The 112871-nt window shown below is 66.7% G+C and carries 114 protein-coding genes and 3 pseudogenes (2 of these 117 cut by a window edge); 69 read left to right on the top strand and 48 right to left on the bottom strand.

The annotated features are described in order from the left end of the window. Positions 1 to 79: the start of a precorrin-8X methylmutase gene (locus SLQ33_RS02165; RefSeq protein ID WP_319452127.1), read on the bottom strand. Its footprint begins 548 nt before the window's first position; the window shows 79 of its 627 coding nt (coding positions 1–79); the start codon lies at positions 77 to 79; its stop codon lies beyond the left edge, outside the window. Positions 80 to 88: 9 nt separating this feature from the next. After that, the gene (gene cobG, locus SLQ33_RS02170) at positions 89 to 1201 is read right to left on the bottom strand and encodes a precorrin-3B synthase (RefSeq protein ID WP_319452128.1); all 1113 of its coding nucleotides are present in this window, start codon (positions 1199 to 1201) and stop codon (positions 89 to 91) included. A 136-nt stretch (positions 1202 to 1337) separates the two neighbouring features. On the opposite strand from cobG, the gene SLQ33_RS02175 reads away from it, so the two are divergent. Then, on the top strand, positions 1338 to 1550 hold the full coding sequence (locus SLQ33_RS02175) for a hypothetical protein (RefSeq protein ID WP_319452129.1): 213 nt from the start codon (positions 1338 to 1340) through the stop codon (positions 1548 to 1550). Between the two features lie 8 nt (positions 1551 to 1558). On the opposite strand, the gene SLQ33_RS02180 is transcribed toward SLQ33_RS02175, so the two are convergent. Beyond that, complete coding sequence (locus tag SLQ33_RS02180) at positions 1559 to 2491, bottom strand: TauD/TfdA family dioxygenase (RefSeq protein ID WP_319452130.1); 933 nt, start codon at positions 2489 to 2491, stop codon at positions 1559 to 1561. A gap of 387 nt (positions 2492 to 2878) precedes the next feature. Here SLQ33_RS02180 and cobN point away from each other — a divergent pair, with 387 nt between their 5' ends. From cobN to SLQ33_RS02215, 7 genes are all read left to right on the top strand, one after another. Further along, a complete protein-coding gene (gene cobN, locus SLQ33_RS02185; protein WP_319452541.1) occupies positions 2879 to 6493 on the top strand; it encodes a cobaltochelatase subunit CobN in 3615 nt (1204 codons plus the stop codon). A gap of 77 nt (positions 6494 to 6570) precedes the next feature. Continuing rightward, complete coding sequence (locus tag SLQ33_RS02190) at positions 6571 to 6951, top strand: PPOX class F420-dependent oxidoreductase (protein ID WP_319452131.1); 381 nt, start codon at positions 6571 to 6573, stop codon at positions 6949 to 6951. 3 nt (positions 6952 to 6954) lie between these two features. Then, a complete protein-coding gene (locus SLQ33_RS02195) occupies positions 6955 to 7335 on the top strand; it encodes a PPOX class F420-dependent oxidoreductase (RefSeq protein ID WP_319452132.1) in 381 nt (126 codons plus the stop codon). A 33-nt stretch (positions 7336 to 7368) separates the two neighbouring features. Further along, positions 7369 to 7866 (top strand): FxsA family protein, encoded by a 498-nt coding sequence (locus SLQ33_RS02200; RefSeq protein WP_319452133.1) that lies wholly within the window; start codon positions 7369 to 7371, stop codon positions 7864 to 7866. A gap of 3 nt (positions 7867 to 7869) precedes the next feature. After that, a complete protein-coding gene (locus tag SLQ33_RS02205) occupies positions 7870 to 9483 on the top strand; it encodes an amidohydrolase (protein WP_319452134.1) in 1614 nt (537 codons plus the stop codon). Continuing rightward, complete coding sequence (lnt, locus tag SLQ33_RS02210; protein ID WP_319452135.1) at positions 9476 to 11155, top strand: apolipoprotein N-acyltransferase; 1680 nt, start codon at positions 9476 to 9478, stop codon at positions 11153 to 11155. Before SLQ33_RS02205 ends, lnt begins: the two co-directional genes overlap by 8 nt. Beyond that, positions 11152 to 11940, top strand: a complete 789-nt coding sequence (locus tag SLQ33_RS02215; protein ID WP_413467555.1) for a polyprenol monophosphomannose synthase — start codon at positions 11152 to 11154, stop codon at positions 11938 to 11940. The genes lnt and SLQ33_RS02215 overlap by 4 nt, the downstream gene beginning before the upstream one ends. A gap of 2 nt (positions 11941 to 11942) precedes the next feature. On the opposite strand, the gene SLQ33_RS02220 is transcribed toward SLQ33_RS02215, so the two are convergent. Next, positions 11943 to 12287, bottom strand: coding sequence for an RNA polymerase-binding protein RbpA (locus tag SLQ33_RS02220; RefSeq protein ID WP_319452136.1), 345 nt, complete (start codon positions 12285 to 12287; stop codon positions 11943 to 11945). Positions 12288 to 12409: 122 nt separating this feature from the next. Between SLQ33_RS02220 and SLQ33_RS02225 the strand changes: the two genes are divergently transcribed. From SLQ33_RS02225 to SLQ33_RS02270, 10 genes are all read left to right on the top strand, one after another. Next, positions 12410 to 12763, top strand: coding sequence for a hypothetical protein (locus SLQ33_RS02225; RefSeq protein WP_413467556.1), 354 nt, complete (start codon positions 12410 to 12412; stop codon positions 12761 to 12763). 66 nt (positions 12764 to 12829) lie between these two features. Next, positions 12830 to 14068, top strand: a complete 1239-nt coding sequence (locus tag SLQ33_RS02230; RefSeq protein ID WP_413467569.1) for an alpha/beta fold hydrolase — start codon at positions 12830 to 12832, stop codon at positions 14066 to 14068. Positions 14069 to 14157: 89 nt separating this feature from the next. Continuing rightward, the gene (locus SLQ33_RS02235; RefSeq protein ID WP_319452138.1) at positions 14158 to 14868 is read left to right on the top strand and encodes a hypothetical protein; all 711 of its coding nucleotides are present in this window, start codon (positions 14158 to 14160) and stop codon (positions 14866 to 14868) included. A 128-nt stretch (positions 14869 to 14996) separates the two neighbouring features. Then, the gene (locus tag SLQ33_RS02240) at positions 14997 to 15815 is read left to right on the top strand and encodes an ABC transporter permease (RefSeq protein ID WP_413467570.1); all 819 of its coding nucleotides are present in this window, start codon (positions 14997 to 14999) and stop codon (positions 15813 to 15815) included. Then, on the top strand, positions 15812 to 16549 hold the full coding sequence (locus SLQ33_RS02245; RefSeq protein ID WP_319452139.1) for an ABC transporter ATP-binding protein: 738 nt from the start codon (positions 15812 to 15814) through the stop codon (positions 16547 to 16549). The genes SLQ33_RS02240 and SLQ33_RS02245 overlap by 4 nt, the downstream gene beginning before the upstream one ends. A 35-nt stretch (positions 16550 to 16584) precedes the next feature. Beyond that, positions 16585 to 17619 (top strand): ABC transporter substrate-binding protein, encoded by a 1035-nt coding sequence (locus tag SLQ33_RS02250; RefSeq protein ID WP_319452140.1) that lies wholly within the window; start codon positions 16585 to 16587, stop codon positions 17617 to 17619. A gap of 7 nt (positions 17620 to 17626) precedes the next feature. After that, complete coding sequence (locus SLQ33_RS02255) at positions 17627 to 18718, top strand: LLM class flavin-dependent oxidoreductase (protein WP_319452141.1); 1092 nt, start codon at positions 17627 to 17629, stop codon at positions 18716 to 18718. A gap of 54 nt (positions 18719 to 18772) precedes the next feature. After that, entirely contained in the window at positions 18773 to 19348 is a 576-nt protein-coding gene (locus tag SLQ33_RS02260) for a hypothetical protein (RefSeq protein ID WP_319452142.1), read from the top strand. 16 nt (positions 19349 to 19364) lie between these two features. Continuing rightward, the gene (locus SLQ33_RS02265; protein WP_319452143.1) at positions 19365 to 19751 is read left to right on the top strand and encodes a metalloregulator ArsR/SmtB family transcription factor; all 387 of its coding nucleotides are present in this window, start codon (positions 19365 to 19367) and stop codon (positions 19749 to 19751) included. Next, positions 19751 to 20671, top strand: a complete 921-nt coding sequence (locus SLQ33_RS02270; RefSeq protein WP_319452144.1) for a cation diffusion facilitator family transporter — start codon at positions 19751 to 19753, stop codon at positions 20669 to 20671. Before SLQ33_RS02265 ends, SLQ33_RS02270 begins: the two co-directional genes overlap by 1 nt. On the opposite strand, the gene SLQ33_RS02275 is transcribed toward SLQ33_RS02270, so the two are convergent. Then, positions 20661 to 21359 carry a hypothetical protein gene (locus SLQ33_RS02275; RefSeq protein ID WP_319452145.1) on the bottom strand — a complete coding sequence of 233 codons (699 nt, stop codon included), beginning with the start codon at positions 21357 to 21359 and terminating at the stop codon, positions 20661 to 20663. The genes SLQ33_RS02270 and SLQ33_RS02275 overlap by 11 nt on opposite strands. A gap of 77 nt (positions 21360 to 21436) precedes the next feature. Between SLQ33_RS02275 and SLQ33_RS02280 the strand changes: the two genes are divergently transcribed. Genes SLQ33_RS02280 through SLQ33_RS02295 form a run of 4 tightly spaced genes read left to right on the top strand, consistent with a single transcriptional unit; the run spans position 21437 to position 27288 of the window. Continuing rightward, positions 21437 to 22945, top strand: coding sequence for a carboxylesterase/lipase family protein (locus SLQ33_RS02280; RefSeq protein ID WP_319452146.1), 1509 nt, complete (start codon positions 21437 to 21439; stop codon positions 22943 to 22945). A 49-nt stretch (positions 22946 to 22994) separates the two neighbouring features. Beyond that, a complete protein-coding gene (locus tag SLQ33_RS02285; RefSeq protein WP_319452147.1) occupies positions 22995 to 24932 on the top strand; it encodes a primary-amine oxidase in 1938 nt (645 codons plus the stop codon). A 35-nt stretch (positions 24933 to 24967) separates the two neighbouring features. After that, the gene (locus tag SLQ33_RS02290) at positions 24968 to 26962 is read left to right on the top strand and encodes a phosphotransferase (protein WP_319452148.1); all 1995 of its coding nucleotides are present in this window, start codon (positions 24968 to 24970) and stop codon (positions 26960 to 26962) included. Next, positions 26941 to 27288, top strand: coding sequence for a YnfA family protein (locus SLQ33_RS02295; protein WP_319452149.1), 348 nt, complete (start codon positions 26941 to 26943; stop codon positions 27286 to 27288). Before SLQ33_RS02290 ends, SLQ33_RS02295 begins: the two co-directional genes overlap by 22 nt. Before the next feature lie 7 nt (positions 27289 to 27295). Here SLQ33_RS02295 and SLQ33_RS02300 read toward each other — a convergent pair whose 3' ends face one another. Further along, a complete protein-coding gene (locus SLQ33_RS02300; RefSeq protein WP_319452150.1) occupies positions 27296 to 28180 on the bottom strand; it encodes an SCO6745 family protein in 885 nt (294 codons plus the stop codon). A gap of 70 nt (positions 28181 to 28250) precedes the next feature. Between SLQ33_RS02300 and SLQ33_RS02305 the strand changes: the two genes are divergently transcribed. Beyond that, positions 28251 to 28766, top strand: a complete 516-nt coding sequence (locus SLQ33_RS02305) for a DUF4333 domain-containing protein (protein ID WP_319452151.1) — start codon at positions 28251 to 28253, stop codon at positions 28764 to 28766. Here SLQ33_RS02305 and SLQ33_RS02310 read toward each other — a convergent pair. Further along, positions 28747 to 29454, bottom strand: coding sequence for a FadR/GntR family transcriptional regulator (locus SLQ33_RS02310; protein ID WP_319452152.1), 708 nt, complete (start codon positions 29452 to 29454; stop codon positions 28747 to 28749). The genes SLQ33_RS02305 and SLQ33_RS02310 overlap by 20 nt on opposite strands. Positions 29455 to 29599: 145 nt before the next feature. On the opposite strand from SLQ33_RS02310, the gene SLQ33_RS02315 reads away from it, so the two are divergent. After that, complete coding sequence (locus tag SLQ33_RS02315; RefSeq protein ID WP_319452153.1) at positions 29600 to 30100, top strand: gluconokinase; 501 nt, start codon at positions 29600 to 29602, stop codon at positions 30098 to 30100. Further along, positions 30097 to 31494 (top strand): GntP family permease, encoded by a 1398-nt coding sequence (locus SLQ33_RS02320; protein WP_319452154.1) that lies wholly within the window; start codon positions 30097 to 30099, stop codon positions 31492 to 31494. Before SLQ33_RS02315 ends, SLQ33_RS02320 begins: the two co-directional genes overlap by 4 nt. 6 nt (positions 31495 to 31500) lie before the next feature. On the opposite strand, the gene SLQ33_RS02325 is transcribed toward SLQ33_RS02320, so the two are convergent. The 4 genes from SLQ33_RS02325 to SLQ33_RS02340 all read right to left on the bottom strand — a co-directional run bounded on the left by SLQ33_RS02325 (position 31501) and on the right by SLQ33_RS02340 (position 35397). After that, the gene (locus tag SLQ33_RS02325; RefSeq protein WP_319452155.1) at positions 31501 to 31980 is read right to left on the bottom strand and encodes an RDD family protein; all 480 of its coding nucleotides are present in this window, start codon (positions 31978 to 31980) and stop codon (positions 31501 to 31503) included. Positions 31981 to 31989: 9 nt separating this feature from the next. Beyond that, on the bottom strand, positions 31990 to 32781 hold the full coding sequence (locus SLQ33_RS02330; RefSeq protein ID WP_319452156.1) for a DoxX family protein: 792 nt from the start codon (positions 32779 to 32781) through the stop codon (positions 31990 to 31992). Between the two features lie 75 nt (positions 32782 to 32856). Continuing rightward, entirely contained in the window at positions 32857 to 34446 is a 1590-nt protein-coding gene (locus SLQ33_RS02335) for an HNH endonuclease signature motif containing protein (RefSeq protein WP_319452157.1), read from the bottom strand. Between the two features lie 147 nt (positions 34447 to 34593). Then, positions 34594 to 35397 (bottom strand): tat pathway signal sequence, encoded by an 804-nt coding sequence (locus SLQ33_RS02340; protein ID WP_413467571.1) that lies wholly within the window; start codon positions 35395 to 35397, stop codon positions 34594 to 34596. A gap of 98 nt (positions 35398 to 35495) precedes the next feature. On the opposite strand from SLQ33_RS02340, the gene SLQ33_RS02345 reads away from it, so the two are divergent. After that, positions 35496 to 36893, top strand: a complete 1398-nt coding sequence (locus SLQ33_RS02345) for a xylulokinase (protein ID WP_319452159.1) — start codon at positions 35496 to 35498, stop codon at positions 36891 to 36893. Positions 36894 to 36909: 16 nt separating this feature from the next. Here the strand turns inward: SLQ33_RS02345 and SLQ33_RS02350 are convergent, their stop codons facing one another. After that, positions 36910 to 37827, bottom strand: coding sequence for a LysR family transcriptional regulator (locus SLQ33_RS02350; RefSeq protein WP_319452160.1), 918 nt, complete (start codon positions 37825 to 37827; stop codon positions 36910 to 36912). Between the two features lie 30 nt (positions 37828 to 37857). Between SLQ33_RS02350 and SLQ33_RS02355 the strand changes: the two genes are divergently transcribed. Beyond that, positions 37858 to 38670 (top strand): acyl-CoA thioesterase domain-containing protein, encoded by an 813-nt coding sequence (locus tag SLQ33_RS02355; RefSeq protein WP_319452161.1) that lies wholly within the window; start codon positions 37858 to 37860, stop codon positions 38668 to 38670. Between the two features lie 125 nt (positions 38671 to 38795). Here SLQ33_RS02355 and SLQ33_RS02360 read toward each other — a convergent pair whose 3' ends face one another. Then, the gene (locus tag SLQ33_RS02360) at positions 38796 to 39266 is read right to left on the bottom strand and encodes a MarR family winged helix-turn-helix transcriptional regulator (RefSeq protein ID WP_319452162.1); all 471 of its coding nucleotides are present in this window, start codon (positions 39264 to 39266) and stop codon (positions 38796 to 38798) included. A 96-nt stretch (positions 39267 to 39362) separates the two neighbouring features. Between SLQ33_RS02360 and SLQ33_RS02365 the strand changes: the two genes are divergently transcribed. From SLQ33_RS02365 to SLQ33_RS02375, 3 genes are all read left to right on the top strand, one after another. Next, positions 39363 to 40244: an NmrA family NAD(P)-binding protein gene (locus tag SLQ33_RS02365; RefSeq protein ID WP_319452163.1), complete on the top strand. Its 882-nt coding sequence runs from the start codon at positions 39363 to 39365 to the stop codon at positions 40242 to 40244. 83 nt (positions 40245 to 40327) lie between these two features. Beyond that, complete coding sequence (locus tag SLQ33_RS02370) at positions 40328 to 41200, top strand: EamA family transporter (RefSeq protein ID WP_319452164.1); 873 nt, start codon at positions 40328 to 40330, stop codon at positions 41198 to 41200. An 18-nt stretch (positions 41201 to 41218) separates the two neighbouring features. Then, positions 41219 to 41569 (top strand): hypothetical protein, encoded by a 351-nt coding sequence (locus SLQ33_RS02375; protein WP_319452165.1) that lies wholly within the window; start codon positions 41219 to 41221, stop codon positions 41567 to 41569. Here SLQ33_RS02375 and SLQ33_RS02380 read toward each other — a convergent pair. The 4 genes from SLQ33_RS02380 to SLQ33_RS02395 all read right to left on the bottom strand — a co-directional run bounded on the left by SLQ33_RS02380 (position 41566) and on the right by SLQ33_RS02395 (position 45692). Beyond that, the gene (locus tag SLQ33_RS02380) at positions 41566 to 42426 is read right to left on the bottom strand and encodes an ABC transporter permease (protein ID WP_319452166.1); all 861 of its coding nucleotides are present in this window, start codon (positions 42424 to 42426) and stop codon (positions 41566 to 41568) included. The two genes, SLQ33_RS02375 and SLQ33_RS02380, sit on opposite strands and share 4 nt — an antisense overlap. Continuing rightward, positions 42423 to 43298, bottom strand: a complete 876-nt coding sequence (locus tag SLQ33_RS02385; RefSeq protein ID WP_319452167.1) for an ABC transporter permease — start codon at positions 43296 to 43298, stop codon at positions 42423 to 42425. The genes SLQ33_RS02380 and SLQ33_RS02385 overlap by 4 nt, the downstream gene beginning before the upstream one ends. Next, positions 43299 to 44507 carry a spermidine/putrescine ABC transporter substrate-binding protein gene (locus SLQ33_RS02390; protein ID WP_319452168.1) on the bottom strand — a complete coding sequence of 403 codons (1209 nt, stop codon included), beginning with the start codon at positions 44505 to 44507 and terminating at the stop codon, positions 43299 to 43301. A 69-nt stretch (positions 44508 to 44576) separates the two neighbouring features. Then, positions 44577 to 45692: an ABC transporter ATP-binding protein gene (locus tag SLQ33_RS02395; RefSeq protein WP_413467572.1), complete on the bottom strand. Its 1116-nt coding sequence runs from the start codon at positions 45690 to 45692 to the stop codon at positions 44577 to 44579. A gap of 258 nt (positions 45693 to 45950) precedes the next feature. On the opposite strand from SLQ33_RS02395, the gene SLQ33_RS02400 reads away from it, so the two are divergent. After that, complete coding sequence (locus tag SLQ33_RS02400) at positions 45951 to 47348, top strand: purine-cytosine permease family protein (RefSeq protein WP_319452169.1); 1398 nt, start codon at positions 45951 to 45953, stop codon at positions 47346 to 47348. A gap of 4 nt (positions 47349 to 47352) precedes the next feature. Here SLQ33_RS02400 and SLQ33_RS02405 read toward each other — a convergent pair whose 3' ends face one another. After that, entirely contained in the window at positions 47353 to 47865 is a 513-nt protein-coding gene (locus tag SLQ33_RS02405) for a GNAT family N-acetyltransferase (protein ID WP_319452170.1), read from the bottom strand. A gap of 85 nt (positions 47866 to 47950) precedes the next feature. Here SLQ33_RS02405 and SLQ33_RS02410 point away from each other — a divergent pair, with 85 nt between their 5' ends. Further along, entirely contained in the window at positions 47951 to 48451 is a 501-nt protein-coding gene (locus SLQ33_RS02410) for a phosphate-starvation-inducible PsiE family protein (RefSeq protein ID WP_319452171.1), read from the top strand. 13 nt (positions 48452 to 48464) lie between these two features. Here the strand turns inward: SLQ33_RS02410 and SLQ33_RS02415 are convergent, their stop codons facing one another. Genes SLQ33_RS02415 through SLQ33_RS02430 form a run of 4 tightly spaced genes read right to left on the bottom strand, consistent with a single transcriptional unit; the run spans position 48465 to position 52050 of the window. Further along, positions 48465 to 49598 (bottom strand): epoxide hydrolase, encoded by a 1134-nt coding sequence (locus SLQ33_RS02415; RefSeq protein WP_319452172.1) that lies wholly within the window; start codon positions 49596 to 49598, stop codon positions 48465 to 48467. Further along, positions 49591 to 51111 (bottom strand): adenylate/guanylate cyclase domain-containing protein, encoded by a 1521-nt coding sequence (locus SLQ33_RS02420; protein ID WP_319452173.1) that lies wholly within the window; start codon positions 51109 to 51111, stop codon positions 49591 to 49593. The genes SLQ33_RS02415 and SLQ33_RS02420 overlap by 8 nt, the downstream gene beginning before the upstream one ends. Beyond that, on the bottom strand, positions 51092 to 51607 hold the full coding sequence (locus tag SLQ33_RS02425; protein ID WP_319452174.1) for a MarR family winged helix-turn-helix transcriptional regulator: 516 nt from the start codon (positions 51605 to 51607) through the stop codon (positions 51092 to 51094). Before SLQ33_RS02425 ends, SLQ33_RS02420 begins: the two co-directional genes overlap by 20 nt. Next, positions 51604 to 52050: a hypothetical protein gene (locus SLQ33_RS02430; RefSeq protein WP_319452175.1), complete on the bottom strand. Its 447-nt coding sequence runs from the start codon at positions 52048 to 52050 to the stop codon at positions 51604 to 51606. Before SLQ33_RS02430 ends, SLQ33_RS02425 begins: the two co-directional genes overlap by 4 nt. A 195-nt stretch (positions 52051 to 52245) precedes the next feature. Here SLQ33_RS02430 and SLQ33_RS02435 point away from each other — a divergent pair, with 195 nt between their 5' ends. After that, positions 52246 to 53457 (top strand): acyl-CoA dehydrogenase family protein, encoded by a 1212-nt coding sequence (locus SLQ33_RS02435; RefSeq protein WP_319452176.1) that lies wholly within the window; start codon positions 52246 to 52248, stop codon positions 53455 to 53457. Positions 53458 to 53472: 15 nt separating this feature from the next. Here the strand turns inward: SLQ33_RS02435 and SLQ33_RS02440 are convergent, their stop codons facing one another. From SLQ33_RS02440 to SLQ33_RS02485, 10 genes are all read right to left on the bottom strand, one after another. Beyond that, on the bottom strand, positions 53473 to 54501 hold the full coding sequence (locus SLQ33_RS02440) for a tetratricopeptide repeat protein (RefSeq protein WP_319452177.1): 1029 nt from the start codon (positions 54499 to 54501) through the stop codon (positions 53473 to 53475). A 61-nt stretch (positions 54502 to 54562) separates the two neighbouring features. Continuing rightward, a complete protein-coding gene (locus tag SLQ33_RS02445) occupies positions 54563 to 55603 on the bottom strand; it encodes a tetratricopeptide repeat protein (RefSeq protein WP_319452178.1) in 1041 nt (346 codons plus the stop codon). A 10-nt stretch (positions 55604 to 55613) separates the two neighbouring features. Beyond that, a complete protein-coding gene (locus SLQ33_RS02450; protein WP_319452179.1) occupies positions 55614 to 56843 on the bottom strand; it encodes an AAA family ATPase in 1230 nt (409 codons plus the stop codon). Between the two features lie 41 nt (positions 56844 to 56884). Then, positions 56885 to 57628 carry an alpha/beta hydrolase gene (locus SLQ33_RS02455; protein ID WP_319452180.1) on the bottom strand — a complete coding sequence of 248 codons (744 nt, stop codon included), beginning with the start codon at positions 57626 to 57628 and terminating at the stop codon, positions 56885 to 56887. Positions 57629 to 57687: 59 nt separating this feature from the next. Next, the gene (gene upp / locus SLQ33_RS02460; protein ID WP_319452181.1) at positions 57688 to 58317 is read right to left on the bottom strand and encodes a uracil phosphoribosyltransferase; all 630 of its coding nucleotides are present in this window, start codon (positions 58315 to 58317) and stop codon (positions 57688 to 57690) included. 4 nt (positions 58318 to 58321) lie between these two features. Continuing rightward, positions 58322 to 59533 (bottom strand): URC4/urg3 family protein, encoded by a 1212-nt coding sequence (locus tag SLQ33_RS02465; RefSeq protein WP_319452182.1) that lies wholly within the window; start codon positions 59531 to 59533, stop codon positions 58322 to 58324. Continuing rightward, a complete protein-coding gene (locus SLQ33_RS02470) occupies positions 59533 to 60810 on the bottom strand; it encodes a GTP cyclohydrolase II (RefSeq protein ID WP_319452183.1) in 1278 nt (425 codons plus the stop codon). The genes SLQ33_RS02465 and SLQ33_RS02470 overlap by 1 nt, the downstream gene beginning before the upstream one ends. A gap of 81 nt (positions 60811 to 60891) precedes the next feature. Further along, the gene (locus tag SLQ33_RS02475; protein WP_319452184.1) at positions 60892 to 62373 is read right to left on the bottom strand and encodes an MFS transporter; all 1482 of its coding nucleotides are present in this window, start codon (positions 62371 to 62373) and stop codon (positions 60892 to 60894) included. Positions 62374 to 62388: 15 nt separating this feature from the next. After that, positions 62389 to 63879, bottom strand: coding sequence for a class I adenylate-forming enzyme family protein (locus tag SLQ33_RS02480; RefSeq protein WP_319452185.1), 1491 nt, complete (start codon positions 63877 to 63879; stop codon positions 62389 to 62391). 28 nt (positions 63880 to 63907) lie between these two features. Then, positions 63908 to 64624, bottom strand: coding sequence for an SDR family oxidoreductase (locus SLQ33_RS02485; RefSeq protein WP_319452545.1), 717 nt, complete (start codon positions 64622 to 64624; stop codon positions 63908 to 63910). A gap of 227 nt (positions 64625 to 64851) precedes the next feature. Between SLQ33_RS02485 and SLQ33_RS02490 the strand changes: the two genes are divergently transcribed. The 4 genes from SLQ33_RS02490 (at position 64852) to SLQ33_RS02505 (ending at position 69588) form a co-directional block, all read left to right on the top strand. Further along, positions 64852 to 65190 (top strand): EthD domain-containing protein, encoded by a 339-nt coding sequence (locus SLQ33_RS02490; RefSeq protein WP_319452546.1) that lies wholly within the window; start codon positions 64852 to 64854, stop codon positions 65188 to 65190. Positions 65191 to 65262: 72 nt separating this feature from the next. Continuing rightward, positions 65263 to 65892 (top strand): hypothetical protein, encoded by a 630-nt coding sequence (locus SLQ33_RS02495; protein ID WP_319452186.1) that lies wholly within the window; start codon positions 65263 to 65265, stop codon positions 65890 to 65892. Positions 65893 to 66080: 188 nt separating this feature from the next. Next, the gene (locus SLQ33_RS02500) at positions 66081 to 68909 is read left to right on the top strand and encodes a TIR domain-containing protein (RefSeq protein ID WP_319452187.1); all 2829 of its coding nucleotides are present in this window, start codon (positions 66081 to 66083) and stop codon (positions 68907 to 68909) included. A 37-nt stretch (positions 68910 to 68946) separates the two neighbouring features. Then, a complete protein-coding gene (locus SLQ33_RS02505) occupies positions 68947 to 69588 on the top strand; it encodes a class I SAM-dependent methyltransferase (RefSeq protein WP_319452188.1) in 642 nt (213 codons plus the stop codon). A 53-nt stretch (positions 69589 to 69641) separates the two neighbouring features. Here the strand turns inward: SLQ33_RS02505 and SLQ33_RS02510 are convergent, their stop codons facing one another. Then, complete coding sequence (locus tag SLQ33_RS02510) at positions 69642 to 70241, bottom strand: TetR family transcriptional regulator (RefSeq protein WP_319452189.1); 600 nt, start codon at positions 70239 to 70241, stop codon at positions 69642 to 69644. 120 nt (positions 70242 to 70361) lie between these two features. Between SLQ33_RS02510 and SLQ33_RS02515 the strand changes: the two genes are divergently transcribed. Continuing rightward, the gene (locus SLQ33_RS02515; RefSeq protein ID WP_319452190.1) at positions 70362 to 70829 is read left to right on the top strand and encodes a nuclear transport factor 2 family protein; all 468 of its coding nucleotides are present in this window, start codon (positions 70362 to 70364) and stop codon (positions 70827 to 70829) included. On the opposite strand, the gene SLQ33_RS02520 is transcribed toward SLQ33_RS02515, so the two are convergent. Then, complete coding sequence (locus SLQ33_RS02520) at positions 70801 to 71898, bottom strand: hypothetical protein (RefSeq protein WP_319452191.1); 1098 nt, start codon at positions 71896 to 71898, stop codon at positions 70801 to 70803. The two genes, SLQ33_RS02515 and SLQ33_RS02520, sit on opposite strands and share 29 nt — an antisense overlap. A gap of 19 nt (positions 71899 to 71917) precedes the next feature. Then, the gene (locus SLQ33_RS02525; protein WP_319452192.1) at positions 71918 to 72973 is read right to left on the bottom strand and encodes a dihydrodipicolinate reductase; all 1056 of its coding nucleotides are present in this window, start codon (positions 72971 to 72973) and stop codon (positions 71918 to 71920) included. 95 nt (positions 72974 to 73068) lie between these two features. Here SLQ33_RS02525 and SLQ33_RS02530 point away from each other — a divergent pair, with 95 nt between their 5' ends. Further along, positions 73069 to 73668, top strand: coding sequence for a helix-turn-helix domain-containing protein (locus SLQ33_RS02530; protein WP_319452193.1), 600 nt, complete (start codon positions 73069 to 73071; stop codon positions 73666 to 73668). A gap of 48 nt (positions 73669 to 73716) precedes the next feature. Here the strand turns inward: SLQ33_RS02530 and SLQ33_RS02535 are convergent, their stop codons facing one another. Then, a complete protein-coding gene (locus SLQ33_RS02535; RefSeq protein ID WP_319452194.1) occupies positions 73717 to 74478 on the bottom strand; it encodes an inositol monophosphatase family protein in 762 nt (253 codons plus the stop codon). Positions 74479 to 74639: 161 nt separating this feature from the next. On the opposite strand from SLQ33_RS02535, the gene SLQ33_RS02540 reads away from it, so the two are divergent. From SLQ33_RS02540 to SLQ33_RS02610, 15 genes are all read left to right on the top strand, one after another. Beyond that, on the top strand, positions 74640 to 75341 hold the full coding sequence (locus SLQ33_RS02540) for a FadR/GntR family transcriptional regulator (RefSeq protein ID WP_319452195.1): 702 nt from the start codon (positions 74640 to 74642) through the stop codon (positions 75339 to 75341). 41 nt (positions 75342 to 75382) lie between these two features. Beyond that, positions 75383 to 76744, top strand: coding sequence for an MFS transporter (locus SLQ33_RS02545; RefSeq protein WP_319452196.1), 1362 nt, complete (start codon positions 75383 to 75385; stop codon positions 76742 to 76744). Next, on the top strand, positions 76741 to 77511 hold the full coding sequence (locus SLQ33_RS02550) for an SDR family NAD(P)-dependent oxidoreductase (RefSeq protein WP_319452197.1): 771 nt from the start codon (positions 76741 to 76743) through the stop codon (positions 77509 to 77511). The genes SLQ33_RS02545 and SLQ33_RS02550 overlap by 4 nt, the downstream gene beginning before the upstream one ends. After that, complete coding sequence (locus SLQ33_RS02555) at positions 77508 to 78971, top strand: four-carbon acid sugar kinase family protein (RefSeq protein ID WP_319452198.1); 1464 nt, start codon at positions 77508 to 77510, stop codon at positions 78969 to 78971. Before SLQ33_RS02550 ends, SLQ33_RS02555 begins: the two co-directional genes overlap by 4 nt. After that, positions 78968 to 79864, top strand: a complete 897-nt coding sequence (locus SLQ33_RS02560) for an NAD(P)-dependent oxidoreductase (RefSeq protein WP_319452199.1) — start codon at positions 78968 to 78970, stop codon at positions 79862 to 79864. The genes SLQ33_RS02555 and SLQ33_RS02560 overlap by 4 nt, the downstream gene beginning before the upstream one ends. 32 nt (positions 79865 to 79896) lie before the next feature. After that, the gene (locus SLQ33_RS02565) at positions 79897 to 80229 is read left to right on the top strand and encodes a helix-turn-helix transcriptional regulator (RefSeq protein WP_319452200.1); all 333 of its coding nucleotides are present in this window, start codon (positions 79897 to 79899) and stop codon (positions 80227 to 80229) included. Positions 80230 to 80240: 11 nt separating this feature from the next. Further along, on the top strand, positions 80241 to 81104 hold the full coding sequence (locus SLQ33_RS02570) for a PhzF family phenazine biosynthesis protein (RefSeq protein WP_319452201.1): 864 nt from the start codon (positions 80241 to 80243) through the stop codon (positions 81102 to 81104). 39 nt (positions 81105 to 81143) lie between these two features. Next, a complete protein-coding gene (locus SLQ33_RS02575) occupies positions 81144 to 83336 on the top strand; it encodes a thiamine pyrophosphate-dependent enzyme (protein WP_319452202.1) in 2193 nt (730 codons plus the stop codon). Positions 83337 to 83460: 124 nt separating this feature from the next. After that, entirely contained in the window at positions 83461 to 83691 is a 231-nt protein-coding gene (locus SLQ33_RS02580; protein WP_319452203.1) for a ribbon-helix-helix domain-containing protein, read from the top strand. Next, positions 83675 to 84025: a type II toxin-antitoxin system PemK/MazF family toxin gene (locus SLQ33_RS02585; RefSeq protein WP_319452547.1), complete on the top strand. Its 351-nt coding sequence runs from the start codon at positions 83675 to 83677 to the stop codon at positions 84023 to 84025. The genes SLQ33_RS02580 and SLQ33_RS02585 overlap by 17 nt, the downstream gene beginning before the upstream one ends. A 311-nt stretch (positions 84026 to 84336) precedes the next feature. Continuing rightward, the gene (locus tag SLQ33_RS02590) at positions 84337 to 85191 is read left to right on the top strand and encodes an HpcH/HpaI aldolase/citrate lyase family protein (protein ID WP_319452204.1); all 855 of its coding nucleotides are present in this window, start codon (positions 84337 to 84339) and stop codon (positions 85189 to 85191) included. Between the two features lie 244 nt (positions 85192 to 85435). Further along, positions 85436 to 85780, top strand: a complete 345-nt coding sequence (locus SLQ33_RS02595; protein ID WP_319452205.1) for a hypothetical protein — start codon at positions 85436 to 85438, stop codon at positions 85778 to 85780. A gap of 270 nt (positions 85781 to 86050) precedes the next feature. Beyond that, a complete protein-coding gene (locus tag SLQ33_RS02600; protein ID WP_319452206.1) occupies positions 86051 to 86386 on the top strand; it encodes a metallopeptidase family protein in 336 nt (111 codons plus the stop codon). A 563-nt stretch (positions 86387 to 86949) separates the two neighbouring features. Continuing rightward, entirely contained in the window at positions 86950 to 88635 is a 1686-nt protein-coding gene (locus tag SLQ33_RS02605) for a GMC family oxidoreductase (protein ID WP_319452548.1), read from the top strand. 93 nt (positions 88636 to 88728) lie between these two features. After that, the gene (locus SLQ33_RS02610; RefSeq protein ID WP_319452207.1) at positions 88729 to 89538 is read left to right on the top strand and encodes an LLM class F420-dependent oxidoreductase; all 810 of its coding nucleotides are present in this window, start codon (positions 88729 to 88731) and stop codon (positions 89536 to 89538) included. Positions 89539 to 89560: 22 nt separating this feature from the next. On the opposite strand, the pseudogene SLQ33_RS02615 reads toward SLQ33_RS02610, so the two are convergent. Further along, positions 89561 to 89847: pseudogene (locus SLQ33_RS02615) on the bottom strand (transcriptional regulator); the annotation flags it as partial. 194 nt (positions 89848 to 90041) lie between these two features. After that, entirely contained in the window at positions 90042 to 90383 is a 342-nt protein-coding gene (locus tag SLQ33_RS02620; RefSeq protein WP_319452208.1) for a dinucleotide-binding-like protein, read from the bottom strand. Between the two features lie 113 nt (positions 90384 to 90496). On the opposite strand from SLQ33_RS02620, the gene SLQ33_RS02625 reads away from it, so the two are divergent. The 3 genes and pseudogenes from SLQ33_RS02625 to SLQ33_RS02635 all read left to right on the top strand — a co-directional run bounded on the left by SLQ33_RS02625 (position 90497) and on the right by SLQ33_RS02635 (position 92277). After that, positions 90497 to 91117: a hypothetical protein gene (locus SLQ33_RS02625; RefSeq protein WP_319452209.1), complete on the top strand. Its 621-nt coding sequence runs from the start codon at positions 90497 to 90499 to the stop codon at positions 91115 to 91117. 331 nt (positions 91118 to 91448) lie between these two features. Next, entirely contained in the window at positions 91449 to 91784 is a 336-nt protein-coding gene (locus tag SLQ33_RS02630) for a metalloregulator ArsR/SmtB family transcription factor (protein ID WP_319452210.1), read from the top strand. Positions 91785 to 91795: 11 nt separating this feature from the next. Then, positions 91796 to 92277: pseudogene (locus SLQ33_RS02635) on the top strand (SRPBCC domain-containing protein). A gap of 53 nt (positions 92278 to 92330) precedes the next feature. Here the strand turns inward: SLQ33_RS02635 and SLQ33_RS33540 are convergent. The 3 genes and pseudogenes from SLQ33_RS33540 to SLQ33_RS02645 all read right to left on the bottom strand — a co-directional run bounded on the left by SLQ33_RS33540 (position 92331) and on the right by SLQ33_RS02645 (position 93728). Beyond that, positions 92331 to 92810: a DUF742 domain-containing protein gene (locus SLQ33_RS33540; protein ID WP_413467573.1), complete on the bottom strand. Its 480-nt coding sequence runs from the start codon at positions 92808 to 92810 to the stop codon at positions 92331 to 92333. Further along, positions 92790 to 93326, bottom strand: a pseudogene (locus SLQ33_RS33545) (peroxiredoxin); the annotation flags it as partial. The pseudogene SLQ33_RS33545 and the gene SLQ33_RS33540, both read right to left, overlap by 21 nt. 96 nt (positions 93327 to 93422) lie before the next feature. Then, the gene (locus SLQ33_RS02645; RefSeq protein WP_319452212.1) at positions 93423 to 93728 is read right to left on the bottom strand and encodes a hypothetical protein; all 306 of its coding nucleotides are present in this window, start codon (positions 93726 to 93728) and stop codon (positions 93423 to 93425) included. A gap of 126 nt (positions 93729 to 93854) precedes the next feature. Here SLQ33_RS02645 and SLQ33_RS02650 point away from each other — a divergent pair, with 126 nt between their 5' ends. Next, on the top strand, positions 93855 to 95042 hold the full coding sequence (locus SLQ33_RS02650) for an NAD(P)/FAD-dependent oxidoreductase (RefSeq protein WP_319452213.1): 1188 nt from the start codon (positions 93855 to 93857) through the stop codon (positions 95040 to 95042). 109 nt (positions 95043 to 95151) lie between these two features. Here SLQ33_RS02650 and SLQ33_RS02655 read toward each other — a convergent pair whose 3' ends face one another. The 3 genes from SLQ33_RS02655 to SLQ33_RS02665 form a co-directional block, all read right to left on the bottom strand. Beyond that, a complete protein-coding gene (locus SLQ33_RS02655; RefSeq protein ID WP_319452214.1) occupies positions 95152 to 95913 on the bottom strand; it encodes an alpha/beta hydrolase in 762 nt (253 codons plus the stop codon). Positions 95914 to 96465: 552 nt separating this feature from the next. Further along, complete coding sequence (locus tag SLQ33_RS02660) at positions 96466 to 96711, bottom strand: hypothetical protein (RefSeq protein ID WP_319452215.1); 246 nt, start codon at positions 96709 to 96711, stop codon at positions 96466 to 96468. A 349-nt stretch (positions 96712 to 97060) separates the two neighbouring features. Continuing rightward, entirely contained in the window at positions 97061 to 97903 is an 843-nt protein-coding gene (locus SLQ33_RS02665; protein WP_319452216.1) for an alpha/beta hydrolase, read from the bottom strand. Positions 97904 to 98036: 133 nt separating this feature from the next. Between SLQ33_RS02665 and SLQ33_RS02670 the strand changes: the two genes are divergently transcribed. From SLQ33_RS02670 to SLQ33_RS02680, 3 genes are all read left to right on the top strand, one after another. Next, entirely contained in the window at positions 98037 to 98663 is a 627-nt protein-coding gene (locus SLQ33_RS02670) for an FKBP-type peptidyl-prolyl cis-trans isomerase (protein WP_319452217.1), read from the top strand. A gap of 112 nt (positions 98664 to 98775) precedes the next feature. Further along, positions 98776 to 99519: an MBL fold metallo-hydrolase gene (locus SLQ33_RS02675; protein WP_319452218.1), complete on the top strand. Its 744-nt coding sequence runs from the start codon at positions 98776 to 98778 to the stop codon at positions 99517 to 99519. Then, complete coding sequence (locus SLQ33_RS02680; RefSeq protein WP_319452219.1) at positions 99516 to 100217, top strand: DNA alkylation repair protein; 702 nt, start codon at positions 99516 to 99518, stop codon at positions 100215 to 100217. Before SLQ33_RS02675 ends, SLQ33_RS02680 begins: the two co-directional genes overlap by 4 nt. 47 nt (positions 100218 to 100264) lie before the next feature. On the opposite strand, the gene SLQ33_RS02685 is transcribed toward SLQ33_RS02680, so the two are convergent. Beyond that, a complete protein-coding gene (locus SLQ33_RS02685; protein ID WP_413467574.1) occupies positions 100265 to 100714 on the bottom strand; it encodes a carboxymuconolactone decarboxylase family protein in 450 nt (149 codons plus the stop codon). A gap of 169 nt (positions 100715 to 100883) precedes the next feature. Between SLQ33_RS02685 and sigJ the strand changes: the two genes are divergently transcribed. From sigJ to SLQ33_RS02705, 4 genes are all read left to right on the top strand, one after another. Next, complete coding sequence (gene sigJ / locus SLQ33_RS02690) at positions 100884 to 101801, top strand: RNA polymerase sigma factor SigJ (protein ID WP_319452221.1); 918 nt, start codon at positions 100884 to 100886, stop codon at positions 101799 to 101801. 112 nt (positions 101802 to 101913) lie between these two features. After that, positions 101914 to 102279, top strand: coding sequence for an RNA-binding S4 domain-containing protein (locus tag SLQ33_RS02695; protein ID WP_319452549.1), 366 nt, complete (start codon positions 101914 to 101916; stop codon positions 102277 to 102279). Between the two features lie 82 nt (positions 102280 to 102361). Beyond that, complete coding sequence (locus SLQ33_RS02700) at positions 102362 to 103009, top strand: maleylpyruvate isomerase family mycothiol-dependent enzyme (protein WP_319452222.1); 648 nt, start codon at positions 102362 to 102364, stop codon at positions 103007 to 103009. Positions 103010 to 103029: 20 nt separating this feature from the next. Continuing rightward, entirely contained in the window at positions 103030 to 104364 is a 1335-nt protein-coding gene (locus SLQ33_RS02705; RefSeq protein WP_319452223.1) for an NAD(P)/FAD-dependent oxidoreductase, read from the top strand. 1 nt (position 104365) lies between these two features. Here the strand turns inward: SLQ33_RS02705 and SLQ33_RS02710 are convergent, their stop codons facing one another. Beyond that, positions 104366 to 105667, bottom strand: coding sequence for a serine hydrolase domain-containing protein (locus SLQ33_RS02710; RefSeq protein WP_319452224.1), 1302 nt, complete (start codon positions 105665 to 105667; stop codon positions 104366 to 104368). A 191-nt stretch (positions 105668 to 105858) separates the two neighbouring features. Here SLQ33_RS02710 and SLQ33_RS02715 point away from each other — a divergent pair, with 191 nt between their 5' ends. Continuing rightward, positions 105859 to 106605, top strand: coding sequence for a cutinase family protein (locus tag SLQ33_RS02715; protein ID WP_413467558.1), 747 nt, complete (start codon positions 105859 to 105861; stop codon positions 106603 to 106605). 25 nt (positions 106606 to 106630) lie between these two features. On the opposite strand, the gene SLQ33_RS02720 is transcribed toward SLQ33_RS02715, so the two are convergent. Continuing rightward, the gene (locus SLQ33_RS02720) at positions 106631 to 107521 is read right to left on the bottom strand and encodes an alpha/beta hydrolase (RefSeq protein ID WP_319452225.1); all 891 of its coding nucleotides are present in this window, start codon (positions 107519 to 107521) and stop codon (positions 106631 to 106633) included. Positions 107522 to 107649: 128 nt separating this feature from the next. Between SLQ33_RS02720 and SLQ33_RS02725 the strand changes: the two genes are divergently transcribed. The 3 genes from SLQ33_RS02725 to aceA all read left to right on the top strand — a co-directional run bounded on the left by SLQ33_RS02725 (position 107650) and on the right by aceA (position 112192). Next, positions 107650 to 107952 (top strand): GspH/FimT family protein, encoded by a 303-nt coding sequence (locus tag SLQ33_RS02725; protein WP_319452226.1) that lies wholly within the window; start codon positions 107650 to 107652, stop codon positions 107950 to 107952. Positions 107953 to 108089: 137 nt separating this feature from the next. After that, a complete protein-coding gene (locus tag SLQ33_RS02730; protein WP_319452227.1) occupies positions 108090 to 109784 on the top strand; it encodes a hypothetical protein in 1695 nt (564 codons plus the stop codon). Positions 109785 to 109894: 110 nt separating this feature from the next. Continuing rightward, entirely contained in the window at positions 109895 to 112192 is a 2298-nt protein-coding gene (aceA, locus tag SLQ33_RS02735; protein WP_319452228.1) for an isocitrate lyase ICL2, read from the top strand. 11 nt (positions 112193 to 112203) lie between these two features. On the opposite strand, the gene SLQ33_RS02740 is transcribed toward aceA, so the two are convergent. Then, positions 112204 to 112871 carry the 3' portion of an alpha/beta hydrolase family esterase gene (locus tag SLQ33_RS02740; protein WP_413467575.1) on the bottom strand. The gene runs 220 nt beyond the window's last position, so only the last 668 of its 888 coding nucleotides appear in the window; its start codon lies off the right edge, out of view — the gene reads right to left on this strand; it ends in the stop codon at positions 112204 to 112206.

Raw genomic sequence — 112871 nt, forward strand, 5'->3', positions numbered from 1 at the left:
GCGACAGGTCCGCCTCGGCGCGGATGGTCGCGAACGACTGCCGGTAGATCTCGGCGGCGTCGCGGGTGTAGTCGAGCACCCGCTCACCCTACGTTTGGCGCAGTCGGTATCCGTCGGGGGTCGCCACCAGAACGTCGCCGACGGGTGGGCTGCCGCAGGCCCGGTCGCAACCGACGAAGTGCCGGTGAACGCCCATGGATTCGCGGGCCGCCTCCGTGGCATCGCGGCGCACGTCGGCGGCGGAGTGCGCACAACCGGGGCTGCCGGTGCACGCGCTGACGTCCAACCACGGCGAGTGCACGTCGAAGACCAGCCCGAGCGGTGCGAGCACCCGTAGGGCGGTGTCGGCGACGCCATGATCCAGGTCGCAGACGAGTACCGACCGCCACGGCGTGACCACCACGGGGGACTCGATGGCCGCCAGATACCGCGCGACGCGGGCTTGCAGCACGCCGAGCGGAACGGCGGCGCCGAGCGCGACCCGACCGTCGTCCTGCTCGATCCAGCCGACGGGAGCCCGGGTGACCGGCGGCCACGTCGTGCCGGGCGCGTCCGTGACGGTCAGTCCGGTCAGTAGCGGGCCGACATCGTCGAGTTCGGAGGCGCGCCAAGCTCTTCCGTGCACGTCGAGGAAGTTCTCCGCCACCGCGAGCAGTGTGGCGACGACGTCCTCGACGGCCATTCGCACTCCCGTGTCGACGCCTGCGATCAGAAGTGCCGCGCGGCGCGCGTCCAGCAGCTGAGCGCCAGCGTCGGCGCCGAGCCCCGACACGTCCGCGCTGCCGTCGTCGAGGCTGAACCAGAACCTGCCAGGGAGTTCGGCGAGCGACGGACGGGCCTGCAGCGCGTCGTCGAGTTCACCGACCAACGGCCGGACGTCGCCGAACCCGCCCCGCCGACCGGACAGCGGCGACGCCACCACGTTGCGCACCCGTTCGTGGGTGGCCGACGGCAGCAGGCCCGCCGCCGCGACGGCGTCGGCTAGGCCTTCCGGGTTGGTGATCGCGCGGAGCTGGATGTTGCCGCGGGACGTGAGCTCCATTGCGGGGGAGCCGAACTCGACTGCGGCCAAAGCGAGCGCCTCCAACTGCGCTGCGGCGATGATGCCGCCTGGCAGCCGCACGCGCGCCAGGGCACCGTCGGCCGCCTGGTGCACCTGCAGCGCACCGGGACATGCGTCGTCGTCGCGGACCCTGGTCATCTCGACCTCGAGCATATGAGTAGTACCCGCCGGGATTCGAGTAGTCGACTACGCACTGAGCTGCGACGCCGTCGAAATACGTTCGCTTCACGCAGGTCGGACCCTGATCCGACATCCGAGAAGCAAGGAGACCCTGATGTCCGAACTCGCCATGAACCCAGCGAACTTCCCCGCGATACCGCGCACCGGCGACCGCTGGTGGACCGCGATCGCGAAGTTCTTCACCGCCAGCGCGAGCGTGGTCGTCGAGGCCGCCGCGCCACCCAAGCCCCGGCGGCACGCCGACATCCCGCGCCGCGCCGCCTACCTGGAGGCGGCCGCCATGCGCCGGGAGCTGGACCGACTCTGACGGTGCCGCTACGACACCGCCGCCGCCAGCCGCCGGGGTGCCACCACGTCGGAGAAGTGCGACGCGTCGCCTGCGATCACGCGACTGGAGTTTCCGAGCACGTCCACGGGAACGTCGCCGGCCAACGTCACGCGACTGAGCCTGCGGTACTGGTCGTCATAGTCGGACACCGCGTAGTGCTGGGTGGCCCGGTTGTCCCAGACGGCCAGGTCCCCGGGCAGCCAATTCCACCGAATCGTGTTCTCCAACCGCGTCACCCGGGCCTGCAGCAGGGCGAGTAGCGTCGCCGACTCGCCGGTCCCCAGCCCGACGAACCGACGGACGAAGTGACCGAGCAGAAGCACCCGGCGGCCCGTCTCCGGATGGACCCGCACCACGGGATGCTCGGTTTCGTAGATGTCCGAGACGAATTCGTCGCGGTACTCGCGCGTCGCGTCGGACGCCTGGACGTAGTCGTCGTCGAAGTCGCGGATGTAGTCGTACTCGTTGGTGTGCACGGCCCACAGGTTCTCGACGAGCGCACGCAGCGGGGCAGGCAACTGGTCGTAGGCGGCCTCCGTAGACGCCCACGTCGTCGTTCCGCCGTACTCGGGCAGCGAAATCGCCCGCAGCAGTGATGCCTTCGGGATCCGATCGACGAACGTGACGTCGGTGTGCCAGGAGTTCGCCTTGTCGTATCGCGAATCGATCGGCAGCACGTCCGTGCCCCGCGACAGCACGGTCGGGTGGGCCAGCGTCGGGGTGCCCAACGTGGCGGCGAACGCGAGCTGGCCCGCGTCGTCGAGGTGGTGCTGGTCGCGGAAGAAGATCACCTTGTGGGTCAGCAGGGCACCGTTGATGGCCGCGACGGTCGAGGCCGGGAGGTCGCCGCCGACGCGGACGCCCTCAATTCGGGCGCCGATGTTGGCACCGAGCTTGACGATGACGGGGGAGTTGGTCATCTGCTCATTTCGCCGGAACGACCGACAGATGACCACGGTTTCGCTGGCTGGGATTCGAATTGCCCGAGGGTGACGTGCGTCACGTTTTTGTCGAGTGTGTTCCGTGCCACACGAAACGTCCGAATCCGGTACCGGCGGTATTACGTTTCTTGAGAACGACCGTTTGCCAGCAACATTCGACATCACTGAGGCAGGCGGTAGGCCTTAGGAGGCAACAATGTTCGGACTCATCGTGTTCGCGTCCGTCGTCCTGGTGCTCGTCGCCATCGCGGGTCCTCCGTACCCGCAGTCCTGGCACGGTCGCTGGGGCAACTACGACCGCTGATCGACCGACCGCACCGGCCGTCCCTCACCAGCGGGCCGGTGCGGTACGAATGGTGCGTGACAGTGTCATTCCCCCCGCCAGGGCCTGGGTCTCCCGAGTCGCCCGTCGTCCTGCTGCTGTCGACGTCCGACACCGACCTGATCACCGCCCGCGCAACCGGTGCGGCCTACCGCTGGGCCAACCCGTCGCGGCTCGTCGAGGGTGAACTCGACGCGCTGCTCGATGGTGCCGACGTCGTCGTCGTCCGCATGCTCGGCGGCTACCGCACCTGGCAGGACGGCATCGACCGGATCGCCGTCAGCGGCGTCCCTGCGGTCGTGCTCAGTGGCGAACAGTCGCCCGATGCCGACCTGATGAGCCACTCCACGGTGCCCGCAGGCGTCGCACTGCAGTCCCACGTCTACCTCGCGCAGGGCGGCGTGGAGAACCTCCGCCAGCTGTACGCGTTCCTCGCCGACACCGTGCTGATGACCGGCATCGGTTTCGAGCCCCCGGCGGCCACCCCCAACTGGGGTCTGCTCGAGCGGGCGTCAACAAGTGATGACGGCCCGCTGATCGCCGTGCTCTACTACCGCGCGCAGCACCTCGCGGGCAACACCGAGTACGTCGAGGCGCTGTGCGGCGCCATCGAGCGAGCGGGCGGCATCCCGCTGCCGGTGTACTGCGCCTCGTTGCGCACCGCGGAACCCGACCTCCTCGAACTGCTCGGCACGGCCGACGCGTTGGTGACGACGGTGCTGGCGGCCGGGGGAGCGGTCCCCGCGGAGGCGGCAGCTGGGGGCTCCGACGACCAGTGGAACGTCGCGCATCTCGCGGCGCTCGACGTGCCCATCCTGCAGGGCCTCTGCCTGACCAGTTCACGCAGCCAGTGGGCCTCCAACGACACCGGAATGACTCCGCTCGACGTGGCCACCCAGGTGGCCGTCCCCGAGTTCGACGGGCGCATCGTCACGGTCCCGTTCTCGTTCAAGGAGATCGACGACGAGGGGCTGATCGCCTACGTGCCCGATCTGGAACGCTGCGCACGGGTCGCGGGCCTCGCCGTGCGCCAAGCCCGCCTGCGTCACGTCGTGCCCGCGGACAAGCGGGTGGCGCTGGTGTTCTCCGCATATCCGACGAAGCACGCCCGCATCGGCAACGCCGTCGGATTGGACACGCCCGCAAGCGCCGTCGCGCTGCTGCGCGCGATGCGGGATGCCGGCTACGTCATCGGTGACGTGCCCGGCGTCGACGCCGAGGATGGCGACGCGCTAGTGCACGCGTTGATCGAGCGTGGCGGGCAGGACCCCGACTGGCTGACCGAGGAACAGTTGGCACGCAACCCGATTCGCGTGTCCGCCGCCGAGTACCGGGCTTGGTTCGCGACGCTGCCCGCCGAGCTCGCCGACCCCATCGTCGAGCACTGGGGCCCGCCTCCCGGCGAGTTGTTCGTCGACCGCAGCCGCGACCCCGACGGCGAGATCGTCATCGCGGCAATGCAATCGGGCAACGTCGTGCTGCTCGTGCAGCCGCCGCGGGGCTTCGGCGAGAACCCCGTCGCGATCTACCACGACCCGGATCTCCCGCCCAGTCACCACTACCTGGCCGCCTACCGCTGGCTGGATGACGGATTCGGCGGCTCCTTCAAAGCGGACGCCGTCGTACACCTCGGCAAGCACGGCAACCTCGAGTGGCTGCCCGGCAAGACCCTTGGCATGTCGGCGGCGTGTGGATCCGACGCGGCGCTGGGCGACCTGCCCCTGATCTACCCCTTCCTGGTCAACGATCCCGGTGAGGGCACCCAGGCCAAACGCCGGGCCCACGCCGTGCTGGTGGACCACCTGATCCCGCCGATGGCGCGGGCCGAAAGCTACGGGGACATCGCGACACTCGAGCAGCTGCTCGACGAGCATTCGACCATCGCCGCGCTCGACCCCGGCAAGCTGCCCGCGATCCGCCAGCAGATCTGGACCCTGATGCGGGCGGCCAAGATGGACCACGACCTCGGGTTGGAGGACCGGCCCGAGGAGGACGTGTTCGACGACATGCTGCTCCACGTCGACGGCTGGTTGTGCGAGATCAAGGACGTCCAGATCCGCGACGGCCTGCACATACTCGGGCAGGCGCCCGAAGGAGCGGCCGAACTCGATCTGGTGCTGGCGATCCTGCGCGCACGACAGCTGTTCGGCGGCGAACACACGGTGCCCGGCTTGCGCCAGGCGATCGGGTTGGCCGAGGACGGCACAGACGACCGCGGTGCCGTCGACGCCGCCGAGGCCACCGCCCGCGCCCTGGTCGCTGCGCTGCAGGAGACGGGCTGGGACGCAAAGGCCGTCGACGCGATCACGGGCGACGCCGAGATCGCGTCGGTGCTTCGGTTCGCGGCCACCGAGGTGGTGCCGCGGCTGCGCCAGACGGACCGGGAGATCGTTCAGATTCTGCGGGCCCTCGATGGCGGATTCATCGCCGCCGGGCCGTCGGGCTCGCCGCTGCGCGGGCTGGTCAACGTGCTGCCAACGGGGCGCAACTTCTATTCGGTCGACCCCAAGGCCGTGCCGTCTCGGTTGGCGTGGGAAACCGGTGTCGCACTCGCGGATTCGCTGCTCGACCGTTACCTGCGTGACCACGGTGAGTGGCCGCAGTCGGTCGGACTGTCCGTCTGGGGCACCTCGGCGATGCGCACCGCGGGTGACGACATCGCCGAAGTCCTTGCGCTGCTGGGTGTTCGGCCCAAGTGGGACGACGCCTCCCGGCGCGTCGTCGACCTCGAGCCGATTTCGCTCGCTGAGCTCGGTCGGCCGCGCATCGACGTCACGGTGCGCATCTCGGGCTTCTTCCGCGATGCCTTCCCGCACGTGGTGACGATGTTGGACGACGCGGTGCGCCTCGTTGCCGACCTCGACGAACCGGACGAGCAGAACTTCGTCCGCGCGCACTCGCGCGTCGACCTCGCCGAGCACGGCGATGGCCGGCGGGCCACCACCCGGATTTTCGGTTCCAAACCCGGCACCTACGGGGCGGGGTTGTTGCAGCTGATCGACAGCAGGAACTGGCGCGACGACGCCGACCTGGCGCAGGTGTACACCGCGTGGGGTGGCTTCGCGTACGGGCGTGGGCTCGACGGCGCGCCCGCCACCGACGACATGAACAGGGCGTACCGCCGAATCGCGGTGGCGGCCAAGAACACCGACACCCGCGAGCACGACATCGCCGACTCCGACGACTACTTCCAGTACCACGGCGGCATGGTCGCCACCGTGCGCGCGCTGACCGGTCGCGACCCGGCGGCCTACATCGGCGACAACACCCGTCCCGACGCCGTGCGCACCCGCACGCTCTCGGAGGAGACCACGCGCGTCTTCCGGGCGCGCGTCGTCAACCCGCGGTGGATCAACGCCATGCGCCGACACGGCTACAAGGGTGCCTTCGAGATGGCCGCCACGGTCGACTACCTCTTCGGGTACGACGCCACCGCCGGAGTGATGGCCGACTGGATGTACGAGCGGCTGGCCGAGGAGTACGTGCTCGACGGAGAGAATCGGAAGTTCATGGCCGAGTCGAACCCGTGGGCGCTGCACGGGATGGCCGAGCGGCTGCTGGAGGCCGCAGGCCGCGGCATGTGGGCCCAGCCCGAACCGGCCACCCTGGACGGCCTGAAGCAGGTGCTGCTGGAAACGGAAGGCGACCTCGAAGGCTGACGCCTACTAGGTTCGGCGCTGGGGGTCCCCCCGCTTGCGGGGGAGAGCGAAGCGACCCGGGGCTATAGATTGGGCACATGCCCGTGACATTCGCCGAGGTCGCCAAGTCCGAATACATCCTGCTGACCACCTTCACCAAGGACGGCAGGCCCAAGCCGACCGCCATCTGGGCCGCGCCATCAGGCGACGGGCTAGTCGCGATCACCCAGGAGCAATCCTGGAAGGTCAAGCGCATCCGCAACACTCCGCGGGTCACCATCGCCGAGTGCGACCGTAGCGGCAAACCGAAGGGCGAGTCGATCGAAGCCACCGCCGCGATCCTCGACAAGTCGGCGAACGGCGCCACCTACGATGCGATCGGCAAGCGCTACGGCGTGCTCGGCAAGACCTTCAACTTCTTCTCCAAGCTGCGCGGCGGCATGGCGAAGAACCTCACCATCGAACTCAAGGCGGTCTGAACCATGGCGCTCACGTTTGGCGACGTCGCCAAGGCCAAGTACGTCCTGCTCACCACGTTCACCAAGGACGGCAGGCCCAAGCCGAGCGCCATCTGGGCTGCCCCGGACGGCGATCGCCTGCTGGTCATGACCGAGGAGGACTCGTGGAAGGTCAAGCGCATCCGCAACACACCGCGCGTCACCGTGGCCGTGTGCGACATGCGCGGAAATCCCAAGAGTGAGCCGGTTGACGCGGTCGCCACGATCCTCGACAAGTCCGAGTCTGCCGACGTGCAGCGGGCCGTCGTCAAGCGCTACGGCGTCGTCGGCTGGGCATTCGGGCTGTACATGAAGCTGCGCGGGCTCGACGCGAAGAGCGTCGGACTCGAACTCAAGGCGGCCTAGGAACCTCGTCCGGTCCCGAGACGTTGGTAACACATGGCTAAGCGGTTGTTCGGGCTCTACGTCCTCGTCGAACTGGCGGTGGTGATCGCGCTCGCGTACACGATCGGCTTCGGCTGGACCGTGTTGCTGCTGCTCGGGACGTTCGCCCTTGGTTTGGCGCTCGCCGGTTCTCAACTGACGCGCCAAGTCCAGCGGCTGCGGTCGGGGTTGTCGTCCCCGCAGGGTGCAGCAACGGACGGTGTGCTTATCGCGCTTGGCACCGTGCTGGCCGTCGTCCCCGGGCTCGTCACGTCCGTGCTCGGGCTACTCCTGCTGCTGCCGCCGACTCGGACGCTCGCACGTCCGGCCGTTGCGGCGCTTGCTGCGCGCGGACTGGGCCGCATTCCACTGCTGGTCACGACGAACGGTGCCTTCCAGCCCGCCCGAGGCGACTACATCGACGGCGAAGTGATCGACGTGACGGACGACGTCATCGACGCCGAACCGCCACGCCTGCCCGGGACCTTCCCCGGGCCGGGGCCTACCGTCTAGCTCTTGACCACGCTGCTCGTCAACGGTCTGGTGCACAGCCCGGCCAGCCCAGACGCCACCGCCATGGCCGTGACTGACGGCCCCGACGCCACCGTCGCGTGGCTGGGCACCGACGACGTCGGACGCGCCCAGTTTCCGGACGCCCGGGTCATCGACCTGGGTGGCGGCTTCGTCGCGCCCGCGTTCGTCGACAGCCACGTCCACCTCACTGCGACCGGGTTGTCCACCGTCGGGCTGGACCTGCGCGAGGCGACCTCCCACGCGCACCTGCTGCGGCTCGTCGCCGAATTCGCTCGCGAGCATCCCGACGGCCCCATCTGGGCGCATGGGTGGGACGAATCCGGATGGCCGGAGCCCGGCGCATCCACCACTGCCGACCTCGACCGCGTGCTCGGAGGCCGCCCGGCGTACCTCGCCCGCGTCGACGTGCATTCGGCCGCCGCGACCACCGCCCTGCGTCGCCTGGTGCCCGACCTGGCGGGCTCGGCGGGCTACTCCGCGCAGCAGCCCGTCACCGCCCACGCGCATCATCGGGTGCGCGCCGTCGCCCGTGACCTACTCACCGCCGCGCAGCGTGACGAAGCCCGGCGAGCCGCGCTGGACCTGGCCGCCCGGTCCGGCATCGTCGCCGTGCACGAGTGCGCCGGACCCGACATCGGCGGGCTCGACGATTGGCACGCGGTTCGGGCCACGGACCACGGGGTCGAGGTCGTCGGCTACTGGGGGGAGGCGGTGAGCTCCGCCGCCGACGCACGCGAGCTCGTCGCCGTCACCGGCGCCGACGGGCTGGCGGGTGACCTGTTCGTCGACGGGGCACTTGGCTCCCACACCGCCTGGCTGCACGAGCCGTATGCCGACCGCCCGGACGGGTGCGGTAACGCCTACCTCGACGCCGACGCGATCGAGGCGCACCTCGGCGCGTGCACCGAAGCGGGCATCACCGCCGGATTCCACGTCATCGGCGATGCCGCGGCCTCGGCCGTCGTCGAGGCGGTCGACCGCGTCGTCACGCGGTTGGGCGCCGTTGCGGTATCGCGCTGCGGTCACCGCATCGAGCACCTGGAGATGATCACGGCAGCTCAGGCGGCCCAGCTCGGCGCCGCGGGCGTGCTCGCGAGCGTGCAACCCAACTTCGATGCCCTGTGGGGTGGCGACGACGGGATGTACGCGCACAGGCTGGGCACCGACCGGGCCCGCAAGCTCAACCCGTTTGCGCTGTTAGCATCCCAAGGCGTGCCACTCGCTCTTGGCTCGGACACACCCGTCACCAGTATCAATCCCTGGGCGTCGGTACGCGCCGCCATGCTTCACCAGACTGCAGGCAGCGCGCTGTCGGCGCGGGCGGCGTTCTCCGCCGCCACGCGCGGAGCCTGGCGCGCGGGTGGCGTGCGCGACGGGATCACCGGCACGCTGGTGCCCGGTGCGCCCGCGTCATACGCGGTGTGGGACGTGCCCGGCGGCGCCGACGGGCTGGAGGTCGCCGCCCCAGCCGACGGCGTGCAGCGCTGGTCCACCGATCAGCGTGCGCGCGTACCCGCGCTACCCCGCCTCGGCCCCGACGATGCGCTGCCCACCTGCAAGCAGACCGTGCACCGGGGCGTCGTCCTCCATGGCTGACGCGCCGCCCACGCAGCAGAGCGAGCGCTCGCCGTCGCCCCTCGTCACCAAGCTGCAGCAGATGTTCGTCCCGCGGCTGATGCGGATGGCTGCCGCCATCGCCGCCGGCATTCTGGTGTGCACCAGTTTCCCGCCTTTCGGCTGGTGGTTTCTGGCGTTCGTCGCGTTCGCGTTGCTCGCCTGGGTGTTCACCCACGAGTCCACCACGAAGTTCGGCGGGTTCGGCTACGGACTGCTCTTCGGACTGACGTTCTACGTGCCGCTGCTTCCGTGGATCAGCGGGCTCGTCGGCGCTGTCCCGTGGTTGGCGCTGTCGCTGATGGAGGCGATCTTCCCGGCGATCTTCGGTCTGCTGGCGGTGATCGTGCGACGGCTACCCGGCTGGCCCGTGTGGTTCGCCGCGGTGTGGATGGTGACCGAGTGGCTCAAGTCGGTCGTGCCGTTCGGCGGATTCCCTTGGGGAGTAATAGGTTTCAGCCAGGCCGACGGTCCGCTGCTGGCGCTCGCGCGGTGGGGCGGCGCCCCGTTGGTGTCGTTCGCCGTCGTGTTGGTGGGGTTCTGCCTGGCCGCCATCGCGGTCGAGGCGACGCGCCGGTGGACGGCGCGCGACCGTGCGGCCGACCGCAGCGCGCACGCCGTGCTGGTGCCGGGTCTGTGCATTGTGCTGGTGCTGTTGAGCGTCGCGTTGGCGAGCCCGCACCTGCGCAAGGCGGGGGCGGGCGCCGGCGACGATCCGTCCATCACGGTGGCGGCGATCCAAGGCAACGTCCCGAGGTTGGGGCTCGAGTTCAATGCGCAGCGGCGTGCCGTGCTCGACAACCACGTCCGCGAGACGATGCGGCTGGCCGAGGACGTCCGGGATGGACGTGCACCGCAACCGGCCTTCGTGATCTGGCCGGAGAACTCGTCTGACATCGACCCGCTCGCGAACCCCGACGCGGCAAGTCAGATCACCGCGGCCTCCGAGGCGATACACGCGCCGATCCTGGTGGGTGCCGTCGTCGCGGCTCCCGGCTACACCCGGGACAATCCGGCGTCGTCCAACTCGGTGATCGTGTGGGACGGCGCCAACGGCCCGGGTGAACGCCACGACAAGCAGATCATCCAACCGTTCGGCGAATACCTGCCGTGGCGCGGCTTCTTCAAGCACCTGTCGTCGTATGCCGACCGGGCCGGATACTTCGTGCCGGGCAGTGGCGACGGCACGGTGCACGCCGCGGGGGTGACGGTCGGCGTCACCACCTGCTGGGAGGTGATCTTCGACCGCGCGGCGCGGGAATCGGTGCTCAATGGCGCGCAACTGCTCGCGGTGCCGAGCAACAACGCCACCTTCGACGAGGCCATGAGCGCCCAGCAGCTCGCGTTTGGGCGGTTGCGGGCCGTCGAGCACGACCGCTACGTCGTCGTCGCGGGCACCGTCGGGATCAGCGCGGTAATCGCACCGGACGGTCGCGAAATCGTCTCCACCGGGTTCTTCGAACCGGCCTACCTCGACGTTCCGATTCGGCTGAAGTCCAGTTTGACGCCCGCCACGCGGTGGGGACCCACCATCGAGGGACTGCTGGTTGTGGTCGGTGTTGCCGTCGTGGTCGCGGCGATGTTGCAGAATGGGAAGTTCGTGCGTCGCCGGAGATCGGCGACCGATGCGGTAATCGACGATGGAGTGACATGACCGACGAGCGAGAAGCGGGATCGAGCATGACCTCCGGTGACCGCCCGACTCAGCGCACGCTGGTCATCATTCCGACCTACAACGAGCGCGAGAATCTGCCCCTCATCGTCGGCCGCGTGCACGCCGCACGTCCCGACGTCCACGTGCTGATCGTCGACGACGGCAGCCCCGATGGCACCGGCGAACTCGCCAACGAGCTCGCGCTCGCCGACCCGGACCGCGTGCACGTCATGCACCGGACCAGCAAGGCCGGGCTCGGCGCGGCGTATCTGGCCGGTTTCGCCTGGGGGCTCGGCCGCGGATACACCGTGCTGGTGGAGATGGACGCCGACGGCAGCCACGCGCCCGAGGAGCTCTACCGACTGCTGGACGCCGTCGACGCGGGCGCCGACCTGTCGATCGGGTCGCGCTACATCGACGGCGGAACCGTCCGGAATTGGCCGAGGCGCAGGAAGGTGCTGTCCAAGACGGCCAACGGATACTCGCGCGTCATGCTGGGTGTCGAGGTCAATGACATCACCGCCGGTTACCGCGCCTACCGGCGCGAGGTGCTCGAGAAGATCGAGCTCGCCACCGTCGACTCGAAGGGCTACTGCTTCCAGATCGAGATGACCTGGCGCACCATCACGGCCGGCTTCAAGATCGTCGAAGTGCCCATCACCTTCACCGAGCGTGAACTCGGGGTCTCCAAGATGAGCGGGTCCAACATCCGCGAGGCGATCTTCAAGGTCGCCGAATGGGGTATCCGCGGGCGGCTCGACCGTGCCCGCGGCGTCGTGCCGTAGCTCTAGCTCGAGCTTCCGCGCCGACGGGTCTTGATGATGTCCATGCGCTCCTTGAGCAGCTCGTCGAGCTCGTCGATCGAACGGCGCTCCAGCAGCATGTCCCAGTGCGTGCGCGGCGGCTTGACCTTCTTGGGCTCCGGCACGTCACCGTCGATCAGGGTGCCCTCCATGCCGTTGCGGCACGGCCAGGTGCCGGGGATCTCGGCATCGTCGGCGAACGGAACCTCGAACTCCTCGCCGTTGTCGGTCCGGTAACGGGCGACCTGACGCGGCGCCAGATCGTGGTTGCGGTCGGTCTCGTAGCTCACGGCTCCGAGGCGACTGCCTCTCAAAACGCGATCAGCCATGGTCCACACTCCTCTTCAAGCAACACATCCGCGGGAATCAACGCAATCGGCCGGCGCGAAGTTCCCGACTCAACGGTCCATGATACCGGGATCGCACCTCGCGGCGGTTTACAGTCGGGCTCGTGACAACAAGTGTCGGCCGACTGGGCCGACTTCAACGACGAGCACAACCCTGCCGGTGGTGTGGCCGTGAGGTCGCCGACGTTGGTGTCGGGCGACGCAGGCAGTACTGCAGGCAGTCGTGTCGACAGCGGGCATATGAGCAGCGTGCGCAGGTCAGGGGCACCACACTGGCCCCGGATGCGGTGGTCCTCACCGCGTTGGAGGCCGCGGAGCTCGCCGACCGCCTCTTCGAGGTGCGCTGCGCCGCCGAGGACGTGGCCACCGCGGTCGACGAAGGAGCCGCAGCTTCCGAGCTCCGAGCGCTGTGCGACGCCTTGATGCGCGCAGCGAAGGCCGCCGACGGCTGGCGCTGACCCTCCAAGCTGTCTCACAGCTACGATGACCACCAACGCACCCGACGAGATCGGAACCACGTGCCCGTGTCGTCCACCGAATCAGCTCCCGAGTCGAACCCAGCGGCCAAGCCCGGTCAGGTGTGGCGGTTCGACGATTTCGCGCTAGACACCGCCCGCTACGAACTCCGGCAAGGCGACGAAGTGATCAAGGTCGAACCCCAGGTGTTCGACGTGATGACGCAACTAGTCAGCAACCACGACCGGTTCGTCACCAAGGAAGAACTCTTCGACACGGTGTGGGGTGGTCGGTTCGTGGGTGAGGCGGCGTTGACCAGCCGCATCAAGGCCGCGCGTCGGGCGCTCGGCGACGACGGTGAGTCGCAGCGCTACATCCGCACGGTCCGTGGCCGCGGCTATCAGTTCGTCGGCACCCTCGAGGCCGACCCGGTTGCGCCGGTCGCCGTACCCGAGTCGGCCCCGCCGCCCCGCCAGCACATCGCGTTCTGTCGCGCCGCGGACGGGGTACGGCTGGCGTATGCGGTGGCAGGGGAGGGCCCGCCACTGGTCCGGGCCGCGAACTGGATGACCCACCTGGGCTACGACATCGAAAGCCCGGTGTGGCGCCACTGGGTGCGCGACCTCGCCGCCAAGCACACCTTCATCCGGTACGACGAGCGCGGCTGCGGTCTATCGGACTGGGAAGCAACGGAATTCACGTTCGACGACTGGGTGACTGATCTCGAGTCCGTGGTGGAAGCCCTTGGGCTAGAGCGCTTTCCGCTGCTCGGCGTGTCGCAGGGTGGTGCGGTGGCGGTGGCCTATGCGGCGCGCCACCCCGAGCAGGTCACCAAGCTCGTCCTGTGCAGCGGCTACGCCAGGGGTCGCGCCGTGCGGGCGATGAACGACGAGGAGAAGCGTGCGGCCGCGCTGGACCTCGACCTGGCCCGAGTCGGTTGGGGCCGCGACGATCCCGCATTCCGCCAGGTGTTCGCCGCGCAGTTCATTCCGGACGGAACGCGCGCCGACTGGGAGGCCTTCGATCACCTGCAGCGGCGCACCACCTCACCGGCCAATGCCGTGCGGTTCCTCGAGGAGTTCGCCCGGATCGACGTGCGTGACCTCGCGGCGCAGGTGTCGTGCCCCACGCTGATCCTGCATGCGCGCGACGATCACCGGGTTCCGATGAGGTACGGGGAGGAACTGGCCGCGCTGATCGATGATTCGCGACTGGTGGCGCTGTCGAGCAACAATCACCTGCTGACCGAGACCGAGCCGGCGTGGCAGGTGTTCTGCGACGAGGTGAACGCCTTCGTGGCGGAGTAATTCGCCGATTGCGGTCGGCTCCGCTGATCTCCATGCAATCTCCACGGAATCTTCATGCGCCGCGGGTTTCCAAGATCCATCCTGGTCACATGAGAAATCTCCTCCGCACCCTAATTCTGGGCTTCATCGCGATATTGGCGTTGGGCGCCCTGTCCGCTTGCTCGAGCGGCACCAAGACGGAGGCGACGTCGGCTGCGGCGCCGTCCTCTTCGACGGTCGCCGTAACCCCAGGAACCTTCCCGAAGTCGGCCAGGTACATGGCCGACATGGAGAAGGACGGAAAGCCGATGACCATCGGGATCTCCGTCGACGGTGACCAGATCACCGCGTACGCCTGCAACGGCGTCGACGACGAGGCCTGGTTCTTCGGAAACCAGACCGAAGGGAAGATCGACATCACGTCGAAGTTCCGCGACACGCTCACCGCATCGGCGGTTGGCTCGGACGTCAAGGGCAACCTGACGATGAACGGCGTCACCTACGACTTCACCGCCGCTCCCGTGTCCGCGCCCGCAGGCATGTACACCGCCGACCTCGACGGGGCGCGTGCCTCGTGGATCGTCCGTCCGGACGGTTCGGTCACCGGTGTGCAGTTCAACGGTGGCGTCACCGGCCGCGACTTCGAACAGGCCGAGCTGCAGCAGCTCAACGCGGCCCAGTTCCAGTCTTCGGTTCGCAACAAGCGGATCCTGCAGCAGGCCGACCAGTCGGTGAAGCTGCAGAACGGCACCCTGACGTCGAAGATCAACGGCCGCAACGTGACCGGCAACGTCGTCACGGGCACCACTCGCTTCGGCTGATCGACCCCGTTCCACGCGGCCCCACCGGCCGAGACCGATTCGTCGGGCTCACCCGGTGGGGCCGTTCCCTTTCTTTCAGGCAGAGTTGAATACTTCCTCGTCGCGCCTTCGCTGCGTACGGTCACTGCATCGTGACCACTCCCGTCCAGCCCGCCGCCGTGCCCACGGTGGTTCCCGCTGCGACGAAACTGCCTTTACGGCAGCGTAAGTGGGCGCTGATCCGATTGGCCTCACCAATCGTTCTGCTGGCGCTGTGGCAGTTGGGCAGCGCGCTGGGAGTGATTCCGCAGGACGTGTTGCCTGCCCCGTCGTTGATCGCCGAAGCGGGTGTCGAGCTCATCCGCAACGGGCAACTCGTCGACGCGCTACGGGTGTCGGGTGTCCGCGTCGTCGCGGGCCTGCTCCTCGGAGGCATCCTTGGCGTAGCGCTCGGTACCGCGGTCGGCCTCTCGCGCTGGTTCGAGGCGACCATCGATCCGCCGATGCAGATGGTCCGCGCGCTACCGCACCTCGGCCTGATCCCGCTCTTCATTCTGTGGTTCGGGATTGGCGAACTACCCAAGGTGCTGCTAGTGGCGCTCGGGGTGAGTTTTCCGCTCTACCTCAATACCTTCTCGGCCATTCGCCAGGTCGATCCGAAGTTGTTCGAAACCGCCCAGGTGCTTGGGTTCTCGTTCTGGCAACGGTTCCGCACCATCATCGTGCCGAGCGCGGCCCCGCAGGTGCTGGTCGGGCTGCGCCAGTCGCTCGCGATCGCGTGGCTCACGCTGATCGTCGCCGAGCAGATCAACGCGGACAAGGGAATCGGCTTCCTGATCAACAACGCGCGCGACTTCCTGCGCATCGACATCATCATCTTCGGACTCATCGTGTATGCACTGCTAGGCATCGGCACCGACGCAATCGTCCGCGTCCTGGAACGACGAGCCCTGAGGTACCGCTCATGACAGTCATGTCCGACCGGCAGGTGGACACCGCGGGGGAACTGCTCCACGTCGACAAGTGGTACGCCGACCATCACGTACTCGATGACGTGTCCGTCCGCATCGGCAGGGGCGAGCTCGTCGCACTGATCGGCCGCAGCGGTTCGGGCAAGTCGACCGTGTTGCGGGTGCTCGCCGGGTTGTCGGCCGACCACGCCGGCGAACGTACGGTTGCCGGGGCGCCCGCGCTGGCGTTCCAGGAGCCACGTTTGTTTCCGTGGCGCGACGTCAGGACCAACGTCGGATACGGCCTGACTCGAAGCAAGCTATCGAAGCTCGATGTCGTCGCGCGCGCCGATCGTGCGTTGGCCGACGTAGGGCTCACCGACCGGGCCGACGCATGGCCGCTCACGCTGTCCGGCGGTCAGGCGCAACGCGTTTCGCTGGCCCGAGCCCTCGTCGCAGAGCCCGAACTGCTGCTGCTCGACGAGCCGTTCGGCGCTCTGGACGCGCTCACGCGGCTCAGCATGCGGGCGCTGCTGCTGGACCTCTGGCGAGCGCACGGATTCGGGGTGCTGCTGGTGACGCACGACGTCGACGAGGCCGTCGCGCTCGCCGACCGGGTGCTCGTGCTCGAAGCGGGCCGGGTGGTGCACACGCTGACCATCGACGACGTCCGGCGCCCTGCGTCCGATCCCTCGGCAGCCACCGAGCGCTACCGCGCCGAGCTGCTCGAGCGGCTCGGCGTGTGGACCTGAAGCCAATCCGAACACGAACGATGAAGGGAACGACCATGTCTGCGTCGAGACGAGCCATCGGGGTGCGCATCGCGGCCTTGCTGGCGTTGGTGGGCCTGTTGGCCGGCTGCGTGTCGCGGGAGGGAAACTCGGGTGCCCAGGAGGCCCCGCCCACCGTGCCGCTGACCGAGCTTGCCGACGTGACCCTGCAGATCGGCGATCAGAAGGGTGGCACCGAAGCGCTGCTGCGCGCCGCCAACGCGTTGGACGGGCTGCCGTACAAGGTGGTCTTCTCCACGTTCACCTCCGGCCCGCCACAAGTCGAGGCAGCCACCGCGGGCAAGATCGACTTCGCGATCACGGGCAACACCCCGCCGATCTTCGGGGCCGCCTCCAACGCCAAGGTCAAGGTCGTCGCGGCCTACGACGGTGGGGGCAACGGGGATCAGGTGCTGGTACATACGGATTCGCCGATCACGACCATCGCCGATCTGAAGGGCAAGCGCATCGCGGTGGGCAAGGGCAGTTCGGCCCATGGCCACATCCTGGCCCAGCTGAAGAATGCCGCGCTCACGCCTGCCGACGTCCAGTTGGTGTTCCTGCAGCCCGCCGACGCGCTTTCCGCATTCCAGCAGCGCGAGGTCGATGCGTGGGCCATCTGGGATCCGTACACCGCACAAGCGGCCGAGCAGCTGCCGGTGCGCAGCATCGGACAGGCCAAGGACGTCACCAACGGCTACTGGTTCGGCATCGCCTCCGATCAGGCGTTGGCGGACCCGAAGCGCAATACCGCGCTGCAGGACTTCCTGATTCGCTTCGAGAAGGCCGCACGCTGGGCCAAGGACCATCCCGATGAGTGGGCGCGAAGCTATGCGGCCGCGGTCGGCCTGGACCTGACGGTCGCGCAGGTCTCGCAGTCGCGCAGCATGCGGCTGCCCACCGAGCTCGACGACGAGGTGATCGCCTCGGAACAGAAGATCGCCGACCTGTTCGCCGCATCCGGCCAAATCGCCTCGGCGCCAAAATTTTCCGACTGGGTCGACCGGCGCTACAACGAAGCCCTGCGGCCCCTGCTGATCAGCACCAACTAGGAGTTGCATGCCCGGCAAGTTCTTCTGGTTCCTGCCCACCAGCGGCGACAGCCGCTCGATCGTGGGGTCGTCGCATGCGTCGTCGCAACAGGTCGTGCCCCCGAACTACCGAGCGCCGACCCGCCGCTACCTCGGTGAGGTGGCCCGGGCCGCCGATCGGCTCGGCTTCGAGGGCGTGCTGACGCCTACCGGAACCTGGTGTGAGGACGCCTGGTTGACCGCGTCGGCGCTGCTCGCCGAGACGGAGCGGCTGAAGTTCCTGGTTGCGTTCCGGCCCGGGCTGGTGCCACCGACGCTGGCAGCCCAACAGACCGCGACGTTGCAACGGTTCTCCGAGGGCCGCGTGCTGCTCAACATCGTCAGCGGAGGCGACGACCTCGAGCAGCGTCGGTTCGGCGACTGGCTTGGCCACGACGAGCGCTATGCCCGCACTGGTGAGTTCCTGCACATCGTGAACTCGTTGTGGCGCCAGGAATCCCTCGACTTCAAGGGCGAGTACTACGACGTCAAGGATGCGCGGGTGTCGGCACCGCCGGATCCGTTGCCGCAGATCTACTTCGGTGGGTCGTCGCCCGCTGCGCTACCGATCGCCGCGGAGCACGTCGACGTGTATCTGACGTGGGGTGAACCTCCGCAAGCCGCGGCGACGAAGATCGCCAAGGTGCGCGAGTTGGCGCAGGCGCGTGGACGCAAGGTGCGCTTCGGCATCCGGCTGCACACCATCAGCCGCGACACCTCGGCTGCGGCCTGGGCGGTGGCCGACGAACTCGTTGCCGAGCTCAGCGACGAGCAGATCGCCAAACAGACTGCACTGCATGCCCGTTCGGAGTCAGAAGGGCAGCGCCGGATGACCGCCCTGCACGGCGGGCGCGTCGACGCGCTGGAGATCTACCCGAACCTGTGGGCCGGCGTCGGGCTGGTCCGCGGCGGCGCGGGCACCGCGCTCGTCGGCAGCCACGAAGAGGTCGCCAACCTGATCTACGAGTACCACTCGGTCGGCTTCGACGAGTTCATCCTCTCCGGCTATCCGCACCTCGAGGAGGCGTACTGGTTCGCCGAGGGTGTGCTGCCGCTGCTGAAGCACAAAGGTGTGGCCTAGCACGTGCTGACCCCATAGCCCTGTCGGGCGTGTCAATTCGTGTCACGCTGAGGTGTGGACGGATGGTTCGAACGAAGCCCCTTCGTCGGCTTCGCGCCCTGGATCATCTATTGGGTCGTCGCCGAGGGCCCGAGCACGTGGATGTTCGGCGCGCTGTGCGCCGTGCTGTCGGCGATCATCCTCGGCGTGTCCATGGGGTTCGGCGGCCCCCGACTGCTGGAGGTCGTCACCATTCTGTTCTTCGTCGGGGTGACTGCCGCGGGCGTGCTCGTCGGTGCCGCAGATCGGGATTGGATGGACACCTACGCGACGACGTTGTCGAGCGGCGTGTTGGCGGTCATGGCGATCGGCTCGTTGGCGTTCACCCCGTTCACCGAGCAGTACGCGCGAGTGTCGCCGCCGCTGCAGGATTGGGAGAAGCCAGCGTTCCGGCAGACCAATCGCGTGCTGACGCTGATGTGGGGGTTGGTGTTCGCGCTGATCGCCGTCCTGGGCTACTTTGCGGCGCTAGTGCCCCAGACCAGGGACTGGACCAACTGGGTGGTGCCGATCGTCGTGCTCGTCGGCGCGGTGGGCATGACGCAGGCCTATCCGGAGCGGGTGCGGGCGCGTATCCGGCCGGCGGATTGAACGCTATTATCTGCGTATGAATGCAGATAACAAGGTCTGTAGTCGCAGGCTGGCCGACGAGCAGGCCGATCTCGTCGTCGAGGTGTTCCGCATGCTCGCCGACGCCACCCGCGTACAGCTGCTGTGGGCGCTCGCCGACCGCGAGCTGTCCGTGAACGACCTCGCGGCGCGGGTGGGCAAGCCCGCGCCGTCGGTGTCTCAGCATCTGGCCAAGCTGCGGATGGCCCACCTCGTCCGGACTCGGCGGGAGGGCACGCAGGTGTTCTACCGGCTGGAGAACGAGCACGTCGGCCAACTCGTCACGGACGCGGTGCACAACGCCGAACACGCCACCGCCGGCGTGCCCGCCCACCATCTCGAAGACCGCGAATTGCGGGTCCTGCACGAGGGCGAGGTGAGCTGATGGGGCTCGGACATAGTCACGATCACCACCACGGCCAGGAACTGCTCGACAGCGCCGCGGGGATCCGCGCGGTCAAGCTCAGCCTCGTCGTGCTTGGGGTCACCGCGGTGACGCAACTCGCCGTCGTCGCCGCATCCGGCTCGGTGGCGTTGTTCGCCGACACGGTGCACAACTTCTCGGACGCGCTGACCGCGGTTCCGCTCTGGATCGCATTCGCGATGAGCAGGCGGGCGGCGACTCAGCGCTATACGTACGGCTTCGGACGCGTCGAGGACCTGGCGGGGCTGTTCGTCGTGCTGGCCATCGCGGTCTCCGCCGTGATCGCTGCGATCCAAGCCGTGCGGCGGCTGATCGAGCCGACTCCGCTGCAGCACCTCGGCTGGGTGGCTGCGGCGGGGGTCGTCGGATTCGTGGGCAACGAGCTCGTCGCCGTGTATCGCATCAGGGTCGGCCGGCGCATCGGTTCGGCGGCGTTGGAGGCTGACGGATTGCACGCCCGCACAGACGGTTTGACCTCACTCGCCGTGGTGGCAGGTGCCATCGGCGTCGCGCTGGGGTTTCCACTGGCCGACCCGATCGTGGGGCTGCTCATCGCGGTGGCGATCGGCTACGTCATGGTGCAGGCCGCCCGCGGCGTGTTCGCCCGGCTGCTCGACGGCGTCGACCCGGCGTTCATCGCGACCGCGCGCGACGTCCTGCACGGACGCCCTGGCGTGCTCGACGCCCGCCGGATCAGGATGCGATGGGTAGGACACCGGCTCGAAGCCGACGTCGAGCTCGACGTGGATCCGACCCTGAGTCTGAACGACGCTCACCGGGTGGCGCACGACGCCGAACATGCACTGGCCCATGCGATTCCGAAGCTGTCAACGGTCGTCGTGCACGCCTATCCGGCCCATGATCGGGCGCTCAGCAGCTGAAGTGCCGACCGATCCCCTGCGGTGGGCTGGCAGGCTGCAGGCAGCCGAAGGGTTCGACGCCTGCGGCGGACATCGCCACCGCGGTCTGGTGTGCGTAGTTCACGCAGAACAGCCCCACTGCGTCTGCGCGGCACCGGTAGTCGCCGAACGACAGCGTCTGCCCGGCCGCCAACTCCGCACCTGTGCCGTTGACGAAGGGGCCCGGATCGCCATGGGTCGAGCCGACGTCCACAGTCGTGCCCGCGAAGTCGATCCAGTTGCCCTTCCATACGCCGTCGAGGGGTTCCGGCCTTGGTGGCGGGTCTGTCAGCTTCACCAGACAGGACAGTTCGCCGTCGTGGTAGGAGTTCGTGACGCAGTTGGCCTCGGTGCCCGCGGTGACGAACGCAACCTCGTTGCCCAGTGCCACCGTTGCGCCGTCGCGGGTGGCCGAATGGAACCCCCCGGGATCGACGGGATGGCCCGCCTCGATCCACCGGATGACGTCGGAGATCGGGGCTCCCTTCGCCGGCGCAATGGTCGGCGAAGCCGTCGGCTTCGTGCTGGTCACCGTGGTGCTCGAGCGGGTCGTCAACGGAGTCGGTACGGCCTGTTGGGAGGTTTCAGCGTCGTCGCGAGCACCGCTCGCGCAGCCCGCGAGCAGCACTGACACGACGCCCGACGTGATCAGGAGCAGCGGGATCCGCATACCGGCCAGGCTAGCGGGCGGTCGTCGGCATCGCGTCGGGCGCGTCAGGGGGCGGTTTCTTCGCTAACGTCTGATTCATGCACGAACGCACCATTCGCGTGACGGTCGACAGCGGGACCATCGAGGGCTTCACGCGCGACGGCGTCCACCGCTGGCGGTCGGTCCCGTACGCCCGCCCGCCGGTCGGCGCGCTGCGGTACCGCGCGCCGCAGCCGGTCCTTGCGTGGCCGGGGGTGCGGTATTGCCACGGATTCGGCTACTGCGCACCGCAACAGCGCAAGTACACGCTGCTCGGCGTCGGCAGGTATCAGCCGATGAGCGAGGACTGTCTCACGCTCAACGTCGTCGCCCCGGAGTCGCCATCCGAGGACCCATTACCCGTGATGGTCTTCATCCACGGTGGCGGCTACATCATGGGCAGTTCCGCGACGCCGATCTACGACGGCGCGGCGCTCGCCCGGCGCGGGTGCGTGTACGTCTCGGTGAACTACCGGCTCGGCGCGCTCGGGTGCTTCGATCTGTCGTCGCTGTCCACCGACGAACACCCCATCGACGGGAACCTCTTCCTGCGCGACCTGGTGCTGGCGCTGCAGTGGGTGCGCGACAACGCCGGCGTGTTCGGAGGCGATCCCGACAACGTGACGATCTTCGGCGAGAGCGCGGGTGCCCACGCGGTTGCGACGCTGATGGCGGTGCCTGCGGCCAAAGGGCTCTTCGCCCAGGCTATTTCGGAGAGCCCGGCCAGCGGCATGGTGCGCTCGCCTGAGGCCGCCGAGACGTTCGCCGAGCACTTCGCCGGCCTGCTCGGCGCCACCAAGAGCGACGGCGCCGCGGCACTGATGGCCGCCAAGCCGGCGCGACTGGTCGACGCGCTGGACGAGCTCATTGCCCGCGGCATGACCGACATGCCAGGGGCCTTCCCCGCCGGACCCGCGTATGGCACGGACTTCCTCCCCGAGGATCCGGTGGTGGCGATGGCCGACGGGACCGCTCATCGGGTGCCGCTCATCGTCGGCACCAACGCGGAGGAGGGCCGGTTGTTCACCCGCTTCATGCCGCTGCTGCCGACCAACGAGCGGATGATCGAGAAGCTCCTGACGTACACCGACGTGGCGTCGCGTGACCGCATCACCGCGGCCTACCCCGACTATCCGAGCTCGGCGGCGTGCATCCGGCTGGGTGGCGACTTTGCGTTCGGCACCGCGGCGTGGCAGGTCGCCGAGGCGCACAGTAGGCATTCGCCCACCTACGTCTATCGATACGACTACGCGCCGCGGACCCTGCACTGGTCGGGACTCGGCGCTACCCACGCCACCGAGCTCTTCGCCGTCTTCGACGTCTATCGGACCAGGTTCGGATCGCTGCTGACGGCCGCCGCGGACCAGCGTTCGGCCCGCCGCGTCAGCAACGACGTGCAAGCTCGTTGGCGTGCGTTCAGCCGGACCGGGACACCCGGCGACGGCTGGCCGGGTTACACCGAGGACAGTCGCGCCGTCATGGTGTTCGACCGGCGCAGCCACCTCGAGTACGACCCGGCTGCTGACCGGCGCCTGGCCTGGGAGGGATTCTCGCTGGCGGCGCAGTAGATCTTCACAACGTCCTGCGCGACGGCAGCGGATGTGATTGCGTTTCGACGTGGCTCATCCCTTGGATCCGTTGTCGGCAGCCGAATTCGCCGCCGCCGCTGCGATGTTGCAACGCGAGCATTCAGTGGCAGCCGCAGGGCCGACGGCGCTGGGTTGGCGCTTCGCGTCCATCGAGATGGCCGAGCCGGGCAAGGCCGAGCTGCGCGCGTTCGCCGACGGCGGCGCCGTACCGAATCGCCGGGCGACCGTCGTCTGCCTGAACCGGGCGACCAACGCCACCTACAAGAGCGTGGTGTCGCTGAGCGACGATCGCGTGGAGTCGTTCGAGCACGTGCCGGGGGTGCAGGCCAAATTCACCGTCGATGAGTTCGTCGAGTGCGACCGCATGTTGCGCAGCGATCCGAAATTCCTCGCCGCACTCGCCAAGCGCGGCATCACCGACGTCGACCGCGTCTTCATGGACACCTGGACCTACGGCGACGCCGTGGCCCCACCCGAGTACCGCGACCGAAGGCTCGGATGGTCGGACACGTGGCTCAAGGACGGGCCAGGGATGAACCCGTATGCCCACCTGATCAGTGGATTGCACTGCGTGATCGACCTGAACACCATGGAACTGCTCCGCGTCGAGGACACGGGAGGCGTCGACACCCCGGACGTGATGGGCGAATACGCGCCGCGCCACATTCCCGACCGGATCCGGTCCGGCTACCGGCGCGACCCGCTGAAACCGCTGTACATCACCCAGCCGGAAGGACCGTCGTTCACCCTCGACGGCAACCTGCTGCAGTGGCAGAACTGGTCGCTGCGGGTCGGTTTCAACTACCGCGAGGGGATGACCCTGCACACGGTGGCCTACCGCGACGGCGACCGGGTCCGCCCGATCGCGCACCGGATGTCCTTCGCCGAGATGATCGTGCCCTACCGGGATCCGTCGCCGGATCACTACCGGCGCACCGCCTTCGACATCGGCGAGTGGGGCCTTGGCTTCATGACCACGTCGCTGGAACTCGGGTGTGACTGCCTCGGCGAGATCCGATACCTCGACGCCGTGCTCCACGACAGCACCGGCGCGCCATACACGATCGCCAACGCGATCTGCATTCACGAAGAGGACAACGCCGTGCTCTGGAAGCACGTCGACCACGACTCCGGCGCGGAGGTGCGTCGGATGCGGAGGTTGACGTTGTCGTTCCACGTGACGGTCGCGAACTACGAGTACCTGGTGTACTGGCGGCTCTACCAGGACGGCAACATCGAGTGCGAGGTCAGGGCCACCGGCATCATGGTGACGACGCCGCTCGCGCCTGGAGCGCCGAATCCCAACGGCACGCTTGTCGACGAGCGCACGTATGCGCCCTTCCACCAACACTTTCTGGTGGCGCGGCTTGACCTCGACGTCGACGGCACCGACAACACGGTGTTCATGACGGAGTCCTACGCCGAGCCCATCGCGGCGGACAATCCGTACGGGCTGTCGGTGGTGACGCGCAACGTGCCCCTGCGCTCCGAGGCCGAAGGCAAGCAGGACGTCAGCTTCGCGACGCAGCGTGCGTGGAAGGTGGTCAACACCAATGTCGTGAACGGGCTCGGCACCCACCCGGCGTACAAGCTGGTGCCGACCGGCGCGCTGCCAGCCATGCTCGATCCCGCTTCGCCGGTATTGCAGCGCGCCAACGTCGTCGCCCACACACTGTGGGTCACGCCGAACAACCCCGGGGAGCGTTGGCCCGCAGGCGAATTCGTCAACCAGTCGGCCGCCGACTCGGGGTTGGGGGAGTGGACGAAGGCCGACCGCTCGATCGAGAACACCGACGTCGTGCTCTGGTACGTGTTCGGGCTGCATCACATCACCCGGCCGGAGGACTGGCCGGTGATGCCCGTCGACATCGTCTCGTTCTGGCTCAAGCCGTTCGGGTTCTTCGATCGCAACCCCGCACTCGACGTGGCTGGGGCGCACACGTCGACGACGAGCGCACACCACTAGTTGACACCCGTCAACTCTTGGCTAACGATGCACGGGTGCACCCGACGACGAATGCGCTCATCGAACGCCCCGCCGACCTGACCGCCGACTGGCTGACCGCCGCGCTCGGCGCGGGCACGGTCACCGACTTCACCTTCGGGCGGATCGGCACCGGCCAGATGAGTGAGTGTTATCGCGTTGCGCTCACCTACGCCGACGGGGACACGGGGCCGGCCTCGGTCGTGTTGAAGGTGGCCGCCGCCGACCCGAGCAGCCGCCAGACCGGGCTGACGTTGGGCCTCTACGAGCGTGAGGTCAGGTTCTACACCGATATCGCGCCCGGCCTCGACGGGCCTGTCGCTCCGTGTTACCACGCCGCCTACGACCCGGAGACGGGCGCGTTCGACCTGCTCCTCGGCGACGCCACGCCGGCCGTCGTCGGCGACGAAATCCGTGGCGCTACAGTCGAACAGGCCAGCCTCGCGATGACCCAGTTGGGGGCGGTGCACGGCCCGCTACTGGGTGATCCGGCGCTGGCGGGCGCGGCGTGGCTCAACCGGGAGTCACCGCTCAACCAGGGGCTGATCGCCACCCTCTACGCCGGGTTCGCCGACCGCTACCGGGATCGGATCACGCCCGAACACCGCGACGTGTGCGAACGCCTCGTCGCCAGGTTCGACGCCTACCTTGCCCAAGAGGGCGAGTCCGGGCGCCCGCAGGGCCTGGTCCACGGGGACTACCGCCTCGACAACATGCTGTTCGGTGAGGCCGGTGCCGACCGCCCGCTGACGGTCGTCGACTGGCAGACCGTCACGTGGGGTTCCGCGCAGACCGACGTCGCCTACTTCCTCGGTTGCGCGCTCCCGGTGCAGCTTCGCCGCGACCACTACGACGACCTGCTGCGGACTTATCACGACGCGCTCGGATCCCGCACGCGGTTGAGCCTCGACGACGTCCGGGAGGGGGTGCGCAGGGCGAGCTTCTTCGGCGTCGTCATGTCGATCGTCTCGCCGATGCTGGTGGAGCGCACCGACCGTGGCGATGAGATGTTCATGACGATGATGGAACGCCACTGCCAACACGTCCTCGACACCGACGCGCTGACGATCCTGCCACCGCCGTCGATTCCGGAACCGTTGCAGCCCAACGCCGCGGACGAGGGCGCGCACGAACCGACCGACGAGCCGTTGTGGAGCGAGAGCTTCTACTTCGACTTCGCCGATCCCGGTCAGGACGTCGGCGGCTGGATACGCCTCGGAGTGATCCCCAACGAGGGCCATGCCTGGATCAATGCGCTGCTGTGCGGTCCGGGCATGCCGACGATCGCCGTGCTCGAATGGGACGCTGCCGTCCCCGACGTTCACACCCACGTCGCAACCGACGACGTCGACCTCGTCCTCGAGGCGACGGAACCGCTTCGAACGTACCGTGTTTCGCTACGCGGGTCGGGACAGGCCTACGACGATCCCGCCGACCTGCTCCGCGAAGCTCCTGGCCGACCCGTTGACGTGACGATGGACCTGGTGTGGAGCACCGTGGGAACGCCGTACCAGTACCGGATCACCACGCGCTACGAGATCCCGTGCACGGTGTCCGGCACCGTCACCGCCGACGGCCGCTCATACGAGTTCGCCGACGTACCCGGGCAACGCGACCACTCCTGGGCGGTGCGGGACTGGTGGGGCATGGAGTGGGTGTGGAGCGCGCTGCACCTCGACGACGGCACGCACCTGCACGGCGTCGACATGCGCGTCCCCGGGATGCCGCTCTTCGGCATCGGGTACAGTCAGCGCGCCGGTGAGCCGCTCGTCGAACTCCAAACCGTCACCGCCCGAGAGGAATTCGGCGACAACGAGCTACCGGTGTCGACCAGCCTCGAATTGGCGCCCGGCGACGTCGTCGTGAGCTTCGATCCGCGTGGTCACGCACCGGTGCTGCTCACGTCGTCCGACGGCCGGTTGAGCCGGTTCCCGCGGGCGTGGGGGACCGTCACGACCGCCGACGGGCGTACCGGAGTCGGCTGGGTCGAATGGAATCGCAACCAGTCGTGACCGCGCTCAAGTCGATAGTGCTGTTCGTCGTCGCGGCGCTGTTCGAGATCGGCGGCGCCTGGTTGGTGTGGCAAGGAATCCGCGAACACCGCGGGTGGCTCTGGATCGGTGCGGGCGTACTGGCGCTGGGCGCCTATGGATTCGTCGCAGCGTTCCAGCCCGACGCGCACTTCGGACGCGTGCTGGCGGCCTACGGCGGGGTGTTCATCGCCGGCTCCCTCGCGTGGGGCATGGTCGCCGACGGCTTCCGGCCCGATCGGTGGGACGTCATGGGCGCGCTGGTGTGCCTGGCCGGGGTGGGGCTCATCATGTACGCCCCGCGCTGACGTCGGATCAGCGCAGGTTGGCGCCGTCGTCGTCCAGGTCGTCGCGGCTAAGCCCCATCGGGGTCGCCACGGGAATGTCGCCACCCGCGACCACCTTTCGGGTCAGCGGGGTAAGCGTGCGGAAGAGTAGGTCGAGCTCGTCGTCATCGAGCGCGTCGAATGCTGTGAGCGCGAGGCGATCGGTCCCGTCCTCGAGGTGAGCCTTGAGCTCGGCGCCTGCGGGCGTCAACGTGCCCCGCTCGTCCAGCACGCCGCGCGCCGTCAACCGTTCGGTGCACGCGTTCCATTCGTCGTCGTCGTACTGGCGGCTTCGCATGATGAAGTCCCGCGGAACCCGGTCGCAGGCGCAGTGCAGCACGTTGCTGTCCCGCCCGCTGACGCCCGCGCCGACGAGCAGCGCCACGTGGGCGTCGCCGCGCTGTTCGCGTAGCAGCGTGGTCGCGTGCCAGAGCTTGGCCACGGGGTCGTCGGGCCAGGGCAACGCCAGGTTCGCGGCGAACAGCGGGCGCCCTTCGACCGGTGCGCTGCGAGCGGCCTTCTCCAGCAGTTCGGCGGCCGTTGCTGTGGCGTCGTCGGCGATCACCCCAATTCGGTGCAGTGCCGCCACGGCTAACGTCTCGCGCGCCCGTAGCGCGTCGGCCGGGGAGCCGAACTGCCACGCCGAGGGCAGGGCGCGCGCGACGTGCGCCTGCGAGAAGTTGTAGAAGACGGCGGTGACGACCTCCGCGGGGACGACCCCCAGCGGAGCCGACCGGAATGCGAAGTAGCCCATCCAGAACCCCCGGAATTGCACGTCATACGCTGCACGGGCCTCGGGAGCGAAGTAGGTGACGGCGTGGATCGGTTCGAAGCGGTCGAACAGCCGACGCGCCGTCTGAGGCGTTCTGCTCACTTCCGCAGTAAATCAGCATGGCGAAAGTGATCTTGTTAGGGTCCGACCACGTTCGGCGGCGGAGGTGGTCATGCGGGCGAGGGCAACGTTGGTGGCCTTTGCCGTGGCGACCGCGACGGGGTGCGGTAACGACGTCGGCGGGCATGCGTCGCCGACGGTCGGCAGGGTGGCGCTGCAGCACGACATTGCCCAGCGGCTGCATGAGGCCGGTCAGCCGCCGCAGTCGGTGACCTGCCAGGGGGACCTGGTGGGTGAGGTCGGCCGAACCGCGCATTGCGACGTCGTGATGAGCGAGGTCAACAGCTTTGCCCCGATCGTGACGGTCACCTCGGTGGACGGGGGCAGGGTCGACTACGAGTTGACCCCAGCGCTGTCGCAGGCGCAGCTTGAGCAGGCGGTCACCCGACTCGTCCTCGAGAAGTCGCCCGGGCCAGTCGATTCGGTGGCCTGCGAATCGGGGCTGATCGGCACGGTGGGGACCGTCGTCCACTGCGACGTGGACGCTGCGGGAGTTCAGGCCCGGCGCGCGGTGGAGGTGACCGAGGTGTCGGGGCTGACGCTGAACTTCATTCTGCTGTCGAACTGACGCCGCTCATCGCTTCGTCGATGATCGCGCGCATGGCCCGTTCGGCAGCGGCTTCGTCACGCATCCGGATTGCCCGTGCGACCTCGTCGTGCAACTCGATGGCGACCGGGTTGGGGGTCTCCGGCATCATCCCGTGGTGGGTCCGGCCGGTGAGCACTTCGGCGACCACGCCGTTGAGCGCACGGAACATCTCGTTGCCGCTCGCCTCCAACAGCGTCTGATGAAAGACTTTGTCCGCCAAAAGGTATGCCTCGAGGTCGCCGGAGCGTCCGTGCATCACCATGTCGGACACCGCGGCGGCCATGATGCGGCAGTGGTGGGGGTTGGCCCGGGTTGCGGCCAGCGCGGCGGCCGCAGGCTCGAAGCCGCGGCGCAGCTCGGACAACGAAATTAGTTGTGCGGCACGGTCGCTCGACGCGAGCCGCCACCGAATGACCCTGGGGTCGAAGACGTTCCAGCGCTCCTGCGGCTGAATGGTGATGCCGACGCGGCGGCGGGACGCGACCATCCCCATCGACTCCAGCACCCGGATGGCCTCCCGGGCGACACTGCGCGAGACGCCGTGCGTGGTGCCGACTCCGTCGAGGTTGATCACCTGGCCGGGCGGGAGCCCGCCCGACACGATCTCCGTCCCGAGCGCGGTCAGCACGCTGTCGTGCAGAGCGCCGACGTTTGGTGGCGAGATCACGGTTACATCTTGTCATACCGTTTGCTGTCGTTATAAAAGGCAGATTTATTCGAGATCCTCTTGCAATCATCTGACGATTGAGCAACACTGTGTGATGTCAGCCACAAGTGGGTAGGTACCGCGGGGGTGCCGAGAAGGGGAGCAGATGTCGTCACCGATCGTCGTCATGGGCGTGTCCGGGTCGGGGAAGTCCACGGTGGGCGCGGCGCTCGCGCAGCGGCTACGCGTTCCGTTCGCCGACGCCGACGACTTCCACCCCCCGGCCAACATCGCCAAGATGACCGCAGGCCACCCGCTGAACGACGACGATCGCCGGCCCTGGCTCGAGACGATCGGGGGGTGGCTGGCCGAGCACGTCGAGGGCGGCGTCATGAGCTGCTCGGCACTCAAGCACGCCTACCGCGATCAACTGCGCGAGCACTGCCCGAGCGTCGAGTTCCTGCACCTGGCCGGAACCCCCGAGGTCATCGGTCGGCGGCAGGCCAGTCGGCCGGGCCACTTCATGCCAGCCACGCTGCTGGCATCACAGTTCGAGACTCTCGAGCCGCTGACGGCCGATGAGCACGGCGTCGTCATCGACGTCGATCAGGACATCGATTCCATTGTGTACGAATATGTTTCGCTGAACCGACAGGAGAACAAATGACATCCGGAATCGCCTTCCTGGCGGACACCCCCAAGCTGATCGAACCCGTCGCGTCGACGGGCCGGCTAGGGTTGGCCTTCCTCCTGGGCATCGCGGTCATCGTCGTGCTTATCACCGTCGTCAAGCTCCATCCGTTCCTGGGGCTCATCTTCGGCGCGGTGACGGTGGGTGTGGTCGCCGGCGAAGAGTTCGCGACGGTGCTCACGTCGTTCGCCAACGGTTTCGGCAAGACGGCAGCCAGTGTCGGCATCCTGATCGCGCTTGGTGCGATGTTCGCCAAGTTGCTGGCCGACTCGGGTGGGGCCGACGAGATCGTCGACACCATCGTCGGCCACGCGTCGCCGCGAATGTTGCCGTGGGCCATGGCCCTCGTCGGGGCGATCATCGGGCTGCCGATGTTCTTCGAGATCGGCCTGGTGCTACTGATGCCGGTGATCTACCTGGTCGCCCGTCGCTCGCAGCTGTCGTTGATCACCATCGGAATCCCAGCGCTGGCAGGGCTTTCCGCGATGCACGGATTCGTCCCTCCGCACCCGGGCCCGTTGGTTGCGATCGGCAACCTCGGCGCCGACCTCGGGCTGACACTGGCACTGGGTGTGGCCGTCGCGATTCCGACGATCATCGTCGCGGGCCCGTTGTTCGGGAAGCTGGCGGGGAAGTGGGTCGTCGTCGGTGCGCCCGACATCTTCGATGCGGACGCGGTCCCCGAGGGGGAGGAGCGGCACCGGCCGTCCTTCGCAATCACGCTCTTCTCTGTCCTGCTGCCGGTCGTGCTGATGCTCGGCAAGGCGCTCGTCGACATCTTCATCGAGGACGACAGTCAGTGGTTCCGGCAGATCTTCGACACGCTGGGCACTCCGCTGATCGCCCTGCTGATCGCCGTGGTCGTCGGCATGGTCACCCTCGGCCGCGGAGCGGGCATGTCACGCGACGAGATCACCAAGTGCGTCGAATCGGGGCTTCCGCCCGTTGCCGGCATCATCCTGATCGTCGCCGCGGGTGGTGGCTTCAAGGAGGTGCTGGTGGACACCGGCATCGGCACGGCGTTGAAGAACCTGGCCGAGGGCGCGAACGTCTCGGTGCTGTTGCTCGCTTGGGGTCTCGCAGTAGCGATCAGGCTGGCCACCGGCTCGGCGACCGTCGCGACGATCACTGCGTCTTCCCTGATGGTCGGCCTCATCGGTGGGATGAGCTCTGGAGAGATCTCGCTGGTGGTGCTCGCGGTCGGCGCAGGCTCGCTGTTCTTCTCCCACGTCAACGACGCCGGATTCTGGTTGGTCAAGGAGTACTTCCGGCTCAGCGTGGGTCAGACGATCAAGACCTGGTCGATCATGGAGACGGTGTTGTCGGTCAGTGGGCTGGTGGTCGTGTTGCTTCTCGACCTGGTGATCTGACGGGCGTCAGACGCGGGCGACCTGGGTTCCGCCCGCGAGCTCGTCGTGCTTGCCCTGCTTCGTGGGGCTGCCACTGATCGTCACCGCAATGACGACGATGGCGATGAACGCCAGCAGTCCACCGACGTACGGGACGATCGGGAACACGGTCCACGCGTTGCGCACCGCGGCCTGGCTCACGCTGGGCTTGGTGGCACCGTCCGGTCCGCGGACCTCGAGGCCGAGGATCTTCTTGCCAATGGTCCAGCCGAGTCCCGCCTCGAACGCTACGAAGTAGGCGAACATGAGCACACCCGTGAACAGGCCGGTGACCAGATAGTCGGACAACGCGTCGGACGACAAGAACGACAGAATGCTGATCGACCCGACGACGCCGACGATGATGCCGTCGATCAGCCTTGCGAAGAATCGTCTGAGCAGTCCGCCCGGTCGTGCCGGCTTGGGCGGGCGGGGGCCGTCGTACGCCTGGGGTGCGCCGCTGGTCATATGCGCAATCTACGCCAGGCTCCGCTCAGCGGAACGCCGCTCGACTTCCTTGCGGGCCCGCTTCGCCTCCTTGCGCGCGATTGCCGCGAGCTCGGAGCCGCGGTCCGCAGCGAGTTCGGCTAATTCCGAACCTCGTTCGCGCGCAAGGCTGGCCAGTTCGGGTCCGTGCTCGCGGGCCAGCTCCGCCAGCTCGACACCGCGCTCATGAGCGACGTGCGCCAACTCTCGGCCGCGTTCGGCGCCGACGTGCAGTCCGGTCTGTAGGCCCGCTCCGATCCGGTCGACCAGTTCGGGGTCGATCAGGGCGTTGCTCGGGCCCGAGCTCGGCAAGGCGCTCGACACGCTATCGCTCAACTTCCTGGCGGCGCGGCGGCCGCGCCAGCCGAGCGAGGGCTTGCCCTCGGTGTCCACCGAGGCGATGATCAGGCCGCCGATGAGGCCGACGTCGGTGAGTAGTGCGCGCCTTTCGGTGGTCTTGCGGCCGGGTTCGGACTCGTTCCAGAAGGCATGTGAGCCAAGGCTTCCCGGGACCACGCTAAGCGCCAACGCGGCCGACGAGAGCCTCGGCAGCCGTCCCGCCGCCAGCAGCAGCCCGGCACCGATCTGCACCCCGGCCGTCACTCGGGCCACGGTCTCGGCATTGGTGGGAACATTTGCTCCGACCGGGTCGGGCAACTTGCTCAGTCGCTCAAGCGTCGGTCGGGCCGCGTCGGCGGCGGGTTTGGGGCTGCGCAGCGCCTCGACGCCGCGGGAAATGAAGGTCGCGGCCAACATGGGGCGGGCGATTCGTCTGATCAGCATGCGTGGTGAATTCCCCGGTAGCCCCGGTTGCAAACCCGCACCGCGACGCTGTCGTGGTTAGCGAAGCCGTCGTGGTCAGAACGGTGGCGGCTCGCTGCGGCGCGCCCACTCGACGGGAGGGTCGAGCTCGTTGCGTCGGCGTTCGTCGTCGATTCGCTGTCGGCGGTCTTGGGCCCGGGTGGTTTTGCGCCGCGGCATGGTGAGCCCGGCTGTGTGTGCGGTCGGGGCGTCTGTGACGGTGGCTGGTGCGGTGGGCAGGCACAGGGTGGGGAAGAGCAGTCGGCTGCCCGGGTGAGTGGTGTGCTCCTGCCCGGTCGGTGAGTTCCAGATGACTGTGCCATCGGGCAATTGTCTGTCCCGCCAACCATGTGGCCCGCCCCAGAAGGTCTTCAACAAATGATGAAAACGGCACAGGCACTTGAGGTTCGACGCACACGTCGGCCCGTGTGGATACGCGATCGTATGGTCCACGTCGCAGCGGGTGGCGGCGACCTTGCAGCCGGGGAAGCGACACGTCACGTCACGACAGCGCACGAAGTCGGCCAAGGCATTCGAGGGGGTGTGGCGCGGCTCGGGTGGCGCGTTCCCGGGGTGAATGATGGGGACGATGGTGGCGCTGATCGCGGCGCGGGCGACGACGGGTCCCGGCAGGATGGAGCCGCCGATGATCACTCCCGGTGGGGTGGCGAAGGGTTCGCCGGGGTCGGAATTGGACTCTCGAATCACCTCGGCGAGTGTCATCTCGCGCAGCGGCTTGCTGAACATCGGCGGTGATTCCCCGTCGAGGGAGTCGTGTTGGGCCGCCGGGGTGTTGGCGGGCGGGTCCTCGGGATCGGGCGTGGGGTTCGCGTCGATGGTGGTGATGGTGTCGTGGTGGGCAACGACGTGGATGACGACATTGCTGGCCGGCGGATTGGCGGCGGCGAGGCATTCGGCGTTGCCGCAGAGGCAGGTCAATCGGTCGGCACCGGCGGTGAGGGCACCCACGGCGTCGGCGCGGCGTTGGTCTCGGGTACGCGGGTCGGCGTCGCAGGTGGTGGCGGCGAGTGCGTCGAGGCGTTCGTCGAAGGCCTTGGCGTCGGTGGCGAACAGTGAAGCCCACAGCGTGGCGACTCCGGACGCGTCGTCGAGGTATACCTCGACGCTATGGCTGCGGGCGTTGCCTTGGGTGCGGCGCAGCGCGTAGGGGTCGAATTCGGTGATGAGTGCGTCGATGGCCTGGTCGGTCTTGTCCAGCGAGATCGGCCCCCACTCCTGCACGGTGCGGGCCAGTGCGGCGTCGACGGCGCGTAGTGCGGCTGGGTCCTTGATCAGCGCGCTGCGGTGCACGATCGTGGCGATCAGCCGGTAGCCGATCACTCCGGCGGTGAACAGCGCGGCGACCTTGGGCAGGCGATCGCGCAGCGCGACGGCCACCAACAACAGGTGCGAGGCGGCACCGGAGGTCAGTTGTTGGGCGGCGCCGATTTCCGCACACACCGCTGCCCAGTTGTCTAGGCACCACTGGTCGCGGTCGGCCGATCCCGATGCTGCGTAGCGGGCGTCGAGCATGGTGACCATGCCGGACAAGCGGCGGGCGCAGGCGGCGTTCTCCACCCGCGTCCACGCGTTGACCGCGTCGGCGCCGGCGGTGTCAGCCGCTTCGGCCACCAGGTGATCGAACATGTGTACGAATCTAGCGGAATCTAATGGTCACCGAAACGACAGAATGAGCCGGCTGTGGATGAAACCCGGACTGTGCACAACTTGGCATCAACAATCGAAAATGTCAGTGCACCATGCTATTCGGCAACCTGCGGGTAGTGCTGAGCGTCAGGCCGCTTCGCGACCCGCCAGCAGTAGCCGACTCAACTCGGTCGTGGTGGCGACGCCGTCGTCATAGCCGCCCTGGTTGCCGAGCGCGTTCATCACCGCCAGGGTGTAGCGCTGCTGCGGCCCTGCGAAACCGACCGAGTTGACCACCCAGCCGCCCTGTTCGAGTGACCAGCCGTCCTTGTTGCCAGGTGCCATCGGGGCGCCCGCGCCCCACACTCCCCATTGCTGATTGGGGGCCACGTGCTGAAGCGCCGCGACGACGCCGGCGCGGTCCGCCGGGTCGAACGTGGTCAACGTGTAGTTGATCAGCCGGTCGAGATCGTCGGCGGTGGACTTCTGGAAGCCCCAGTACGGGTAGACGTCGGCGAAGCCGCGTTGGGGTCGGAGGTCGGTCATGCCGTAGCGGGGGAAGTCGGCGTTGTACGCCTGGTGGTCGGTCCCGCCGAAACGCGACCACAATGCGTCGGCAGCACCGTCGTCCGAGGAGTGCAGCATCGCCGCGATCAGGCTGCGGTCGCGGTCGGTCAGCGAGACCGTGCCCGCACGCTGCCGGGTGAGCAGGTCGACGACCATGGCCAGCTTGATCGTGGACGCCGTCCACACCAGGTCCGCCGCATGCGAATTGCGGTACACCGCCCCGGTCTCGCGGTCGCGCACCACGTATCCGACGGAGCCGGGACGGCTCGCCAAGTAGGCATCGGCGGCGGTGATCCGGGCCGCCAGGTCGCAGTCGAAGCCTGCCGTCGCCGGTGCGGTCGACGTCGGGCACTCGGCCCGTGCGACCCCAGGGAGGGTGACCATGGTGCATGACGCGATGATCAACGCGGCCGTGGCGAGGAACGATCTCACCTACGCAGCCTCGCACTAAGCTGGGCGGTCTCATACCCGAGGAGGTCGCCGTGGCTCTCGTCGCGGGCATCGATTCGTCGACTCAGTCCTGCAAGGTCGTCGTGTGCGACGCGGAAACGGGCGAGACCGTCCGCGCGGGTTCCGCGCCCCACCCGGGCGGCACCGAGGTGGACCCGGCGGACTGGTGGAGCGCCCTCGAGGCGGCGATGGCCGCAGCAGATGGCCTTGACGACGTCGACGCCATCTCGGTCGGGGCGCAGCAACACGGCATGGTGTGCCTCGATGCGGCGGGCGCAGTGGTGCGAAAGGCATTGCTGTGGAATGACACTCGATCCAGTGCCGCGGCCGAGGCGTTGATCGACGAGCTCGGCGGCCCGGGTGAATGGGCCGCACGCGTCGGCGTGGTCCCCGTGGCATCGATCACCGCGACCAAGCTGCGTTGGCTGGCCGACGAGGAACCGGCGAACGCCGATGCGACGGCGGCGGTGTGTCTCCCGCACGACTGGCTGACGTGGCGACTGTCGGGGTCGTCCGACGTCGCCGACCTGTGCACCGATCGAAGCGACGCCAGCGGCACGGGTTACTTCGCCGCGGCGGGCGGTGGCTATCAGCTGGACTTGCTCGAACTCGCGATGCGAGGAAGGCGCCCGGAACTGCCGCGGGTGCTGGGCCCGTCCGAATCGGCGGGTCGGGCGGCGCACGGCGCGACGCTCGGTCCTGGTGCCGGTGACAATGCGGCGGCGGCGCTGGGGCTCGGGGCCGGTCCGGGGGACTGCGTCATCTCACTCGGGACGTCGGGTGTCGTCAGTGCCGTCACTGAGGTTGCGCCAAGCGACGAAACCGGCCTCGTCGCCGGCTTCGCCGACGCAACAGGGCGCCAACTGCCGTTGGTGTGCACCCTCAACGGCGCACCCGTGCTCGCGGCGGTCGCCTCGATGCTCGGCGTCGACTTCGAGGAGTTCGACCGGCTCGCGTTGTCGGCGGAGGTCGGCGCGGAGGATCTGACGGTGGTGCCGTACTTCGAGGGGGAGCGGTCGCCCAACCTGCCCAACGCCACGGGCGCGTTTCACGGTGTGACGACGCGAAACCTGCTGCCTGCCAACGTCGCCCGTGCCGCAGTAGAGGGCTTGCTCTGTTCGATCGCCTATTGCATGGAGCGGATCGCGGGGCAGGGCGTCGAGGTGGGCCGCGTCATCCTCGTCGGCGGTGGTGCCCGCTCGGAGGCGGTGCGGCGCATCGCTCCGGCGATCCTGGGCACCTCCGTGCACGTGCCGACGCCCGCCGAGTACGTGGCGCTTGGGGCGGCGCGGCAGGCGGCGTGGATGCTGTCGGGCACGGATGCGCCCCCGTCGTGGACGTTCGGGCTGACCACGTCCTACGACGCCGACCCCACGCCCCAGGTGGTCGAGCGGTATCGGATGCTGTCTGCGCTGACGTCGGGCCAGTGAACCGTCACGGCCGGACCTAGATCTCGGCGGCGGGCCGGGGCCAATTCGGCCGTGGCAACGGTCCCGGCGGCGGGCGTAGCCGGTCGAGTACGGCCCTCAGCGGCGGCCAAATCGAGCGACCGATCCGCGTCGCGGCGTAGGCCGTCAGGACCACTTCGGGCCCGGTCAGCGGAAGCACCTTGACGCCGACGCCGGCGGGCCGATCGATTGGCAGCAGCCCGACGCCGTATTCCGCGACGATGAGGTCTTCGACCAGTTCCAGGCTGTCGATCTGATGGGCGATGCGGGGGGTGAACCCCGCCAGCGCGGCCAACGTGCGCACGGCGTCCTCGTCTGCGGTGTTGCGCGAGTTGACGATCCACGTGTGTCGCGAGAATGCGGCAACGTCGGCTGGACCGTCGGGCGCATCGGCGCGCACGCCGAGACCCCATGTGGTGCACCACAGCGGAACGGTCTCGAGCACCGGTGCAGGCGACGCCGGCGCCAAGTTGTAGTCATAAGTGAGTGCGAGGTCGAGATCGTCGGCGGTGAGCTGCCGGAAGGCCTCGATCGGCTCGTACTCACTGATCACGACGTCGACGGCCGGGTGCCGCGCGCTGAGTTCGGCGAGAATCGGCAGCAGTGACACGCGGACGCCCGTCGCGAACCCCCCGACGCGCAGCGTGCCCGCGGGTTCGGAGTCTGGGTCGAGGTCGAGTCGGGCGGCGTCGACGGCGGCGAGGATCGTGACCGCGTGATCGGCGAGCCTTTGGCCCGCAGGGGTCAGTCGCACGCGGCGGCCCTCTGGCTCGATGAGCCGGGTGCCCGTGTCCTTGGCGAGCGCGGCGAGCTGTTGGGACACCGTGGACGTGGTGAGGTGGAACGTCTCGGCCACGGCCCGCATCGAGCCGAGCCGCGACAGTGCGAGCAGCAGCTGCAACCGGCGGGTATCCATGCGTCAGCGCCCGTGTGCGACGATGCCGGAGTGACCGAGCGTCCAGTGCACTTCGTGCCGACCGATGAGGGCCATGTCCTTCCGACCCGATTTGCGCAAAGTCATTGGGGCGACGACCATCTCAACGGCCCGGCGGTGGTGGGGCTCGCCGCCTGGGCCCTGGAGCAGGCGTACGGCCTGCCCGACTTCCTGCCCGCCAGGCTGACCGTCGACCTGTTCAGGGCGGCGCGCGGGGTGCCGACGTCGACGCCAACGCGTCTGGTGCGCGACGGCCGTAGGGTGCGCAACTCGGAGTGCGACATCGTCCAGGACGGCGTCGTCGTCGCCAGGGCCACCCTGGTGCAGTACCGACGGTCGACCGCACCCCGTGGCGAAGAGTGGTCCCCGACAACGGATTTCACGCTGCCTTCCGACCTCGACGAGTCGTGGACGACGTGCATTAGCAGCGACGGCAACGGGTGGACCAGGGCCATCGCCGACCACCAGAACGCCGCCCGCAAGCGTGCCGTGAACCGCACGATCGACGTCGTCGAGGGTGCGCCCGTCACCGCGTTCGTGCGGGCCGCGATGGCCGCGGAGGCGACCAGCCTGGTGACGAACCTCGGGACCGAGGGCATCGGGTACATCAACGGCGACCTGACGGTTGCGTTGGCACGCCTGCCGCAGGACGACTGGATCGGGGTGCAGGCCGATTCGCACTGGACGGCCGACGGCGTCTCGGTGGGCGCGGCCACCCTGTTCGACGGTGCGGGCGCGTTCGGCACCGGTGTCGTGACGGCGATCAGCAATCCCGGCGTCCAGATCGACTTCACCAACGACCCATTCCCTTCGCGCACGCCCTGACCGACAATCGTTCACGATAGCTGAACGATATGTCCAGAAAAATCACGTGGACGCGAACGGTCTTGGCTCATTTTCGTGGCGAATTCTCGATTATGACGCGCCACTTCGATGGTGGCGGCGGCGATTCAAGCTCGTCGTTTGGCTGCGAGGGATTCGAGTACTCGCCCCAGCAGGACCAGAAGGTTGTCCTGCTCCTCGGCCGTGAGCGCTGCGACGGTGTCCTGCTCGAGTGTGCGCCACGCGGCATTCACGGGACCTTCTAAGGCCCGGCCCGCGTCGGTCAGCGTCACGAGAACGGTTCGACGGTCCACCTCGGATCGGTTACGCACGATCAAACCCGCTCTTGCCATGCGGGAGATCATCTTGGACGTCGTTGGCGCCTCGATCGCGAGCTCACGAGTCAGTTCCGCCTGCGTGCGTGGCTCTTTGTCCCAGAGGAGCATGAGCAATAGTTCTTGTCCCGTAGAAAGCCCGAGCCCGTGTAGCAGTGCTCCGGCATGTTGCCGGTGCGCGCGGGCAACGGCTGAGATCCGCAGGCTGACCGTTTCTGACCGCTCGCGATTCTGCGCAGCCGGACCGGTGTCGTCTGCGGTCATGCTTTCCTCCGGAATATCTTTAGCCGGCTAAGGGTTCTACGAGGCGATAGTTAGCCGGCTAAGGCTAAACCGTACATACATTTGAAGGAGTTCACCATGACGACATCAACGACGAAGACGATCGCGGTCGCTGGGGCGACGGGCGCCCAGGGTGGAGCGGTCGTCGATGCTCTGCTCGAGCAAGGCGCTCGGGTGCGCGCACTGGTCCGCAGCACTGGGTCCGAACGTGCCCGCAACCTGGCAAACCGCGGGGTGGAACTCGTGCAGATCGATGCGAAAGATCCAGCGTCGCTGAGCAATGCGCTCCGAGAGGTCAACGCATTCTTCTTCATGACGACCCCTTACGGCGACTCGCAGACAGCCGATATCGACGGCGAGCTCCAGCAAGGCATCGACTTCGTCGCCGCAGCGACTGCTGCGCACGTCCCACACGTGGTCTTCAGTTCCGTAGGCGGCGCTGAGCGCAACTCAGGCGTTCCGCACTTCGAGTCCAAACGCCGGATCGAAGAGCGCCTTCTCGGAGGTGACCTTCCGGTCACGATCGTTCGGCCGGTGTTCTTCATGGACAACTTCCAGTCGATGGCTCCCACGGTCGAAGGCAACGAACTCGTCCTCCGGCTCCCGTTTCCGGACGGCATCAAGTTGCAGACGGTCGCTGTCCGTGACATCGGTGTCGTGGCGGCCGCGGCGCTTCTCGACCCCGCGGCAGTCCCGGCGGCGATCGAGCTCGCCGGCGACGAACTGACCGGCAGTGAGCTCGCCGCCACCTTCGGCGCGCGCGTCGGTTTGTCCGCGCGGTATGAGGCGTTGCCGGTCGAAGTCCTAGACGGTCAGGACGACCTCCAGAAGATGTTCCGCTGGTTCGCGGATACGCCCGCATACCAAGCCGACATCGCGGCCGTGCGCCGGATCGACCCGGAGCTCTGGAACCTGCAAGCTTGGCTGCGCGCCACAAATTACAGCCTGGCCTCCAGCTAGGCATCCACCTAAGAACCGTTCGCAGATCATGAACGATATGTCCAGATAAATCACGTGGACGCGAACGGTCGGCGTCCTCTTCAATGGCAAGTGTGACCACGACAACGACCCGGTTTGGCGTCCTGATGGCGACGGGCTCGATGCTGTCGGTACAGGTCGGGCTCGCGCTGTCGCTTGGGCTCATCGGTCAACTCGGCGTCGAGGGCGCCGCCTGGATCCGGTTGGCCTGGGCAGGTGTAATTCTGCTGATCCTCGTCCGACCCAGGCCCTCGGCCTTCACCCGGTCGACGTTCCTGACGTGTGTCGTGCTCGGCGTCGTGACCGCCGGAGTCACCCTGCTCTTCATGGCCGCGATCGCCCGGATTCCCCTCGGCACTGCCAGCGCGATCGAGTTCCTTGGTCCGCTTGGCGTCGCGGTGCTACTCGGCAAGGGTGGTCAACGCGTGCTCTGGCCTGGGCTCGCCGCACTCGGCGTGGTGCTACTTACGCAACCGTGGGCAGGAGTCGTCGACTGGATTGGGGTCGGGTATGCGCTGGCCGCAGCGGTGTGTTGGGGCTGCTACATCCTGTTGACCCAGAAGGTCGGCGACGCCGTCCACGGCATCAACGGACTTGCGGTCTCGATGGCGACGGCGGCGGTGTTCGCCACCGTGGTGGTGGGCCCGGCCGTGCTGCCACGGCTGACGCTCGACGTCCTGCTGTACGGGATCGCGCTGGCGGTACTGCTCCCGGTCATTCCGTTCACGCTCGAGATGATGGCGCTGCGCAGGCTGACGACGGCGGCCTTCGGAACGTTGATGGCGTTGGAGCCGGGGTTCGCGATGATCGTCGGCGTCGTCGTGCTCACGCAGATACCCGGGCCTTCGGCCGTGGTGGGCATCTGCCTGGTGGTCGCGGCGGGCATCGGCGCTGCGCGAAGCGGTGCGAGGCCCGCAGTGCCCGTCGAGGTCGGCTGAGTCGCTACGCTGGCGGGAATGGCAAGAGGATTCTCCGACAACGCATTCGTTCGAGTCGTCAACGGGCTGGCGGTGACGCTCACGACCGTTCCCGTGATCGGCGGCCTGATCCGACGCAGGATCATCGAGATCCGTTATCTGGGACGCAAATCCGGGAAGACCTTCGAACTGCCGGTGGGCTACCGGCGGTCGGGGATCGTCGTCACCATTGGCGTCTCGATGCCGGACAAGAAGAACTGGTGGCGCAACTTTCTCGGCGAGGGCGGCTCGATCACACTGCTCAAGCTTGACGGCGCCGACCGCACCGGCCACGCGGTCGCCGACCGGGGCTCCAACGGCCGCGTCAAGGTCACGGTCGAGCTGGACTAGCCTTCGATTCGCTTGCGGCGGTACAGCGTTCCGACAAGGAGCAGGATCAGGCTCACCAACAGGATCGCCGACGCGAGCACGTTGATCTGTGGCGGCACCGCCGCCTTCACCGCAGCGTTGACGAACAGCGGATACGTCACCGTCGAACCGCTGACGAAGTACGTGATGATGAAGTCGTCGAGCGACAGTGCAAACGACAGCATCGCCGCCGCAACGATTCCCGGCACGATGAGCGGCAGGGTCACCTTGAAGAACGTCCGGACGGGACTGGCGCCGAGGTCCATCGACGCATCCTCGAGTGTCCAGTCGAAACCCCGTACCCGGGCGCGCACCGTCATCGCGATGAAGCTGATCTCGAACGCGACGTGCGCGATCAGGATCGTGCCGAATCCCGTCGCCCAACTGAGGTCGAGGAACAGGGTCAGCAGCGAGGCGCCCATGACGACTTCGGGCGCGGTCAACGGCAGTACCAGGAAGGTCTCGACGGCCTTGTTGCCGCGAAAGCGTTGGCGCACAAGGGCGATGGCCAGCAGGGTACCGAGCACGACGGCGATGGCGGTCGAGATGGCCGCCACCTCCAGGCTCATCTGCAGCGCGGACGCCAGTGCCGGGTACTTGAACGGATGCGCCCAGTTGTCCAGCGTGAAGCCCTGCCAGGTGTAGTTGAACTTGCCCGCCGGGTTGTTGAAGGAGAACAGCACGATCACGAAGATCGGCACGAAGATGTAGAGCAGTACCAGGGCGGCAACGACCTTCAACAGAACGTCACCGAGTTTGCCGCGACCCAGGCCGCGGATCGCACCGCTCTTCTTCGTGTCGATGGCGTCGAGAACGGCGGTCGCCTCCTGAAGCGTCATACCAAGTCCTCCGTGCCAAGCGCCCGCGTATACGACAGCACGCCCACCAGGATCAACGAAATGAGCACAAAGCTCAGCGCCGCCGCCCCGGGGTAATCCTTGACCACCAGGAACTGCTTCTGGATGACGTTGCCGATCATGGTGGTCTGCGTACTGCCTAGGTAGTCGGCGTTGATGAAATCACCGACCGCAGGGATGAACACCAGCAGGCTGCCCGCGAGCACGCCGGGGATCGACAGCGGCAGGATCACCTTGCGGAATGCCCGGAACGTCGACGAATACAGGTCCCTCGACGCCTCGAGCAGCCGCGGATCGATCTTCTCCAGGCTCACGTAGAGCGGCAGGATCATGAAGGTCATCGAGTTGTAGATCAGCCCGCCGATCACCGCCCAGCTGGTCGACAGCAGTCGGCCGTCGGCCGGAAGGACTCCGATCACGTCCAGGGTGCGCACCACGAAGCCGTCGTCGGCCAGGATCGTCTTCCAGGCCAACGTGCGCACCAGGAACGTCACGAAGAACGGCAGGATCACCAGGCCCAGCAGCAGGTTCTTGTAGCGCCCGGACTTGAACGCGATGACGTAGGCGAGCGGGTAGGAGATCAGCAGCGACACCACGGTTGCGGTGAATGCGTAGCCCAGCGAGCGCAGGATCTGGTCCTGATATGCCGTGAAGGCCTGGCCGTAGTTGCTGAAGTCCCACGCGAAGGTCAGCTCCGGAAGGTAGATCGATCCACCCGAGGTCGACAGCGACGTGCGGAACAACGACCAGAACGGCACCACGAAGAAGACAGCGAGGTACGCCAGCGCAGGCAAGATCATCAGGTACGGCGCGATCTTGCTGCGCTGGCGACTGCTGCTGGCTACCCCCGCCATCTAGCTACCGGTGACGCTCGCGTACGCGGTATTGAACTGCTGCGTCTGCTCGTCGGTCAGCGCGGCCCACGTGTGCAGCTTGTCCTTCATGTCCTGCGGCGGGTTGATGAGCGGGTTCGCCCCCAGCGCAGGGTCGATCTTGTCCAGCTCCTCGGTCATGTCGGCGAGCACCGGAACGTACTGAGTGAACGCGACCAGCTTGGCGTAGTTCGCCTTGTCGTACACGTAGTCGATCCACGCCTCGGCCCCGTGCTGATTCTGGGTGGTGTACGGGATGACCTGCGTGTCGATGAACCAGTCGCCGCCGGATTCGGGAACCACGAAGTCCAGATCGGGGTTGTCGGCCTGCAGCTGGACGACGTCACCGGAATACGCTTGCGCGATAACGAGATTGCCCGCAGCGAGATCGTCGGCGTAGTCGTTGCCGGTGAATCGCCGGATCTGACCCTTCTCCTTCTGCTCCTTCACTAGGTCAACCGCCTTCTGGACGCCCTCCATGGTCGGCTCGGAGATGGAGCTACCTTGGCTCTGCATGAGCATGCCGAGCCCGTCCTGCATGTCCGAGAACAGGCTGACCTTGCCCTTGAACTTCGGATCCCAGAGGTCGTCGATCTTGGTGATCGCGCGTCCCGCCGCGGCCTTGTTGTACGCCAGGCCGACCATGCCCGTCATGTACGGAGCGGTGTACTTTCGGCCGGGATCGCCGGCGTCGTTGAGCAGGTCGGGCCGCAGGTTCTTCTTGTTCGGCACGCGCGTGTCGCTGATCTCGTTGAGCCAATTCAGGCCCTTCAGACGAAGCGCCATGAACTGCGTCGGCACTACCAGGTCCGCGCCGATGTCCTGCTTGCGCGAGAGTGGCTCCTTGTTCTTGGCGAACCATTCCTCGTTGTCGTTGAAGTCTTCCTTGTAGTCGACGGTGAGGCCCGACGCGGTCTGGAACGCGGCGACGAAACCGTCGGCCATGTACAGCGGCCAGTTCGAGATCCGCAGGTTTCCGGTTGCCTTCGAGCCGTCATCGGGCGGGGCCGCCGAACTGCTGCCCGCGCCCGTGCCGCCGTTTGATCCGCACGCGGCGAGGAAGGATGGGCCGAGGATGGCGGCCGCGGCGGCCGCCGCGCCGCCCCCGAGGAAGCGTCTGCGGCTGGCGCGGTTGGCGCCGAGTCTGGCGAGGAGTAGGGGGTCGATCGCCCCGTCGTGCTGGGAGGCCATGGCTTCACTGCCTTTCGTGGGATTCGCGGGAGGGGTTGGCAATCAGGCGAATTCGGACATCCAATTCGATCAGGAGTCGTCGAGCATCTCCTCGAGATCTTCGGTCGTCGGGATGTCGGCGGCGGGCAGCACCAGCGAGGCCTCCGGGGCCCAGCTCACGTGAACCTGATCGCCGGGACGCAGCAGCGGAAGGTCGTCCTCTGCGCCTACGTGGGCCACGATCGGGGACCCGTCGGCCGCCGCGAGCGACAGCCGCACCACCGGGCCCTGGAACGTCAGATCGGTGACAGAGGCAGGCACGGTCACGACGTCGCCCGACGGGGCGTCCATCGTCACCCGCACGCGTTCGGGCCGAATCATCAGGGTGGCCTCGCCGCCCGTCTCGATCTTGGTCTCGCCCGGTCGCGCACGCAGCGTGGTGCCCAGCACCGCGAGCTCGGCCAGGCCACCGGCCATTCCGGTCTGCTTGCCGCGCCACAGGTTGGTCTGGCCGATGAAGCTCGCGACGAAGACCGACGAGGGGCTGTCGTAGATCTCGGTGGGGGAGCCGAGCTGCTCGACCTTGCCCGCATTCATGACCGCGATGCGGTCACTCATCGTCAGCGCCTCCTCCTGATCGTGCGTCACGTAGATGAACGTGATGCCGACCTCGCGCTGAATACGCTTGAGCTCGAACTGCATTGCATGGCGCAGCTTCAGATCCAGTGCGCCGAGCGGCTCGTCGAGCAACAACGCGCTCGGGTAGTTCACCAAGGCGCGGGCAAGCGCGACGCGCTGCTGCTGACCGCCGGAGAGCTGGCTGGGCTTGCGCTTGGCGAAGTCGGTGAGCTTGACGATCTCGAGGATCTCGTCGACCCGGCGCGTGACCTCCGCCTTGTCCTTCTTCATGCTGCGTGGGCCGTAGGCGACGTTGTCCCACACCGTCATGTGCGGGAACAGGGCGTAGTGCTGGAAGACCGTGTTCACGTTGCGCTTGTGGGGTGGCACCCGCGAGACGTCGGCGCCCTCCAGCCTGATGGCGCCCGTCGTCGGGGTTTCGAAGCCCGCGATCATCCGCAGCGTCGTCGTCTTGCCGCAGCCGGACGGACCGAGCATGGAGAAGAACTCGCCGGCCGCGATGGTGAAGTCCGCATCGTCGACGGCGAGGTAGTCGTCGAACCGCTTCGTGACGTGGTCGATCTCGATGACAGGGCGACCCGGAGCGGGCGTCGCTCCGCCTTCGGCCTTGGCATCAACGGCCTTGGTTTCTGTTCTGGCCAGGACCAGACCTCCTTCGCGAGCCCCCCGCTGTGGATAAACCTTCGCCGATCTGACAGCCCTTCGCAAGCGATTCCGCAACGAATTTACTTCTCGACAATCGAATACCTAAGCCTCGAGGTTGCTACAGCGCCGATTCCGCGTGTGGATTCCGTTGCACATGCACGGTCGTGATCGAATGAACGCATGACACTCGGGACGCAGGAGCCGACGGCCAGCGGTGCGCTCACGGCGCCGCCCTTCACCGGCCGGACGCCGCACGGCGCCGGTGACCTGGCGGTCGAGACCCACGGCATCGCACCGGTTCCCGGCGACCGGCGGTACGGAACGCCCCGCAGGCTGTTCACGCTCTGGTTCGCGCCGCAGGTCAACATGACCGGCGTCTTCACCGGAGCCATCGCCATCGTGCTGGGGCTCGGATTCTGGCTCGGCCTGCTCGCGATGGTGATCGGCACGGTGCTCGGATCGCTCGTCGTCGGATACCTGTCGACGTGGGGACCGCGCACGGGTACCGCCCAGCTGCCTGCCTCGCGCATGGCCTTCGGCGGCGGCGTCATGCTCCCCGCCGCGTTGCAATGGTTGTCGTCGATCGCGTGGGACGCACTGGTCGGCCTGTTCGGTGGCGAGGCGCTCGCGCTGCTACTCGGCGTCCCGTTCTGGGCGGGCGTGCTGATCGTGCTCGGCGTCCAGGGAGTCGTCGGCTACTTCGGATACGAGGTCATCCACCGCGTTCAGGCCGTGCTGACCGTGGTGCTGTTCGTGACGTTCGTCGTCTTCGCGGTGAAACTCATCGGCGGGCACGACGTCGTGACGCCCGCGACGGTGCAGGGTGCTGACCTCGTCGGCACGTTCGTGCTCATGGTGACGATCTCGTTCAGCCTTGCGGTGTCCTGGGCGAGCTACGCATCCGACTTCAGCCGGTACCTGCCCGAGGAGTCGTCGAAGATCAGCGTGTTCGGCTACACGTTCGGCGGCATTCTCAGCGCCTACGTCTTCGTGCAGGGCATCGGTGTCGCGGCAGGCGAACTGGTGTCCGAACAGACCGCAGAAGGCGTGCGATCGGTCATGGGCGGCGGCTTCCTCGGCGGCCTCGCCTTGCTCATCATCGCCTTGGCATCGATCGGGTCGGGCGTGATGAACGACTACAGCGGGTCGTTGGCGCTGCAGACCCTCGGCGTGCGGGTGCGTCGCCCCCTGTCCTCGGTGGTTGTGACGGTGTTGGCGTTCGGACTCATCCTTTGGCTGCACGCCGCGGACACTGCAACCCGGTTCCAGAACCTCCTGCTGGTGGTGAGCTACTGGGTGCCCGCCTTCGTCGCCGTCGTCGCCGTCGACTGGTGGATCCGGCGGGGTGGGCGCGACGTCATCGATCCGGCGCGCGAGCGCACCACGCGCTCGGACGCCGCCGCGGCGCTGGTGGCGTTCGTGGTGGCATTCGCGATCGCCGTCCCGTTCATGCACACCACCGTGTTCCAGGGGGCCATCGCCGAGCGGTGGCACGGAGCCGACGTTGCGTACTTCGTCAACTTCCTCGTCGCGCTGGTGCTCTACGGCGGCTACCGGCTGGCGCGGCAGCGCCGGTAAGCGGTCAGTCCCGGCCCTCGAACTTGGAGAGGTAGAGGAACGTCGGCCGGTAGCCCCGCCGCTCGTACAACCGGATGGCGTCGGTGTTGCCGGGGACCGCGCCGAGTATCAGGTCGCGAACGTCCCGGGCCCGCAGATGGCGTTCGAGTGCGTCGAGCAGCACCGAGCCCAGTCCGCTGCCGCGGTACTTCGGGAGCACGCTGAGCGACTCGATCTCGCCGATCCGCGAACCGGTCTGCCAGGTGTCGGGAATCCAGGTGTCGTCGACCTCCATCACGTGGGCCAGCCCGTAGCCGATCGCCGTCTCACCGTCGAAGGCCAGCACCAGTAACGTGTCCGGCTTCGCGAGCAGTTCCAGGTATAGCGCGCTGCGGACCGCCCACGTCTGGGCGTCGCTCACGTACGGCGCCAACTCGGGCATGGTCTTCGCATGCTGGTGATGCACGGCGACCCACAGTGGCTCGACGAGTGGCAGTTCGTCGGCCCCGGCCGGGCGGACGTCGAAGGCGGCGGTCATGCGTTGCACGCTAGCGCCGGTTCCTGAGTCGTTTCGACCGATGCCCTCCGCGGGTACCCGCGCAGCACGCTCGAAGGGAGCAGTCATGCGTGAGGCGATGGCCAAGGAGGAGCCTGACGCAGAAGCGGTAGGGCGCCAACGCCTCGCCGACCGCGTGCTCGGCTGGGCGGAAGACGCGATCTACTGGGCCATCGCAGTCGTTCTCGTGCTCGGCTCCGCGGCGCTCATCGTTGCTCAGGTCAGTACATTGCTGCGGCTGAGGGACACCCCTGTCTCGACCCTCATGTTGGACCTCCTCGACGGACTGCTGCTGATCTTCATCTTCGTGGAGTTGCTCTACGCGGTGCGGGTGTGTCTGCGATCGCACGAGATCGTCATCGAGCCTTTCCTGGTCGTGGGAATCCTGGCCGCTATCAAGGAGATCGTTGTGCTGTCGGTCGAGGCCGCGAAACTGCTGGAGGAGGGTCCGGCGTTCTCCCGCGCCGCCGTCGAGATTGGCATCCTCGGCGGCGTGGTGCTGGTGCTCGCCGTCGCCGCCTTCGTCCTTCGGGCGCGAGGAAGTGACATCCACCGCCCGGACGAGTGACCGCGCAGCGGTCTCAGCGCACCGTGTCGAAGAACGTTCGCACGTCCTCGACGAACAGCTCCGGTTGCTCGAACGCCGCGAAGTGCCCGCCGCGCGGCATCGTCGTCCAGTGGGTGATGTTGTAGTTCTGCTCGCACCACGACCGCGGCGTCGGCCCGATCTCCTTGGGGAACGACGCCACCCCGGTTGGTAGCTCGACGCGACCGAGCGAACCGAAGGCGGCCATGCTCTCCCAGTACAGGCGCGCCGACGACGCGCCGGTCGCGGTCACCCAGTAGAGCGTCACGTTGTCGAGCATTTCGTCTCGGCTGAGCGCATTCTCGGGATGGCCATCGCAGTCGGTCCACGACCAGAACTTCTCCACGATCCACGCGAGCTGCGCCGCGGGGGAGTCCACCAGCCCGTAGCCCAGCGTCTGCGGCCGCGTGGCCTGCTGCTTGAAGTAGCCGTTGTCCTGGGTTCGATAGTGGTTCAGCCCGGCGAACGCGGCCTTGTCCTCGTCGGTGGGGTTCGTCTTGGCCTGCTCCGTGGGGGCGCCGATCGGGAAGTTGGTGTGGATGGCCACGCAGTGGCCGACGTTGCGTCCGATCTCAGCGGTGACGGCACCGCCCCAGTCGCCGCCCTGTGCCCCGTACTGGTCGTAGCCGAGGCGGACCATCAGCGTGTCCCAGGCCCGTGCGATGCGCGCGACGTTCCAACCGGTCGCGCTGGGCTTCTCGGTGAACCCGTAGCCGGGCAGCGAGGGGCACACCACGTGGAAGGCCTGGTCGGCCCGCCCGCCATGGGCGGTCGGGTTCGTCAGCGGCTCGATGACCTTGCTGAACTCGACGATCGACCCGGGCCAGCCGTGGGTGATGACCAAGGGGAAGGCGTCGGCGTGCGGGGAGCGTTGGTGGATGAAATGGATTCCGAGAGAGTCGATTTCGGTGGTGTACTGATCGAAGCGATTCAACGCGACCTCGCGAGTACGCCAGTCGTAGTCGGTCGCCCAGTAGTCCGCGAGTTCGCGCGTGTAGGCCAACGGGATGCCCTGGCTCCAGTCGGCGACGCATTCGGCCTCGGGCCACCGCGTGGCGCGCAGTCGGGTCCGAAGGTCGGCCAGCACGTCGTCGGGTACCGCGATGCGGAACGGTTGGAGTTCAGTCATGGCCGCCATTCTCGCGGTGCGGGACGGAGATCTGCGTCGCTTCGGCGCGACCGCGCAGCACCACGGAGTCGTGATTCGTCCACCTGTGCCGTTCCCGCGGGTCTGCGCGTTCGATGGCGGCGCCGGAGGCGGCGGTGCGCTCTGGCATCGTCTTCGCGGCATCGGCCAGGCGGGCGGCCTCGTTGACGGGGTCGCCGATCACGGTGTACTCGTAGCGGTTCTCGGCGCCGATGTTGCCTGCGAATACCGGTCCCGCGGACACCCCGATGCCGAAGTCGACCGACGGCAACGTCGTGAGGTCTGCGCTCAGCGCGCGGGCGGTCTCGAGTGCGGCCGTCGCGGCGTCGTCGGTCTGGATGGGGGCACCGAAGACGGCGAGCGCCGCGTCACCCTGGAACTTGTTGATCAGCCCCCCGCGTTCGTCCACGGCGGCCACCACGATGCGGAAGAACGCGTTGAGTATGTCGGCCACCTCTTGGGGTGTGCGGTTCGTGGCTAGTTGGGTCGAGTCGGCGAGGTCGATGAAGAGGACGGCGACGTCGCGTAGCTCGCTCGTAGGCGACTCGCCGGCTTCGACGGCCAACCGCGCGACGTCGGGTCCGACGTGGCGGCCGAAGAGCTCGCGCAGCCGGTCGCGCTCGGCGAGCCCGGTGACCATGCGGTTGAACCCGTGTTGGAGCCGCCCGATCTCGGATTGTTCGTACACGTCGACCGTTCGGCCCAGCTGCCCCCGCTCGACCTCGGCCATCGCGTCGACGACGTCGTTGATGGGGTCGGATATCGACCGAGACACCAGAATCAGCGCGCGCAGTCCGAGTAGCACCGACACGATCGTCATCACCGCGACGGGAATGACGAGCGACGCCGTCGAGGGAATGAACCAGCCGTTCGCGTGGCACACGATGAGCAGGGCGACGGCGATGCTCGGCAGGGCCGCGTTGACGAGCCACATCAGCACCAGGCGCGGGACCACCCCGGGTGCGGTCGTGCGGCTGGTGAAGTCCACGTTCGCGGCGGCGACGATCGGTCGGTAGATGCGCTGAGAGAAGAGCAGGCTGGTGCTCACGCTGGAGGTGGCGCCGAATAGCACCCCAACCACGAGTAGCGCGGTCGCGCTGACGCCGGAGCGCACATTGGCGACGACGAACACGGCTCCGCTGATGGCCCATGTCGTCAACAACATGACGGTCTCGCGTCGGACGAGGTTGATCGCGTGGCGTCGTTGGGCGGCGTTCGGCTCGAGCCCCGCGACGAACCAGTCCAGGCACGGGGCGATGCTCCAGTGGGCGCATGCTGCGGTGGCGACGAGTGAGGCCACGACGAGGCCGATCAGGATGACGAAATTGGCTTTCGTGAGTAGCGCGCTGGCCTCGCCAACGGATTGGCTGCTCAACGAGATCACCACCGCGGCGACCTCCGCGGCCGTCATGAGTTGCGCGGACGTCAGCGCCAACGCGTACCGAGCGGCGATGCCCGACGCGGAGCCGGTCGGCTCAGTCCGCTCGTCCGGCATGTCGTCGTCCCTGTCTGGTGGCGGTCCTGACCCCGCTGGTGACGATCGCCTCGGTTCGCGCCCGCAACCGTTCGGCGGTATCGCCCAGGAAGTCCAGGATGACGGCCAGTTCGCTGTCGGTGTAACGCTCCCACATCCGGGCCGCGGAGCGTTGCCATGACGCGAAGAACTCGTTGCCCGATAACTCCGAGACGTCGGCGTGTAACAGCACCCGGCGGCGGTCGGTTGGGTCGGCTTCGCGGCGCACGTAGCCCTTGCTCTCGAGCCGGTCGACGAGGTTGGTCACCGACGCGGCGGCCAGACGGGTGTAGCGGCCCAGTTCGCCCGCGCTCATTGGGCCGAGCCTGTCCAAAACGCCAAGCGCCTTGTAGTCGGTGGGATGCAATCCGAGTTCACTGGCGAGTGCGGAGTGGAACAGGACGGTCGCGTCACTGTGATCGCGACCGGCGCGTCGCAGCGTCGCGAGTAGTTCTGCGCGCGAAGGCTTCTCGCTCATGCCGCCAGCACCAGCGCAGTGAGGGCGGCGACGCACGTGATCACGTCTAGCGGCAGCCGCAGCAGGCTGCGACGTGTCCACCGCACCGCCACCGCCCGGTCGATGGTGGCGGGGTCCGCCTTCTCGAATCCGACGGCCTTTGGCACGAAGTCGACCAGTGACCACGCGCGCATGACCGCGTGGCTGATCAGCGCGACCAGCATCGCGGTGCGGACGTCGCCGTCGCCCCAGGTGACGACGACCGCGGCGACGAGCGCCACCTCGAAGAGCGTGTGGATTGGTATCCAGAACCTCCGTCGCGACACGCCACCGTGCTTGGGCTGAATGATCGCGGGGCGGTTGGGCCAGATGGGGTCGAGCACGAGGCCCTCGTACAGGCTGCCACCGAGGCTCGCGCAGGCCAGGAACACGACGACGGCGACCAGGAGCACGGATGCGGTCATGCCGGCGATTATTACGGCCGATCGTAATATTCGTCAAACCGAAACAATGGCCGCGGACCGTGGGCGGCACCCTTGGATGGCCACGCGCGGGCGGTCAGTGTACGGTTGTTCACCGAACGAGTGTCTTGGGTAGCTAGTGCGCGCCCAAACACGGTTTCTCCGACCTTGAATGGACCACCGAAAGGACCAGTCGCCATGTCGTTTTCGCTCGAACTATCGGATGACGTCATCCAGGTTCGCGACTGGGTACACGACTTCGCCGAGCAGGTCGTTCGCCCCGCGGCGGCCGAGTGGGACGAACGCGAGGAAACGCCGTGGCCGATCATCCAGGAGGCCGCGAAGGTCGGGCTGTACTCGATGGAACTCTTCGCCACGCAGGCCGCCGAGCCCAGCGGGCTCGGCATGCTGGCGGTATTCGAGGAGCTCTTCTGGGGCGACGCCGGCATCGCACTGTCGATCCTGGGCACAGGGCTGGCGGCGGCGTCGTTGGCCGCCACCGGAACACCCGAACAAATGGGGGAGTGGCTTCCCCAGATGTTCGGCACGATCGACGATCCCCAGCTCGCGTCGTTCTGCGCGTCGGAGCCGGGCGCGGGTTCCGACGTCGCCGCCATCATCACGCGGGCCCGCTACCAAGAGGCGACCGACGAGTGGCTCATCAACGGAACGAAGACGTGGGCGACCAACGGCGGCATCGCGAACGTGCACATCGTCGTCGCATCGGTGGACCCGGAACTCGGGTCCCGCGGGCAGGCCACGTTCATCATCCCCCCTGGCACAAAGGGATTCAGTCAAGGGCAGAAGTTCAAGAAGCACGGGATCCGGGCGTCGCACACCGCGGAGGTGGTGCTCGACGACGTGCGGATCCCCGGTCGGCTGATCATCGGCGGCAAGGACAAGTTCGACGAGCGCCTCGCGCGGACGAAGGAGGGCAAGAGCTCCGCCGGACAGGCCGCGATGAAGACCTTCGAGCGAACGCGGCCGACCGTGGGCGCGATGGCGCTGGGTGTGGCCCGCGCAGCATATGAATACGCACTGGAGTACGCGCAACAGCGCGAACAATTCGGCCGCAAGATCGGCGACTTCCAGGCCATCGCCTTCAAGCTCGTCGACATGAAGACCCGAATCGACGCCGCCCGGCTGCTGGTGTGGCGGGCCGGATGGATGGCCCGCAACGACAAGCCGTTCATGAACGCCGAGGGATCCATGGCGAAGCTCGCGGCCAGCGAAGCCGCCGTGTACGTCACCGACGAGGCTATCCAGATCCTTGGCGGCAACGGGTATACGCGGGATTATCCGGTCGAGCGGATGCACCGCGACGCGAAGATCTTCACGATCTTCGAGGGCACCAGCGAGATTCAGCGACTCGTCATGGCCAGGGCGATCACCGGGCTTCCGCTGAAGTGACGCCCACCCGTCGGCTCACCCCGGTGGCCGATGGTTGTAGTAGATCGAGGCGATGGTGAAGACGATCATGATGATGGCGACGGTCCACATCGTCGGTACGTACGGTGCCCGACCCGTGACCGCGATGGCCGCGTACGCGATCAGGCCGAGTACGACCATGCCGTAGAAGGTCTTCAAGTTGCCGTCCCCACGCAGTGCGGCGAGCAGCACCGTGTGCGAGCCCCGTGGCAGCGCACGCGCGTGCCACCAGACGACGGCGCCCGATACCGCGAGCACCGCCAACGCGGCGTAGCGCGTGTCCCACGAAGGCGCACCGTCGTGGTTACTGGCGATCGTCATCACCGGGAGATACGCCAGAACCAACATCGCCCGCATCCGCCAATTGAGTTCCGACAGAATGGCGGTCACTAGCGGCATGAGCCCTGGCGTGTTCGGGTCGAGCCGACCCGCGGAGACGACACCGATCAGGGCTGCCCGCTGGCGGGCGCTGAGCAGGTCCACACTCGCGAGGGCCTTGCGCGCGGCGGCGTGCTCGGGGTCGAGCCGCAACACCTCCTGGTACGCGCGGCGCGCGCCTGCGCGGTCACCCGACATCAAGGCGACGTCCCCAAGCTGGCCGTGTGTCGCGGGGTCGTGTGGCGCGAGTTCGACTGCCTTGCGCGCAAGCTCGGCCGCTTCCGGGTAGCGCTTGGCCAGTCCCAACACGTATGAGTAGGCCAGGATCGTGTGCGCGTGGACGGGGGCCAGGTCGACGGCGGTTTCCGCGGCGGCCACGGCGCCCGCGAAGTCGCCGGTCTCGGCCAGCAGCACGCCGTACTCCCGGTGGGCGTCCGGACTGCCCGGGTCGGCGGCGACGGCCGCCTGCGCCGCGTGCAGTCCCTCGGCGTAGCGCATGTCGGCCTGCAACACGGCGCCGAGGCGCCACAGCAACTGGGCGTCCTGCGGCTCCTCGGCGAGTCCGGTGCGGATCAACTCCTCGGCGTCCGACGACCGACCGATCATGCGCAGGTTGTCGATTCGCTCGAGGGCGGCGAAATCGGCCATTCGCGCAGCGTATCGCCAGGAACTTCGCAGGCGCCAGCGATATTCGCAGGCTCGGCCTCGCTCAGCGGCGGCCCGAACCGGAACGCCTTGTCGCAGTGAGCATCCGCGACAGCACGGCGATGATGGCCAGCAGGATGGCGAGCGGCCAGATGATCGCGGCTGCCGGCGCGTAGCCCGTGATCGCAACGACGACGTAGGCGAGCAAACAGATCGCGATGAACACGTAGGTGACAACGAGCAGCCCGTCCCGTCGGATGGCGGCGAAGACGACGGTATGAGTGCCGCGAGGCAACTCGCGGAGGTGCCACCACGCGGCGATGCCCGCGAGCACGATGATGGCGACGCCGACGACTCGGGTTGGCCACGGCGCACTGTCAGACGTCGTCGAGATGATCAACAACGGAATCAGGGCGACGACGAGCCCGATCCGCATGCGCCAGCTGAGCTGCCACATCACCGCGGTGACGAGCGTAAGGACCTCCGGTACATCGGGGTCCATCCGGCCCGCTTCGACGAGCCCTCGAAGCGCCTCGCGCGGGCGGTGGCCGACGTGGTCCAAGGCGGCGAGGTTGCGGCGCGCTCCCGCGTGCGCGGGGTCGAGGCGCAGCACCTCGGAGTACGCCCGCCGCGCCGTGGCGCGGTCACCGGAGGCCAACGCGATGTCTCCGACCTGTGCGTGCGGCTCGGTGTCGTGGGGCGCGAGTTCGACGGCGCGCCGGGCGACCGCGGCAGCGTCCGGGTAGCGCCTGGCGCAGCCGAGTACGTACGAGTACGCGACGGCCGTGTGTGCGTGCTCCGGGGCCTGCGTGACCGCGGTGTACGCCGCGTGCAACGCCTGTGGAAGGTGACCGAGCTCGGCGAGCAGAAGGCCGTGCAAGCGATGCGCATTCGGATTCGCGGGGTCGGCGGCGACCGCGGCCGCTGCGGCGGCGACCCCCTCGGCGGGGCGCTTGGCGACGAGCAGCACCGCGGCGAGCCGCCATAGCAACTGTGAGTCCTGCGGCTCTTCGAGCAGCGCGGTTCGGAGCAACGCCTCGGCCTCCGACGACCGACCGATCGCACGCAGGTCGTCGATGCGCTCGAGGGATTCCCGGTCGGCCACGAGTCGGACGTCAGAGCCGCTTGTTGCGACGCAGGTACGCCGCGAGGTCGTCGTAGCTGCCGTCGGTGTTCGCGAACGTGACGACGTTGCGGGCCGTCACGAACCACGGCCCAGTGCTCGGCTTCACCTCGCGGGCAGCGGATTCGACGTCCTTGGTGGTGAGTGGCACCAGCCTGCCCGATCGCATCGACTCCGCAAGTGCGCGTTCTGCTGCCGTCGAGATGATGTGAGCGAGATCGGCGCCGGAGTAGTGCTCGGTGAGTTTGGCGACTTGTGCGACGTCGACGTCGCCGGCAGGCCGATCACGGAGGTGATACCGCAGGATCGCCTGGCGGGCCGCGCTGTCCGGCGGAAGCACCAGGAGCATCCGGTCGAACCGGCCGGGACGACGCAAGGCCGAGTCGACGTCCCACGGATGGTTGGTGGCGCCCAAGACGAAGACGCCGTCGTTGTCTCCGCCGAAGGAGTCGAGCTCGGCGAGCAGCTGGTTGACGGTGTTGCGCAGGCTCGACGAGAACTGAAGGTTGCTCCGCTTCTGACCGAGTGCGTCGAGCTCGTCGAAGAACAGCACGCACGGTGCGTTGCGGCGGGCGGCGGCGAAGATCTCGGCGAGGTTGCGTTCGCTGCGGCCCACCCACATGTCGAGCACGTCAGCGATGCCGACGGGATAGAACCGAGCGCCGAGTTCACCCGCGATCGCACGCGCGATGAACGTCTTGCCGCAACCGGGCGGCCCGTACAGCAGCAGTCCTCCGGACATGCTCGCGCCGAAGGCCTTTGCGAGTTCCGGGTTGCGCATGGGGCCGAGGAACGTCAACTCCAGGCGTTCCTTGACGTGCTCCATGCCACCGACGTCGGCGAGCCGGACCGACGGCCGTTCGATGTCCTCGACGACCGCGCTCGGGGTGTCTTCGTTGGCGAGCACCGCCTCGGGGACCTCCACGTCGGCCACCTGGTCCTCGGCCTGCGACCAGTCGAACGTGGGTCCGTCGGCCGCCGGTTGCGCACCGGGCTCATCCGTTGGCGAGCCGCCGGATAGCGCCGCGGTGAGCCGCTGCAGCAGCGCGAGCGCCGCGGCGTCACCCGGTGCCCGCTGCAGCGCCTCCGAGCACTGCGCGAGCGCCTCGGGAAGCCGACCCGCACCCGCGAGCAGCTCGGCGACGTGCAGGCGCAACGGGACGTCGTCGGGGGTGGCGCTGACCGCGGCGAGCAGGCTGGCCAGCAGTGGGTTCTCGGACATCGCTCGCGAGTCTATTGCGCTTCGCGCCGCGGCCCGAACGGTTAAACCGACGCCCAGAACGCGGTGAGCGCGGCAGCCGCGCGGTCGGGATCCTCGACCATCCACCAGTGGCCGAGGCCTTCGAACACCTCGGTCCGCGCTCCGGCCCGGTCAGCAGCCCGGCGGCGCACCTCGGGTGACCCGACGTAGTGGTCCTCGGTGGCGAGTATCGACAGTCCGGGCCGCGCCGCGGCGACTTCGAGTTCACGACCGGCGGTGGCGGCCGCAGGCTGCGCCGCGGAGCGGTAGAGCTTCAGTATCGCCTCACCCATGTCGGCGTTTAGGCCAGCCGCGAGGGCCGTGGCGACGTCGTCGCCGATGCCGAGCGCGGCCAGTCGATCGGCCCGCTCCTGTTCGGTGCCGCTCATCATGGCCTCGATCGCCGCTTCGCCGACGTCCGGCGTCTGCCACAGCTGGGCCATGTCGTGCCACACGTAGTCGGCGTCGAAGATGCCGAGCACGTCGCTGACCCAGCTGCGGACGAGTTCAGGCCGGTGCATGACGGCGTTGACGACGTGGCCGCCGCCCCAGTCGTGGCCGACCAGGTCGATGGTCCCGCCGATGTTCACGAGCTCCTGCTCCAGCCAGTCGCGGTAGGCGATGAACGTCGCGTCGAACCCGTCTGGAAGCGGGGCACCGAACCCCGGCGGCGACAACGTCACCACGTCGGCGCGCCCCAGCGCTGCGACCAGCGGGCCCCAGATCGCCTCGGTCTCTGGATTGCCGTGCACCAGAACCAGTGTCATGGCCTCATCCTGTCACGGGGGTACGGTGCTCCGGTGGCCCGGCTCAGCGCCGACGCGGCTCACTTGGTGCCGAAGATGCGGTCACCGGCGTCGCCGAGGCCGGGCAGGATGTAGCCGTGTCCGTCGAGTTGGCGGTCGATGGCTGCGGTGTAGATCGGGACGTCGGGGTGAGCGTCGTCCATGGCGGCGAGGCCCTCGGGGCACGTCAAGAGACACACGAACTTGATGGACTTCGGCCTGCTCTCCTTGAGCCGTTCCACGGCGGCGACCGCAGAGTTGCCGGTGGCCAGCATCGGGTCGACCACGACGACGTCGCGTTCGTGCAGCTCGCCCGGCATCTTGTAGTAGTACTCGACGGCGCCGAGTGTCTTGGGGTCGCGGTACAGCCCGATGTGGCCGACGCGCGCGCCGGGCACCACGGTGAGCATGCCGTCGAGAATGCCCGCACCCGCACGGAGGATGGATGCGAACACCAGCTTCTTGCCGTCGATGACCTTGCCGACCGTGCGCTCCAGCGGTGTCTCGACGTCGATCTCGTGCATCGGGATGTCGCGCAGCACCTCGTAGGCCATCAATGCCGACACTTCGTGGAGCAGCTGGCGAAAACTGTTGGTGGAGGCGTCCTTTCGGCGCATCAACGTCAGTTTGTGCTGGATGAGGGGGTGGTCGATCAGATGAACCGTGCCCATCGGGTCAGAACACCGTCCCGTCGCTGTCGATGGAGAGCGGGGGTAGCCCGCCCCGCAGGCGCACGGCGAGCACCCGGCCAGCCGCCCAGGTTCCGCCTTCGAGCACGCACGCCAACGGCATTCGTTGGTCGTCGACGCCGAGGCGGGCCCGCACCATGGGCGCCAGTTCGTCGAGCAGCGCCACCGTAAGGGCTCGCCACTCGACCACGAGTTCGTCGCTCACCGCCCACGTCCGGTCGGCGAAGGCGGGGTCGCGCAGCGCGATCGCCCCGGTGTCGAGCAACAGGCCGCCGTTGCGGTATTCGGGCAGCCCGGTCAGCGCGTCGACGTCCTCGACGTGAACTCCGGCCCTGCCGAACGGCTCGAGCAGCGAGTACGTCAGCCACTGCGACAGCTTGTGAAACGGCACCCAACCCGCCGTCAGGCCAGGGCCGGGTACAGCGTCGTGGCGCCAACAGTCGCCGACGGGCTCGCCGCCGATCACGTTGTGCGCGGGCCAGATCGACGAGAAGGAGTTCAGCACCTGGGTCAGCAGGGCGGGCGCCGTCACGGGCCCTGGCGCCGCGACCATCGTGTCGAACAGGCCACTCGGTCGGCCGTGCGCGCCGAAGACCTCGGGCTGGCGGGCCAGCGCGTCGCCGAGCCGGTGCAACACGGACACGCGACCTGCCAAGCCCACCAACGGATTCGCTCGCCCGACCTGAAACGCATCCGCCAGCCGGTCGACGTCCAAGCCCCGCAGCCCCGCCGCGTCGGCTTGACGTGGGGTCGCGGGATCGCTGGAGAACAGACCGGCGGTGAAGGCGTGCCAGCTGGCCACGCCGAGTCCCTCGGAACGGGTGAAGCGCTGCCCGCTCTGCGCTTCGTCGTAGCGCCAGTCCGGGCCAGCGCCTGCGTCGAGCAGGACGCTGACGATGGCGAGATCGATCGCCTCGTGCACGTCGAGGTCGGCGGTGCGGTCGATCCCGCCGGCTTCGAAGTGACGCCAGCGGCTGTGGAACGGGATGTTCAGGTCGGGGAAGCGGGTGTGGGTGACGTCGGCGACCTCGTCCGCCGTGCGTGACAGGGCCGAGTCGTCGAGGGTGAACCAGCGCGACTCGCCGCGGCGCGCGCGATCGGTGAGGTAGCGCGCCCGCTCCCGTACCGTCGCCGTGCTGCGCAACACTGCGGCCGCACCGTCGGCCCGATCGGTCGCGGTGGTGGTGACGACGTTCATCAATCGAGCCCTCGGCCCTTGGCCTTCTTCAACTCCAGCGCGTCGGGCACCGGTCCTGGCGTGAAGTAGCCCGCGGCCATCTTGGCGTCGATCTCGACGCGCGCGTCGGGTGGGATGAGGTCCTCGGGGATGTTCACCCGCTCACCGACCTCGATGCCAGAGCCCGTGATGGCGTCGTACTTCATGTTGCTCATCGACACGAGGCGGTGGATCTTGCGGATGCCGAGCCAGTGCAGCACGTCGGGCATCAACTCCTGGAAGCGCATGTCCTGCACCCCCGCAACGCATTCCGTGCGCGCGAAGTACTCGGCGGCGGTGTCACCGCCCTCTTGGCGTTTGCGGGCGTTGTACACCAGGAACTTCGTCACCTCGCCGAGCGCGCGGCCCTCCTTGCGCGAGTAGGCCACCAGTCCCACGCCGCCGCGTTGGGCGCCGAGAATGCACTCCTCGATGGCGTGCGTCAGGTAGGGCCGGCAGGTGCAGATGTCCGAGCCGAAGACGTCGGAGCCGTTGCACTCGTCGTGGACACGGGCGGTCAACTCCACGGCGGGGTCGGCGAGGTCGTGCACGTCGCCGAAGACGTAGACGGTCTGACCGCCGATGGGTGGGAGGAACACCTCGAGGTCGGAGCGCGTGACGAGCTCGGGGTACATGCCGCCGGTCTCCTCGAACAGCGCACGGCGAAGGTCGGTTTCGCTGCATCCGAACCGCTGCGCCACCCCGGGGAGGTACCAGACGGGCTCGATGGCCGCCTTGGTGACCATGGCGGCGCCGCTGTCCAGCAGCATGCGTCCGTCGGGTCGCAGGCGGCCCTTCTCGATGGCCTCGCCGACTTCGGGCAGCGTCACGTGCGCCTTGGTCACCGCGATGGTCGGGCGAATGTCGTAGCCCGCGGCCAACTCGGCGGCGAACGCGTCGGCCACCATCGCGCCCCATGGGTCGAGGCTCGTGATCTTGCCGGGTTCGCCCCACTGCGGATGCGGACCGACGACGTCGGTCGGTGAGGTGTTGGTGAGGTCGGCGCGATGCTCACGGGACAGCGTGCCCGCCGCGACCGCCAGCGCACGGTAGACGCCGTACGAGCCGCTGTGGGTGCCGATGACGTTGCGGTGCGCGCGCGTGGTGGTGGTTCCGACGACGGGTCCACGCTCGGCGGCGGTGTCGGCGTCCCACTTCAGCACGGGGGCGCCGTGGCCGCCGCTATGCGAGGTCAGCCGGATGTGACCTGCGGATTTGGGCGGCGCAGGGGGTGGCGCGGGTGTCACGTCGGCGGACATCTGGCCTCCTGGTGGGAAAGGAGCCAGCTTAGCGATTCCGCCGAGTTGCTGCAGTCGCGGTTTCGTGCGTTAGCCGACCGTTCAGCCCCACTCGTGATTCATCGCGCGCGACTCGATGGTCGCCTCGGCTGTCCGCGTGTCCCGTCGACTGCGAGACAAGGCGATCAGCACCATCGCCAGCCCGGCGGTCACCGCGCCAGCGAGGAAGATCGCGACGAACGCGTGCTCGGAGGGCAGCCCGGTGGCCCCCGCGGATCGGCCGAGTAGCACGGCCACCGCGGCGGCGGCGATCGAACTGCCGACGGTCCGGGCGATGGCGTTGACCCCGGTCGCGACCCCGGTCTCGTCGCCGTCGACCTCGCTGACCACCAACGCGGGCAGTGCCCCGTAGCCGAGGCTGATGTAGGCGTTCACCAAGATGCCCGCGGCGATCACCTGCCACGGCAGCGAGTGCGCCAGGGCCAGCCAGAGGAAGCCGACGATGCCCGTCAGCGCGCCCGACACCAGGACGGGCCTGGCACCGAAGCGGTCGATGAACCTGCCGGACAGCGTCGCGGTGACGAAACCGGTGATGGCCCCGGGCAAAAGGAACACCACGCTCGCGTGGAGCACCGACGCACTGAAGCCGTATCCGGCTGCGGCGCGGTCGATCTGGACGAACTGGGTCAGGCCGAGGAATCCGAAGTACAGGCCCATTCCCACGAACACCGTGGCCAGGTTGGTCAGCAGGACCGGGCGCCGGGTCAGCATCTCGATCGACACCAGCGGATGACGTTGTCGGCGTTCCCACCTCCACCACGCCGCCAACACGACGACGGCGATGGCGGCCGTTCCGAGGGTCGCCGGCGACACCCAGCCCCACGAATTGCCCTGAGTGATCGCCAGTAGCATCGCCGACAGCCCGGTGGCCAGTCCCAGCGCACCAAGCCAATCGATCGTTCCCTCAGTACTTCTCGGGCGGGACGGGATAACCACCAGCGCCAGGACGATCACGGCGACGGTGAATCCCGTCGTCAGCCAGAACACCCGGTGGTAGCCGGCGTTGCCGTCGACCAGCAGACCGGTCACGACCAGGCCGGTGCCACCGCCGAAGCCCAGCGTGCCGGACAACACGGCGAGCGCGCGCACGACGGCTTCCTCGGGAAGCTCGTCGCGCAGGATCGCGACGCAGATTGGGTACAGCGAGAACGAGACGCCCTGCAGCACGCGCGCCACGATCAGCAGTGCGAGCGAGGACGTCGTCGCCGCCAACAGCGATCCGACGAGCACGATGACGAGCACGGCGAGCAGGACGTGCTTCTTGTTGTGCAGGTCGGCGAGCCGTCCGATGAGCGGCGTCGATGCGGCCGCCGCGAGCAGGTTCGCGGTCACGGCCCAGCTGACGGCGACGGGGGAGGCGTGCAGCTGGGTGGCGATGATGCCCAGTACCGGGACCACGGCGGTCTGGAGCACGGCGACGGTCAACGCCACCAGCCCAAGCGCAACGATGAGCAGGCGCGGCCGTGGGTAGCGCTCGACGGTGCCCGAGGAGCTAGTGTTCGGCTCCGCGGGCCTTTTTCGCATGACTAATTATGCAACCTATGCATTGGGCTCACGCGCTTGCACCATCGCCGAGCGGTTGACCTTCGTCGCTGCCGTCCGGGGAATCTCGTCGATGAACTCCACCGTCTTGGGCACCTTGTACGCGGCGAGCCGGTCCTTCGCGAAACGGATCACCGCTTGCTCGGTCGGTGGGTGGCGGACGTCGGTCGCCTGAACCACGGCGTGCACGCGTCGGCCCCACTGTTCGTCGGCGATTCCGAGCACGACGACGTCGGCGATCTCGGGATGGTCGATGAGCGCGGATTCCACCTCGGCGGGAAACACGTTGGCCCCGCCCGTGATGATCATGTCGGTGCGACGATCCGCGATGTACAGGTAGCCGTCGGCGTCTAGCGTGCCGAGGTCGCCAGCTGAGGTGAAACCGTCTGGTGTCGTTGGCAGCGGCGGCGCGCCACCGAGGTAGCGGTACTGGTCGTTCATCGGGGCGCGCAGGAAGATCTCGCCGAGGGTGTCGGGGCCGACGGTATTGCCGTCATCGTCGACGACGCGAATGTCGGTGTCGCGGAAGCCCCGTCCGACGCTGCCGGGATGCTTCAACCACTCGTCGCCTCGGAGCGCGGTGAGCCCGAGGTTCTCGGTCATGCCGTAGGCCATGACGACGCGCTCGGGGCTGAGCAACTCGAACCATCGGCGAAGCAGCTTCTGCGGCATCACCGCGGCGCCTTGCAGTATCCACGCGACGCTCGACAGGTCGCGGTCCTCGACGCCGGGGAGGTCGGCGATGCGCGCCAGCATCGTGGGCGTTGCGGTGAAAGTCGAGATGCGGTGCCGCTCGATCGAGTCGAGAACCAGTGCGGCGTCGAACTTCTCGAGAACCACCAGTTGATCGCCGCTGAGCAGGGAACTCAGGGTGGCGAATCCGTTGGTGTGGTAGAGCGGTGCGGGTACGAGGATCGTCTGCGGCAGGCTCACCGGCGCCCACTGCGCGATGAAGGGCATCCCGAGCAGCGGCGTCCACAGCGCGGGCGCCGAATTGAGGATGATCTTGGGCAGCCCGGTCGACCCGGAGCTGCAGATGCCGTTGACGGCAGGCGAAACAACCTCGGGCAGCGGCGAACCGGACTCGCCCCGCGCGATGTCCGCCAACGCCGTCAGGTTCGCCTCGCTGAGCACCAGGGCGGGGTCGATGACGTCGAGAAGGCGCTGTTGTTCCCAGTCGGGCAGGTCCCACCGCATCGGGACGGGCACCGCTCCGACCTTCCATGCGGCCAGCGCGGCCACGACGAGCTCGATCGAGTTGGGAGTCGAGAGTGCGACCATCGCACCCTGGCTCACCGATGCCGACTCGAGCACCCGGCCCCACTGATTGGCCGCGCGATCGAGGCTGCTCCAGGTCAGTGTTCGTTCGGAGCCGTCTCTGGCGACCACCACCAGCGCGCGACCGTCTGGGTCGGCGGCGGCCAGCATCGTCAACCTGCGGCCGAACGCGACCGGCTCGTCGGCGGGCGACAGCTGAGCTTCAGGCATGAGTCGGGGCGTCCAATCGGTGGCTGGCTCAGGTGTGCGCGGCGCGACGCTTGACTTCCCGCGGCACGATCGGCGGGCGCGCCGAAGGTCCGCGGGTCACCGCGTTGAGCCGGATCTCGGGCAGGTCGACGGAGGACGGGACGGTGTCCAGCCAGACGACCGTCTCGGCCAGGTCGTGGGCGGTGATGGCGTACATCTCGAATGGAACATCCTGCAGCAGCTCGGTTTCCACCGGGCCGGGCGTGACGATGTTGACGCTGATGCCGTCGCGGTCGACCTCTAGGGCCAGCGCACGGGCGAACGCGTTCATACCCGCCTTCGAAGCCGAGTACGCGGTGCGCGCCGGCATCGGCTCGTGCGCGGCGGAGGACGAGACGAAGACGAAACGAGACCCCGCCTGCATCAGCGGAAGGGCGGCCGCCGTCACGACGAAGCACGAATCGAGATTGGCGGACATGATGGTTCGCCACTGCTCGAAGGTCTGTTTGCGCGCATACGTGCCGCCGAGCACGCCCGCAGCGTGAACCAACAGATCCACTCGAGGCAGGTCGGCGAGTGCCGCGGCGAATGCGGCGGGGTCCGAGGCATCTGCCGCTACCCAGCGCGCGCCGATGTCCTCGGCCGCCGCGCGTAGCGGGCCCTCGCGGCGGGCCGTCAGGATGACGTCGTAACCGCGTTCGACCAGTGTTCGGCCGCAAGCCTTTCCGATGCCACCGCTACCGCCGGTGACGACAGCGTTCCGCACGCTCGAAGCCATGTGCCCTCCGTGGGTTCCTCACCGCCATCATGCGGCAGGTCGGGGTCTGAGTATTCGCGGGATGGTCGAGCGGCACGTCAAGGGACGCCGTCCCGCGCCAAAAGACCACGTCCGGCGTTACACATCGTGCCCGCTTTGTCTTTTTTCCTATGTTAGCATCATAGTGATCTTTGACGGGGTCTCGGATACAACCGACGGTTCATCCAGGAGTGCCGATGATCAAGGTTTTCGGATACCTGAAGCGCAAGCCCGGCCTGTCGGCGGAGGAGTTCGCCGACTACTACGAGCACAACCACGTACCGCTCGTGCTGAGCAAGGCATTCACGCCGATTGTCTACAAGCGCAACTACATCCAGCGCGGGGACGCCTTCAACATCGAAGGCGATGAGATCACCTTTGACTGCATGACCGAACTCGCCTTCGCGGACCGGGACGACCTATCTGCCTGGATGACCAGTCTTGGCGGCGACGAGATTGCCCGAGACGAAGAGAACTTCCTCGATCGAGCCGCAACGCGGGCCTACGTGGTGGACGAGCGCACCACCGCTGGTTGAGCCCCGTGCCTCAACGCAATTCGGCCTGAATGCCCCGGGAGTAGGATTGCCCCCACATGCCCGGGGGGATATGTGTCTGACGAGAATGATCCGTATTGGCAGCCGACGCCGAGTGGCGCCGAGAAGCCCGTCCAACGAAGCTACTGGGCGCTCGCAGCGTTGGTGAGTCTCGCCTGCGTCGTCGTCGGCGTGATCACCGCGGCCCTACTATTCGGTGGCCCGTGGGTGCAGAACACGTTGGGAACGAGGCAAACCGAGCCCGCATCACCAGCACAGGCCACCACAACGGCTTCCGTCCTCGTGCCGCCGCCGGTCGACCCGGCGTCACGTTCCATGCCCTACGTCGACGCGGCCAAGACTGCCGCGACGAACCTCACCACCATCAACTTTCAAACCGTCGACGCCGATGTTGCGCGTGTGCTCGATGGAGCCACCGGAGAGTTCTACGAGAGCTTCTTGCAACGCTCCGCAGACTTCAAGCAGGTAGTCCGTGACGCACAGTCGGTCAGCACGGGGATCGTCACCGATGCGCATCTCGTATCGCTGATTGGCACCCGGGCCAAGGTATTCGTCGCGGCCACCGTCACCACCACCACCGCCGTTGGGAAGCCGCATCCGGAACCCAGGGCATGGCGCCTGCAGATCACGATCGACAAGGTCGGGGATGCGTACAAGGCGGCGGCCGTCGAGTTCCAACCATGACCGTCGTCGAGTCTTGATCAGTGTCGAGAGTGAATGAGTACCCAACTACTCATTGCAGGCATGTCGAGCGGCGCGACACTGACGCGTGTGCCGTGGGGTGGCTCCGGCAATTCCGTTCACTCCGGCACACGGGATGTGACGAGCGGAGAAAATGACCTATGTGCGCTCTGGCTGCGGATGGTCCTGGAGTGGCGATTGGACCGCAAGGGGTGTCGTTCGACTACGACGCGTTCATCTCCTACGACCACGATGATCGGCCGGTCGCGGCCGGAATTCAGAAGGGACTGCACCGTATTGGCCGACGGCTTGGCAAATTGCGGGCGCTGTCGGTGTTCCGTGACGCCACAGATCTGACCGCCAGCCCCGACCTGTGGGCCAATGTCGTCGACGCGATGGATCGCTCCCGATACATGATCGTGGTGCTGTCCACGCACTCCGTTGAGTCCGTCTGGGTCAACAAGGAGGTGACTCACTGGATCGAGCATCGGGGGAGCGACAACCTGATGCTGGTGGTGGCCGATGGGCACCTGGAATGGGACGACGGCGCGGTGTGCTTCGACGCACGTCGTTCCGACGTCATCCTCCCCGTGCTCGGCCGGGCAGGGGTCTTCGCTGCCCAACCCTTCTATGTCGACGTCAGCGCCGATGCTCCGTGGAATCCAGCGGAGCCGCTTTTCCGCGAGAAACTCATTGACCTGGCGGCGCCGATTCACGGCAAGCCCAAATCCGAGCTGTCCAGCGATGATCTGCGCGAACAGCGAAAGTACCGTCGGCTGCGCCGCGTCGCCATCGCCGCACTCGTCGTCTTGACCGTGCTCGCGGTCGTCGCGGCGGGTGTCGCGTTCAGACAGCGGCAGGAGGCGGATCGTCAGCGACAAGTCGCCGTAGAGCAGCGCAACGAGGCGGTGGCGCTCGGATTAGCGACCGCATCGCGGGATGCAGCCAAGAGCAATGCCGCGCTCGCCATGGCTCTTGCCGCTGAGAGCAGCCAGGCCACTCCCACCCCGCGGTGGCAGGCCACCGACGCTCTGATCGATGCGCGCGTCGCCTTCAGTCGGCACGCTGCGCAACAGGTGCGGGAACCGCTTGCCGGCCATGATGGCTCGGTGTCTTCGGTAGCGTTCAGTCCCGACGGGACCCGGCTCGCGTCCGCTTCCGCCGATCGGACGGTGCGATTGTGGGATGCCGACAGTGGCCAGCCGATCGGCGACCCACTCACTGGACACGACAGCGCCGTCGGTGCGGTCGCGTTCAGCCCCGACGGTCGCCTGTTGGCCTCCGCAGACGAACGCGGAACGGTCAGGCTGTGGGATGCCTTGAGCGGCAAAGTGATCGGTGACGGAATCACCGCGGGCCTAGGCGAGATTCCATTCGAGACGATCTCCGTGAGCGCGCTGGCCTTCAGTCCCGACGGTACTCGGTTGACCTCCGCCGGCAGCGACGGGGTGTTGCGGCTCTGGAACGTCAACACGCGCGAGCAGATCGGCCAACCGCTGGCCGGTTCCACCACCTCAGTGGCATTCAGTGCCGACGGCCGAATACTGGCCACCGGCGATGGCGATGGGACCGTGCGGCTGTGGGATCCCCTGAGCGGCAAGTCGATCGGCGAGGCGCTGACGGGTCACATCGCCTGGGTGGATTCGGTGGCGTTCAGTCCTGACGGCCGATTGTTGGCGTCTGCAGGCGCCGACGGCATGGTGCGGTTCTGGGATCCGACGACTCGTCGGCTGATCGGTGACCCAATCGATGCCGACTCCGGCGAGGTGTCTGCGGTGGCGTTCAGTCCTGACGGTCGTTCGTTGGCGTCTGCGGGCGCCGATCGAACGGTGCGACTGTGGGATGTCGCCACGCGCAAGCAGATTGGTGAGCCGCTTCTTGGCCATACCGATTCGGTGTCTGCGGTGGCGTTCAGCCCTGACGGTCGCTCCTTCGCCTCGGCGAGCGGCGATCGTACGGTGCGACGGTGGGATACCGCAGGCACGAAGCCCATCGGTGAACCGCTCGATCACCACCTTGGCGGGGTGTCTTCGATCGCATTCAGTCCAGACGGCCTCGTGTTGGCGTCCGGTGGCACCGACGGACCCGTGCGACTCTGGAATCCCTCGACGCGCGAGCAGATCGGCGAACCACTCACAGGGCACATGAGTTATGTGACCTCGGTGGCGTTCAGCCCCGATGGCCATACGTTGGCGACGGCCAGCGGGGATCAAACGGTTCGGCTGTGGGAGGTCGTCACGCGCAAGCAGATCGGGGCGCCCCTGGTCAGTCACGTGCGTGGGGTGGCCTCGCTGGCGTTCAGCCCCGACGGACGATTGCTGGCGTTTGGAGTTGATGACGACACCATCCAGTTGTGGGATCCAGTCGGCCGCCGACAGATTGGAGACGCGCTCGTTGGCCATTCAAATGGTGTTTCTTCGCTTGCGTTCAGCACTGACGGCACCCGGCTGGCCTCCGGCGGTAGCGACGGGACCATCCGACTGTGGGACCCCCAGGCTCACCGGCGAATTGGTGATCCCCTCACTGGCGTCACCTACCACGTGTCGTCGGTGGACTTCAGCCCCGATGGGCACCTGCTCGCGTCCGCCGACGCCGACGGCAGCATCCGATTGTGGGACCCAGACACCGGCCGCCTGAGTGGAGACCCGCTGGTCGGTCACGGGCCAATGGTCAACTCGGTGGCATTTAGCCCCGACGGAACGTGGCTGGCCTCCGGCGGTGGCGACGGGACGGTCCGGCTGTGGGACGTCGCCACCCGCCAGCAGATCGGTGACCCGCTGACGGGCCACGACGTCGCAGACCCTACGGGTAACCGGTTTCCTGTCAACGTGTCCGAGGTCGGGTTCAGTCCCGACGGCGCCCAGTTGGCCTCCGCAGGCAGCGATGGCACGGTGCGGTTGTGGGGTTCCATGTGGGACGCACGCGAAGCGTGCGCACTGGCCGTGCCGTACGTGACTCGGTCCCAAGTCCAGTCCCACGTGCCCTCTGGCGTGGAACTGGCATGCCCGTATGCCCGGTGAAGCCGATCGACGACAGCACCTTCCGTAGGGTTGAGCCATGACCAGTTCACGTGGGCGCTTCGCCGACGGCGTCGCGCCGGCATTCGACAAGTTTGCGCGCTTCTACGACATGCCCTGGCTTCAGAGCTGCGTGTACCGCCCCCCGCAGGACGCGATCGTGGCGGAGTTGCGCGCTCGGGGAGCTCGTCGCATCGTCGACGTCGGCTGCGGGACAGGTATTCTCGCGGACCGCATCCAACGCGAGCTACGGCCGGACGAAGTGGTGGGCGTCGATGCCTCGGCGGGGATGTTGGAGAAGGCCAAGGCCCGCTCGGCGACGGTGCGGTGGATCGTGGGCACTGCGGAGGACCTGCCGCTGCCCGATGGTTCCGTGGATGCCGTCGTCACCACGACGGCGTTTCACTTCTTCGATCAGCCCGCTGCGCTCGCGGAGTTTCGCAGGGTGCTGGCACCGGGTGGGATCGCCGCCGTCGGAGTCGTCACCCAGCCATTCGCGATGCCTGGGCCGCTCGGCCGGATCGGCGAGGGCTGGGTCAATCGATTGCACCAGCCGACTGCTGAGGAACTGCGTAACCTGTTCGGCGAGGCTGGTTTTCAACGAGTCGAGCAACGCGGAGTGGGGTCGGGGCCCTTCAGTTGGCCGTTCTTCTACAGGATCACGATCGGGGCCAGTCCGTAGCGCCACCGGGTCGGTACACAATAACTCGCGTTGGCTAGCTGGAGTTCGCCTCGCTACCTTCGACGCCGTCGTCGCGGCGGTGCGAGCGCGGCGAAGGCCTGGTCGAGCAGTTGGCCGAGGTCAAGCTCACCGCCGGCGGCGGTCCACTGATGGACCGCGACATCCAGACAGTCAAGGGCGGCGGCAGCCCGCACCATGAGGGCGAGGCCCGCGGGCGGTGTGGGGTCAATGCGCTCGGCGAGGGCTTCGACCAGAGCGGGACGCCAGGCGCACTGCTGCTCGAGGCGCCGTGCTTGCAACGCGGGCGTCTCCTGGATCAGACGGGCCGTTGCCAGGGCGCCGGGCGGGTCGACGCGGTACCCCTCAACGATGGTGTCCATCGCGCGGCGCAGCGCGATCCAATCGTCCTCGCCCGCGGGTCGAGCGCGCAGGGCGTCGGCGAGTTGTTCGCCCTGGGCCTCCAAGGCGCCGAGGACGGCTTCCTCCTTGGTGTCGAAGTAGCGCAGGAAGGTACTGCGCGAAACTCCTGCGGCATCAGCCAGGTCATTGATGGTGACCCGGTCAAAACCGTTGCGGCGGAACAAATCGAAGGCCACTTGGGCCAGCTCGGCGCGAACGGCTGCCCGCGCGATACTTCTCGTCTTGGTAACCACGTCACTCCTCAGGTGCGACCCAATTCCTTCGCCGCAGTGTCAGTATAGTTACTTAGTCCCTATACTGACACTTAGTGTCAAAACTGGGCGCGGGGCCCGGAATCAACGAGGAGTGCGAGCATGAGCGCGGACGACAACAAGAAGATGGTGTTGAGCTTCTTCGAGAACCTCTCGGCCGGGCGTCTGGACGCCGCGTTGGACCTGATGGACGAGAACGCCGTGTGGTGGGTGTCGGGAAACCCGGAGTATCTCCCGCTGGCGGGCACATATCGCAAGGACGAGATCGTCGGCATGGTCTCCATGGTCGGGGCCGCCATGCCAGGCGGGATTCGACTGACGGTCACCAGTAGTACAGCGGAGGACGACCGCGTCGCGGTCGAGACCGAGGTACGCGGAGTGTCGCCGAAGGGCAAGGTCTACGACAACCGCAACTTCTTCGCCGTCGAGGTGCAGAACGGCAGGATTCGGTCAGTGCGCGAGTACTTCGACACGATCCACACCAACGAAGTCCTGTTCGACAGGACGTACTCCCGCGAGGGCGGCGCAGACCGCGATTCGGCTATATCCGCGGCGGAGCGCCGACCTTGACGTCGAGTCCGGTGAGCTGGCTGCTCGGATAGGGCCGCCACTGCCGGATCAGGGTTCCGCCGAAACCATTGGTGAGCGTCTTCTTGCGGCCGTCCCTGTAAGTGAACGTGCCGACGATTTCTTCCCAGTCCAGCAGGATCGTGGGGGAGTCCGGGACGTCGCGGATACCGCTTGCGGCATAGGCGCTTACGGCAGTGGCTCCGATCTCCAAGACGCCGGCCTCGGTCTGCGCGGTCACGGTGTAGCGGGTGGGGATGAAGACACCGTTGGATTCGAACCATGCCCAGTCATGATGGGTGATTTCGAAGTCGGCCTCGGGAATGTACTGCTGTTCCTCAGTGAGGTAGAGCGACATGTCCTTGTGCTGGCTGATCTTCATCTCATCCAGCGCGCCGGACATCTCATCGAAGTGGAACCAGAGCCAGTCATGCCAGCCACCGACCTCGGCTGGGCAGGTGTCCACGGCGTAGTAGCGTTCCCGCACGGCTGCGCCCTTGAACTTCACCGTTCGGCCCTCGAGTGTCAGCGTGCCTTCGAGGGTGCCCGGCCAGAAGTACCCATAGGAAATGCAGTGCGGAGTGTAGATCTGCGGCGTCTCTTTGCCGTACCAGGTCGGGAAGCCGGTGCCGGTGTGCACCCATTCGCCGGAAATTCCTGAGGCCTCGTCGGAAACGGTGTAGTGCCAAGTCTTTTCGTTCGGTCGGCATTCGATGTTGAAGTCGCCCATGTTCACCCACACGTGATCGTCTTCGATCTTGGAGGTGAGTGCTCCGCGCGGCTGAAAATGCCAGTCGGTCGTCGTAGCCGGCGGGAAGTCGGCCACCTTGTGGACCGACCCCGGCGGCGAAACGACCTGCCCCTTTTCGGACCGCACCGACATCGCCCAGAAGTCGATGTTGCCCCAAGCCTCGCGCAGGGACATCGCGCCGATGTTGAACCAGTAGTGCTTCCCGTCGTCGCCGACGACGCTGGCAACAAGTGCCCAGTCCAACTGAGCGGTGTCGCGTGATTCTTCGGGAAAGCCGTGTGCCTCTACTTCGAGAGTGACGGTTGGATCGTTCACGAGCATGGTGACGTGTCTCCTTGAATCAGCGCAGTTTCGAAACGATTTGGGGCAATGCGAAGGTGGACAGGATGCCGGGCGGTGCCTCGCAGACGTTGGGCACCGCGTTGATGGGACGGTTGGCGTTGCCATAGCCCTGGTGCGCTCCCTGCTCTGGCGTGTCCCACGCGAATTTGATGGAGACGTCCAGAGGTAGGTCACCGTCGATCTTGACCCGCCAGCCCTGTCCGGCGAAGGGGATTTCCCAGGGCGGCTCGAGATCCGTTGTCAGGTACCAGGTTGGCACCATCTGCATCAGCGGCTTCCCATCGCGTACGCCGCTGATTTCGATCCGCCATGCGGCCAAGGTGCCTGCGTCGATGGTGCCCACCGCGGTCGAGACGGGTTTGGTGGCCGTCGCCACCTCGGTCGTCACGATGACGTCATCGAATTCGAGTGACAGCGCGTCGGCGAGCCGGCGCAGTGACGACCCATACGCCACGCCAGCACCCTGCCCGATGAGGTCGACGTCCACCGCGTCCGGTGCGCCGCCAAAGCCCAACAGCGCGAACATCTCCGGCGAGTTGCGGTGGGACATGTCGGCGTACTCTTCGATCCGGTAGCAATCCAGTCGCCGTTCGATCGACGTCAGCAGGAGCGGCAGCGATTCCGTGACGAACCCAGGGCTGGGTCCCGAGCTGTAGATCGATGCGCCGCCGCGTTCGCAGGCGTCCTCGATCCGCGCACGAACTTCGGGATCGAGGGTCGCTGGGTCGTGAAAGTGCTCCAGCAACGTCGAGATGTTGATCCCCGACCCGAGCAGCCGGCAGATGTCGTTGAAGTCGGGCCCAACGGGCATGTACACCACGCAGTCCGGTTGGGCCGCGACGATGTCCTCGATGTTAGTGGTGGCGATGACTCCCGTGGGACCGGTTCCGCACAGTTCGCCGGCGTCGCGGCCCGCCTTCTTGTCTGAGTACACCCTGACGCCGACCAGGTCGAATGTCGGGTGTTCGATCAGGGCTCGTAGCGCGGGCATCCCACTGTGGCCGGTGCCCCACTGCGCGACGCGATAGCGCTTGTCGTTGGCCTTTTCGGGCATTCCCTCGACTCCTCCAGATCCTTAGCCGATCGGCTAAGACGCCACGTTAGCCGATCGGCTAAGGATGTCAATAGCCGATCGGCTAACATCTGAGGGTGACTCCCGCAGAACCCGGCGCCCACCAGCTGCGGGCCAAACCGCGCAACGCTGCGGAGCTCCGCATCCTGGCCGCAGCGCTCGACCTGTTCGCCGAGCACGGCGTCAGCGGCACGTCGTTGCAGATGATCGCGGACGCCGTCGGCGTGGCGAAAGGCGCTGTCTACTACCGATTTAAGACCAAGGACGAAATCGTCGTCGCTGTCACCGAGATGCAGCTCGCCCGGCTGGAGGAGGCGCTAGAGGCCGCCGAGGCCGCCGAGGCCGAGGGAAACCGCGCGCGGGGACGCGAGTTGCTACTCACCCGGGTCATCGAACTGGCCGTCGAGAACCGCCGCATCGTGAGCGTTCTGCAATTCGATCCGGTCGTCATCCGATTCCTCGGCGAGCACACACCCTTCCACGAGTTCTTGGAACGCCTCTACCTCGCGCTGATCGGTGACGAAACGGGCCCCCAAGCCCTACTCCGCGCGGCGATGCTGCGCGGAGCCATCGGCAGCGCCGTCATGCACCCGCTCGTCGCTGTTCTCGACGACGACACACTTCGCGATGAGCTACTGAACCTGACCCGGCATTTGATCGACCTTCCGACCAGGTAAGGAATCGGCTGCGCCGAAGGGGGTGCGAGATGGTGGGGGACTGGGCTGTCAGCTGTCTCGCGCTGCCGCCGCGAGATCGGCGGCGAGGCTGACGAGTTCAGGCTGAATGCCGGGGACTGCCGCCATGGCTCCACTCGACTCCAGGGTCAGCGGGGCGCCCGCGTAGTCGGTGCATATCGCTCCCGCTGCGCGAGCGATCGCATGCCCGGCGACGACGTCGTACGGGTTGTTGTGGGCGAGCAGCATGCCCTGGATCTGGCCACTGGCGAGCCAGGTCCAGAGCACCGACGCCGCGCCGACGCAGCGAAAGCGCAAGGCCCGTCGGTGCACGGTCATAGTCAGGTCGAGGTACGCGTCCATCCGGGTGCCGCCCCGGTGAAACGCGTCGCCCATCCCGATGATCCCGTCCTCGATCGACGCAACGTCGGCGACGGCACCCGAGTCAATCCGCACGCCGAGGAACGGCAGATCGATCACGCCCAGTGTCGGCACGCCGTCCTCGAGCAGGCCAAGCATCACTCCGCACAGCGGTGACCCGGTCGCGTAGTTGACGGTGCCGTCGAGCGGATCCGCGACCCAAACCTTGCCCGAATCGAGCGCCGCGCCGCCGCCCTCCTCGCCGTAGAAGCCAATCTCCGGAGTGGATGCCGCGAGCGAGCGGCGCATCGCCGACTCGCTGGCCAGGTCGACGTCGGTGAGGAAGTCCTTGGCCGCCTTCGCAATCCGCTCGTGCGGCCGCGCGCGCCCCTCCCGCAGGATTGCGACGGCTTCATCCACCGCGGCGTGCGCCGCGGTTAGGTCTGTGCTCACGCGAGCATCGTAGTTCCGAACTCGTCTCGACTCGTCGACAGCGGCGTTCGGCCTCGGTACCGGTGCCAGTCTCGAGCTTCTTCAGATCACACTTGACATCAGATGTGTGCAGGGTCACACTCAGGACGTCAGACATCAGACGTCAGATGAGAGGTGGTCCGGTGGCACTTCCCGAGGAACTTGCGGACATGCTTCTCGAGTCGATCGTTGACGGCCAGATCCCGGTCGAATCGGTCCTGCCCTCGGAGGGGGAGTTGGCCCTGAAGTACGGGATGAGCCGACTGACGGTCCGTGAAGCCGTACGAATCCTGCGGTCGCAGAACATCGTGACCATCCGTCGCGGTCGCGGCACCTTCGTCAACCCACCGCTGGCCTGGACCTCGCTGGATGCCGTCGTACGCATCGAGGAACGCCATTCGCCGACCGGCCGGGTATCGGAACGTTTGATCGAAGCCCGGCGGATCGTCGAGGTCGGTGCGGCACAGTTGGCGGCCACCAACCGGTCGAAGGAGGATCTCGACTCACTTGCCGCCAGCATCGAGGAGATGCGGATGGCCAACAGGTTGAACCGGGTCGATCTCCTTGTCGAAGCGGACATCGCCTTTCACGACGTGATCATGCACGCGACCGCAAACATGTTCATCCCCTTCATGTTTGAGCCGTTCGGAAATCTGTTGGTCAAGGCGCGCACCGAGACGTCGGCCTTCCCGGAGATCCAGCTCAATGCCATCGCCGCACACGAATTGATTCTCGAGGCGCTCACCGCCGGCGATCCCGAGCGGAGTCGGGACGCCATGGAGGCCCACATGAACCAAACAGAAGCCGATCTGCGCCGGTACGTCCTCCACTCGGACCAGCGCTGACCATCCATCCCTTCCGTCCAGCTACCTGATTGGAGACCACCATGGCCGCATCCCGAACATCCGTCGAATCACTGGGTGAATTGGGCGATCGCACGATCCGCAAGGTCAAGCGGCGGGTGTTGCCGCTGATCGTCTTTCTGTACTTCATCGCGTTCCTCGATCGGAACAACGTCGGCTTCGCGAAGCTGACGATGAGCGAGGACATCGGCCTCAGCGCAACCGCTTTCGGGCTGGGCGCTGGGATCTTCTTCATCGGGTATGCCATCTTCGAGATCCCAAGCAACGCCGGCATGCTGCGGTTCGGTGCCCGCAAGTGGATCGCCCGAATCCTGATCACGTGGGGGTTCTTCGCCACTGCCATGGCGGCAGTGAGCAACGAGCTCACCTTTTACATCATCCGATTCCTGTTGGGCGCCGCGGAGGCCGGGTTCTTCCCCGCGATCATCCTGTACTTGACGTTCTGGTTCCCCGCCCGCCAACGGGTCGCGGTGCTCGGGATCTTCATCCTTGCCCAGCCGATCGCCAACGCGATCGGCGCACCGATCTCGGGCCTGCTGCTCAAGATGGACGGCATCCTCGGTCTGGCCGGGTGGCAGTGGATGTACATCGTCGAGGGCGTTCCCGCGATGCTGATGGCCGCCGTAGCGCTGAAGGCAATGACGGATCACCCCAAGGACGCGATGTGGCTGACCGTCGAGGAACGCACCTGGCTGCAGAACAAGATGGACTCCGAAGACGCGGCCAAGGGGACCGGACACAAGCACAGCTTCATGGCCGGTCTGAAGGATCCACGCGCGCTGATCTTCGCGGCCCTCTACTTCGGTCTGGTGATGGGCATCTACGGGCTGAGCCTGTGGCTGCCGTCCATCGTCAAGGCCATGGGTGAGCTCTCGACAACGCAGGTCGGATTCATCGTCCCCATTCCGTACGTGTGTGCCGCGGTCTTCGTCTACTTGTGGAGTCGGCACTCGGACCGCACCGGGGAACGCGTCGGTCATACCTCGGGGGCCATGTTGCTGGCCGCCGTCGGTCTGGTCGGCTCCGGGTTCCTCATCCAGACCAGTCCGGTCCTGGCGTTGGCCGCGATCTGCGTCGCGGCGATGGGCATCTTCGGAGCGATCTCACCGTTCTGGGAGCTGCCGTCCGCCGCACTGGCGGGGGCCGCCGCAGCGTCCGGCATCGCGCTGATCAACTCGCTGGGCAACCTGGGCGGATTCGCCTCGCCGTACGCGGTCGGTGCATTGGTCGACCTGACCGGAGATTCAAAGTACGGGTTGCTGATGCTGGCGGCGGTGTTGGCGATCACCGCCGTCGCCACCTACCTGTACGGCCGGACGATCGACGCCGGGAAGGTGCCGACCGGCGCGGACGAGGACGCGCACGTCAAGGAAGTCCTGTCATGAGTGCTCCGTTGCCGATCGAGCGCACGGCCGTCATCACCGGCGGCGCGTCCCCCCGCGGTATCGGCCGCGCCACCGCCGACCGGCTGGCTCACGACGGATGGTCGGTGGCGATCCTCGACATCGACGGGGTCGCCGCCAAGCTGGCAGCCGCCGAGGTGGCAGACAAGTACTCGGTGTCCGCGCTGGGGGTGGGCGCCGACATCTCCGACGAGACGTCGGTGGAAGCGGCCATCGCGCAGGTCGAGTCGACCCTGCCGCCGATCATCGGGCTGGCCAACGTCGCCGGGGTCAGCTCACCGACCGAGTTCCTCGACGTCACACCGGCCGAATGGGACCGGGTGTTCAACGTCAACATGCGTGGCACGTTCCTGGTCACCCAGCGTGTGTTGCCCGCCATGATCGCGGCGGGCGTCGGCCGGATCGTCAGTGTCTCGTCGATTTCCGCGCAGCGTGGGGGCGGGACGTATTCGAAAGTGCCCTACAGCGCGTCCAAGGCGGCGGTGGTGGGGTTCTCGCGGGCGTTGGCCCGCGAGCTGGGCCCGCACAACATCACGGTGAATTCGGTGGCCCCCGGGCCGGTCGACACCGACATCATGGGTGGCACGCTGACCGACGAGCGCAAGGCTCAGATGAGCGCCGACATTCCCCTTGGCCGGGTTGGCACCGTCCAAGAGGTTGCCGCCCTGATGACCTTCCTGATGAGCGAGGACGCCGGCTACATCACCGCGGCGACCTACGACATCAATGGCGGACTGCAGATCTCGTGATCGTCTCTATCCAGGCCGAGGAAGTCCTTGCCGCCGCCCCGCCGGTGCGCCACGAACCCGGGGCGCGGGATCGGATCAGGGCCGCCAACACGGCAGCCGGGCGCCGGATCGCCGTGCTCGACGACGACCCCACCGGATCTCAGACGGTGCACGACGTCTCGGTGGTCACGGTGTTCGAGGACGCTGAATACGCGGCCGGTTTGGCCGAACCCGGTTCCACCTGCTTCGTGTTGACCAACACCCGCAGCCTGCCCCAGGACACCGCCGTCGAACTAAGCACCAGTGTCGGCTCCAGCCTGTTCACTTTGGGTCAGACCTTGGGCGCACCCGTCGAGGTCGTCAGCCGCAGCGATTCCACCCTCCGCGGCCACGTCTTCGCCGAGATGCAGGCCATCGACGCGGCGCGGCGCCGGGTCACCGGCACCGGATTCGACGGCGTGCTGCTGGCGCCCGCCTACTTCGAGGCCGGCCGATTCACGGCTGGCGACATCCACTGGGCCGTCGTGTCGGGTCAACCCGTCCCGGTCGGGGGGAGTGAGTTCGCCAAGGACGCTACGTTCGGCTACACCTCGTCGAACCTGCGCGAGTTCGTCGCCGAGAAGAGCAGCGGCATGATCGCCGCCGACCAGGTTCATTCGATCAGCTTGACCGACATCCGCGAGGGTGGACCCGAGCGCGTCGCCGATCTCCTTGCGGCGGTCACCGGCGGCGCGTGGGTCGTGGTGAACGCCACCGACTACGCCGACCTGGAGATCGTCGTGCTCGCTCTGCTCGAGGCGCAGCGGCGCGGTCGGTGGTTCGGGTACCGGTGCGGTCCGTCGTTCGTGCGCGCGCTCGCCGGGCTCGAGCCGCAAGGACCGCTGACAGCGGCGCAGATCTGGCCGAGCGGTCGCCCCGGCGGCCACGGTCTCGTCGTCGTCGGCTCGCACGTCGGCCTGACGAGCCGTCAAGTCGCGGCGGCACAGCAACGTGGCGGCCTGACCGAGAACGAACTGCACGTAACCACCCTGCTCGACCCCGAGCGGCGCAACGCTCACGTCGCCGAGATCGGCGAGCAGGTCGCCGAGGCACTGGCCACCTCCGATGTGCTGCTCTTCACCAGCCGCACCCTGCTGCGGGGCGGCGACGCCGACGACAGTCTGGCCATTTCCCGCACCGTGTCCACCGCCGTCGTCGACGTGGTCAAGGCCGCTCTTGCGGCTCGCCCCGCCTGGGTGGTCGCCAAAGGCGGCATCACCTCCCACGACGTCGCCGTCCGAGGGTTGGGCATCCGGCGCGCCGAGGTCGTCGGCCAGCTCCTGCCCGGCATGGTGTCGGTGTTTCGCCCCATCGAAGCAGCCCCCGAAGCGGTTGGAACCCCCTACGTCGTCTTCGCCGGCAACGTCGGTGACGACAACACCCTGGCCGACGTCGTCGACCTCTTCGCGGGCACCAACTCCAAAGGAAGACAACAGGTATGACCAACGTCGGATGGATCGGTCTGGGAGCGATGGGCGCCCCGATGGCGTCCTGCGTCGCGCAGGCCGGGCACACCGTGACCGCTTTCGACATCGACCGCGAGAAGGTCGCCGCACTCGGCGCCGACGGCGTAAAACCAGCCGACACCATCGCCGACGTCGCGGCGAATGCGGACGTGCTGGTACTCATGGTCGCCACCGCCGACCAAGCCGAATCAGTGCTCTACGGCGACGGCAAGGCCGCCGCGGCACTCAAACCGGGCAGCGTTGTGCTGCTGATGGCCACCGTCGGGCCGGCTGCAGTCGAAGACTGGGCGCGGCGCCTTGCCGTGAGCGGCGCGCACATCGTCGACGCCCCCGTTTCCGGTGGTGCCGCCAGGGCCGGGCAGGGTGATCTGCTGATCATGGTCAGCGGCTCGGAGACTGCGCTGGCCAGAGTGCAACCATTGCTGGACGTGATGGCCCGCAACGCCCCCGTTGTCGGCGGCCATCCTGGTGACGGGCAAAAGGTAAAACTGGTCAACCAGCTGCTGTGCGGTGTGCACATCGCCGTTGCCGCGGAAGCCCTTGCCTACGCCGAGGCGCTCGGCCTTGACGCCGGTGAGACCTGGGAAGTGCTCCGACACGGCGCCGCCGCATCGTTCATGCTCGACGACCGCGGCGCCCGGATGATCGACAACCCGAACAACGAAATCCGTTCCACCATCGACATTTTCGTCAAGGACATGGGCCTTGTGACTCAGGCGGCCCGCGCCAAGGCCTACCCAAGCCCGTTAGCCTCCGCGTCTGAACAGCTCTACCTCGCCGGACGCCGCGCCGGCCTCGGACGCGCCGACGATTCCTCCGTCATCCAGATCCTGCGGGGCACTGCCAGCGCATCGAGCGGCGGCGATTGACAGCCTGGTCGGACAACACCTAGTTTGCATTTATGCGAAATAGCGAATCGGTAGCTCACTCCGTTTCGCCGCTCAAGACAATCAAGGCCGTTTCCAGCCCGGTACGGCTCGAGATCCTGTCCTTGCTAAAGGATCCGGCTGCGAACTTCCCGCCGCAGATCGAGGGTGATCTCGTTCGCGATGGCGTGTGCGCTGATTTCATTCGAGACAAGTTGGGGATCGCGGCCGCAACGGCGTCGCGTCACCTGACCCTGCTGTCCGAGGCTGAATTGTTGATCGCGACGCGCAAGAAGGGCTGGACCTTCTACCGTCGCGACGAGCCGGCGATACAGCGGTTCACCGAGCGTCTCAAGTCTGAGCTGTGACGGAGCATCTGGTGAATCTCGCTTACAGTCACGTCGACGTCTTCAGCCAATCGCCGTTCGGCGGCAACAGCCTGCCAGTGTTTCCCGACGCTCGTGAGCTGAGTGCGGAACAGATGCTGCGCATCACTCAGGAGTTGCGCCATTTCGAAGCCATCTTTCTCCAGCCGACAGGTCAGCCCGGCACTGTCCGTGCCAGGATTTTCGATCTGCTTGACGAATTACCCTTCGCCGGACACCCGATCATTGGGGCGGCGGCGGTCCTTCACAAACGCTCGGGAGCCGGCGGCGCACAAGGCTGGCGGTTCCAACTACCCAGCAAGACAGTCGAAATCACGACGGAGGTCACGGCTGGAGGCTACTCGGGCCTATTAGATCAGGGTGCCCCGGAGTTCTTGGGTTCGGTTGATGACTGTGGTCAGGTCGCCACTGCCTTTAACCTTGCGCCGGGCGATCTCGATCGGGACCTACCGATGGAAGTGGTGAGCACCGGGCTTCGCTATCTGATCGTGCCGGTTCGACCGGGCGCATTGGCGCGGGCTCGAATTTCGAGCGACATCACGGAAATGCTCCGGGGCGCCAACGCCCAGTTTGCGGTCTTGCTCGACGAATCGGCCGTCGAAGTGCGGCACTGGAACAACGACGGAATCATCGAGGATGTGGCCACGGGTAGCGCCGCAGGCACCATCGGCGCCTACCGCCTACGCCACGGACTGGTACGCGGCGGCGAGACCTTCATCCTGCACCAGGGCCAATTCGCTGGCCGCCCAAGCAACTTGCGCGTGCTCCCAGAGGGCAGCGCGAACAGCGTTGAAACGGTAAAGGTGGGCGGCGATGTCTCCTTCGTCGGGCACGGCGTGATCGAGGCGCTTCCGTGATTGGCTGTAAGCGTAGGCAAATGCTAGGAGCCTGGGCCCATGGCTGAGCAGATCGACGAACACTTCATCGCCGCCGTCTCGGCAATGAATGACAGCACCCGCATTCTTCCGACGAGTCGTGACTCCCTGCTCAGCGAGGGCTCCAACCTGACGGGGCAGGACTGCCTGGACCTCTTCGATGCGCAATTGGGCAGCCGTCACCTCGACATCGCCGCCCGGTGGCTGCGGTCCCGCGGGCAAGGCTTCTATACCATCGGATCCTCAGGTCACGAGGGCAACGCCGGGGTCGCCGCCGCACTGCAACTGACGGATCCCGCTCTGCTGCACTATCGTTCCGGCGCATTCTTTCTCGCGCGGGCCAGGCAGGTGGCCGGGAGCGACGCGCTGCGCGACGTACTGCTCGGGATCGTCGCCGCCACCACCGAACCGATCTCCGGGGGACGGCACAAGGTCTTCGGCCGCCACGACCTCAACATCATCCCGCAGACCTCGACCATCTCCTCCCACCTACCGCGCGCGGTGGGGATTGCGTTCTCGATCGGTCGCGCGGCAAAACTCGGCATCGCGACGCCGTGGCCGGCAGATGCGCTCGTCGTCTGCAGCTTTGGGGACGCGTCTGCGAACCACTCGACCGCGGTCGGAGCGATCAACACCGCCATCCATACCGCCTACCAGGGGGTGCCGATGCCGCTGTTGCTCGTGTGCGAAGACAACGGGATCGGTGTCAGCGTGCCCACCCCGAGTGGGTGGATCGCCGCGAATTTCGCATCGCGCAGCGGACTCGAGTACTTCGCCGCCGACGGCTGGGACCTGCCCAACACCCACGCCGTGACGACCGAGGCCGCCGCCTGGGTTCGCACGCATCGCCGTCCGGCCTTCCTGCACCTGCGCACCGTTCGGCTGATGGGCCACGCCGGCTCCGACTACGAACCCGGCTACCGCACCCCAGCGCAGATCACTGCTGACTTTGACCGGGATCCGGTGCTGTGCACCGCGAAACTGTTGATCGAGCATGGCATCCTCACTGCCACCGAGGTTCGCGACCTCTACGAAGCCAAACGGTCCGAAGTCCTCGATATCGCCAATGACGTCAGCGAGCTTCGACAACTCGACAACGCCGCTGCGGTGATGGCGCCGCTGCACGACAGCCTCGACGATGCGGTCGCCGCTAGCGAGCCGCATACCTCGAATGCCGGGGAGACCACGGCAGCAAGTGAGGAGCCGCTGACCGTCGCGCTGGCTATCAACCGGGCATTGCTCGACTTGCTGGAGCAGTACCCCGAAGCGCTGATCTTCGGGGAAGACGTCGCCCGCAAGGGTGGGGTCTACGGCGTGACTCGAGGCCTGATGAAGAAGACCAACCCTGCCCGGGTATTCGACACCTTGCTCGATGAACAATCCATCCTCGGACTCGCCCTTGGCGCCGGGGTGGCCGGAATGCTGCCGATTCCGGAGATCCAGTATCTTGCCTACCTCCACAACGCCGCCGACCAGATCCGCGGCGAAGGTGCAACACTGCAATTCTTCTCAAACCGGCAGTACCGCAACCCGATGGTGGTGCGCATCGCCGGCTACGGCTATCAGAAGGGTTTCGGCGGGCACTTCCACAACGACAATTCGATCGCCGCCATCCGGGACATCCCCGGCGTGATCATCGCCTCACCGTCGCGTCCCGACGACGCTGCCGCCATGTTGCACGCGTGCGCCGCGGCGGCGCGGGCGACCGGATCGATATGCCTCTACCTCGAACCAATTGCGCTGTACCACACCAAGGATTTGTACGTCGATGGTGACGAGCAGTGGTTGGCCCCGTACTCACGACGCCCCGTCGTGATCGGGCGAGCACGCACCTACGGCGCCGGCGAGGACCTCACCATCCTCACCTTCGGTAACGGGCTGCGGATGAGCCTGCGCGTGGCCCGAAAACTCGAACGGTTGGACATCACGACCCGAGTCGTCGACCTGCGTTGGCTCGCTCCGCTGCCGATGGAAGACATGCTTCGCGAGGCCACCGCCACCGGCCGCGTGCTCGTCGTCGACGAAACCCGCAGGACAGGCGGAGTAGCCGAAGGAGTACTAGCCACACTCGTTGACGAAGGCTTCGTTGGCGTAGCGTCCCGCGTTGCCAGCGAAGACTCCTTCATCCCGCTCGGCGACGCGGCCCTCGAGGTACTCCTTTCCGAGGACACCATCGAAGCCGCAGCCATCAAGCTCGCGCACGCCACCCGCTAGCCCGCGGGTCCACATGACAGTCCGCGAGCCGATCGCGGCGATTCACACGAACGGCTGGCGCCGGGTCCGGAATCGCGTACTTGGAGACGTTCCTACCGAGTTGCTACCGAGGTAGCATTCGAGTGTGAAGCTAAGTGTGAGTCTCTCCGACGAAGACATCGAGGTGTTGGATACCTACGTCGAACGAGCGGGACTGCCGTCACGGTCCTCAGGCGTTCAGCGCGCGATCCGCATGCTGCGTTATCCCGCGCTGGAAGAGGCGTATGGCGACGCTTGGTCGGAATGGTCCTCCGCCGGCGAAGGGGATGCGTGGGAGACCACTGCGGGCGATGGGCTCGGTGATGCTGCGCGGTGAGATATGGCACGTCGATTTGGACCCCGCGCAGGGTAGTGAAGCGAACAAGCAGCGTCCCGCGGTCGTCGTCAGCAACGATCGGGCCAATGCGACGGCAACCCGGCTTGGGCGTGGTGTCATCACTGTCGTGCCTGTGACGAGCAACGTCGCCAACGTCTATCCGTTTCAGGTGTTCTTGTCGGCCGCGACGACTGGTCTCGCCGTCGATTCCAAGGCGCAGGCCGAGCAGATCAGATCAGTTGCAACTGAGCGGCTCCGGCGTCGGATCGGGCGAGTCCCTCCCGCAGAGCTCGCAGAGCTCGATCGGGCGCTGCGGCTCCATCTAGAGTTGTGACAGTCTCAACCCCAATCAAACAACTCGACCATCACCGACGCCATCATGGTAGTTGAATTCGCCTATAGTACAAGCGAACTCGGACGAGTCAACCGGTAATGGTGCGTGCAGGTCGCGAGCGACTCAGGAAGCCAGGGCCGTATCCGATTCCGCCAATTCGGTGTCACGACAGGGGAGGGCTGCCGGTCCACTTGTCAGACATTCGGTGCTGTGCCGACGGTGATGTCGTGAACACAATGAACGCAATCTGGCGCGTCGCGTTGCCGGGGATGACGATAGATGCGACATCGCCCGAGCGAGAGGTGGTCGGCGTGACGGTTTCACCGCAGGTTGCGGAGCGCATCCGCAGGCCGCACTGGTCGCTAGCCCGGACGTGGCTGTTGCAGCCCGGGGTTCCGGATGGCCGCGACGTGTTCGAAGCTGCGGTCGCCGGCAGCGCCGATGCGGTCGTGCTCGACATCGAGGATGGGCTGCCTGATGCTCAGAAACCCGCAGGCCGCCAGTCGGTGGCCGAGTGGCTGTGCGCCGGTGGCCAGGGATGGGTGCGGATCAACAGTGCGGGTACGCCTGCCTGGACGGCTGATTTGGACGCACTCGCCGGCGCGCCTGGACTCGCCGGCGTAATGCTGGCCAAGACCGAATCGGTCGACGACGTCGCCGCAACCACCGTGCGGTTGCCTGCCGGCACGCCGGTAGTGGCGCTGGTCGAGTCGGCAGTTGGCGTCGAATCGGCTGCTGATCTCGCAAAGGCACCGGGTTGTGCTCGAATTGCATTCGGGGTCGGCGACTTTCGCCGCGATACCGGGATGTGTGCCGATCCGATGGTGTTGGCCTATCCGCGTGCGAGGCTAGTGATCGCCAGTCGAGCTGCAGGACTCCCTGCGCCCATCGACGGACCTACTCTGCGTGACCAGGCGTTCGACCTGGCACGTGAGACCGCGGTGGCCAAAGCTGCCGGGATGACTGGCCGGCTGTGCCTGGATCTCGCACACGCTGAGACGATCAACAGTCTGCTCAGCCCATCGCCGCTGGAGATCGATGAGGCGCGTTGCACGCTCGCCCGCCTGGATGCGCCCGCGGGACCCTATGACGGCAGTGTTGGTCCGACCCGTGCCCGGTCCGAAGCCGTGCTTGACCTCGCCGAGAAACTCGGCCTCATCAGCTAGTACTACGGTTGTAAATCGGGTTCATTGAGGCTTTGAACTGCGTCGATAGCGGCAGGTGGGCTCTAAAGGGCCAGAACGCCTACCGCAGCCTTACCAGACTGTGTGGTCTTGGTGTCAGCGGCTCGCGCACGGTTCATCATCATGAAATGCGGAATCTATCCAGGTTGAACTGCGACCCCAAGGATCCGCCAAGTCGTTGGCCGCAACCTTTACGCGACCGGCCCGTGCAAATGGAGGGACAACCATGATCACCACTCGCGACATGAAGAAGATGGCTGGCATGGCCCTGCTGTCGGGCGGCCTCGGGCTGGCCCCATTGGGGATGGGCGCAGGTACCGCCCAGGCCGACTCCGGCCCATTCTATTGGTGCCCAGGCGATCCCATGCAGTACCCACAACCGGCCCCGCGATCCGGTGGCCAGGCGGGGCCCGGGGTTTATTACAACTGGGACATGAACATCTGCCACACCTGGTACTGGGTCGCACATGAACAGGGCAACGTTCCGTACCAAGGCAGCCTGCCGAGCGGCGTTTGGGACGGAGATAATCCGCCTGCGCTTGAGCCCAATAGGTGCGACTTCTGCTGGTAGGGGCGGCTCGACTACAAGCCGTTCGGAGCCACCCAAACCCGCTGAAACACCCGAAGCTTGGTTGAGTGTCAACCTGACGCGGCGCTTCAATAGCCTTGCGCCAGAGGACAATTCGTCACTGTGACGTATTGCTGGTGGCATGCGGGGTGGGGTGGGTGGTCGGCCGCCGACTGTGTGCGTGTTCGCGAGGTGCGAGTTCGTGCGTTGGGGGAGCGGCCCCCAGGAAGAAGTCGTCTCTGTCCCAGCACCGATTCTGGCACCATTCAGGAGATGGATGCGTTCGATGAGGCGATTGACGGCGCGCTGAGCTCCTTGCCGGCCGATCTCCGTGCGGCGATGAGCAACGTCGAAATCATCGTCGAGGACGAGCCTCCCGACGGTCAGCCGTTGCTCGGCCTGTACCGCGGCGTACCGCTGCCGCGAAGGAGCAGCACGTACAGCGGGGTGCTTCCCGACAAGATCAGCATCTTCGCCGGGCCGATCACGCGACTCGCTGCCGGCGACCCTGATCGCCTGCGCCGCGAGATCAGGCATGTCGTGCTCCATGAGATCGCGCATCACTTCGGGATCAGCGACGAACGGTTGATCGAGCTCGATCGCTACTGACGGGGTGCTGACGCCCCGAATCTTGCCGTTGCCGAACAGGTCGAGTGAATGACTTCTTGCGGCGGAAATCGTTGCCTGGGAAGGCAATCCACCGCCTTGGGCCGCGTGGGCGCCGTCCAGCCAGGCGCGGTCAATACGTCACAGTGACGAAATGGGCAGAGTTCGCGGTAGCAACGGTCGGGAGGGATCAGCCGCGTTCGACGGTGTGCCGGCCGTAACGGCGGGCGTATCCGATGCGGCGCTTAACGGCGACGGGATCCTTGGCGGACCGGCCGACGCCGCGACGCTTATGTGGCTTGCACATCGCGCATCCGCGCCATGAACGTGAGGGGGTGATGGTTGGGCATCGATGCTCCCGGTGACTCCGCACTAGGCGAAGGTCGAAAGCTTACGGGACACCGGCAATTTGGACTAGCCCTGCGCTCTCCCTGGTCAGCAAAATGCCGATAAGCCACATTATGTCAAGTAGGCGTCGCCGCGTTCATCGTGTGAGCATGTCGATCACGCGTCCAATTCCGCGACAACTACATGCCACCAAGCTTTAGTCTCCCCCGATGCCGGAAATGAGCCCCGCCGCCGATTTCGACTTCATCATTGTCGGAGCAGGCAGTGCGGGCTGCCTGCTCGCCAACCGGCTCAGCGCCAACCCGGATCACCGTGTGCTCTTGGTTGAGGCCGGCGGCAAAGACAACTGGTTCTGGATCAAGGTCCCGGTGGGCTACCTGTACACCATTGCCAACCCCCGCACCGACTGGTGCTTTACCACCGAGCCTGACCCAGGTCTGGCGGGCCGCAGCATTCACTACGCGCGGGGCCGCGTCATCGGCGGCAGCTCGTCGATCAACGCCATGATCCATATGCGCGGACAAGCCAGCGATTACGACCTATGGGCCGAGGCCACCGGTGACGAGCGATGGCTATGGGGTGGCCCGGACAGTTCCGGCGAGACTCTGTCGATCTACAAGCAGTTGGAAGACTACTTCGGCGGAGCCGACGAGTGGCACGGCGTCGGTGGCGAGATCGCTGTCGAGCGGCCGCGGGTGCGCTGGAAGATCCTGGATGCCTGGCAGGCCGCCGCTGCCCAGGTAGGGATCTCCCCGATCGACGAGTTCAACCGGGGAGACAACGCCGGCAGTGCGTACTTCCATGTCAACCAACGGCGTGGCCGTCGCTGGTCGATGGCCGATGCCTTCCTGCATCCGGTCGCCCGGCGATCAAATCTCACCGTCTACACCCACGCCCAGGCCGTGCAGCTGCTGATGAACGACGAGGTCTACGACGATCAGCGTCGCGGTGCCTGGACCACAGCTCAGCACCGCGCCACCGGCGTGCGGCTGCTCAAAGACGGCCAGATCGTCGACGTCCAAGCCCGCCGGGAGGTGATCCTGAGCGCGGGGGCGATTGGGTCGCCGCATCTCATGCAGGCCTCGGGTCTGGGCCCGGCCGGGCTGCTCAGCCAGCACCAGGTGCCGGTGGCCGTCGATCTGCCAGGAGTGGGTGAAAATCTCCAGGACCACCTGCAGCTGCGAACGGTCTACCGGGTGCGGGGCGCGCGGACCGTCAACAGCCTGTACCGGAATTGGATCACCCGTGCAGGCATGGGACTTCAGTACCTGTTGCTGCGATCAGGCCCCATGACCATGCCGCCCTCCACGCTGGGAGCGTTCGCCAAGAGCGACCCCGCGCTGGCCAGTCCCGATCTGGAGTGGCATGTGCAGCCCTTGTCGTTGGCCAAGTTCGGCGAGCCTCTGCACCGTTTCGGAGCGATCACGCCCTCGGTGTGCAATCTGCGACCCACCTCGCGTGGCCATGTGCGGATAGCCAGCGCTGATCCCCTGATCTACCCGAAGATCGTGTGCAACTACCTGTCCACTGACGCCGATCGTGAAGCCGCCGTGCGCGGCCTCCGGATGACCCGACATATCATGGCGGCGCCGTCGCTGGCCCGTTATCACCCAGAAGAATTGCTCCCCGGACCGCAACTGGTGAGCGACGAGGACCTGCAGACGGCGGCCGGTGAACTCGGCACAACGATCTTTCATCCGGTGGGCACCTGCGCAATGGGAGCCTTTGACACACGCGGCCTGCCGCGGTCGCCCGCCACAGTGCTCGACACTGACTGTCGTGTGTACCGCGTCGCCGGCCTTCGAGTGGTCGATGCTTCGGCGATGCCCACCATCACTTCGGGGAACACCAACGCGCCGGTCATGCTGGTCGCAGAGCGCGCAGCGCGGGCAATCCTGGGATGAGTCGCTCAAAACCGAGACGTTCCGATCCGGAATAAAGTCCGCGCCCGGAGAACTTGGCTGAAGAGTCGCCCCCTCCCCGACTCAGGAGCATCCATGACCCGTCCCGTCCGCGTTGCCGTGCAGATCCAGCCCGGCGGCACACCCGACTACGCCACATGGCGCGAAGCCGTGCTGGGCGCCGACGACCTCGGCGTCGACGTCATCTTCGGCTACGACCACTTCCACCGCCCGGCGATGGCGGGCATCGTCGACGGCAAGCCCGTCCTGTTCGACGAACAGCCTGACGTCGCCAACTTCGAGGGTTGGACCGCGCTCGCGTCGTGGGGCGAGATCACCTCGCACGCCGAGATCGGGCTCCTCGTCACCGGCGTCGGCTACCGCAACGCGGACCTGCTCGCCGACATGGCGCGCACCGTCGACCACATCAGCGGCGGCCGCCTCATTCTGGGCCTGGGCGCGGGATGGTACGAAAAGGACTACACCACTTACGGTTACGACTTCGGCACCTTCGGGTCCCGCTTCGATCTGTTCGACGAGAGCTTGATCCGCATCGAAAACCGGCTCGCCGCACTGATTCCGCCTCCCGTGCGCAAGCTCCCGATTCTCATCGGCGGCACGGGGCCCAAGCGCTCGCTGCCCGCCATTGCCCGGCACGCCGACGTCTGGCATGCATTCCAGGACCTCGACGCGTTCCGCAGGTCCAGCGACCGCGTCGATGAGTTGGCAGCGACGTTCGGCCGCAACGGCGCCGACATCGAACGCTCGACGCTGTGGGAGAACGCCGACAGCGCCGATGCCTTCCGCGACGCCGGAGTCACGTTGTTCCAGACCGAACTCACCGCCGACAATGGTTACGACCTCACGTCTCTCAAGCAGGTGGTCGCATGGCGGGACAACGGATGACCACACTCAAGCTGAAGGGTAGTTATCCGCTGGGGGCATGAAGCTCGGTCGCCAACGTCTCCTGGCGGGCCCACGACGCCAACAGGGCCAGACTGTCAGTGGTCGGACCTCCCGCAGGTGCGGTGTAGACATTTAACTGCAGGCCAGGTTCGGTGGCAGATCCATGGACTCGAAATTCAAGTCGAGCCGGCCCACCACCGGATGGTTCACGCGCTTCCTCCCCGATCCCTTCAGCCGCACGTCCTGAGATGCCCACTGCTGCCGGAATAGCTCACTGCACGTTGATAATTCACTAACCAAGGCGATGAGATGACGGAGGCGGCGAGCGCGTTAACGAATAACCCGCCAGGTGCGTCCGACTCGCTGAGGTGCTGGCCGCGCAGAAGGTTAAGGATCTGTCTGCGTCCGATGGCCTGAGCTCGGGGATGATGTACGAACCGGAGTGGCCGGTCCCGCCAGTGACGAAAACGCGCATGTGACAGTCCTTCTGAGGGTTGGTGCGCTCAGCTGAGAATGTTGACGCCGAGGGCGAAGTTGGTGTGCTTGACGGAGTGGGTGACGAGGCTGATCTCGAGGAGGCCGACGTTCTCCAGTGCGCGTGCCATGGCCAGCTCCCCGGCGTCAAGTGGGCGCAGTCCAAGGCTCTCGATGAACGCCGACACATCCGCCTTTGCCTGCTCGTCATCGCCGGCGATGAACACGTCCAGTGGGCGACCCTCGGCTGAGCCGGCCGCCAGAACACCGGCGAACAGGGTGTTGAACGCCTTGACGACATGCGCGCCGGCGGGGGCAGCTTTGGCGATCTCCTGTGAGCATTTCGCCCCATCCAGACTGCGACTAGCCATCCTGCCAGTCAGCACGCAATACTCAACTGCCACACAAGAACTGTCCGCCAAACCGGGTCAGGCTCCGTTTCACGTTGCCCCGAGATGTGCACCGGTTAGAGGAGTATTCATCGATGATCCGGTCTCGCTCAATCGTGTCGGTCGTTTCGGTGGTCGCGCTGATCGCCAGCGTCGCCGCCGTCGCAGCGTGCAGTCGAACCCAAGACTCGCCCACACACGACTATGCGGTCTACGCGGAGTACTCGTTGTCGAACAAGCCGATGGTTGCCGGCTGGGACACGCGCGTTTTCAACAAGCGGGAAGTCGAGGAAGGCAAGAACATCAGCCTCGACGACCAGACGGGCGTCGTCACGCTCAAGCCAGGTCTCTACCGCATCACGTCCATGTCGCTGGTCAACTATGCGGACCCGGCGAATCCGACCATCATCCCGACTACTTTGACGCCGCCGGCGGGCTATGCGCGCCTCCGGTATGTCAAGGATGCGCTTCCTGCGGATGTCGTGCCCACCTCTGACGTGATCAATGCCAGCAACGCCAAGGCACTGTCGGTCGGCACGGGCAGCGACGCCAACGCTCTGCCCAGCTTCATGGACACGTTCTTGAAAGTTGAGGACGAAGCCAGGTTGGTTGTCGAGCACCAGGTTGGCGAGGACGTGAAAGGTCTCTACTTGCAGGTCAACGAAAACGACTCGGTGTGGCACATCAACGCACGCATATCGATCCAACGGCTGTAAATTTGGCCTCATCGCTCCGGGATGTCGAGATGAGACGCCCAGGCTCGCAGACCAGCCGACTCAGCCGCAGTCATACCGGCCGGTAGAACATGTCCCCTACCCGCCATCCCCCGAACTAAGCTCCACGCCGAGGTGTACGGCGGAATCGAATATTGCGGCTTACCACTAAGCCCACCGAATGTTGCATCAGAAGTATCACCTGCCCGTGTGTGTCCTGCCCCCCGACCGCATTGCCTGCGTGTAGAAAATGCCGTGTCGCTCCTGCGGGTGTGCCGGAGTGCAAACAGTTAGCCCTTGCGCTAACTGTTGCCAAGATGCAATACTTAGCCTTGTGGATAAGTATGACTCCGAACTTGACGGCCTCTTCGTCGCGCTTGCGGATCCCACGCGTCGGGCGGTGATTCGGCGACTCGGTCAAGGCCCCGCGAGCGTCGGCGAGCTGGCGAGGCCATTCTCAATTGCGTTGCCGTCGTTCATGAAGCATGTGCGCGCACTCGAAGCGAACGGATTGATCCGTACGGCAAAGTCTGGCCGAGTGCGGACTTGCACGCTCGATCGTAGGCGCCTCTCCCTGGTGGATGACTGGCTCGCCGAGCAGCGAAGTATCTGGGAGACCCGCACCGACCGACTTGAACAACTCATCACAAAAATCGAGGAGACCAAGTGAGCACAACTGCAATCAATCCCGAACTCGATCTCGTGCTGGAGCGGATCATCCGGGCACCACGCCACGCCACGCGGTGTGGCGTGCTTGGACCGACCCTGCCCTCCTGGCTCGGTGGTGGACGCCGGCACCGAGCCTCACCCGCGTCGACCAACTCCAGGTACGCCCCGGCGGAGGTTTCGTCACCCAAATGAGTGACGACGGTACCCATTTCGTTCCGCACACAGACTCTGTGTTCCTCGTCGTCGAAGAAGGCTCCCGGCTGGTGTTCACCAACGCGGTCGACAGCGGATGGCGACCTGCCTCGCCGGAACCGGTGCCGATGACCGCTGAGATCGTCCTCGGTGAGCATCCAGACGGGACGAACTATCGGGCGATCGTGCGCCATGGCGATCCGGTGCTCCGCGCCCGCCACGAGGAACTCGGCTTCTTCGAAGGCTGGGGTGCAGTCACCGAGGCACTCGCCGAACTCGCCGAGAGTGAAATGGCATCGTGAATATCCACTGGACTTGAATATGCAGGATTACCAGTGAACCTGGCGCCCCCGGGTCAGAGTGCTCGCAGGCCCTGCAGGGTCCTTCTTATCAGTTCACGTCGTTCGTCGATTGTCATCGAGTCACCGGGGGTGGCGCGCACCCGCAAGTAACCCTGTGTCACCAGGTCGCCGACCAGGAACCGCGTCGCACCGAGCGGCAAGGACAGATGAGCGGCGATCTCTGCGACCGAGGGGCTGTCCACGCAACACGTCAGGATCTGGCCCCGTACATCATTTTTCGGCCAGCGCGGCGGCTTCGCTGCGGTGCTAAGCGCTTCGAGCGGAGCCTCGAGTGGCAGCTCGACACCAGATTCGGTACTGCCTGCCGTCAGCTTGGTTGGCCGGTCCAGGCTCGGCTCGTCTGACGGTTCCGGTTCTGTGAACCAGAAGGCGATCGGTTCGCCCTTGCCCTCCGACTGCCGATGCGCGTCGGTGTGCTTCTCCCGGGCATGTGGCGAACTATGCGGGACGTTGCGGTTCTGCAAGAACCACAAGGTCTGGTCGGCGTGCACCGATGCGCGCACCTCGCTGGAGACGACCTTGAGTACGGTGCGGTCGGTGTCGATGACGAACGTGGCCCGTCTGACCGGCAGTAGTCGGGCCATCAGGCCACGGCGCCGAGTGTGCCGGCCACGCCAGCTACGCCGGGCCGACTCACGCGCCACGACGGATTTACGCAGCTTGGCGAGCCTGCCTCGGCGCACCCCGAACATCTCGGACACCACGCCGTCCGCGTCGGAGAGCAGCGGATAGTCGAACGAGCGCTGTTGGGCGAAGTGGGCCTGCCTGTCGACGGTGTCGGTGCTGATGCCCACCCGCTGGGCGCCCACCGTGGCGAACTCGTTGCTCAGGTCCCGAAAATGACAAGCCTGGGCTGTACAGATCGGTGAGGACGCGATTGGGAAGAAGAACAGCACAACCGGCCCTTCGGAAAGGAGCGCGGACAGTGTCCGAGGCCGACCGGTGTGATCATAAAGAGCGAAGTCAGGCGCCTTCTCGCCCGCGATCATCGGCAAATATTAACGCGGGGAAGCTCTGCGCGACGCACGACTTGGACAATTCGGTCATCGCCGAATCGCTACCAGGTGGGAACCGTGATAACCCACCTAGACCTGGCCAAGCGGCCGACAGACGTTCGACACCGGATTCCAGTACTGTCCGTCCCCGCAGTTCGGCGGGAACGGCGCCAGCGGCGGCCTGCATTCATTGCCGACCGGATCCCACCACTCCCCGTTCTGGCAGCCAACCGGCGTCGGCGGCGGTTGGCACACGTTGGCGACCGGATCCCACCACTCCCCGTTCCGGCAATCGAGCGGTTCCGCCGAGCCGGCTGCCGGAGCCACTAGCGACAGGGCGGCGATTGGCGCAAGAGCGGCGGTCAGGATCGTCGAACGACGAATGAACTTTCCCATTGCCTCAGCCTGCCCCATCCCGGGGATTCTCAAACCGCTGGATGAGTTCGCGATCTTCGATCCGTTCTGGGGATCAGGAGGCCGGCATGCACGCCGGTCGAATGCAAGGAAGGAACGGCTTACGGCATGACTGATAACCACGCCCCCACGAAGGTCGTCGTCATCGGCGGCGGCTACGCAGGAACACTGGCGGCCAACCATTTGCGAATGCGCGGCGACGTCGAGATCACGCTGGTCAACCCCCGCCCGAAGTTCGTCGAGCGGATCCGGCTGCACCAGCATGTGGCCGGCAACTACGACGCGACAGTCGACTACGGCACGCTGCTCGGCGAGGGCATCAAGCTCGTGGTCGACACCGCAACCCGCATCGACACCGCCAATAGAACCGTCGAGCTGGCAACGCGTCCGGCACTCGACTACGACTACGTCATCTACGCGGTCGGCAGCACCGCCGCCGTGCCCGCCTCAGTTCCCGGCGCTGCCGAATTCGCTTATCCCATTGCTGAATTGGAGCTGGCACAGCGCCTGCGCAACGCCATCGACGAGCTGCGCCCTGACGCTCCTGTCACCGTCGTCGGCGCCGGGTTGACCGGCATCGAGACTGCCACCGAGCTCGCCGAACAGAGGCACAACGTCACGTTGGTCTGCGGCGGGCAGCTCGGGCCGTACCTGACCGAACCCGGACGGCGGTCGGTCGCCAAGGTATTGCGCAAGCTGGGGATCGACGTGCTTGAGGCCGACGTCGTGACGGAGGTGACGCCGAACGCGGTGGTCTACGCCGACGGCGCGGTGCGCCCGAGCGCGGTCACGATCTGGACGGCGGGCTTCGGTGTGCCCGACCTTGCGGCCACCAGCGGTCTGCGCACCGACGGGATAGGCCGACTCCTCACCGATGAGACTCTGACGAGTCTGGACGATCCGCGCATCGTCGCCGCGGGCGACTGCGCCTCCCCGTCAGGCGTGCCATTGCGGATGAGCTGCCAGTCCGCCTCGCCGCTGGGCGCGCAGGCGGCCAACACCGTCCTGAGCCGCATCGCAGGCACCGCACCTGCGGTCATCGACCAGGCGTTCGCCGGAGCGTGCATCAGTCTGGGCCGTAAGTCGGGCATCCTGCAGTTCGCCCGCAAGGACGACACGGCGGTGAGCCTGTACTTCAGTGGCCGTTTCGTCGCCTCGATCAAGGAGGCGGTCTGCAAGAGCACGCTGTCGGCGCTGCGCCGCGAGGCGGCCAAGCCGGGCTCGGCGTTCTGGCTCAAGGGCGGGCGCCGCCCTGAGCAGCCGACGTTCGCCGCGAAGGTGATCACGGAAACGTGACCGTGCTGGTCGAAACGCTGACACCAGATGAGCCGATCCAGACCGGCAGGAGCGCGGCAATGGCGGTCTCTGCGTCCGGCGCGGGGCCGGACGCAGAGACCTGTTCACGTCAGGCCGAGGCAGTGTCGACGGCCCGGCCGAGGTGGCGGGCGAAGAACCGAGCCGAGCTGTCGCGCTCGTATTCGGGCACCGGGTAGTGCCTGCCCGAGTGGGCGTGCAAGGTCTTCTCCTTCGAGGCGAAGGCCTCGAACAACGCGACCCCGGACGTGCGGTCGAATTCCTCGTCGTCCCAAGGAATCCGGTACTCGACCGGGACGGTGATCTTCGCTGCGGCGTCGATCAGAGCATCGTCCACGAAAACCCCACCGAAGCTCAGTGCAGCGATGCGGGATTCGACCGCCGTCAACATCACCCCGGTCACGACACCCAAGTTCACGCCGCCGTAGCCGATCGGCGCTTCGACGCCGATCTCGGGCAGCGCCTGCAGGGCGTCCAGGGTCGCCTGCCATTCCGGCACCGCACGCTCCGCCAGCGACATGTTGAAGTCGATGACGATCGGGGCGATCGGTTCGCCCGCCGCCCGAGCCTGACGGATCGCCTCGACCCACCGTTGATCCTGAGGGTTTCGCGGCCGGTCACCATGTCCAGGCGCGTCGATGGCGGCGACGGTGAACCCATCGGTGGTCACGCTGTGGAGTGCACTGGCTACCAACCCCGGCGCCTTCTTGTGCATGCCGCCGCTGTGCCCCGCCACCAGCAGTGGTGAGCCGGCGGTTTCGGATGTCGGCGACCAGAGCACGCCGGCGATCTCGTCCAGAATGAAATTACGTTCGATGACACCGTTCGACGATGTCTCAGAGGTGAATTGCATGGTGTTGCCTTTCGGGATTGCCTTGTTTCAGGCGCTCCCGGCGACACCTACGGCTATCGCTCGTCCGTGAATACGAGTGGGAGCACCCACATGGTTACTGCGTTCATGGGTGTCACCTCCTCGTGTGATGTCACGGTCTCGCGCACGCTATCAACCCGAACCGAATCCCGTCCAACCTATTTCCTGCCCACCGACCCGACCGGCTGTTGACACGGGACGCGCCGGTTGATCAGGCCACAGCCATCCCGGCAATCAGTGCCTCTCCCCTGCCCCATCTCGACCGATGCGCTGCTGCGTATCGGTCGAGATACGGCGGAAACGAATATGGCGGGTTGCCGGCAAACATTTCGTTGGCGGTTGCTGCCCAACGGTTTTGGGAGTCGCCAACCTCTCCCGTTGCCGCTAGAGGCTCATGACGATCCGCAGTCACTTTGCAAGACACCCGTCATATGGCTGGCTTGCGTGCGAAATGCTGCGGGCTCAGCCGAACATTCGCACCTCTACCGTGTGAACTCGCGTCAGGTGCCGCTTGAGAGCACAACTAGCGAATGCTCAGCAGCCAGAAGTGAATCCGCAGGGAACGTCCGCCTTGAGGACGGGCTCGGCGACCGGGGTAAGAGGCGCTGACGGAACGTCCGTCGTCGTGGTGGCGGTCTCGCCGAGTGTCATCTTGCTGCTGAGAACGGTCGGCGCGGCGGGGCCCGCCGTCTCGTCGCTCAGTGCTGTTACGAACGCGCCGGCGGCTACAAGCGCTGCTCCGGCCACCAGCATCGCTCCCGTCTTCATCGAGTGTTGCATGTACGTCACCTCACTGTTTTCTGTTGCCCGCCTTCGGATAGCGTGCACATACGCTGAGAGTTGCTTGCGGAACTGGACCGTCGCTGAATAGCGGCTGAAAGTCTGCTACAAATCCTGTCGCGGCTGATTCTCGGCAGAGTCGAGCCAATCGACCCACATATTCGAATTGCCAACAAGTCTGAGACCCGCTCATTTGCTGGCACGTGGGCGTGGTGTCGCCGACCTGCGCTCGGCATCGAACAACGACCTGCGCAACCCTTGCTGTTCGTGGCGAACCGCCCGAATCTTCTGCATTGCTTGGTGTTTCAGTGGGTTCCAATGCGTGACAAGTCCGACAACACACTGCCCGCTAGAAGAGTTGCGGCGTCGTCGGTGGCACGTCATCGAGAAATGCATTCACCATCGGCACCAGCAACTGCGACTCCCCCGAGATTCCAATGTGCGACATCGCCGGCAGAACCACCAAGCGCGCGGCCGGAACCTCCTGCAACACTCCCGACGCCGCCGCCCCCTCGTCGCCTCCGCCGCGCAGCTTGAACATCGCCAGCGCATGTTCGAGCTTCACGCCGTCCGCATCCCCGACGATGACCATCGTCTTCGCGGAGATCGAACGCATCTCCTCGTCGCTGATGTCCTGGTCGTTGATGTTCAAGTCCTTCATCTTCTCGAGGTACGCGTCGAACGCCGTCGCGTTCGGCGTGTGCTCCTTGAACGCCTTCTCGACGGGCGTACCGGCGAAGGCTTCGGCGCCGAGTCCCCCGATGGCTTCGAACACCGACGGGTACCAGCCGTCCTTGCGGAAGGTGGCCGAAAGCGAGACCAACTTGCCCACGAGGGATGGGTGACGGATCGCGAGCTGCAGAGCGACCCCGCCGCCTTGCGAGTAGCCCATCACATCCGCGCGTTCCACCTTCAAAGCGCGCAGCAATGCCGCGGCATCGTCAGCGAACTGCTCGTACGACATCTGCCGCGCGGTATCCGGGGTACGGCCGTGCCCTTGTTGATCGAACACGATCACGGCACGCTCTCGTGCGAATGTGTCCACCCACGCGTTCATCGAGTCGGTGGCCATGAACGCCCCGGGGATCAACAGCAACGGAGGCTTCGAGGTGCCGAGCTCGCCGTACACCTCGGAATAGAGATTTATCCCATTGATCGGCAGGTAGCCGCTGCGCGAAGGTTTCGTTCCCATCACTTCCACCCTTCAACTCTGATCGCTATCGCTGCTCAGATGGACCTCGAGGGCGGGAGAAACTCATCGACGGGCTTGGCCGCATCGCGGAGCTCCCGCGGAGGCTCCGTAGTGCGGCTGTAGCGTGACGACCGTGAATTCCTCTCGTGTGTCCCCCTCCGTCACGCTCGTCGCCTGTGCCGCGTCTCTCGTCATGGCGCTCGCAGCATGCGGCTCCGAAACCGACACTGCATCGACGACCACGTCCTCCGCGGCCGACGCGTTCTCGACCGTTGCCACAGACACGCCGATCGCGTCCAGCACGTGCCCGACGGCAGCCCCGGCGAACGGAGGCACGCCCGAATGGACGCTGCCTGGGACCACTGGCAACGTTGCAGTCACCGGATCCACGGATGCGGCGGCGCCGCTCGTCAAGGTGGACGGCCCGTTCAGCGTGACTGAGACCCAGGTACACACGCTCAAGCCCGGCGACGGACCGGTCGTCGCAAACACCGCGACGGTTTCGGTCTGCTACATGGGCGTCAACGGACGTGACGGGACCGTGTTCGACAGCAGCTACGAACGCGGCGAGCCAGCTGACTTCCCGCTCACCCGAGTCGTGCCCGGTTTCCAGAAGGCCATTGCAGGACAGACGGTCGGGTCCACGGTCGCCGTCGCAATGACCTCTGCCGACGGATACCCCGATGGTCAGCCCGCAGCTGGCATCCAGAAGGGTGACACGCTCGTCTTCGCGATCAAGATCCTCGGCGTCTCGAGTTGAGCTGCGACGATCTAGGCCGGCGCCTGGCCGCTGCCGCCTAGAGACACGCCGTTGCCCTCGGCGGGCTCTCTTTCGGTGGCAAGATCATTGAAATCCGCCCGGAGGAGGACCGATGACGTTGATCGTCGAGCGATTCGACGGCCTCGGCGTCACACGCCTATCGCGATGGATCTTCAACTGCTACATCATTGATTGCGACAATGCGTGCGTGGTGGTTGACGCCGGCCTACCGTGCACCGCCGGAGACGTTGCGACGGCATTGTCTGCGACCGGCGCGGCGGTCACCTCGGTGGTGGCCACCCACGGTCATAGCGACCACGTCGCCGGGGCTCCGCAACTCCTCGCCGATCACGCTGCGACCCTTCACCTTCCTGAGGTCACGATCGGCTATCTGGACGGGTCGACTCGACCGCGGACCCCATCGATTTCGAAGATGGTGAAGATCTGGCCGACGCTGCTGAGTCAACCGCTGGATGTCTCGGGGGTGACCGGCTTGGTGCGGGGCGCAGGTATCGCCGGATTCGGCGGTCGCGCAGGAATGGTCGGACATGCGCTCGATGCGGCGCAGCGGCTCACCGATGGTCAGTCGCTGCCAGGTGTACCCGGTTGGGAGGTCCTGCATGTACCTGGGCACACCGATGATTCCACCGCGTTCTGGCACGCCGACAGTGCGACGCTGATATCCGGTGACGCGGTGCTCAGTGCGCGCGGACGCGCCTGGTTCACTCCGGAGACCGTTGATGATGAGGCAGCGCACAGGAGTGAGCGGCGGCTACGCGCGCTGCCGGTCGAGCACTTGTTGCCTGGGCACGGGCGCCCGATACACCATCGCGATGTCTGGGCGCACGCCCGGTGACCCGGACGAAACAGACAGGTGCGGGAACCGAGGGGCTTCTCGCGTTCGTGCGTGAAGGGCTGATCGAGCGTGCGGTGCCGGAGAACGCACCGGCCATGGCCGCATACATGAAGTCCGATACGCCGATGTTGGGTGTTTCATCGCCTGACTTGCGGGCGATCGCAAAGGACGCCGCGCGAAGGTTTCCCGCGACGACGCGCGCGGACTATGAGCGCAACGTGTTGGCGCTTTGGCGCCTGCCGCACCGCGAGGAGAAGCGCGTCGCCATTGCGGTGGCGCGTCACTACCGGGCCTTCGTAACGGCAGAGTCGCTTGGGCTGTATGAGCGGCTCGTGCGCGAGGGCGCGTGGTGGGACTACGTCGACGAGATTGCAGTGCACCTTGTCGGCGAGGCGCTGCTGAAGGATTCCGACGCGGCGTGGCCGGTGATCGACGGCTGGATCGACGACGACTCAATGTGGGTGCGCCGCACCGCAATCCTGTGCCAGAACCGCCACCAGCAGCGGACAGATGAGGCACGGCTATTCGACTACTGCCTGCGGCGCGCCGACGAGCGCGAGTTCTTCATCCGCAAGGCGATCGGATGGGCGTTGCGCCAATACGCATGTACGGCACCCGATGCCGTACGGAGCTTCATCAACGCGCATAGCGCCGAGCTCTCACCGCTGAGCGTGCGCGAGGCGGCAAAACACCTATGAGGGGTGTCGGATTGTCTTGACGCTGTTCGCATTCCGTCTGGGTTCCGCTACCCAAGCTGTCCGGGCTGGTAGTTGCCCGCGGGCTGCTGGATGATGACGTTCAGTCTGTTGAAGGCGTTAATGATGGCGATTTGGGAGATAAGCGCGACGAGCTGGTCATCGTCGTAGTGCTTGGCTGCGTTCGCCCAAACGTCATCTGTGACACCACCGCCGTCGGCGATGCGGGTTCCCTGCTCTGCGAGTTCCAGCGCGGCCCGCTCCGCCTCGGTGAAGACCGTCGCCTCCCGCCATGCGGCCACCAGGTTGAGCCGTACCGAGCTCTCCCCCGCGTGCGCGGCCTCCTTCGTGTGCATGTCGAGGCAGACGCCGCAGCCGTTGATTTGGCTGGCCCGGATTTTGACCAGCTCCTGGGTTGCTGCTGGCAGGGTCGAGTCAGCCGCGACTTTGTTCGCCGAGACGAAGTGCTTGATGAACTTCATCGCCGTGCCGTTGTTCATGATGTCGAGCCGAGCTTCCACGGTGATCTCCTTGGTTGGTTGTGTTCTCTCATGGGTACGACGACGCAACCGCTCGGAATGTCAGGTGGCGGGCGAACCTCACAGTTCGGTGCGGTGTTTCGTCGAACAGGTGACCGCAGATATGAACACGGGAAGGCTGGCGGCAACCATGAGCACTACATCCGGCCCAGAAGACGACGCCCCGGGCCTGAGCGCGATCATGAGCGAGCGGCGACAGCTGATCAATCTCGCATATCGGCTACTCGGCTCCTTGACCGACGCCGAGGATGTCGTGCAAGAGACCTATGCGCGCTGGTACGCCATGTCGGCGCAACAGCAGCAAGCCATCGAATCCCCTGGCGGCTGGCTGACGACGGTAGCGAGCCGCATCTGCCTCGACCTGCTCGGCTCGGCGCGAGCACGACGGGAGCGCTATGTCGGCGAATGGATTCCGGAGCCGGTGCCCGCACCGACGGAATGGATCAGTGGGCAGGCTGCCGACCCGGCCGACCGGATCACCCTCGACGAGTCGATCAACATGGCCTTCCTGGTCGTGCTCGAATCGATGACCCCGGCCGAGCGCGTCGCGTTCATCCTTCACGACGTCTTCCGTTACCCCTTCGCCGAAGTGGCCGAGATCGTCGGCCGTACGCCGGCGGCATGTCGTCAGCTCGCCAGCTCGGCCCGCCGTCGCATTCGGGCGTCGCAGGCTCCTCCGGCTGCGACGGCCCAGCAGGCCGGCGTGGTCAGAGAATTCAAGCAGGCATGGGAAGCCAAGGACATCGACGCTCTCATCGGCCTCCTCGACCCGGAGGCCACGGCGATCGCCGACAGCGGTGGTCTTGCCAGGGCCCACCTCCGCCCGATCGAAGGTAGCGAGCAGATCGCGCGCGCCTACCTCGACGTCGCCAGCATGGCTCCTGACCTGACGTTCCTGGAGCGCACGGTGAACGGTCAGCCCGGTCTCGTCGGTCAACTCGACGGCGTCACCGTGACGGTGTTTGCATTCGACGTCGCGGGCGACCGGATCAAGCACATTTGGGCAATGCGCAATCCTGAGAAGCTCCGGACCTGGGCATCGGTGTGATCATGGGCGTATGACGGCATGGCAGCACTCGTCGTCGAGTGGTGGACGCCGACGCACGGCCTGTGAAGAATCGAGCGCGAGTGACGTGACGGAAACCAGCATGATGGACGTCATGGAGGGCACCCGCGTGGATCGATGGCTGTGGGCGGTTCGGCTGACGAAGACCCGCCCCGACGCTGCTGCGGCGTGCCGAGGCGGCCATGTGCGGGTCAACGACCGGCCGGCAAAGCCGGCGACGATGGTGGCTCCCGGTGACGAGGTACGCGCTCTGATCGGTGACACCATGCGGATCGTCCAGGTGGCACGGGTCATCCAGAAGCGGGTTGGTGCGGCTGATGCCGTGACCTGTTACCTCGATCGAACGCCGGCGCCCCCTGCGGCTCCCCCGGTCCCCGTGGCCGCCCGTGACCGCGGTGCCGGACGACCGACCAAGCGGGATCGTCGACTTCTGGACCGGTGGCGCGCAAGCCAGAGGTGACGTCCTTCCCCCGCGGCGCGAGGCAGTCCCGCGACGGTAAGTGCCATTGAAACAAATATCTGTTCCGGGGTAAAGTGCCCCGGTGCGAACGAGCCGCGACTTCGTCTTCGCCGCGGTCGCCAACGAGCGGCGCCAAATCGCAACCCTCGTAGCGGATCTCGACGATGCCCAGTTGGCGACCCCAAGCCTGTGCGCGGGCTGGGACGTCAAGACCGTGGCCGCGCACGTCGTCAGCGTCTTCGCCGACAGCTTTTGGGTCTTCATGCGGACGGCGTTGCGCCGAGCGAGCATGGCTCGGGCGATCGATGAGCTGGCACGGCGTCGCGCCCAGGCGCCGACCTCCGACATCGTTGCCACCCTGCGTGCGGGCGCCGATCACCCGCTGAGTCCCCCGCTGTTCGGACCGCTTGACCCCCTCGCCGACATCTTGGTTCATGCCGGCGACATCAGAATTCCGCTCGGAATCCCGTTTGAGCCCGACCCGGAGCTCGCCGCTTTGGCGCTGGACTTTCTGACGGGACCATGGCCATTCGGCTTCGTACCCCTTGGCAGGCTTCGCGGTATCTCCTTGCATGGCAGCGACATTGACCGGTCCTGGGGTACCGGAGCGGAGATCCGTGGGCCCGCATCCGCGCTCATAATGGCCGTCGCCGGCCGCACCGCACTGCTCCACCTTCTTGACGGTCCTGGACTACCCCTGCTGCGACTCCGGCTGTCGCCTGAGCAGTAGCCGAGGCTAGCCTCGACGAGATGAGTACAGGTCCGGTGAAGGTCCTGATCGTTGGGGGTGGTTTCGGCGGGCTCTTCTGTGCGCGCAGGCTCGGCCGAGCCGACGTCGAGGTCACCTTGCTCGACCGCGCGGCGTGCCACGTGTTCCAGCCACTGCTCTATCAGTGCGCGACGGGGACGCTCAGCATCGGGCAGATCAGCCGCTCGCTTCGCGAGGAACTAGCCGAACATCGCAACGTCACCACCCTGCTCGGCGAGGCGTTGGACCTCGATGCCGACGCACGCAGGGTCACCGCCCGCCGCCCCGACGAATCCACGTTCACCCTCGACTACGACGTCTTGATCGTCGCCGTCGGCATGCGCCAGTCGTACTTCGGCCAGCCGCACTTCGCTCAGTGGGCACCGGGGATGAAGACACTCGACGACGCGTTGGGCATTCGCCGACGGCTGTTCGGCGCGTTCGAGATCGCCGAGACACTTCCGCCTGGGCCCGAGCGCGACGCCTGGCTCACCTTCGCCGTGGCCGGCGGCGGCCCCACCGGCGTCGAACTGGCGGGGCAGATTCGCGACATGGCGACCCGGGCCCTGGCGAACGAGTTCCACAGCATCAACCCCGAGGACGCACGCGTGCTGCTCTTCGACGGCGGGGACTGCGTACTCAAGAGCTTCGCGCCCGGCTTGACGCAGAAGGCCATGGCGATCCTGCAGCGACTGGGCGTCGAACTGCACCTCGGTGTTCACGTCACCGACGTCCGCCGCGAAGGCATCACCGTCACACCGAAGGACGGCGGCGCCGCTCAGGAATACGCGGCGCGAACCGTGCTGTGGACGGCCGGCGTCGAAGCCGTGCCGTTCGCCCGACACGTCGCCGAGGTGCTCGGGGTCGACGCGGATCACGCGGGACGCATCGCCGTCGAACCGGACCTGTCGGTACCCGGCCATCCGAACGTGTTCGTCATCGGCGACCTCGTCGGTCGGGACCACTTGCCGGGAGTGGCCGAGAACGCCATGCAGGGCGGATTGCACGCCGCTGCCTGCATCCGAAAAGACCTGGCAGGCAAGCCACGTCGGCCCTATCGGTACCGAGACCTCGGGTCAGCGGCGTACATCAGCCGCGGCCATGCGCTGATGCAGGCCGGCCCGGTCAAGCTGGCCGGGTTGACGGGATGGCTGGCCTGGGGATTCATCCACATCGCGTTCCTGACCGGATTCCAGAACCGCTTCAGCACGGTCGGCACGTGGCTGGCGACGATCGCCCGCGCGCGGCGGACCGACCGTACGTTCATTCTCGGCGGTCCGAACTCAGCGAATCAGCCGTACATGTGGTCGAGCTTCATCCACCCCGGCGAATCCTGACTTACTTCGTCGTGGTGGGCGTCGGCGGTGGCACCAGAGCCAGCCCGGCGTAGATCTCGTCGAGCAGGATCGGCAGCATCGCCTGTGCCGTCGTTCTACCATCCGGCGAAAGCGTTAGGTTCGTCCAAATGACAAGCGCCACCTCGTTGTCCGGGTCGTAGCCCATGAACGAGTTGAAGCCAGGAAGCTCGCCGCCGTGGTAGTACATCGCAGCATTCGGGCCGAAGCGCTGATATGAGATTCCGTACCCGTACTTCTGCCCATCGGGCTGGTCCGGGTCCTCAGCTTGCAGGCTCGTCGACCACTGCTGCTGATACTCGGCGTTGAAGACCTTGCCCGAGACGAGCGCGCGCATCCACGTCGCCAGGTCGTCGGCGGTGGAGATCGCTCCCCCGGCGGCGGTGGCGTAGGAGGAATTCTGATGGGTGTAGTCGATCGGGGCCAGCGTTCCCGCGCGTGCCGCCGCCTGCATGTCGGCCGGGTACGGGTCGTCGGCCAGTGCATAGAAGCTGCCGCCGTACATGTAGCCGTGCGAGTACGGCGCTGGCATGGTGGTGTCATCGGTGGCGGGAAGCGACGTGTGCGCGAGGCCGACCGGACCGAACAGGCGATCCTGGAACTGTTGGGCCAGCGGGCGTCCGCCGACCTTCTCGGCGACGATGCCAAGCAACGTGTAGTTGGTGTTGCTGTAGTCGTAGGAGGCGTCGGGCGCGAACTGCGGCGGATGCCGGAACGCGATGGCCAAGACCTCCCGAGGCGTCCACGCCTTGCCCGGATCGGCGTCCATCGCGGCCGCCAGTTTCGGGTCGCCCGTGTAGCCGTAGAGGCCGCTACGCATCTTCAACAGATCTGCGACAGTGATGTTCTCGCCGTTGGGTACATCCGCAACGTAGTCCGAGACCGGATCATCGAACTTCAGCTTGCCGTCCTGGGCGAGTAGCACGATCAGCGCGGCCGTCATCGTCTTCGTGTTGGAGGCGATGCGGAAGTGGGTGCTGGCAGTTGGTGGCGTCTGCGCGCCGAACTCGGTGGTGCCGGCGGCCGCGGAGAAGTCTCCCTGCGGGGTCTGCAACACCACCATCGCCCCGGGGACCATCAGCATCTCGGCGGCGGTCTCGACGACGGCCTGAAGTGCCTTCGGGTCGATGGTCCTCAGTGCGGACGCCGTCGGAGCGGAGCCAATGGTGGTCGACGTGGTGGAGGTCGACGACGTCGTCGGCTCCGTCGCGGACGCGCAGCTCGCCATCGACAGCGCGAGGCAGGCCAGCAACCCGGCGACGGGCCGCTCTCGTAGCAAGAACATCGTCGTGGCCACCGCCGCTCGCAGTCGTGTGTAGCCGGAGCCTAGCGTGATCTGAGACACACCACGGACTGACGCGTTTTGATTCGAGACGATTGGGGAAATCCGCCCGCAAAACTACTGAGGAGCGCTAACAAGACGCGCTCCACGTCGAGGAGTGGAGCATGGGGACCATCCGATCCGAGCACACATCTGTGAGTGACAATCTGGCGCACGCCAAGCGCGCGCTTCGCCGCGCCAGTCGCCAACTCGGCGCAAGCGCGGCGGCGGCGTCAACACTGGCCTCCCTGTTCGTTCTTGCGCCATCGGCTACCGCCGAGGCCTGTCCCGACGTACAGGTCGTCTACGCGCGCGGCACCTTCGAACCGGCCGGCGTCGGTGTCACCGGGCAAGCGTTCGTGGACTCCCTTCGCGGGAAGCTTCCCGACAAGTCAATCGATGTCTATGCCGTCAATTACCCCGCATCGCTCGACTTCGCCAGAGCATCCGACGGCGTGATCGACGCCAGCAACAAGGCGCAGGACGTCGCGGCCAAGTGTCCGAACACGAAGCTCGTGCTCGGCGGATACTCGCAGGGTGCTGCGGTCGTCGCCTACCTCACGACCGATTCGGTTCCGCCCGACTACGTACTGCCCGCCGGGATCACCGGCCCGATGCCGGACTCGATGGCCAGCCACGTCGCCGCGGTAACCCTCTTCGGAAAGCCGTCGACCGGGTTCATGAACATGATCGACAGGACGGCGCCGCCGATCACGATCGGCCACCTCTACGACGCCAAGGCGCTCGAACTGTGCATCCCCGAAGACCCGATCTGCGCTACGGGCGGCGGCGGCGACGGTGGTGCACACGGTCTGTACGCGGTCAACGGAATGACCGACCAGGCAGCAAGTTTCGCGTCACAGCGCGTGCTGTCGGCATCGGGTGGTTCCGGACGCGCCTGACGGGCGAGTGATCGGGTGCCAGGCGTCAGGCGCCGAGTTCTTCCGCGGCGACGGCGAACACGTCGTCCGCTGAACCGACGGCCACGAAGTGACCGGCTCCTTCCACCGGATGCCATACCGTTCCTGGCATCGCGTCGGCGACCGCCTTGTTGATGGACTCCGTGACGAGCCGATCATCCGTGCCCTGCCACATGTGGACGGGGCGGCTGATCTTCGCGACGTCGAATGCCCAACTGCGATAGAGCAGTTCACTGTCGCGAACGAGCCCACCGGAACCGTGCGCGAAGCATTCGGCACCAGCGTCCGACATGATGGATTCGTTGTCCGCCTGAGCGAGGACCTGCCGGTCGTAGTCGTTGACACTGCTCAGTAGCTGCTTCATGAACGTGCCGGGGAAGCGCTTGGTGACCAGGCCCAGCGACGCGTACATCAGTCGGAAGGCGGGGCTGAAGCGCAACGCAAGGGTTCCGCCTAGCGCGTCGGCCTTCGACAGCTGGTCCGCCGCCCAGTTGTCGCCGAACGCTCCATAGCTGCCACCCGCGATGCTGGTGACGTGGCGCAGCCGTTCGGGATCGATGTAGGCAGCCGCCGCGAGTGCCCAAGGCCCGCCCTCCGACCAGCCCGTCACCCCGAATTCATGGCAGCTCAACGCATCGGCGATGTCCACCATGTCGGCTGCCCAGCCTGCGTAGCTCCGAGGGTTCTGCGGGCTGGACTGTCCCATGCCTGGTCGATCGACGCAGATGAGTCGCAACCGGTTCCGCGAAGCCGACTCCGCGAAGAACCGTGCCTCGAGCCGACTACTGGGTCCGCCGTGATTGTGGATGACGAGTGGCCCGTTCGGATCTCCCACTTCGGCATAGCAGAGTTCGCGACCATCTCGGGTCACCACCGTCTTTGGCTCGCTGACGCCCACGGACGAATGGTATCCGGATCGGCCCGTCTCCATATCGAGTGGTCACGGCCCCGGACCCACTCAAACTGTGGCGCGAGGTGGCATTGGGGTTAGGCTGGGCGCGGGTCGAACGAGTGTTTGGGAGTGTGATGGTTGCCGTGAAGCGCGGGATTCTCGTCTTCGTATGTGCAATGGCGTTCGTCTCGGGGCCGATCGTGCTCGCCTCGCCGGCAAGCGCGTGCCCGTACGGCACGTCTGAGCGGTTCCCTGGCGTGTGCACGAACGGCACGTCGGGCCGCGTTGGCATTCCGCAGGCCGTCGTTCCGCCGGCGCCATCGGCGCCGGGCGCCAACGTCGTGCTCAATCCCAACGGATTCTCGTCGGTCAACGGCATTCCGTGCACGCCCGAGAACTACGGCAAGTGCATCGCATTGCAGCAGTCCCAAGGCTAATTTCAGCGCCATGGCTGGCGACCGATAGGCGCCACCAACCACGCCGTTGATGACGCCTCTCGACCGGTCCTTCGGCAAACTGCGGAATTGTTCGCATTCCGGGCGCGCTGACTGACCTCGGGCGATATACATGCCGCATGCCAAGCGGGGCATACGGGGGTCGGGTTGGCGGCTTGGCCGTCGCCTTGGGTGTTGGCGCTGCGCTCTGTATCGGTTCGAGCAGCGGCCTCGCATGGGCCGACGAGTCCAGTCCCACATCAGGATCGGCGGCGTCCAGCACGTCTTCTGGCCCGGAGCCGGGGGCCAAACCCAGCGTCACCGGCACGACGACCACGACGAGTGCGACCACCAACAGCACAAACGGCACCGATGCGACGGATGGCACGGTGGGATCGGCACCGTCGGCAGTCGTCGGTGACGGTGGTCGCGACGAGGACGCTTCGGCGCCGACGATCAAGACACCCGGTGCTTCGAAGGCGTCCGACCCGACCGCGGCCAAACCGGCCAAGAAAAAGACTCCGGACCCCGTGTCCACGGTCGCTGACACCACGCGCGACGCCACCGCGACGGCTGATCACCACCCCGATGACGTCGATCGACGTGCCAACGTCGTCGCCGATCCGACGGAACGGCCCGGTGCCGCGTCTGTCGGGATCGCCTCGACACCATCACCGTCGGTCGTCGCGGCGAGCGCGCAGCTGACGCCGGCGCCGCCCGCGCCACCTCCGCCCGACGTCGTTGACGTCGCGACCGCGCTGGTGTCAGGGGTCGTCAAGGCCATCCTCAGCCCGTTCACCCTGGCCAACTCCCCGGAATTGCCCGTCGAGACGCCGTCAATGTGGTCACTGCTTGCGTTCGCGCGCCGCGAGTTCGAGACCGCATTCCACACGCCATCCACGCAGGCCGTTGCCCCAAACAGCGTGGAACCCGGTCCACGAACGCTGATCCTGTCCGCCTTTCCAGCCGAAGCCGACGCGATACTCGCCCGCACCACGCTCGACCCAAACCCCTCGGTGGTCATCGACGGTCGGTCCTTCTACCTCGGCTCGATCGGCGGCAAGAAGGTCATCGTGGCGATGACCGGCATCGGCATGGTGAACGCGACCCAAACCACCCAGACGGCGCTCGCCCACTTCACGCCCGAATCCGGGAGCTCCATCGGCGCAGTGGTTTTCTCGGGCGTCGCCGGTGGCTCGGGACGCACCGAGATCGGCTCGGTGGCCGTACCGGCCCGATGGACCTCCGACGACGGCGCTACGTGGCATGCGGTTGATTCCGGCATGCTTGCCACGGCCGACGCACTCACCGTCGACCTGGAGAGCACCGCCACCCTGGGAGATCCGCTCTGTCTTTGCAGTCCCCTCGCCCGCCTCCCGTTGGTCGACCTCAAGCGTGAGCCGCAGCTCTTCATCGGCGGCGACGGCTCCAGCGACGACGACAACAACGGGACCGCGTTCCCCGCGATCCCCTTTGGCGGCGCCATTTTCGGTCCCCAACCCTGCGCTGCCCCGGATCGCTCACTTCTGTTCACCGGCAACTTCTTCCAGGCACTGGGACCATTTCTGGCACAGGGCCTGCTCAGCAACCTGGCGGGACTCTTGGCGCCCGTTCATCCGTCCGTGGATGCGGTCGACCAGGAGACTGCGGCGGCACAAGCGGTCGCCGATGCGCACGGCGTCCCATTCCTCGGCATCCGCGGCATGTCCGACGGGCCGGGCGATCCGCTGAATCTTCCGGGCTATCCCTTCACGTTCTTCGTCTACAACCAACTTGCTGCGGACAACGCCGCCATCGTCACCGAGGCCTTCCTGCATTCCTGGGACGGCGCCTGACAGCCGTTGTCGTTCCGCCGTCGCGGGCGAGCCTCCGCCGTATCGTCATGAGGTAGCGGTCCACTCCCGTGGCCGCGAGCGGGAACCGCCGTGAACGGAGCATGAACCCCATGACGATCATCGATGCGGACACGGACGTCCGCACCCCATTCGCGCAGGACGTCGCAGCGACGCAGGCGTACTTCGACAGTCCGCGCTTCGAGGGAGTCATTCGCCTCTACTCCGCCCGCCAAGTCGCAGAGCAACGCGGCACCGTCCCCGCCGACTACATCGTGGCGCGCGAGGCCGCCACGGCGTTCTACGCCCGCCTGCGTGAGCTCTACGCCCAGCACAAGAGCATCACGACGTTCGGCCCCTACTCGCCGGGCCAGGCCGTCACCATGAAGCGGATGGGCATCGAGGGCATCTACCTCGGTGGCTGGGCCACGTCGGCGAAGGGCTCGATCAACGAGGACCCGGGCCCCGACCTCGCCAGCTACCCGTTGAGCCAGGTGCCCGACGAAGCGGCCGGCTTGGTCCGGGCCTTGCTCACCGCCGACCGCAATCAGCAGTATCTGCGCCTGCGCATGACCGAGGCGCAACGCGCCGTCACCCCGGCGGTCGACTTTCGACCGTTCATCGTGGCCGACGCCGATACCGGCCACGGCGGCGATCCGCACGTGCGCAACCTGATCCGGCGCTTCGTCGAGGCGGGCGTGCCGGGGTACCACATCGAGGACCAACGTCCGGGCACCAAGAAGTGCGGCCATCAGGGTGGCAAGGTGCTGGTGCCCTCGGACGAGCAGATCAAGCGGCTGAACACGGCGCGCTTCCAACTCGACATCATGCGGGTACCCGGAATCATCGTGGCCCGCACCGACGCCGAGGCGGCCAACCTCATCGACGGCCGTGCCGACGAGCGCGACCAGCCGTTCCTGCTCGGCGCCACCAACCTCAAGATCCCGTCGTACAAGTCCTGTTTCCTGGCCATGGTGCGGGGCTTCTACGAGGCCGGGGTGACGGACCTCAATGGTCACCTCCTCTACGCGCTTCCCGAGGGTGAGTACGCCACCGCCACTAGTTGGCTTGAAAGGCAAGGGATTCTGAGTCTGATCTCGGCCGCGGCCGCCACCTGGAAGCAGGACGGAGACGAATCGCTCGATGCGCTGTTCGACGGCGTCGAGTCCCGGTTCGTCGAAGCGTGGCAGAACGACGCCGGACTGCAAACCTACGGCGAAGCCGTGGCTGAGTTGCTCGAATTCCGCGAGCGTGAGGGCGAGCCACCCGCGACGAGTGCTACGGAGTGGAGGAGGTTCGCCGCACGCGCGTCGCTCTACGAAGCCCGCGCGAAGGCGAAGGAGCTTGGGGCCGACGCCGGCTGGGACTGCGAGCGGGTGAAGACGCCCGAAGGTTACTACCAGATTCGCGGCGGCATTCCCTATGCGATCGCCAAGTCGCTTGCCGCAGCACCCTTTGCGGACATCCTGTGGATGGAGACGAAGACCGCGGACCTGGACGACGCCCGAGAGTTCGCCCATGCGATCCACTCCGTGTATCCCGACAAGATGTTGGCGTACAACCTGTCCCCGTCGTTCAACTGGGACACCACCGGCATGAGTGACGACGAGATGCGAGCCTTCCCCGAGGAACTCGCCAAGATGGGTTTCGTCTTCAACTTCATGACGTACGGCGGACACCAGATCGACGGGGTCGCCGCAGAGGAATTCGCCACCGCCCTCAAGCAGGACGGCATGTTGTCGCTGGCGCGCCTGCAACGGAAGATGCGCCTTGTCGAATCGCCGTATCGCACGCCGCAGACGCTCGTCGGCGGACCGCGAAGCGACGCCGCGCTGGCTGCGTCCTCCGGGCGTACGGCGACCACGAAGTCCATGGGCGCCGGCTCCACGCAGCATCAGCATCTCGTCCAAACCGAGGTGCCGAAGAAGCTGCTGGAGGAATGGCTGGCGATGTGGAGTGAGCACTACCAGCTCGGCGAGAAGCTTCGTGTCCAGCTACGGCCGTTGCGTGCGGGCGGCGAAGTGCTCGAACTCGGCATCTACGGCGAACGGGACGGCGGCGAAGAGAAGCTGGCCAACGTGCTCGTCGATCCCATCAAGGACCGCAACGGTCGCAGCATCCTGACGGTGCGCGACCAGAACACCTTCGCCGAGAAGCTGCGTCAGAAGCGGCTCATGACGCTGGTCCACCTTTGGCTGGTGCACCGCTTCAAGGCCGAGGCGGTCTACTACGTCACGCCCACCGAGGACAACGTCTACCAGACCGAGAAGATGAAGTCCCACGGCATCTTCCGCGACGTGCAAAAGGACGTCGGGGAGATCATCGTCGCCGAGGTGAACCAGCCGCGCATCGACGAGTTGCTGGCGCCCGATCACGTGGCGCTGCAACGGTTGATCAGCAAGGAGGACTAGCGGGCTCCGCGCTATCGCGCGTGCGTGTCGAAGAACTGCCAGGACGACTCGGAGGCGTCGAAGGCATGCGTCGTGGCGCCGACTGACTCCTCGGGGAGGAACGCCGGGGCGTTCGGCCAGGTGTGGCCGCCGCCGTCGACCCGGATCGACACCACCGAGGTGCCCGCCGCGCAGGCCGAGGACGTGAAGCGGGTCGTCACGGTGCCGTCGCCGGTGTTGGGCAGCACGTCCTGCGCCGGAACGTCCTGGCAACCGTCGAGCTGCCGCCAGCGGTCGACCATCGCCATCGCGGGCAGGATGCTGCTGTCCCCGCCGCGCCCGGTCATGGCGCCGCCGCCGAAGGGCACGACGGGGTCGGCGGTCCCGTGCGTCGCCAACACCGATACCGGCCGCGACGGGTTGCACCCGACGTTGGCACCGAGGGTGCCCGCCACCGGGGCCACGGCGGCGAAGACGTCGGCGCGGTCACAGGCCAGGCGGTTTGCCATGAACGCGCCCGCCGACAGGCCCGTGACGAACACCCTGCCGGGCGCGATGCCGTAGTCGGCCACCAACTTGCCGACCAGCGCCGTGATGAAGCCGACGTCGTCGATCCCCTGGCGGTCGGGTACCGACGCTCCCCTTCCGTCGGCCCAGCTCATGTCGATCCCGTCGGGGTACACCACGACGAACCCGTGCG

The sequence above is a fragment of the Mycobacterium sp. RTGN6 genome, assembly GCF_033804605.1.
Lineage (GTDB): Bacteria > Actinomycetota > Actinomycetes > Mycobacteriales > Mycobacteriaceae > Mycobacterium.

Bases quoted from the DNA above. Each gene is read 5' to 3' on its own strand.
- cobG (WP_319452128.1), bottom strand. From the start codon at position 1,201: ATGACCAGGGTCCGCGACGACGACGCATGTCCCGGTGCGCTGCAGGTG.
- SLQ33_RS02175 (WP_319452129.1), top strand. From the start codon at position 1,338: ATGTCCGAACTCGCCATGAACCCAGCGAACTTCCCCGCGATACCGCGC.
- SLQ33_RS02180 (WP_319452130.1), bottom strand. From the start codon at position 2,491: ATGACCAACTCCCCCGTCATCGTCAAGCTCGGTGCCAACATCGGCGCC.
- SLQ33_RS02190 (WP_319452131.1), top strand. From the start codon at position 6,571: ATGCCCGTGACATTCGCCGAGGTCGCCAAGTCCGAATACATCCTGCTG.
- SLQ33_RS02195 (WP_319452132.1), top strand. From the start codon at position 6,955: ATGGCGCTCACGTTTGGCGACGTCGCCAAGGCCAAGTACGTCCTGCTC.
- SLQ33_RS02200 (WP_319452133.1), top strand. From the start codon at position 7,369: ATGGCTAAGCGGTTGTTCGGGCTCTACGTCCTCGTCGAACTGGCGGTG.
- lnt (WP_319452135.1), top strand. From the start codon at position 9,476: ATGGCTGACGCGCCGCCCACGCAGCAGAGCGAGCGCTCGCCGTCGCCC.
- SLQ33_RS02215 (WP_413467555.1), top strand. From the start codon at position 11,152: ATGACCGACGAGCGAGAAGCGGGATCGAGCATGACCTCCGGTGACCGC.
- SLQ33_RS02220 (WP_319452136.1), bottom strand. From the start codon at position 12,287: ATGGCTGATCGCGTTTTGAGAGGCAGTCGCCTCGGAGCCGTGAGCTAC.
- SLQ33_RS02235 (WP_319452138.1), top strand. From the start codon at position 14,158: ATGAGAAATCTCCTCCGCACCCTAATTCTGGGCTTCATCGCGATATTG.
- SLQ33_RS02245 (WP_319452139.1), top strand. From the start codon at position 15,812: ATGACAGTCATGTCCGACCGGCAGGTGGACACCGCGGGGGAACTGCTC.
- SLQ33_RS02250 (WP_319452140.1), top strand. From the start codon at position 16,585: ATGTCTGCGTCGAGACGAGCCATCGGGGTGCGCATCGCGGCCTTGCTG.
- SLQ33_RS02255 (WP_319452141.1), top strand. From the start codon at position 17,627: ATGCCCGGCAAGTTCTTCTGGTTCCTGCCCACCAGCGGCGACAGCCGC.
- SLQ33_RS02265 (WP_319452143.1), top strand. From the start codon at position 19,365: ATGAATGCAGATAACAAGGTCTGTAGTCGCAGGCTGGCCGACGAGCAG.
- SLQ33_RS02270 (WP_319452144.1), top strand. From the start codon at position 19,751: ATGGGGCTCGGACATAGTCACGATCACCACCACGGCCAGGAACTGCTC.
- SLQ33_RS02275 (WP_319452145.1), bottom strand. From the start codon at position 21,359: ATGCGGATCCCGCTGCTCCTGATCACGTCGGGCGTCGTGTCAGTGCTG.
- SLQ33_RS02280 (WP_319452146.1), top strand. From the start codon at position 21,437: ATGCACGAACGCACCATTCGCGTGACGGTCGACAGCGGGACCATCGAG.
- SLQ33_RS02295 (WP_319452149.1), top strand. From the start codon at position 26,941: ATGGAATCGCAACCAGTCGTGACCGCGCTCAAGTCGATAGTGCTGTTC.
- SLQ33_RS02305 (WP_319452151.1), top strand. From the start codon at position 28,251: ATGCGGGCGAGGGCAACGTTGGTGGCCTTTGCCGTGGCGACCGCGACG.
- SLQ33_RS02315 (WP_319452153.1), top strand. From the start codon at position 29,600: ATGTCGTCACCGATCGTCGTCATGGGCGTGTCCGGGTCGGGGAAGTCC.
- SLQ33_RS02320 (WP_319452154.1), top strand. From the start codon at position 30,097: ATGACATCCGGAATCGCCTTCCTGGCGGACACCCCCAAGCTGATCGAA.
- SLQ33_RS02325 (WP_319452155.1), bottom strand. From the start codon at position 31,980: ATGACCAGCGGCGCACCCCAGGCGTACGACGGCCCCCGCCCGCCCAAG.
- SLQ33_RS02330 (WP_319452156.1), bottom strand. From the start codon at position 32,781: ATGCTGATCAGACGAATCGCCCGCCCCATGTTGGCCGCGACCTTCATT.
- SLQ33_RS02335 (WP_319452157.1), bottom strand. From the start codon at position 34,446: ATGTTCGATCACCTGGTGGCCGAAGCGGCTGACACCGCCGGCGCCGAC.
- SLQ33_RS02340 (WP_413467571.1), bottom strand. From the start codon at position 35,397: ATGGTCACCCTCCCTGGGGTCGCACGGGCCGAGTGCCCGACGTCGACC.
- SLQ33_RS02350 (WP_319452160.1), bottom strand. From the start codon at position 37,827: ATGGATACCCGCCGGTTGCAGCTGCTGCTCGCACTGTCGCGGCTCGGC.
- SLQ33_RS02360 (WP_319452162.1), bottom strand. From the start codon at position 39,266: ATGACCGCAGACGACACCGGTCCGGCTGCGCAGAATCGCGAGCGGTCA.
- SLQ33_RS02365 (WP_319452163.1), top strand. From the start codon at position 39,363: ATGACGACATCAACGACGAAGACGATCGCGGTCGCTGGGGCGACGGGC.
- SLQ33_RS02370 (WP_319452164.1), top strand. From the start codon at position 40,328: ATGGCAAGTGTGACCACGACAACGACCCGGTTTGGCGTCCTGATGGCG.
- SLQ33_RS02375 (WP_319452165.1), top strand. From the start codon at position 41,219: ATGGCAAGAGGATTCTCCGACAACGCATTCGTTCGAGTCGTCAACGGG.
- SLQ33_RS02380 (WP_319452166.1), bottom strand. From the start codon at position 42,426: ATGACGCTTCAGGAGGCGACCGCCGTTCTCGACGCCATCGACACGAAG.
- SLQ33_RS02385 (WP_319452167.1), bottom strand. From the start codon at position 43,298: ATGGCGGGGGTAGCCAGCAGCAGTCGCCAGCGCAGCAAGATCGCGCCG.
- SLQ33_RS02390 (WP_319452168.1), bottom strand. From the start codon at position 44,507: ATGGCCTCCCAGCACGACGGGGCGATCGACCCCCTACTCCTCGCCAGA.
- SLQ33_RS02400 (WP_319452169.1), top strand. From the start codon at position 45,951: ATGACACTCGGGACGCAGGAGCCGACGGCCAGCGGTGCGCTCACGGCG.
- SLQ33_RS02405 (WP_319452170.1), bottom strand. From the start codon at position 47,865: ATGACCGCCGCCTTCGACGTCCGCCCGGCCGGGGCCGACGAACTGCCA.
- SLQ33_RS02410 (WP_319452171.1), top strand. From the start codon at position 47,951: ATGCGTGAGGCGATGGCCAAGGAGGAGCCTGACGCAGAAGCGGTAGGG.
- SLQ33_RS02415 (WP_319452172.1), bottom strand. From the start codon at position 49,598: ATGACTGAACTCCAACCGTTCCGCATCGCGGTACCCGACGACGTGCTG.
- SLQ33_RS02420 (WP_319452173.1), bottom strand. From the start codon at position 51,111: ATGCCGGACGAGCGGACTGAGCCGACCGGCTCCGCGTCGGGCATCGCC.
- SLQ33_RS02425 (WP_319452174.1), bottom strand. From the start codon at position 51,607: ATGAGCGAGAAGCCTTCGCGCGCAGAACTACTCGCGACGCTGCGACGC.
- SLQ33_RS02430 (WP_319452175.1), bottom strand. From the start codon at position 52,050: ATGACCGCATCCGTGCTCCTGGTCGCCGTCGTCGTGTTCCTGGCCTGC.
- SLQ33_RS02435 (WP_319452176.1), top strand. From the start codon at position 52,246: ATGTCGTTTTCGCTCGAACTATCGGATGACGTCATCCAGGTTCGCGAC.
- SLQ33_RS02440 (WP_319452177.1), bottom strand. From the start codon at position 54,501: ATGGCCGATTTCGCCGCCCTCGAGCGAATCGACAACCTGCGCATGATC.
- SLQ33_RS02450 (WP_319452179.1), bottom strand. From the start codon at position 56,843: ATGTCCGAGAACCCACTGCTGGCCAGCCTGCTCGCCGCGGTCAGCGCC.
- SLQ33_RS02455 (WP_319452180.1), bottom strand. From the start codon at position 57,628: ATGACACTGGTTCTGGTGCACGGCAATCCAGAGACCGAGGCGATCTGG.
- upp (WP_319452181.1), bottom strand. From the start codon at position 58,317: ATGGGCACGGTTCATCTGATCGACCACCCCCTCATCCAGCACAAACTG.
- SLQ33_RS02465 (WP_319452182.1), bottom strand. From the start codon at position 59,533: ATGAACGTCGTCACCACCACCGCGACCGATCGGGCCGACGGTGCGGCC.
- SLQ33_RS02470 (WP_319452183.1), bottom strand. From the start codon at position 60,810: ATGTCCGCCGACGTGACACCCGCGCCACCCCCTGCGCCGCCCAAATCC.
- SLQ33_RS02475 (WP_319452184.1), bottom strand. From the start codon at position 62,373: ATGCGAAAAAGGCCCGCGGAGCCGAACACTAGCTCCTCGGGCACCGTC.
- SLQ33_RS02480 (WP_319452185.1), bottom strand. From the start codon at position 63,879: ATGCCTGAAGCTCAGCTGTCGCCCGCCGACGAGCCGGTCGCGTTCGGC.
- SLQ33_RS02490 (WP_319452546.1), top strand. From the start codon at position 64,852: ATGATCAAGGTTTTCGGATACCTGAAGCGCAAGCCCGGCCTGTCGGCG.
- SLQ33_RS02505 (WP_319452188.1), top strand. From the start codon at position 68,947: ATGACCAGTTCACGTGGGCGCTTCGCCGACGGCGTCGCGCCGGCATTC.
- SLQ33_RS02515 (WP_319452190.1), top strand. From the start codon at position 70,362: ATGAGCGCGGACGACAACAAGAAGATGGTGTTGAGCTTCTTCGAGAAC.
- SLQ33_RS02520 (WP_319452191.1), bottom strand. From the start codon at position 71,898: ATGCTCGTGAACGATCCAACCGTCACTCTCGAAGTAGAGGCACACGGC.
- SLQ33_RS02525 (WP_319452192.1), bottom strand. From the start codon at position 72,973: ATGCCCGAAAAGGCCAACGACAAGCGCTATCGCGTCGCGCAGTGGGGC.
- SLQ33_RS02545 (WP_319452196.1), top strand. From the start codon at position 75,383: ATGGCCGCATCCCGAACATCCGTCGAATCACTGGGTGAATTGGGCGAT.
- SLQ33_RS02550 (WP_319452197.1), top strand. From the start codon at position 76,741: ATGAGTGCTCCGTTGCCGATCGAGCGCACGGCCGTCATCACCGGCGGC.
- SLQ33_RS02560 (WP_319452199.1), top strand. From the start codon at position 78,968: ATGACCAACGTCGGATGGATCGGTCTGGGAGCGATGGGCGCCCCGATG.
- SLQ33_RS02565 (WP_319452200.1), top strand. From the start codon at position 79,897: ATGCGAAATAGCGAATCGGTAGCTCACTCCGTTTCGCCGCTCAAGACA.
- SLQ33_RS02575 (WP_319452202.1), top strand. From the start codon at position 81,144: ATGGCTGAGCAGATCGACGAACACTTCATCGCCGCCGTCTCGGCAATG.
- SLQ33_RS02595 (WP_319452205.1), top strand. From the start codon at position 85,436: ATGATCACCACTCGCGACATGAAGAAGATGGCTGGCATGGCCCTGCTG.
- SLQ33_RS02600 (WP_319452206.1), top strand. From the start codon at position 86,051: ATGGATGCGTTCGATGAGGCGATTGACGGCGCGCTGAGCTCCTTGCCG.
- SLQ33_RS02605 (WP_319452548.1), top strand. From the start codon at position 86,950: ATGAGCCCCGCCGCCGATTTCGACTTCATCATTGTCGGAGCAGGCAGT.
- SLQ33_RS02610 (WP_319452207.1), top strand. From the start codon at position 88,729: ATGACCCGTCCCGTCCGCGTTGCCGTGCAGATCCAGCCCGGCGGCACA.
- SLQ33_RS02620 (WP_319452208.1), bottom strand. From the start codon at position 90,383: ATGGCTAGTCGCAGTCTGGATGGGGCGAAATGCTCACAGGAGATCGCC.
- SLQ33_RS02625 (WP_319452209.1), top strand. From the start codon at position 90,497: ATGATCCGGTCTCGCTCAATCGTGTCGGTCGTTTCGGTGGTCGCGCTG.
- SLQ33_RS02645 (WP_319452212.1), bottom strand. From the start codon at position 93,728: ATGGGAAAGTTCATTCGTCGTTCGACGATCCTGACCGCCGCTCTTGCG.
- SLQ33_RS02650 (WP_319452213.1), top strand. From the start codon at position 93,855: ATGACTGATAACCACGCCCCCACGAAGGTCGTCGTCATCGGCGGCGGC.
- SLQ33_RS02655 (WP_319452214.1), bottom strand. From the start codon at position 95,913: ATGCAATTCACCTCTGAGACATCGTCGAACGGTGTCATCGAACGTAAT.
- SLQ33_RS02660 (WP_319452215.1), bottom strand. From the start codon at position 96,711: ATGCAACACTCGATGAAGACGGGAGCGATGCTGGTGGCCGGAGCAGCG.
- SLQ33_RS02665 (WP_319452216.1), bottom strand. From the start codon at position 97,903: ATGGGAACGAAACCTTCGCGCAGCGGCTACCTGCCGATCAATGGGATA.
- SLQ33_RS02675 (WP_319452218.1), top strand. From the start codon at position 98,776: ATGACGTTGATCGTCGAGCGATTCGACGGCCTCGGCGTCACACGCCTA.
- SLQ33_RS02685 (WP_413467574.1), bottom strand. From the start codon at position 100,714: ATGAACAACGGCACGGCGATGAAGTTCATCAAGCACTTCGTCTCGGCG.
- sigJ (WP_319452221.1), top strand. From the start codon at position 100,884: ATGAGCACTACATCCGGCCCAGAAGACGACGCCCCGGGCCTGAGCGCG.
- SLQ33_RS02695 (WP_319452549.1), top strand. From the start codon at position 101,914: ATGGAGGGCACCCGCGTGGATCGATGGCTGTGGGCGGTTCGGCTGACG.
- SLQ33_RS02705 (WP_319452223.1), top strand. From the start codon at position 103,030: ATGAGTACAGGTCCGGTGAAGGTCCTGATCGTTGGGGGTGGTTTCGGC.
- SLQ33_RS02710 (WP_319452224.1), bottom strand. From the start codon at position 105,667: ATGTTCTTGCTACGAGAGCGGCCCGTCGCCGGGTTGCTGGCCTGCCTC.
- SLQ33_RS02725 (WP_319452226.1), top strand. From the start codon at position 107,650: ATGGTTGCCGTGAAGCGCGGGATTCTCGTCTTCGTATGTGCAATGGCG.
- SLQ33_RS02730 (WP_319452227.1), top strand. From the start codon at position 108,090: ATGCCAAGCGGGGCATACGGGGGTCGGGTTGGCGGCTTGGCCGTCGCC.
- aceA (WP_319452228.1), top strand. From the start codon at position 109,895: ATGACGATCATCGATGCGGACACGGACGTCCGCACCCCATTCGCGCAG.